Below are 91,218 nucleotides of genomic sequence, written 5' to 3' on the forward strand. Positions count from 1 at the left end.
ACCGCCTGTTAAGCTACTTCCGTATTCCTTGTTCTGATCTGTAGCTGTAATTGTTAAGGCTTTAGCGGTTATATTTGCCGTTAAACCACTTGGTTGAGTAACTGTGTAATTTCCTGCATTCGTTCCTGTTATTGTATAGCTACCAGTTGTAGCTGTTACTGAAATCCCTGTACCAACATTAGCATTCGCAAAATCCCATGCTGTTGGACTAGTATCAATTGTGACTACATCTCCAGCTTCAATCCCTACTAATGATGGACTTCCTAATGTAACTACAGCATCTGTTGTACCATCATACACTTTATTATCTGCAGTTACATCGACAGTTAAGGCCTTAGGATCAACTGTTATTGTGATAGGAACATTATTACTCACACATCCTGTAGTAGAATTTATTACTGTTAGTGTTGCATTATAAGTTGCCGCATCTGCTGAGGCAGGTACAGTAATAGTTATTGGTGATGCAGGTAATGTTGCTGTTGTTACATTAGAAAAACCTTCTCCTAATGCAGCTGCATCATATGTTATACTGTATTGATTTGGGCTACCCGTAGTTGCTGTATATGGTAAATTAACAGTGCCTCCAACTCCATAAGTAGTATTCACTCCGCTTGATGAAAGTGTTATTGTAGGTAGAGAATTAACTGTTACTGTAAAAGGAACTGCTGTACTAGATGCACCTGTACCTGAGTTTGTAACCGTAATCGTTCCGTTATATGTTGCTGGTATTGCACCTGCTGGGACTGTTAATGAAATTGGAGAAACAGGTAATGCTGTTGTTGTTACATTCGCAAACCCTTGCCCTATTGCTGCTGCATCATATGTAATACTGTATTGATCTGGACTTCCCCCTGTTGCTGTATATGGTAACGATGCACTTGTAGTTCCTGAACATACCGCAGGACTCGCTCCTAATGTAATAGAAGTATCATCATCTGTTATTGTTACAGTTGCAGTAGCATCTGCTGTTTGTGGTTCTACTGAAAGATCATCCAAAATCAACCCTAAAGTCTGTGTTAATGTTGATGTAAATAATATCCTAGAAGTAGTTCCTGTAGCTGTAAATGAAAAGGTACTTGTTGTATATGCAAAAGTTGTATTTGTTTTGGTTACTGTAATATTATTCAAGTTTGTTAAAACCCCTCCATTATTATTTTGAACAGTTATAGTAGCATTCACAGAAGCTGGTGAACCTCCTGCTGTTCTTCTAGAGGTTATGAAACTTACATCATATGTCGTTCCTGGTACAGTTGGAAAATCTTGAAAACCTTGCGATAAACAATCTACTTCTAATACTTGATTAGCGGCATTACTACCTCCATAAGAGGTTTCTGCATTTACTTCAAAAGCAAAAGTTCCAGCACAATTAGGTGTTCCTGATACTGTTGTCCATCCAGTAGTACCATCTTGAAACCCTGCATTAATAACAAGATCTCTTGTGACTTGAACTGTAAACATTTCATTAGATTCGATTGCTGTATCGCCAATGATTGGGATACTTATCGTTCCTGTAGTACTACCTGCCGGGATAATAATATTTGCATTAGCTGGCGGAGCTGTATAATCTACCCCAGCTACCGCTGTACCCGGAACTACTGTATAATATATAGTTGTACCTCCTGCTGGTGCTGGAGAACTCAACGTTACAGTAATATCTGCATTACTCGTACCACTATTCCCTTCTGTAATTGTTGGACTACTTACTGTTAATGCTGGATCATCGTTATTGATTGTTCCTGTAGCTGTGGTTGTTCCGATATCAGTTCCTGTTGCACCCGATAAGGTTACTGTAAATTCCTCTTCTGGTTCAAAAACTGTGTCTCCACTTACATTTATTGTAATTATTTTACTAGTTTCTCCGATCGCAAAGTTCACGACTCCACTAGGTAAACTTCCTCCAAAATCTGCAGCATTAGCTGGATTCCCTGCACTTCCTGTAACGGCATAATTTACAGAACTTGTTCCTGTAGTTATTCCTGTACGTGTTACTTCAAAAGTAAATGCTGTATTTCCTGAATTACCTTCAGCTTTTACAGCATCTGTAGCTGCTATTGCAACTGATGTATCATTATCTAAAATTGTAATTTCTGTATCTGTAGTTCCTAGTACTGCATTTACAGGGTTTGATAAACGAATAATTAATGTTTCACTAGATTCTACATCTGAATCATCTTTTACTGTAATATTAGGTAGTGTAATTGTTTGTGTACTGGTTCCACTTGGTGCTGTAAAACTTGCTGTTCCTGAAGTTGTTCCTGCCGAAATAGTATAATCTGCTCCTAATGTTGCGGTACCATCAAGCACCTCCCAATCTACTGAAACATTTGAAGTACAATTCCCTGTAATTTCTACTTCGAATGAAAAAGAAACTGCTGTTTCACTACCTGCATCTGCAGGTTCAGTAAGCGTAGTAGTAGAAACTCCTCCTAACATAATACTTGCTGCATCTATAGTTGCATTTGGCGGAGCACCGAAACCTGCAAAATATCCTGCTGCTCCTTTCGCTCCAGAAGCACCTAAGAAACCAACATTAATTGGGTTAGTTGCACCTATAGAATCATCTCCATTTCCTTTAATATTTATAGAAGTTACCCCTGCTGGTATTTGATATGTATGTGTAAACCATTCTGTATTTCCTGTAACATTACTTGTACTATTATCTATATCATCTCCAACATCTGGACCAATAACAAAAGCTGTTCCTCCTCCAGTAGGTGTAACTGTAGTATTTGTTCCTACTGGTACAGCAATATTTAAATAAGCTGTACCAAATTGTAATGGTTCGGCAATAGTTACTTCTGAAGTCTCAGAACATAAACTAATTGGCGGAATCAAATTCATACTGGATACATTATTTGCATTTGCTCCATTTGTTGTTTGATATACAAATGATGGTTTGTCTGTACGGATATAGGCATTATTATTACTATCAAGAGCTGATTGCCAAAGACTATTTGTACCGTTTAAAAGAATATAATCTCCAGCGTTTGTAAGTGTAGTTACTGCTGTACCACTACCATTTAAGAACACCTGTGTATTAGCTTGAGTTGCTACAACAATAGCATATTCAAAATCAGTAGTCCCTTGACCTCGAACTAAAATAAAATCACTTCCTGCTTCACTAACAGGAACTAATTGATCATATCCTATATCACGACTTGAGCTAGTTGGGTCTACTCCTCCTAATCCTCCTGAAGCAACTACAATATCTTGATCAGAAGTGACAGAAATACCATTATAACTATTTCGTTCTGCTGCTGTATCATAAGCTGTATTTGAACCATCTCCGTCAATAACTTGTGCAATTACATAGGATTCTCCTTGAGTTAATGTTTTATTAATTGTTGTAGCACTTCCATGTCCTATAAACGTTCTTCCATTGAAATCTGTGAATGTGACATTGGTAGTTCCTGGCTGGGTAGCCATTACAGAAATAAACGTAACTCCTTGATCATAGATTCCGTTCATTACTGTATTACCTGTTATAAAACTTTGTCCTAATCCAACACTTCCTTTCCCTGAAAGAGAACCTCCTTGAGAACCGGAATCATGCCGCATGTTTACATAAAAGTTATTTGAAGCTGATAAAATTAGTCCTTGATTACTAGGGTTTGCATAATCTGGAGTTACAGAAGCATTCAAATCTCCTGTTCCTGAGTTAATATCATTGGTTGTCATTACTCCAGTACCTGCTACTGCATCACTAAAACGCACTCCAATACGAAGTACTAAAGGGTTAGAGGCACTAATAGAAGCAACTCCAGTAGTAGAATTATACTGCCCTGCTGTAGGTGTTCCACTAGTAATGATCGTAGTACCAGTGCTACCTGCTAACAATTGACCAGATGGCATAATACTTCCATCACCTAAAGTAATGTTTACTTGAAAAGCACTTGTTTCTAATGTAGAAAGAATTAAAAACTGCCTATCTTGAGTATTAGAAGCCTGAACTCCTGACACGTAAGGAGGTACGTAGTGCGTACTTGAATATTGTCCGTAACTTTTGTTTACAAAAAAAACAACGCTAAAAAGAACAAACAAAATGGAAAACAAAGCTTTATCTGGTTCTCTTCCCCTGACTTCTTTTAATTTGAATAGTTTAATAAATAAGGTGTATTTTTTTTTCATATGAAATAGGTATGGTTATAAATTGATTTGTTTTTGGACAATAAAGTCCACTAGCCGTATACGGAATGATTATTCCATACGCGGTTGCTCCACTTAAAGTGGATTATAAAATCATTAAGAAAGCAGGTATATTATTTTGCGTAGAATATACTATACCACTTCTCTTCTTCTAGTTTATGCTAATTATTTGTTATGAAGTTTCACCAAGTTTTACCTGGTATTTATTATGGAGACTTTAACAATAAGATTTACTTTCGGGTTCATAGTGGGTATGGTTTATAAATTTATATGAATTTATTTTTAATTACATATTATTACTACATATCACCATTCTATCATCTTCCTATTTTATATGAGTTTTGCTAAATTTTTATTAGTCTTTTTATGAAGTTTTTCTACATAATCTATGTATGCAAATTATATTTTGTACTCCCCCTATAATTTTAGATAGAAAGTAACACTTCTTAGTTTCTTATCTAAAGAGACTATCTCAAATTTACCGCTATTTGCTAATATATAAAATTAACAAGTATTTAACAAACGATTTTAGCTATATAAGCAACAATTTTTCAGTGTTTTATCTTCATTTCTCTCTCAAAAACTTGTTATATCTATTTCTATTTGTAATTCTTGTTTTTAAATTATATATATAGACACCTCAAAAATAACTTGTGCTTAGATGAATACTTACTGATTTTCCTTAGGCGATTGTTTTTTAGTTATGAACGTATTTATTTTAAGTGTTAATGTTTGAGTTATAATTTATGAATAATAAAACTCCAATTATTTATAAAATAAAATGATAAAAAATGCATCTCAACCAAATCTTATAAGTAAAAGTAATGATGGCTAAGATGCAAATATTCATAATCCCTACCGCAATTTACCTTATATACCTATACAAATCAACCAATTATCGACGAATATCCTTTTTAAATCGGTGAAATACTATAGAGTACACATAATTGTACAGAAATGTATAGATGAAGTGTTTTTGAGTAAAAAAGCTCTATTGGAGAATCCTTCTGCACTTGAAAAGCACCTTAATTATATTATAGAATGGAATTCATAATTAAGATGCTAAATGCAAGGGTCTAATTTTCTACTTTAAATTAACTATTTAATTAGTATAGTTCGTTTTTAAAAAGTCGAAGCGTAATTTTTAATCGATCAAAGTTAAAATTGCTACGATGAATATTTCTTAGTTTCATTCCGTACTCGGTGCAGAATCTCATCATGTTATTATTTAGTTAGTCATAATGAGAACCTAAAGCAAGCTCAGGTTGACGTAATTGACTTATAATAAATTACGTACAAACAGTTAATGAAATAAAGCATCTTAATTAAATGTGTAAGTATGTAAATAAGTGTATAATTAAGATGCTTCGATATAGGTAAATTCTCTTTACAAATTTATATTGTTTTTACGACCTTCTCCGTTAAACAGAAGTTAAACCACTGTTAATAAAATCAATACACCTCAACTAATTCAAAACTTCTTCTATTTATATCTTTCGACAGAGTTCAAGAAACTCTCAAACATCTTTCAATAAATAATAAATACTTTCTAATGAGGCAATTCTTTTTATACATCTAGAAATACAATTTTGTATATCCAATTTAGTTTACTTTTTCTTTAGATAGTACAACATCGTCTATCCAAACTTTTCGAGTGCTTCCTCCTCTTTGATAATCTACCCAACCTAAGGTTATTTTTTCAAACATAGGAAATGTCCATTCGTTATTATTTTCATTTCCTAAACATCCTTTTTCTATTGTATTTGCATTTAACTCATGAACCAGTTTTTGGTTTATCCATAACTTCATATTTCCTACATCTCTATTCATATACCATTGTATACTAAACCATTTCTTTTCTGGAATTTTAAAAGATGTATGATGCCAACAGTCTGTTTTTAAATCTGGCGTATCGTAATTCGCCATGATTCTTTTATTATGCTGCCCTCCATACCGAATCTCTGCTTCGAAACCTTTAGATGTTTTTCCTGAAGTTTGAATCATCGTCCAATGTACTCCATCTGGTGAAGCTTTTTCAACATACATTTTCATACTTCCATAATAATAAATTAAATCTTTAGGCAATTGATTTTCTATTGTTATGAATGCTCTATTCGCAAATCCTTCTCCACTTTCAAAATAAATTGCTTGTTTTCCTTCAAATACATTTAATGTATCTATACGAATAATTCCTTTTCCTGATGTTTTCCATGGTTTTTCTGGAGTTTTTCCTACAATACCCGCTTCAAAGTTTTCTTTAAAAATTATATTTTCATTTTTACAGCTATAAATACTGAGAACACATATTATATACAGTAATTTTTTTCTCATTTAATTACTATATGAATTGTATACACATACGTACAATATGGTATGGTGATTTCCACATTCCCACTTTATTTGAAGATATTGGTTCTTTATTTACACCTATTTTTTCGTACCATTCTCCATTTTTTTGATCTAGAAAATTTTCACAAATAAGTTTCCATAATCTATCTACAAAATGAAGATAAGTTTCATTTGAAGTTTTCTTATACAGTTTTTGAAAAGCAATCATTCCTTCAGTTTGCGTCCACCAATACAATTCTTTTACATACTTATTTTCTGCTATGTCTTTAGAAGGGTAAATTCCTCCTAAAGCATTTAATTGTATCATAACTTCTTTACTGTAACTTTCAAGTTTTTCAACTATTTCTTCTTTATATTTTTTAGTTTGAATACTTTCACAAGCATCCAATAAAATACATGGCACTTCTAAATTATGTCCGTATGAAATTTGTTTTGTTGTTATTTTCCAATCCTGATCAAAACTCATTTCACAATAATTATCGTTTTGAAGAAACTTATCTAAAACAATTTCAATCAGATTTTCTATACGTTCTTTTAAAGTTTCATTTCTATAAATTTTATACAGCGAACTATATGCCTCAAGCAAATGTAAATGTGTTCCTAAGTTTTTTGAGGAATCATTTATAGGCTCTAATTCTTTTTTAATTGTATTTACATAACTATTATCTGTTATGTTATAAAAATGTCGTTCTACAAAATGATATAACGATATTACCCAATTTTGTACTTCTTGTTTTTTAGTAGCTTTATAATATTCTGATAACGCTAAAATTGTATAAGCTTGCGCAATACATTCTTTTCTTGTATTGATTGGCTCTCCTTTATAATTTACTTCCCAAAACACACCTCCAACATCGGAATCTCTAAAATGTTTGTATAAGTATTCATAACTTCTTTCTAAAATTTCAACGTACCCTTTTGTTTGCAAACTATTGGTTGCTTTAGCAAATGACCACAGAATTCTAGCATTTAAAATAACTCCTTTAGAATGTTTTAAAATACTATTTCCTTCGTAGTCTAAACTTCCATAAAATCCACCATAAGTATTATCCAATACATTTGTAGACCAAAAATTTAAGTTTGATTCTAAGATATTTTGAACAGTTACACTTCCTATTTCTTTAATTTCACTTATATCATTCATTTGCTCTTTTTTCTTTTAATGCTACTTCTATTTCTTTCATTTTATGTGGAGTTAATGGATACAATAGTAATGCAGCAACTCCTAGCAATACAAATAATGCTGGCACAATACTCATATTTAGTTTTATTCCCTCAAGCATTTCTAGTGTTTTTACAGCCGCTTGTCCGTCATAATTATAAAAGTTCAATACCGCTAATGTAATTGCTCCAGCTACTCCTCCTCCAAATTTCATTGCAAAGGTTCCTGCTGAAAAAATAAGTCCTGTAGCTCTTCTTCCATTTTTATATTCTGAATAATCTGCTGCATCTCCTAACATTGCAAAGAATAAAATAGGCATTAATCCTGCTCCAAATTCAGAAATAATTCCTAACCTAAAAATAGAAGTTATATCATTTGGTGATAACCAATACATTGCAGCCGATGCCGCTGCTGAAAAAAGTATACTAATGATAAACAACCTTACTTTTCCAAACATTTTTGTTAGTGTGGGTGCAAATACTGTTGAAATCATAGAGATAATTAACAATGATAATAAATACAAACCTGCTAGTCCGTTTTTACCTCCCCAAGCTGCAAGTCCACCAAATACATTATCTTCATTATTTACATAGTGTGTAAAATAATACATGATAGAACTTTGCTTGATTATATTATAGGTTACAAATACAAATCCTATGAATAATAAAATTAACCATGGTTTATTATTAATTAAATCTTTATAGTCTTTTGTTACATCTTCTGATTTCTTAACCACTTTTACTCGTTCTCTTGTTGTATAAAATGTTACTAAAGAAAAAGATGCTAAAATAAAAGCCAGTATATACATCGTATATTGATATCCTAAATTTTTATTTCCATTTCCTAAATGATCTACTAGTATGATTACTCCAAAAGTAGCAATAACCCCTCCTAAATAAGCTCCAAAAAAACGATAAGAAGATAATACGGTTCTTTCTTTTACTTTGGAAGTCATTACTCCCATTAATGCTGAGTAAGGTACATTGTTAGCTGTATAAGCCAATGTGTAAAATATAGATGTTGCATATGCCCAGAATATCTTTCCTGACAGTCCTAAGTTTGGTGTTGTAAACTGTAACACCAACGCTACTCCAAAAGGCAAAGCTGTCCACAATAACCAAGGTCTAAACTTTCCCCATTTCGTTTTTGTTCTGTCGGCAATATTTCCCATTATTAAATCTGTAATACCATCTCCTAAACGAATTACTAATAATAGCGTAGCTACAGCAGCAGTACCTAACCCAAAAACATCTGTATAAAAAATGGGTAAAAATGGTCCGATTGTTCTCCATGCTATATTGGCTGCTGTATCTCCTAAGGCATAGCCTATTTTTTCCTTAATGGTTAATTTGTTTTCCGACATATTTATTGGTTGTGTTTTGTGGTTTCTCTATGTTCTAGTTTTGTATTGATTATTGTAGTTGTATGCGCTGTATTTTCATAATTTTCTTTTTCAATTTTAGTTATTAAAACTTCTAATGCTTTACGTCCTATTTCTTCAGAATGCTGGCTTATTGTAGTTAATTTAGGATGTGTAAAGACAATAATGTTTTTTCCTGAAAATCCAATCACAGAGATTTCTTCTGGTATGTTTAGTTCTCTGTTTTTGATTGTATTTAAAGCTACTGCTCCTAACGTATTATCAATCGCAAGAACCGCATCTATGTCTTTATACGTTTCAAAAACTTCCTCTAATTGCTGATCCACATCAGCATCTACAGCAATATTAATTACAATTGGCTTTTCTCTATAATCTGTAGCTTCAGTAATTGCTGTTTTATATCCATTTACTCTTAACTCTCCTACATTTAATCCGCTTAATGCATTTAGTAATACAATTTTTTTTCTTCCTTCTTCTATAAGATGATTCGTTGCATCATACACTGCCATAAAATCATCTATAATTACTTTATCGCATACGATCTTTTTCATAGATCTATCGAACATCACCATAGGTATATCGTAACTTAACACCTCTTCTAAATGTACTATTTCTTCTGACTTTTGCGTTTCCTCTGCTACAGAAATTAAAAAACCATCTACACTTCCATCTGTTAATAACGAAATGCTCTTTTTTTCTTTTTCTAATGATTCATTTGATATGCATGTAATAATGCTATAATTATGTTTTGATGCTTCTTCTTCTATACTGTGTAATGATCTTGCAAAAAATGGGTTTAAAATATTAGGAAGAATTACTCCAATAGTTCTGGTTTTATTCTTCTTAAGACTTAGCGCAGCTTTATTTGGTTTATAGTTATGTTTTTTTGCCAGTTCTTTTACTTTGGCTATCGTATCTTCACTTATTTCATAACTATCATTCAATGCTTTTGAAACAGTAGATACGGAAACCTTTAATTCTTTCGCTAAATCTTTTAGTGTAATCATGTTTTTATTTTTATAGGAGTATTGATAAGATACATATTAGCACAAAACTTGTTACTGATAAAATAGTGGTCATTACCGTCCAACTTTTAAAAGTTTGCTTCTCTGTAAGCCCTAAATATTTTCCTACTAACCAGAACCCACTATCATTTACATGTGACATAATGGAAGCTCCAGAAGCTATTGCAATAACTACTAATGCTGTATCTATTTGAGAAATTGTAGTATTTAATAGTAATGGTGCTGTTACTCCTGCTGCAGTTATCATTGCAACTGTTGCTGAGCCTTGTAAAATTCTCACTATTGCCGCAATAAAAAAACCAAAGAACAATACTCCTATTCCAATGCTAGAAAAATAATTGGCTAGCATTTCTCCTGTTCCTGTATTAATTAGCATTTGCTTAAATACACCTCCGGCACCTGTTAGTAATATTATTAAACCAGCTGGTCCCATAGAATTGGTTGCTATTTTTAATAGCTTATCTTTTGAAAGCCCTCGTCGGATTCCAAGTACATACCAAGCAATTACATTTGCTATAATTAATGCTACAAATGGGTTTCCGATCATCCCAATCCATTCTTTTGCTTCTTTTGAAATAACACTTTCCGCTACCAATGGACTATTTACAAACGTATTACAAACAATTAATACAATAGGAATTCCTATAATTAACAAGATGAGCTTTACTGCTGGATATGATTTTGCTTCATCTGTTGTAGCTCCTAATTCAATATTTAATTTAGGAGCTTCTATTTGTATTCTCTTAGCTATATAGTTTGCAAATAACGGTCCGCTAACTACAGCAGTAGGCACTCCTACAATAAAGCCAAATAAAATAACCCAACCTAAATCTGCTTTTAAAATATCTGCGACTGCTACAGGTCCTGGCGTAGGTGGAATAAATGAATGTGTTATTGCCAATCCTGCTAATAATGGAATCGCATATAGTAATAATGATTTTTTAGTACGTCTTTGTAATGAATACACTAAAGGTATTAAAATGATGAATGCAACATCAAAAAATACAGGAATTGCCACTAAAAACCCAGTAAGCATTAATGCCCAAGAAGCTCTTTTATCTCCAAATTTGGAGAGTAAATAGTTTGCTAACGCTTCCGCTCCTCCAGATTGCTCTAAAATAGATCCAAAAATAGATCCTAAACCAACTACAAGAGCCACAAAACCTAAAGTACTTCCCATTCCTTGTTGCATGGTAGTAATAATTTCTTTAGGTGGCATTCCGGCTATAATCCCTACCGTAATACTTGCAATTAACAACGATATAAAAGCCTGTATTTTAAAACGTAAAATCAGCACTAATAATATCGCTATTCCAGACAGCACTGCTAATAACAAATTATAATCTAACATAACTCACTCCAATTATGGTGAAATGACTCTTCTTCTTTCGCTCCTATTTTCTGAAATCTATGAGCTCCAAAGAAATCTCGTTGTGCTTGAATTAAATTTGCAGATGATTGTGCTGTAGTCATTGCAATCCAATAATTATAGGCTTCGTAAAAGCAAGGAACATTTACACGGTTTGCTAAACCATTTTGTAAAATTTTTGTAATTGCTGTTTCCTGCTTATTTAAACCTGAAACTACTTGCTTAGCTTCAAATAAAGAATCTACTTGCTGTAATACTTTACTGTATGCTACTATTTTTTTCGATTTTATTATACAACCATTAGACCAAATTCTACATATTTCAGCAAGGTCTAAGCCCCAATTATAAGTGTCTGAAGCTGTTTTTATCAATTGCAGTCCTTGTTGTAAATTTATTGTTCTTGCAAAATCGTATGCTTCTTTTAATGCAACTAGATCTATTGGTTCTATACTTTTGATTTTTCGATCTATTTTTTTCGCTAACACAACACGTTCATTTTTAAACGAAGAAGTATATCTTGCATATACTGCTGTTGTTTTTACCGTTGTTGGCACACCTAATTTTAATGCTACTGTACTGGACCATGAACCTGTTCCTTTATTTCCTGCTTTATCTAAAATAAGGTTTAACAGGTTTTCATTTCCTTCTTTTTCTACTAAAATTTTAGCTGTAATTTCTAATAAATAGCTAGCTAATTCTCCTTCATTCCATTCAAAAAATAGTTTTGAAATTTCTTCATAGGTTTTTGTTAATAATAATAACGCATACAATTCTGCTAATAATTGCATGTCTCCATATTCAATCCCGTTATGTACCATTTTTACAAAGTGTCCTGCTCCAGCTGGACCGATGTAATTACAGCAAGGCTTTCCATCGTCGTCTTTAGCTGCTATTTTTTCTAATGTAGCAGCTATTTTTTGATAACTTTCTTTGCTTCCTCCTGGCATTAAAGAAGGTCCTTTTAAAGCTCCTTCTTCTCCTCCAGAAACTCCTAATCCTATAAAATTAATTTTATGTTCAGATAAATACGCTACTCGTTTGGCTGTATCTTCATAATGTGAATTTCCTCCATCTATAATAATATCATTTTCTTCTAAATAAGGCAACAAACCATTGATTACGCGATCTATTACTTTTCCAGCTTTTACCATGATAAGTATCTGCCTAGGAGTTTCAATAGAGTTTACAAATTCTCCAAGATCTGTAAAACCTTTTACACTAGTATTATTTGCTGTTTTCAAAAAATCAGCCACAACTCCAACTTCCTCTCCTGTCTCTCTATTGTACACAGAAATAGGTATGTGATTATTTAGCATATTTAATGCTAAACTTTTTCCCATAACTCCTAATCCTAGGATACCAAAAGATGATTTCTTCATACTTCTATTGTGCTTTTAATAATATAATCTAGCACTTCATCAGGTGTTTGGTTAATGTTTACTTTTATACCATAAGTTGGTTCTTCTAAACAATCAAACTGTGACTTTAATAAATCAACTCCCATGAAATGCCCTTCTCTTTGTTCAATTCTATGTTTTACTGTTTCAAAGTCTCCTTCGAGATATACCCAGTGCACATAATAAATTCCTTTGTTAAGTATTTCTCTGTAACGTTCTTTTAACGCTGAACATGCTAATACAATCCCTTTATTGGTTACTTGTTGCTTCATTTTTGCATTAAGTGCCATTAACCACGGAATTCTATCTTCGTCTTTCAACGGTATTCCATTACTCATCTTATCTACATTTTCTTTTGGATGAAAATCATCTGCATCAAAAAATGGGATTTTTGTTTTTTCTGAAAGTAATTTCGCTATTGTTGTTTTTCCACAACCGCTTACTCCCATTACTACAATAATAGGATCACTCATACTTAAAAGTTTCTTTTAAACCATTTGCCGCATTCTTTCCAATCCAAATATTAAAATCTCCTTGTTCTACTCCGTACTCCATTTTGTTATTATAATATTTTAGATCATTAACCTCCAGCTCAAAAGTCACTGTTTGTTGCTCGCCTGCTTCTAAAGAAATCTTTTTAAATTTTTTAAGTTCTTTTACAGGCCTAGTAATACTTCCTACAACATCTTGAACATATAACTGTACTATTTCATTTCCTTTTCTGTTTCCTGTATTTTTAATATCAACACTTATTTTTAGAGTATTAGCATTCGTTAATACATTACTCGATAATGTTAAATTCGTATATTCAAACGTGGTGTATCCTAATCCGTAACCAAAAGGAAAGTGTGGTGTAAAACCTGCATCTAAATAATGTGAAGTATTTCCTAAAGAGCTTTGCCAAGCTCCAATTGGAATGTCGTTTATATGTACAAATTCTTTCGAACTTGCAGGTCTTCCTGTGTTTTTATGATTGTAGAACAATGGTAATTGTCCCGCTACTTTTGGCCATGTTACTGGTAATCTACCTTGCGGTTCTTCATTACCAAAAATCATATCGTAAATAGCGGGACCTCCCATAGTTCCTGGATGCCATGTCATTAAAACTGCATCGACATCCTTAATGATATTTGTTATCGTTATAGGTCTTCCTGCCATTATTACCAGCACAATAGGTTTTCCTATTTTCGCTAACTCTTTAATGAGTTTTTCTTGCTTTCCTGGTAAATTTATATTGGCTCTACTGTGTGCTTCTCCAGATAAAATTGCCTCTTCTCCTCCAATAAATATAATAAAATCTGATTGTTTTGCCGCATTTATTGCCTTTTGAAATTGATTTTCAGCTATATCTCTACTAAATGTAAGTCCTTCAACAAATGTAAAATCAACATTATTTTGTTGAAATGTTGTTACTGGAGTTTTGGTATGTGTTTTATCTCCATCGAATGTCCAAGTGCCCAACTGCTCTCTTGGTTTGTTGGCTAATGGACCAATAATCACTATTTTTTTATTTTTATTTAGAGGCAATAAGTTACCTTCATTTTTTAGTAAAACACTACTTTTTATTGCAGCTTCTTTTGCTAATTGCAAATGATTTTCTGTATATAATTTTCCTGAATCATCTTGAGCTCTTTTCGAATTCTCGAATAAACCCATTCTAAATTTCACTCGTAAAATATCAGCCACTAAACTATTAATCTGGTTTTCCGTTATTTTACCTTCTTGTAACAACTCTTTTACATATTTCTCATAGGATTGGCTAGTCATTTCCATATTTAGCCCTGCATTTATTCCTATTTTTGCGGCATGTTTTTCATCTTTAGCAAAACCGTGAGGTATCATTTCTGTAACTGAATTCCAATCGCTTACTACAAATCCATCAAAACCAATTTGCTTTCTCAGAATATCTTGTAGTAAATATTTATCTCCTGAAGCTGGAATTCCATTCATTTCATTAAAAGCTGTCATTACTGTTTGACTACCAGCTTTGAAGGCAGCTTTAAAAGGTGGTAAATACACATTTTGCAATAATTCTTTATTTATGATTGCTGTATTATAATCTCTACCTCCAATTGCTGCTCCATATCCAATAAAATGTTTAGCACATGCTATTAAACTTGTAGGATCATTCAAACTATCACCTTGGAAACCTTCTACGTATGCTTTTCCTAAAATAGAAGCTAAGTATGGATCTTCTCCAGGCGACTCAGCAATTCGCCCCCATCTAGCATCTCTAGCAATGTCCAACATTGGAGCAAACGTCCAACGCACACCAAATGACGAAGCTTCAATAGCAGCCACTCTAGAAGAGCTTTTAGCGACATCTGCATCCCAAGAAGCTGCCATTCCCAAAGGAATTGGGAAAATTGTTTTAAACCCATGAATTACATCTCTTGCAAAAATTAATGGAATTTTATTAGGACTTTCAGTTGTAGCAATTTGTTGTAATTCATCTACATACTGTTTGTTCATTACATTTAAAAATGCACCTACTTTTCCTTCTCGTACTGCTTGTTTTAATTCTTCTGGTAAACTTCCTTTTACTCTACTAGAAGTTCCTCTTAAATTTAATTGTCCTATTTTTTCTTCAAGTGTCATTTTAGTTAGTAATTCAGACACTTTATTTTCCAATGCATTGTTAGTTTTTACTGATGTTTCTTTTTTACAAGAAATCAATAAACCAAGGATTGTTATTATGTATATGTGAATACGTTTCATAAATATTTTAATTCAGTTGAGCTGTTTGAAAAACTGGCTTTTTAAAGAAATTTCCTTGGACTCCTTTTTCTTTAAGTTTTACTTTAAAAACTGAGCCTGCTAATGGATATTTTTCCTTCTCTTCATCTGTCATATCTACGCTTGCTGTAGTTATGTATAGTTCATCTAAATTGTCTCCTCCAAATGTACATGAGGTAACATTGTGCGCAGGAACTTCTATTTTTTTTATGAGTTTCCCTGTTTTCGGATTGTATTGTGCAACAGCATTTCCATTCCACATTCCTACCCAAAGCATATCGTTATTATCGATAGTCATACCATCTGGATAACCATCTTCTGGATTGATAGCTACTGCTATTCGTTCGTTAGAAATAGAATTCGTATTTGGATTAAAATCAAAAGCTTTTATCTGTCCTGTAGGAGTATCTATATAATACATAGACTGTTTATCTTTTGTCCATACAATACCGTTTGAAATTGTAATATTTTCCAACATTTTTTCTGCCTTACCTAGTTCATTTATTTTATATAAACTAGCCTTAGGTTCTGTTTGTGCTAAATGCATAGAACCTACCCACAAATTCCCATTAGGATCGCACTTCCCATCGTTAAATCTATTTTCTGTAAGATCCGATTCCACATCAGAAAGCAAGATTAATTCTCCTGATTCTGTATCTACAATGTAAACCCCATCTTCTAAAGCAACTATCGCTTTATTTTTTTGTTCAGATGGTACTACGGTACCTATTCTACAAGGCATTTCTATTGTTTTATTTTGCTTTGTTTCTGGATTATAGATGTGCATTTTTTTTCCTTCTATGTCTATCCAAAACAACTCGTTAGATTTATGGTTCCAAAAAGCTCCTTCTCCTAATGCTGCATTAATTTCGAACTCTAATACAGCTTTTTCTTGTTCTTTTTCGTTTGTTTTACAACCTATTGCCATGTATAGCAACATTAACAGCGTTATAAGTTTTTTCATTTTTAAGGGGTAATTTTAATAAACTGTAAGTAGTCGTTATTTTTTACTGAAATAATATAATTGTCTTTACCAATTGTAATGTTTTGAAGATCTTTTACATCTCCTGATGTATACAAACCACTTTTTGTTACAGGTACAGGGTCAAAAGTCCCATTTCCGTTGCCTTTTAAAAACAATCCATAACTTCCATCATTACGCGGTGTTTCTACTTCAGAATTATATAGATTTCCTGCAATAACTGCATCTGTAAATCCATCTTTATCTATATCTTTTGTAATAATTTGCTGAATACTTGAAAACTGCGCTTCTTTTGGTAATTCATGAATTTTAAATCCGTCTTTAGTATTTTCTAAGTAAACACTTGCAAAAGATTGTACTTGGTAATGCAATGAGTTTTCTAGATTCTTTTTCCCATACACATCAATTAGTGTTGCTTTTGAAAAAGTATCGTAGTTTTTAAATTTCTTTTTAATATCTGGAATTTGCTCAGATGAACATTGTCTTCCTCTTACTGGATATTGCTTTCCTTTATTATAATACCCTAGTACTATATCTGATTTAAAGTTTTTATCGAAGTCTTTTGCATAGATATCAAATGTTTCGTCTTTACTTGCTTTATACTTGTAATTCTCTCCATTATTACCTATGATATAATCCACATCTCCGTCGTTATCAAAATCTGCTTGTGCAATACTCCACCACCAACCTGCAGTTCCTTCCGAAAGACCTAATTCTTCAGACACTTCTTCGAAAACACCTTTATTATTCTTAAACACTTTAATAGACATCCATTCACCTACCATAATAATATCATCCCAAGAATCATTATTAAAATCTGTAATTACAGCACTGGTTGCCATTCCTAAGTTTTGAAAACTAGGAACTACCTCCATAGTTTTATCTATGAAATGAATTACACCTTTTTCTGAAGTATTCTCTAATATATAAGATGATGCTGGCGCTGGGTATTTACCAGGAACTTGTCTTCCTAAAACTAAAACATCTTCCTTACCATCTTTGTTATAGTCTAGTTTATATACTTTTGATCCGCTGCTAATTGTATTTGGAATACTGTTCGATTTAGAAAAGTTCCCTTTTCCATCATTAACATACAATCTGTCTTTTAAATGTTTTGATTTTTCTGATAATTCATATCCTCCACTTACAACATATAAGTCTAAATCACCATCATTATCTGGATCAAAAAACAATGCCCCTGTATCTTCAGAAAGCTCATTTTCTTTAAACACTTCTGTTTTTTGCTTCTCAAATCCTTCTGCAGTTTGTAGATATAATGTTCCTTGTTTTCCATAAGAACCTCCAACGAAAATATCTTCTAACCCATCTTTATTAATATCGGCTACAGCAACAGCTGGACCTAATGTTGACATTTTGTGTGGCAATAGCACTTGCTTTTCAAAATCGTCGTAAGTATTTTCTACATGTTGAATTTCCTTTGATAATTTAGCATTATTCGTAAATAATGTATTCGTTACTTTTGGTTCATTTACAGTTGTTGTAGATTCAGTAAAAGCTAATTCAATTGTTTGATTGGTTTTGATATTTTTTAGCACCTGTTCTTTTTCAGGATTCCATATAACCTTTACACTATCTACTTCTGTGAATTCTCCTAAACCGAAATGAATTTCTGGAGCTACTGAAGATTGAAACCCTCTGGTTAATGTTAGTTCTTGTACTTGTTGCGTATTATTTTTATATAACTTAACTACAGTTCCTAAACCAGATGTATTTTGCTCACTCCCTTTGAGTTTAATTTTTAAGTAGTTATTTTTAGTTGATGTTGTATTCTCAAATATGGATGCTTCTTCATCAATATTATTAATAACCAATTCTAAATCGCCATCATTATCTAAATCACCATAAGCAACTCCATTAGAAAATCCTTTATCTTCAATTCCCCAATCTTTATTTACTCTTTTAAACTCTAGTCCATTGATATTCTGAAACATGAAATTATCAATTTTCTCACTCGGTATCATTTTCGTTTTCTCTACCAATGATAAATTGTCGTATGTTTCATCTCCTATTTTATTAAAAAAGTCTTTATTGTTTACTTCTCTTCTAGTTCCATTTGTTATGTACAAATCTTTCCAACCATCGTTATTAAAATCTGCAAATACAGGTGCCCAGCTCCAATCTGTAGAAGAAGTTCCTGTTAGCCTAGAAATGTTAGAAAATTTTGGAATACCATTCTGTTGAAAGCCAGAGTTTAACTGTAAGCAATTATGCATGTATTGATAATGAAATCCATATAAAACAGTTTCATAAAACAATCTTGAGTTCATACTAGACATATTTGCTTTTTGTCTGCGGTTATCATCAGAATCCATATCTGCTTGAAAAATATCTAGAAAACCATCGTTATTAATATCTGCGATATCGATTCCCATACCATAAAAAGCAGTTTGAGAAGTTGCTTCCTTAATTACCTCTCTAAAAGTTCCATCTTGATTATTTATGTACATAAAATCTGGAATACTATAATCGTTCGAAACATATAAATCCTTCCAACCATCATTATTCAAATCGGCCGCAGTAATTCCTAATGAAAAGCTATAATTCTTAACTCCAGCTTTTTCAGAAACATCAACAAACTTCCCTCCTTCATTTTTATATAATTTATCAGACTCAACATCTGTAACAGTTTGCATTCTATTCTTATAAATCATGTTAGAAGTAGAAGGATGTGCAATTGGATAATTCGCGATATAAAGATCTAGATCACCATCATTATCATAATCAAAAAATGTGGCTTGAACCGAATTTCCTTCCTCTGCAATACCATATTCAGCTGCTTTTTCTGTGAAGGTATTGTCTTTATTATTAATAAATAATTGATTTTTTTTATTTCCTTCTTTCCCCGCTACTGAACAATAAATATCCAAATATCCATCATTATTGATATCTACCATTGTTGTTCCTGTATACCAGCGATTATCTCCTCCAATATTCGCTTTTATAGTAATATCTTCAAACTTGAGATCTCCTTTATTTAGATATAATTTATTAGATACCTGGTTTCCTGTAAAAAACACATCTAATAAACCATCGTTATTAATATCTCCAAGTGAAACTCCTCCACCCATGTATATAGAAGTGTATGTAAAATAATTTAACGAATCTGATTCTTGTAAGCTATTATTAAATTTTACTTGTGTTTTCTCAGAAGAAAGCTTTGTAAAGTTTTGCGTTGTACTTTCTTCTTGGGTAGTTTTTGTACAACTGCTTATAAGTATCAGAAAAAAAAGTGAAAGTACTTTTTTCATTTATTTCAATATTAAGTAAGGGATTGTAATAAAAACTGATGAGAACAATGAGTTTCTCATATATCAAAATTAGTAAAGCAGCATGAGCATCCATACTGCTTTACCTATTTTAGATCATTAATTCAAATACAATCTACAAATATTTATATCTGGTTAAGATTATTAATAACCAGGGTTTTGGTCTGCTTCTGTTAACTCTGTATTCTTATCAATTTCTGAAGCTGGTATTGGGAATAAGTTATTTTTTGACGTATAGCCTGTACCTGCTAATTCTGTAGCAGCTCTACCCCAACGAACTAAATCCCAAAAACGCTGCCCTTCATGTGCTAATTCTAAGAATTTTTCATCTACAATGGCATCAAATAACGCGTCTCCAGTAAGTGTTGGACTTACGTCTGCCAATCCAGCTCTTTCACGAACTTTGTCTAATTCTATTCTTGCTTGCGCATCATTTCCTGTTTTGTTATATGCTTCAGCAGCTAGTAATAATACTTCTGCATATCTAAACAGTCTAAAGTTTGTACTGTAGTTTAATTCTCTTACTCCATCTGCACTTGTATCTTCAGATCTTGTTGCATATTTTGTTCTAATAGCACCTTCGTAATCCCAGATAACCCCACCAGTTGCTGCTGCAGGATCTACTGAACCACCAGCTGCTATTAATTCAGCTTCTGTCATTACAGTAGCTGCTTTTCTATTTGTATCTCCAGCCGCATCAAAAGCTGTAACTAACTTAGCTGTTGGTAAATTAAAGCCCCAACCGTTTAGTAAACCTATAGGTCCTACCCCAAAGATACCATCTCCTCTAGGTCCCATTAATTGGATATGTAAGTTACTTTCGTTTCTTCCACCCCAAGCAATATTTCCCCAATCTCTTCCTGTGGTTGAAATATATCCTAGTTCTAATAAAGACTCTACTCCAAACTCATGATCTACAGACCAAACATCCGCTACGTTAGGTTCTAAATTATGAGAAGGATTGTTAATTACTGCCTCAAAAAATGGAAGAGACTCTGCATATTTTTCTTGGAATACTAATACTTTTCCCATTAAAGCCTGTGCAGTTCCTTTTGACACTCTAAAGTTTTGTGCGATGGCTGATTTTTCTGGTAAGTTTGCAATTGCATCTTGTAAATCAGACTCTACTTGTGCATAAATATCTGCTCTAGTAGATTTTCCTAACCCAAAATCAGCAGCACTTGTTGGTACTTTTAATCGTAAAGGTACATCTCCAAACATCGTAGTTAATTCAAAGAAACACCATGCTCTAAAAAATTTAGCTTCTGCAATTGCTCTATCTTTAATTCCTAGAGTACTACCTTCTAGATTTTCAATTACTAAGTTAGACATTGCAATTGTTCTGTAGAAAAGATTCCAAACACTTTCTATAGAAGGATTTGATGTTGCTACATTCGTATAATCGTCTATATCTTGTAATTGTGGTTGGTCATTTGAATTTCCTCCTGCTGCATTTGCATCATCTCCTGGTAATAATTTCACAAAAAATGCACTATGCCAATCTCTACTGTAATTGTACTGCATTAAATCATAAATACCAATTACTGCTTGTTCTACATTAGCCTCCTCTTTAAAGAAAGACTCTAAATCTTGTACATCTTCGCGAGGGTTATTGGTAAAATCCTCACTACAAGCCATAGCACCTAAAAACAATATGAGCACTAAACTGTATACTATTTTTTTCATTTTTTAAATAAGTTTTAAGTCGTTAAAAGTTTAAAGCAAACCCAAAAAGCGCTCTACCTGCTACTGGGTAATATCCACGGTCTACACCTATATCGTTAAATCCAAAGTTTCCTATTTCAGGATCAAGTCCCTTGTAGTTTGTGAATGTAAAAATATCATCAAATGAAAGATACATTCTTAAACTACTCACATGTAATTTACTTGCAACACTTTCTGGTAATGTATATCCAAATTGAATTTGTTTTATTCTCATAAAAGAACCATCTTCCACTACTAAATCGGTATCGTAAGCAGAAGTTATATTAGCTGCTCCTGGGAATGTAGCGTTTGTATCTCCTGGTCCAGTCCATCTACCGTCAAAGAAATGTACTGGCTTATTAGTAATTGGTCTAGATGGTTGGTGATAAGTTGCAAAAATCTCATTTCCAATAGTTCCTTGAAATTGCAGGTTAAAATCAAAAGCTTTGTAACCTAATCTTATATTACCACCGTATAGTACATCAGGGTGTGGTGAACCTATAAATGTTTTATCATCATTTGTTATGTTACCATCTCCATTGGTATCAACTCTTATAATTTCTCCTGTCGCTGGATCAATACCATTTGTTTCATATCCATAGAAATACCATGCTGGTAATCCTTCAGTAAATCTTGTTACTCCATCGTTATTTTGTGGTGCATTTGCTCCAACAATAGAAGTTCCTTCTGGCACAAATAATATTTCAGTTACTTCATTATCTAATGTAGATAAATTTGCATTGATTTGGTAACTGAAACCTCCATCTGTTTCGTCAGAATATCCTAACTCAAATTCAAAACCTTTATTTACTACAGTTCCTCCATTGAAATCGTTTGAAACGAAACCTGCAGAACCTGGTGTAATTAATTCACCTGCTACAAAAGCTAAGTCTTTTGTTGTTTTCTTATAGTAATCTACAGATAAATTCAATCTGTTTTCAAACATTCTAAAATCTGCACCAATATCTAATTGCTCTGATGTTTCCCATACAAGGTTTTCGTTAGCAAAACCAGTAATTTGTGCTCCAACATTCCCTAAATAATTTAATTCCAAGCCACCTACTTGATTTACAATTGCAGTAACATCTGCATTTCCTCGTAAATTGTTTTTATTACCGTTTTGTCCCCAACTTGCTCTTAGCTTAAAATAATTCACAAATGATTCATCGTTCCAGAAGTCTTCTCTAGATGCTAGCCATCCTGCAGAAAATGCAGGGAAAGTTGCTGATCTGTTAGATGCTGGGAATTTATCAGATCGGTCGCGTCTTAATGACACTTCGAAAAGATACTTTTCCATATAATCGTATGAGAATCGTCCATACATTGAAACTAAGTTATCTCTAAACGTCAAATTTACTGGTGAATTAGGATCTAAAGTAAATCCACTATTCACGTTAAACCCAGTAAAGTCTGCTACTGGTATTGAGTACGCCTCACTTACAAATGAAGGCCTTCTAGTTTGCTCTGCAGAATATCCTGCTAACACCTTAAAGTTATGATTATTTATTGACTTTTCATAAGACGCAAAGTTTTCCCATAACCATCTTCTAAATCGTTGTTTAGACCTATTAATATTATATTGGGTATTTGCTGCTTCTGAAGCTACATAATATGCATTTGTATTCGTTTGTGAGAAAAATTGATTTTGCTCATATCCATATCTAGATGTGAAACTCAAACCTTCTAGTATTTTGAATTTAGCATATAATGTAGTTAAAAACTGATCGTTTTCGTTTATGTTTTGCTGGATTGCGTTTGCATATGCTACAGGGTTTAGTACTTCACCTGTAGAGTACGTAGGGTACCCATATACATTTCCATTTTCATCCGTTAATAAAGGAATATCAGGAAAACCATTATTCCCAGCTCTATCAATTACTTCTTGTGGAACCTGCCCGCTAGGATATGTTACTGGAGTTAATGGATCTATAATTAACATATTCTGTATAACACCTCTGGTATCACTATTTTCAACAATACCTTTTCTATCAATAAAAGAAGTATTTGAATTTACACCTACTTCTAACCAATCTGTAATATCACTTACTACATTTAATCTGAATGTATTTCTCTTAAATGAAGAATTATCTCCTCCAACGATACCTTTTTGATTCGTGTGCGATGCAGAGAAATAATATGATGTATTTTCTGTACCTCCAGATAAACTCACATCATATCGCTGCATAAATGCAGTATCAAATGTTTCATCTATCCAATTAGTATTTACTCCGTTATCTACAACTGTTGCATTTCCCGACTCATTTAAGTAGGTAACAAATTGAGAAGCATTCATTAATTCCATTTTTGTATTTACAAATTGGAAACCTAATTGAGAATTAAAATTTACTCTTAATTCACCTGCTCTACCTTTTTTAGTAGTTACGATAATTACACCATTTGCACCTTCAGTACCATATATAGCAGCAGAAGCAGCATCTTTTAAGACTTCGATATTTTCAATATCAGACGGCGCAATATTATCTATCGTAGATACTTTCATCCCATCTACAATAAATAAAGGATCCGCGCTTCCACTTGATCCTGTACCTCTAATTCTAATTTTAGCTCCAGCACCTGGAGAACCTGAAGATGAAGACACTGTTACACCCGACGTTCGTCCTTGTAACACTTGATCTACACGTTGGTTAGAAACACTTTTAATCTCTCTACTATCTATACTAGAAATAGCACCTGTTACCAAACTCTTCTTTTTAGTTCCGTAACCTACTACTACAACTTCATCAAGTGTATCTGCGTTTTCTTCTAATGTAACATTAATTACACCTTGTCCGTTTACAGGTATCTCAATCGTTTTATAACCTATAAAACTAAAAATTAAAACGTCGTTTGATTTTACGTTTTTAAGCATATAATCCCCATCTAAACCTGTTTCCGTCCCTCTAGTGGTTCCTCTTATTACTACACTAACTCCTGGTAATGGCCCAGAAGAATCAGAGACGACTCCCTTTACATCTTGCGCTCCTACAAACAAAGAAGAAAGCAGGGTAAACGCCAGTAAAAAATACTTAAAGATATTTTTTTTCATATTGATAATTAATTTGGTGTTTTTTTAATTTTAAAGCAACTATCCACATCTTAATTTATCATAAAAACAAAATTAAAATATACTGTGTAAGATTACTTCTAACTTAAAAATCATTTGTTTTACACAAAAATATATCCAATATTAACAAATCGTTAATATAATTTTATCAATCATTAATAATTTTTTAATAATATTGAATACGCAAAACACAAACCGATGAATAAAAACATACACAGAGAAATTACACAGCTATCTCCGACGGATAGTTTTTTAGTGTACTACAGAGTTAAAGATGATTTTGATTTTCCGCTTCATTTCCATCCGGAATATGAGCTTAATTTTGTCTACAAAGGCAAAGGTGTAAGGAGGGTAATTGGAGATCATATGGGAGAAATTAGTGATTTTGAATTAGTGCTTGTTGGCCCTAATTTACCGCATTGTTGGGAACTTCATAATTGTAAAAATAAGGAAATCCACGAAATAACAATACATATTCACAATGATTTATTAGATGAAAAATTACTTTCTAGAAGAGTCTTCAAATCTATTAGAGATATGCTAAACAGATCCATTCATGGAATTTCTTTTTCAGAAAAAACTATTAAAGAATTAATGCCTAGACTCTTCGAATTACCTAAAATATCTGGTATTGATTACTTTATAGAGTTCATCTCCATCTTACACGACCTATCTATTTCCAGAAACCAGAAGTTACTTTCCACCTCTTTTTCAAACTACAACGATTTCGAGAATAGCGATAAAATAAAAAAGGTATACGAATATGTTCAGAACAATTTTCAAAGAAAAATATCATTAGATGAAATTTCCGAACTAGTAAACATGACTCCAGTCTCTTTCAATCGTTTTATTAAGAAAAGAACAGGAAAAACATTTGTCTCTTATATTAATAGTACACGTGTAAGTTACGCTAGTAGATTATTACTAGAAACCGATTTAAGCGTTGGTGAAATTGCTTACAAATGCGGTTTTAACAACTTAGCTAATTTCAATAGAATGTTTAAAAAGATTAAAAACAACACACCTAGTGAATTTAGAACAGAATTTAACGGTATACAAAAAGCCTTCTGATACTATTTTATCAAAAATAAAGATTATTTAATGTTATTTAAACAAAAAAATATCAAATTTTGATTATTTGAGTACATTTTAAAACGTTTTTCTATCATAAATTTACATCACTTTTCTAAAAACAACAATACATGAAACATCACTTAAGGAAAACAACATTGATTTATGGAGCTGCGCTGCTATTTTCTGGGTGTTTAAGTGAAAAAAAAGACAATTTGATGATAGGTACTAAAAGTGAAACAATAAGCGAAAAAATAACACAACTGCTTTCAAAAATGACCATTGAAGAAAAAGTTGGTCAGATGAATCAATATAATGGTTTTTGGGACGTCACTGGTCCTGCTCCAAAAGGAGGTAATGCAAAAACTAAATATGAGCATTTAAAGAAAGGTTGGGTAGGCTCTATGCTAAATGTTAGAGGAACCGAAAACGTTAGAGAAGTACAACGTATTGCTGTACAAGAAACTCGCTTAGGAATTCCTTTAATCATTGGATTTGATGTAATACACGGTTACAAAACTTTAAGTCCAATCCCTTTAGCAGAAGCAGCCAGTTGGGATTTAAAAGCTATTGAAAACTCTGCTAGAGTCGCCGCTACTGAAGCATCTGCAGCTGGAATTAACTGGACCTTTGCTCCAATGGTAGATATTTCTAGAGACGCCAGATGGGGACGTGTTATGGAAGGAGCTGGTGAAGATCCTTATTTAGGATCAAAAGTTGCACAAGCTAGAGTTAAAGGTTTTCAAGGAGACGATCTTTCAAAACCAAACACCATCGCTGCATGCGCAAAACATTTCGCTGCCTACGGTTTTTCTGAAGCAGGAAAAGAATATAATACTGTAGATATTGGAACTTCAACCCTTCATAATATGGTATTACCGCCTTTTAAAGCTGCTGTAAATGCCGATGTAAAAACATTGATGAATTCTTTTAATGAATTAAATGGTGTTCCTGTTACTGGTAGCAGTTATTTACAAAGAGATATTTTAAAAGGAAAATGGAATTTTAATGGTTTTGTTGTATCTGACTGGGCTTCTATAAATGAATTAATTTCATGGGGACGCGCAAAAGACAAAAAAGAAGCAGCTGAAATAGCAGCTACTGCAGGTTCTGACATGGACATGGAAGGTTATGTTTATGTAGAAGAACTAGCAAAACTTGTAAAAGACGGTGTTGTTAAAGAAGAAATTTTAGATGATGCAGTAAGACGTATTTTACGCGTAAAGTTTGAACTAGGTTTATTTGATGATCCTTTTAAATACTGTGATCCAGCAAATGAAAAAGAAAATATTGGTAATCAAAAACATCATGAAGCAGTTTTAGACGTTGCTAAAAAGTCTATCGTATTACTAAAAAATGAAGATAACTTACTACCCCTGAAAAAAGAAGGGCAAAAAATAGCTTTAATTGGCCCTTTAGCAAATGACAAAAATAGTCCTTTAGGAAGCTGGAGGTTGGCATCTGATGACAATACTGCTGTTTCTGTTTACGAAGGAATGCAAAAATACGATAAGAACTCTTTAACTTTTGAAAAAGGTATCGATTTAGTTGTAGGCGATGTTGCGTTTACACAACCTGTTAAAATTAACACCTCTCTCAATGTTTCTGAGATAAATAAAGCAATTCAAACTGCTAAAAATGCTGATGTTGTAGTAATGGTATTAGGTGAACACGGTTTTCAAAGCGGTGAAGCCAGAAGTAGAACTACCTTAGATTTACCAGGATTACAGCAAGAATTATTAGAAAAAGTATATGCAGTTAATAAAAACATTGTGCTAGTTTTAAATAATGGTAGGCCACTAGCTATCGAATGGGCAGCTGAACATATTCCTACTATAGTTGAAGCTTGGCAATTAGGTTCACAATCTGGAAATGCAATTGCACAAGTATTATATGGAGATTACAATCCTAGTGGAAAACTACCTATGACTTTCCCAAGGAATGTTGGCCAGGTTCCAATTTACTATAATTACAAGAATACTGGTAGACCAAACCAAGAACCTCATGTTTTCTGGTCACATTATATAGATTCAGAAAACACACCATTATTTCCTTTCGGACATGGTTTAAGCTATACTACTTTTGAGTATAATGATTTTAAAATTAACGGCTCAAACTTTTCTAAAAATGACAGTATAAAAGTATCTGTAAAAGTTACTAATACTGGCACATACGAAGGAAAAGAAGTAGTACAATTATACATTAGAGATTTAGTAGCAAGTGTTACAAGACCAGTTAGAGAATTAAAAGGTTTTGAATTGATTAATCTTGCTCCAGGTACTTCTAAAGTAGTTGAGTTCACACTAACTAAAGATGAACTTGGTTTCTATAATAATAATGGTGATTTTATAGTTGAAACTGGGGATTTCGAAATTTTTATAGGTGGTAGCTCTGCTACAACTTTAAAAGAAACTTTCTCTATAAAATAACTAATAGAATCATATAAAAAATAAGACCGATCTAAACTAACAATTAAGATCGGTCTTATTTTTTTATTTATAATGCGTTGCTATTCTAAATAATTGTGATCCAATTTTTAAAGAATCTCTCATCGACAGTTTAGAACCATCTGCATGTACCCATCTTTTTAGTGGTTGCTCATAGATTAATTCTTTTGCTCTTTCTCCATATTGCTTCTTTAATCTTAAGAACATTTCAACATCAAATAACCATCTTGTGATGAATTTATCCTTAAATAAGCTAGGTATTACATCTTTATCTAGGACTTTTGCTCCACACTGGGTATCCTTGAATTTCATTCCTAGAATCTTTCTTATAATGTAATTAATTGTTAAACTAATAACTTGTCGTGCAGATGCTTTTGTAATATTTGCACCCATTCTAGAAATTCTCGAACCACTTACTACTTTATAGTTATAGGCATCTATGGTTTTAACTAAATCATCAAAGTCGTTTAAATCTGTAGATAAATCGGCATCTAAAAAACCTATATAGTCTAATGCTAGGTCTTTATCATTTGCCAAATGAAGCATTCCTTGCCTTACAGCTTCTGCTTTTCCTCCATTTTTCTCACAATTAAAAACATCGATGTAATCTTCTTTCCCTTCCCTTAATTCTTCTAATACTTGTAATGTATTATCTGTACTTCCATCATTTACAAAACATAAATAGTACCCTACATTATGCTTTACAAAACTTACAAACCTGTTTGTTAACAGCCTATCTTCTTCATTGTAACAAGGTATTACAACTCCAATACACCTTTCTCTTATGATGCTTTTTTCCTCTTCAAAAACCTCATCAGGTACGGCGCACATACCAACAAGTTTGTTAATTTTAATAATGATTTCACTTAAAGTTGCGGGTTTTTTAATGTATTCATCTACCCCGTAATCGAAAAGGTCTGTAATTACACCTTCTTCTTTTTCCCCTGTGATAACCATAACTTTTGTATTTAAACCAGCCTCTTTGATATACTTCAACACATCAATCCCTTCAAGATTTGACATATTGATATCTATAGTTACTAGGTCGGGCTTAAATGTTTTTAAAAGTTCGATCCCTTCTTTTCCAGTTCTAGCAGTTTGTACTTCGTATCCAATTTTGGATAATTTGCTCTTCAACGATTTTACAATCAATTTTTTTTCGTCTATGGTAATTATTTTCATATATGATTATTTGTGGTTAATAAATCAATTATCACCTTCCTTCCCCCATATATGAATATGTATACGTACCTAAATATACAATTATTATATCAACAATTTACTGATTATCAATATTTTTACTCCTTCTATCTATAATATGTAGCTATTCTAAATAGCTGAGTTCCTATTTTTAACGAATCTCTCATAGAGAGTTTAGAACCATCTGCATGCACCCATCTTTTTAACGGTTGTTCGCAAATTAATTGCTTAGCCTGCTCTCCAAATTTCTTTTTTAATCTTAAAAACATTTCTACATCAAACAACCATCTTGTTATGAATTTGTCTTTAAACAACATTGGAATCACATCTTTATCTATGATCTTGGCTCCACATTGCGTGTCTTTAAATTTCATTCCAAGAATCTTTTGAATAATGTAATTAATTGTCATACTAATTAGCTCTCTTGTAGATTGCTTCGTAATATTAGCACCCATTCTAGAAATTCTAGAACCACTAACAATCTTGTAATCTGTAGTTTGAATTGTTTTTACTAAATCATCAAAGTCTTTAAAATCTGTAGACAAGTCAGCATCTAAAAAGCCTATATAATCTAATTCTGGATTCTTTGCTAAATGTAAAACTCCTTGTCTTACCGCTTCAGCTTTACCTCCATTTTTTTCACAATTATATACACTTATATAATCTTCTCTACCTTCACTTAGTTTATTCAAAACTTCGAGAGTTCTATCTGTACTACCATCATTCACAAAGCATAAATGATACCCTAAATTTGCATAAACAAAACTGGTAAATTCATCACTCAGTAGTCTATCTTCCTCATTATAACAAGGAATTACCACACCAATACACTTTTCTCTAATCAAGCCATTCGTGTCTACGGTAGATGCTCCTTCATTTTTTTCTTTTGGCGGACCGATTAATTTTTTAACCCTCGCTACAATTTCATTTAATGTAACGGGTTTTTTCATGTAATCGTCTGCACCCAACCTATACCCCTTTATAATAGTTTCTTCTCTAGTTTCTCCTGACATTACCATTACTTTTGTTTGAGAACGAGAAGATTCTTTAATGTACTTTACGATATCTAAACCAGACATGTGTCTAAGATTTATATCAACTATTACTAAATCTGGGTGAATACTATCAAAAAGTTCAACGCCACCTCTTCCGGTTTTGGCAGTATAAACTTCATAGCCTAAATCTGAAAGTTTTTTTTCCAGAGAAAGCAAGACCAATGTCTGGTCATCTATTGTAAGTATTTTCATATCCCTTAAATTTTAAATACAATAATGTTACCTCCTCCGTGAGGTAATATACAATAATTTTACGGATAAAAGATTGATAAATAAGAGATTTTAGATGAATTACACTTTTTAATCGACGATTGTTATTTTGTCTATTTATACTTTATTGTATATTTAAAGAAAAAAGTCCCTCATTGAATAAACGAAGTAACAAGTACCTAATTCTTGCATTAGTAGTTGGTATACTATACCATACTACGTCTATATTTTTTACTCTTGAGTATACTTATGATGCTTTAATTCATTTATTCTTTGCGAATCATTATGCTAACAGTTGGTTTGACCCATGGAGTTACAGTTGGTATACAGGATTTACCGTAATGAGTTACCCTCCTTTAGTACATCAATCCATTGGCTTTTTATCTTATGTTGGTGGGCTAAAGTTTGGTCTTTTTACGGTTGGAATTATCGCCATTGTTCTTTTCATTACTGGTGCTTATCGTTTCTCTTTGTTAATGACAGGAAATAGAAAAGTTGCTGGATATGCCGCAATGATTACTGTTTTTTCCTCCTCCTTTGCAGAAACATTACATGTTTTTGGGCAGCTTCCTAGTATTGTTGGGATTTCTGTTTTAATGCATTCCCTACCTGAAATATATCTTTGGTTAAAAAAAGGAGAGTATAAATACTTTTTTAGAGCTATCACACTCATATCTATAACTGTTACTTCTCATCATGTAACTCCAATATTTGGAATGGTCTTCTTTATTTTCCCATTAATTGGAATGGCAATTATGGATAAAGCAACTGAAGAAGAAGGTTCTATAAAAAAAGTATCTGTTAGTGTATTTATTCGAGTATTTGCAAAACTCTTTAAGAGAATGATACTATTTGGTTTTTCATCATTACTTATTATCATTTTTGCAATTCTTCCTTATTGGGTTAATACTAAGAAAAACCCTATCACACAAGTTCCAATCCCACATGGATCTAGAGATAATTTCATAGAAGTTACTTCATCTGGATTGGTCTTTTTCTTAATTCCTTGGGGTGTAATGCTATTAGTATTACCTTTTATATTTTACAGATATTACAGTAAACGCTTTATATTTTTTGGTTTATCTATAACCATGCTTACGATTTTGGGAACTGGAGGAACAACACCAATTCCCATTACATTATTAGGAGAAAACGCTTTCAATATTCTAACACTAGACCGGTTTACTTTATGGGCCTCCATTATGTCTATTCCTATGTTTGGTGAGTTTACTTATCGATTTATTTCTGGCGACATCAAACAATTATTCCAACAAACATTTAGTCCTGTTAGCCATAGAATTTTAGGAGGTTTTTTAGCTATTTCTTTCATTTTTATGTCTATTTTTTCTGTGAGTTTAGGAAGTTTTCGCCCATTACAACCTCAGAAAATTAAAATGCTTCCAATCATCAATTTTTTAAACCAAGACCAGCACGATCATTGGCGTTACTTGACATTAGGATTTGGTGATCAAATAGCTTGGTTAGGAGCACAAACAAAAGCAATGAGTGTAGATGGGAATTACCATTCTGCTAGAAGGTTACCTGAACTTACAACAAGAGCTGTTGAGCGTTTAGAAAATTCAAAATTTAGGGGAATTGAAGGATTAGGTTCTTTGCAACAATTTTTAACTGTTCCTGAAAAATATAATCTAAAATACGTTTTTTCTAACGACAAATTTTACGATCCAATTCTCTATTTTACAGGCTGGCAACGCTTACGTCAATTAGAAAACGGAATAATGGTTTGGGAGCGTCTTGGAGTTCCTCCTTTGTCTACCATACTTCCCAAAGAAGATGCTCCTAGGTTCTTAAAAATTATGTGGGGTGTCGTTCCTTTTTTAACCGTATTTCTCGCTTTTTTTGTTATAAATATTCAGGAAATTATATTCCGAATTTTTAAAATTGGAAAAACTAAACTTCCCGATTATATAAAATTTCAAGTACCCTATGATAAGTTTCCTAAGAAAGTATTGTATTTCTCACTGGGCTGGGGAGCTTTTATCCTTTTAGTTGTTTGCTATGGAATGTATCATTTTTATATAGAAAATAAGACTCAAATTTCACCAACCAGTGTTGTTAAATCCTATTTTGATGCTTTAGACTTTAAACGTTTTGAACAAGCTCATTCGTTTGTTGATCCAGATAGTAAAATAAAACTCGATCAATATATGCTAGAAATAGCAGTGAACGATGGCTTATTAAGTTCTTACGCTAAATTAAACGCAATTCATACAGAAGTTATAGAGCGAACCAAAGACCATGCTAAAGTTAAAGTTGCAACAAAATGGATTACTCCTCTAGAACGAATTGACAAAGAATATTTTATAGAAGTTGTGAAAAAAGGAGGAAAATGGTTTGTACAAATACCCAAACCTAACTCAGATCTTCCTCCTGATCAATTAATGATTACCAACAAAACTTCTTATTTTAATCACGGAAGGAGAAGAGTTACTACTCAGCAAACTTTACATGAAGATGTCTTAAAACAACCTGTTTTAGAAGTATTAAAAGCAAAATTGGTAAAAAAAGATAAGAGTTACGCTGTTATAGGTACCATACAAAATGTAGATAATGTACCTGCTGACGTAGCCATAAAAGCTACATTATATAATGATGACGATAAACTTCTGGCCAAATACAATTCTAAGCATCAGATAAAACATAAATTAATGCCTAAAGAAACCTCTAATTTTAGAATTGATTTTGAAGGGATTGCTTGGTCTAAAACGAAAGACTCTATTCCTAAAATTTTTAACCCTGATGAATTTACACCTACTGAATTTGAGGAACAACCTACCTTATTTAATTTACATTGTGAAGGAAATGTTGCTAAAACAGATTTATACAAAAAGATTAGTTTGAATAATTTTAGTGTGAACGACAGTATCATATCAGGTAATTTGTTCAACACTGGAACAGAAGAAGCAACCATAACCCAACTACTGGTTTCTTATTACAATGAAAAACAACAACTAATATGGGTAGATCATATTTTCTTAAAGGAAAGTGTGCGTCAACAACGAAAACAAAATTTTTCTTTTACAGCCCCTACGTTAGATAGCATAAAAGTTATATATGACAAGTTAGAGTTTTGCTTTGTAAATGGTTTACCAAACGAAGACATCTCTCACAAATTAGTACCTGAAAGAGATTACTCTCACTTACATAAAGGGTTATTAAGAGTCAAAGGAAACGGCTTTAGTTATATAAAAATAGAAACAGATAATTATATAGGAAATCCAAACTAATGAATTTTAAAAACGTACATTTTCTTATTTATATTGGTCTGTTAGTACTTATTTCTTTGAATAAGGACACTTCTAATAAAACATCGCAACAGGTACAGTTAATAAGCGATGTGCAACAAAGCATTGCTGGGATTCCTATTGAATTAGAGTTTTCTAGTAATAATAGTAAACTAGCTCTATTTTGTACAAATTCATATACTACCACAATACTTCATCCAGAAATAAAAGCCAACACTATTCTTTTCAGAATTCCCCAGCATATGTATAATAAACGTGGGAATCTAGTTTGGAAATTAATTGAAAACTCTAAAGAAGTTAGCGCTGGAAATATTGATATCATTACTTCTTCTACCAAAACAATTATGGAATCTTATGCTGGACCTCCTAGTATTATAGCTGGAGGTGTAGATTATTTTATGCTTGTAGTTAGCCCTACAGACAGTTTAGACAATCCTGAACCAGAACACACTCCAGTTAAGATTAACTACCAATTTAAAAACCAGATAGTAAAAAATAACAAAGAAATAAATAACTTAATCGCGTGGATACGAATATTTTCTTACAAACAATCTGGAAGAATTATCTCTAACTCCGAATGTAACGGGGTCTCTTCCAAAGAGATGACCACAGAAGTGTACCCTAATAATCCTGTCGATTTTTCTATTTCCTACAGTAGAGTTCATGATTTTGCTGATGGAAATCAGATTACCACTTTTAAAACATCTATTATTAAAGATCAGTTTGGTAATGTTGTTAGCGATGGTACACATGTGAATTTTGTAATTAATAATTCTGAAAATGCTTATTTAACAACTTATGGAAATACCATAGATGGTATTGCAACTGCTAAAATGTTACATCCTTATAAAGAAGAAAATTGGAAAGTATCTGCCTACATAGATGGAATGGCCGAAACTGATACCATTGCTATTTCTTACGGAAAATTGTTTGATAAATTTCCTGTTGATTTTTCAGAAAATAATAGAGTAATCACCATTGGTCCACTTAAAAGCTTTATGAATCAATTAATTCCTGATGGTTATGTAACAAAATTACATATTTATGAAAATAGTAAACTTCTAGAAATTAAAGAAGAACCCACAAGAAAAGGAATCGCTACTTTTCTGCTATCTCCAGATTTCTATCCAGATAATAAACAATATAGCTTCGTAATTGAAGCAGCTGGAAATAAACAAAAATACCTCCGAAAAACACTTAAATAGTAACATGAACACTCCCATTAAATATAAAATAACCCTTGTAATTTCATTTATCTTTCTTTGCTCTATAAGCATTTTTGGAATTAGTTTGGTATGGTCTTTTATGAATACAGGAGCTGAAAGAGCTTCTATCCTTCATTTACCTATAGAAAGTGTGGATGTATATCTACCAAAAATCGAATGGAGTTCTTTAGAGAATCCTGGGCGTCCTATGGAAAAACAAACTTTAAAGGAAATTCAAAAAGATTATTTAAATGCTTGGCACATAAAAAATATAGCTTATCAAGAAAATAGTCCGTATGGAGTAAAAGATTATTATACAGATAGTGTTCAAAAAAACCTACATAATACAATAAACTACAATAAGAGACACAACATTAATGTTCAAACCACCACATTATTTCATAATCCTAAATTAGAGTTTTATAGTGCCGATGGACAATTGATTGCTTTTACAGATGAAAATGTATTGGAATATCAACGTACTTTTAAGGATAAAAAATTTGTTTTTGAAACCGAACTTGTTTCTACTTATAAAGTCATGATGCTATTAGAAGATGGTTTCTGGCGAATTCGTCATTTAGTAAAAGAACAAAATACAGGAACGCTTCCAGAACAAAAACACTCATCTTTTGCTCGTGTAAAAAATGATACTATACTTTTACAAGGAAAACCTTTTATTATAAATGGTATTAATTATTATCCGCAGAAAACTCCATGGGATATGTTTGGAAAAGCTTTCGATACTGATATTATTGATAAAGACTTTGAATTAATTAATAGCCTAGGTTTAAATACCATTCGGATTTTTGTACAATATGAAGATTTTGGCAAAGCTAATATTATAGAGGAAAAGCTTAAAAAGCTCAAAAACACTATTGATCTTGCTAAAAAACACAATCTAAAAGTAATTGTAACTTTATTCGATTTTTATGGCGATTATGCTGTTCAAGATTGGACTCTTACACATAGACATGCCGAAAAAATAGTTTCTACATTTAAAAACAATACTACTATTATTGCTTGGGACGTGAAAAACGAGCCGAATTTAGATTTTGAAAATAGAGGTAAAAGAAATGTTTTAAAATGGTTGGAATACATCATTAAAGAAATTAGAAAATATGATCCCAATCATTTAATTACCATCGGATGGTCTAACTTTCAAGCGGCACAAAATCTTACTGATTATGTAGACATTGTTTCTTTTCATCATTTTAATGACAATTTTGAAAATGATTTAGCTACTTTACAGAAAACAACTACAAAGCCAATACTTCTAGAAGAGTTTGGTGTGCCATCTTATAATAGTATTTGGAATTTATTTTTAGGACATTCTAAAGAATCACAAGCTACGTACCATAAAAAAATGCAAGCTTATTTTTCTAAACACAATATTTCTCATTTATCATGGACCTTATATGATTTCAAAAAAATTCCTACTTCTGTTGCTGGTAGAATGCCTTGGAAAAGGAACAAACAAAAACATTTTGGATTTATAGATAAGAACGGTAAGAAGAAGCCTTCATATCAATATATTTCTAGTGAGCGCTAATTTTTTTGAATTGCAATGTAAGTTTATTTCTCTCTTAAACACCTCTTTTCTTTTTCTTTGCAATTATACACATAAAGTATTCCTCCCTCTCTATTTAAGTTATTCATGTAATTCGTAAAATTACTATATCAATAACTTGGAATCTTTATTTATCCTGGCACTTTTATTAACTTCTTTTGCTTTATCTGATCGAAGTAGCTAAGATACATTTCTGCAATTTCAGACATTGGTAAAGAAGAGGCTGCTTTATAATTTGCTTTAGCAAGTTCTAATCTATATACATCGTCTTCTACCACTTTTTTAATTGCTTTAGCTAAAGACGCAACATCATCGGCTTCAAAAAACTCTCCTCTATAGCCTTCATCTTGAATAAGATCTGTAAGATCACCTAGATTAGGCATAATAACCGCTTTTCCATAACTTCCTGCTTGGTGTAATACTCCTGAACTTCCTGTAGTAGAAGTATAAGGAAAAATGACTACCGCACTTTCTCCAAAGATTTTTGGAACATCTTCTTCAGCTACATAACCTGTAAAATGTAATCCTGATACATGAGCATACTTTTGCTTCATTTCTTCTAAATATCCTGGCGTGTTTGGGCTATCTGTACCCGCAACCACAATTTCTAGTTCTTGTGATATACTTTTTCTTACTTCTTCAACTGCCTCTATCATTACTTCTACTTTTTTATAGGTTCCAAACTTCCCAAATGCCATTATTTTTTTTGGTCCTGGTGGCAAACTGAAATCTGGTTGTGGTGGTGTTTCAAAAGTTCCGTGTGGTATTAATACTACTTTATTGGTATTGTACTTTTCTTTTAATGTATTTACAAATTTCTGGATTGTAAGTGCTACTAAATCTGCAGAAAGTAAAAAACGAGTCAATACCGTTCCTATTGTTCCATATATTTTTTGAAGTAATTTATTCTTTGTAAATCCAGCACTGTTTAAATCTACTTGTTCTAAAATATTATGCAGCAGTACAATTGTTGGGATTTTTTTGGTCTTACAAACATAAGGCATTATTAATCCTAAGGCTGCTGGGATTTTTTTATCTCCAAATTTTAAAAATTGTAAATTAAATAGAATAGCGTCTGGTTTAGTTTCATTCACTGCTTTATTTACTGTTAGAATGTTCCTATAACTATTAAACTTCCAACAATTTTTTACAGTAATTTTACAGCCTTCTTCTTCAAAATATACATCTTCTGGAGTTACAGCTTCGTCTGTTAGCAAGATCAGTTCTTCTATTTTGTCTTTTAATCTAAATTGTTTCACTAAATGATACCCGTATTCATTTAGCGTTACTTTACTCGGGGGAAATGCAGTAACAATAGCTAATTTCATCTGTTTATGTATTTATGTTATTAAAAAATACCATTTCTACTACGCTGTAGTTTATGAGTAGAAATTGGTCGAGCTCAAACCATAACAAACAGTGCTAATGAATGCCATGATTAAATATCTTTCTTTAATTTACACAACTAGCTAAGAAATCGATAACTCGAATTAATCTTTAGTTTATGCGTAATTATATATCGTTTAATTTTTTACGTTTGATAAAAGTATTGCCATAAAAGAATAATAATTGTATTACTAAAAGTAATACCATAGCTATAATTTGTACAATTACAACTTCTTCTAAAGAAGTATGAAAATATACGATTAACAACACTTGGGTTATTCCTAAAATACCTGTTATAATTACGGGGATATATTTGTCTATAGATAAAAAATAGTATGCAAAAACATTTGAAATAGCAAAAACAGAGGTTGCTAAAGCATATTTCCATAGCAGCGGAGCTATAGCTATATAAGCTTCTCCAAATAAAACGTTTACTACAAATACTGGAAATAAATAACTTACCACTACAATACAAGCAGATAATACAGTAATGTAACCTACATATTTTAGTAGTACATTACGATGTGGTAAACCTTCTTTCTCTTTATTTACCACTGTAGGTAATAGTAACATTACAAACATCCAAGCAATAAAATACACTACTCTACCAATTAAAGCTAAAGACGCGTATAATCCTGCTTGGTAATTATCAAAATAATGTTTTACTAATAAAATATCGCTATTATTTATAATGATTTGCGTACACTCATAGAAAGCAGTTAGTATTAAAAACTTAATTACAATGTTCTTATTTTTCTTACTTAAATCATTTTGACTTTGTACCGTAATATCCTTATTAAAAGGTAACAAACTAAAAACTAAAGAAATTAGAATTCCTATAGCAATTAATACAGAAGATTCATTCTTGACAAAAACATATAACAATAATAATGTTATGAGTAACCTACTCAGCATTTCTGCCTGATATGTAATTGCCAATTTTGTAAACTGTTTACTTCCTTGAAAGATTCCTCTATTTACACTCATTAAGAAATATATAGGAACTCCAATCCCAAAAACAGTAAACATACTAGCTGTATTGGTATTAAAAACCTGTTGCAATTGCTTAGAAAACAACACTATTATCAAACCTAACACAACTCCTAGCAACAATGTTCTTTTAAGAATGTAACTCATAAAATTTTTATAAGCTTCACCATCGAATAGTACAGTATATTTGGCTGTTACTAACTGAAATGTCATTGCTATAAATGACAGTACCAACAAAAAAGTAATTAAAATAGCCGCATCTGCAAACTTACTGGGACCAAGTATTCTTCCCACAAGTAGATTGTACAAATAGTTTCCAGCATTTACAATAAGTGCACTTAGCATGAACACCCTTTCGGGAGTTAGCTTTTGGTAGTTAAAAAATTTCAAACTTTCGGGGGGTTAAGTTTTTCGTAATTTACGGAATTCTATTAGTTTAACCAATAAAACTTTTTGTTTTTCAGACTAAAAGATTGTTTTATATAGTTTATATTTAAAACAAAATCTTATTATAATTTAAAAATAATTAGTTTATGAGGTCCCTCCCCCTTTTTACCATATGCTTCTTATTTTCTATACAAAGTTTATTCGCCCAGGACATGAATAAAGGCTTTAAACTATTAGAAAATGGTGACTTTCTTGAAGCTAAAAACTTTTTTCAAACTATTTTAAAGGAGTATCCTACAAACAAAACAGCCAGACTGTGTTATGGTAGAGCTGTTGGATTAAGTGGAACACCTAAAGAAGCAAATGAAATCTTTACTTCTCTGCTAAAAGAATTTCCTGACGATTTGGAGATTCAATTGAATTATGCGGAATCTCTTTTATGGAACAGTGAATTTTCAAAAGCAAAAACGTATTACGCAAAATTAGTACATGCTCATCCTAAAAGCTTTCCTGCTTTATTAGGTTATGCTAATACACTCTCAAACTTAAAAGAATACCAAAATGCGCTTATTTATGTAAACAAAGCATTAACTGTTTCTCCTGGTAACCCTAATGCTATGCTTTCTAAAAAATACATTCGATTAGGTTATGCTTATTTACTACAACAACATGAAGATTTTGAAAAAGCAGTCCCATTATTAGAGGAAAATTTAATTGATTTTCCAAAAGATAGTAACACATTATTACAAATGGCTAATCTTTATATTATTATGAAGGATTTTGAAAAAGCCAAAATTGCTTATAAAGCTTTAAATACTTCTAAAGAAGATGAAATTCGTTCGCTTATTGGTTTGGCTTTAGTTAGTCATCTTGAAAAAAATGATACCGAAGCTTTAGCCATTGCTAAAAATGCTATGGAAAAAGTAACGATAATTAACAATGAAAGTCTTTACAAAAGTGCTGTAGAACGTTATATCCAAGCATTAATTTGGAATAAAAAGTTTTCTAAGGCCAATGTACTTATTAGTGATTTGGATAAAAAATACCCCAATGAAAATTGGGTTTTAGCACTTTCTGCTACCGCTAATATTTATATGAGTAAGTTTGATAAAAGTATTACCACGTATAAAAAAATATTGGAGAACGATTCTAAATCTTTTGACGGAAATTTAGGGTTAGCTAACGCTTTATTTGCTAATGATGACTTTTTAGGGTCGTATGCTGCTACAGAAAAAACATTAGAAGTTTTTAAGGATCAAAAAGATGCGCTTGGGCTTAAAAAAAAGCTCATCTTAAAGTTTACTCCATCTCTAGAACAAAAAGTGGCTTATAACTTTGATAGTGGAAACAATAATGCAATTACCTCTGCCACTACACTTACATTTCCATTAAGCACCCGTTTCTCTTTAATTGGTGATTATTCTTCTAAACACACCGAAAATACTATTACTAAAAATACCGCAAGTTCACATCATATAAAACTTGGCGCTAATTATTTATTATTTCCTGGTACTTATCTAAAATCTGCTATAGGAATAGATAATGTAACCTCGCAAACAACTACGTACAATCAATTTTTAATGAATGTTTCTGTAAGTGCAAAACCTTTTCCGCTACATCAAGTTGAAGTTGGTTATTTAAAAAAGCTTGAGAATTTTAATGCTGATTTATTAGAACGAAAAATTGTAAGCGATAATTTATTTATGAACTATAATTTAAACACACACTTAAATGTAGGTTTGTATACACAGTATTTTTACACTACTCAAAATGACAATAATGCAAGACATTTATTCTTTACTTCATTATATTATACTTTTAAAGAAAATCCTGTAATTAAAGGAGGTATAAACTATCAATTTATTACGTTTAAAGATCAAGTTCCAACTATTTATTTTAGCCCCAGTCAATTTAATAATATGGAATTATTTGTAGAACTCTTAAAAGATGAAAATAGCAGTAAAGAAAAACAATGGTTTTATCATGCTGGTGGTGCTTTAGGTTTACAAAAAATTGAAAATGACGACAAGCAATTAACTTATAGAATACAAACTAAAATTGGATATAAATTTTCTGATAGATTGTTAATGAATGCTTATGGACAGTATACTAATATTGCTTCTGCTACGGCAGCAGGTTTTTCATTTACAGAAATAGGTTTACGTTTAAAATGGTTACTTAGCTCTAAAACTAATGTTTTTAAAACACTATAAAAAGAAAAAACCCTTTTACATATTGGGGATGTAAAAGGATTTTAATCAACCAAATAAATCTAAAAACCTTCAATTTTTTATGAAGTGTGATTTTTCAAAAATGAAAAAACAAAACTATGTACTTTTACGTACTTATGTATTTAAAAAACTTAACTACACTTCAAAGATATTTCTTTTCTCTCTTTTTTATAAAACCTTTCGTTATTCGGTCTTTAACTGTAGACTACTTGTTTGAAATCGTCGACGAACTGAAACAATTATTCCATTCGTCGATAGTTAACCTATAAACCAAAAAGAATCCTTCTGCATTTTGAGTTCTGCAAAAGGATTCTTAATCAACCAAATAAATCTAAAAACCTTCAATTTAATGAAGTGCATTTTTAAATGAAAAAAACTAAAACTTAAAACTTAACTACACTTCAAAGATATCTTGTTTCTTCAGTGTTTTAAGGGATTTTCGTTATGCCTTCTTAGAATTGTAGATTAACGGTATTAATGGTTCGATGAGTTGATTTTATCTAGTACTTATTCAATAAAGTAAACAGCTATACATGAATGTGAAGCTTATTCTAAAATGACTGTAGTACTTTTAAATCAACCTTTAACCGTTTACAAATAGTTGATTTTATTCCATAAAAAAAACCCGATTGCTTTGAAGTATCACAAAAGGGCTTAATATTAATCAACCAAATAAATCTAAAACCTTCACTTTTGAAAATTGGGGAATTCAAAAAATGAAAAACAAAACTATTTTCTCAGAATGTTTTGTACTTTTTATGTATTTAAAACTATTTTCAATCTTAATTACACTACAAAGTTACGACGTAACTTTAGCGTACAAGAAAACATTCGCTACAGTACTACTAACTGTAGACTAAATGAATAAAACAAACGATGAATGGGTTTTGTTTTGAATTAAACTACTGATTACTAGACATAAAACTACAATAAATTTAAGCGTTTCATAAGCTCAGATCTGTTAGATCTACTTACTGGTACCACATCTTTGGCTATTAAAACGCTATTGTCTTCTATATCTATAATTCTTTTAAGGTTGATAATATAAGACCTATGGACTTTTAAAAATAAATCTTTCGGTAGCTTCTCTTCTATTTTCTTTAGTGTTGAATGTACCGTGTAGTTTTGCTTGTCGGTTTTTATTAAAATATAATCTCCTTTTGCTTCTACTAAGTAAATACTAGGGATTTCTATTTTAATTAACCTTCTATCTATATTTACATATAGTTGAGAATCTTCTTCTTTTGCTTCTTCGCTATTTGTATTGTTTAAAGCATTCTCTTCTTTTGAACCTATTGTAAACTTTTTTGCTTTATCTATAGCTTTTAAAAATCTAGGTAATGTAACTGGCTTTACCAAATAATCTACAATACACTCGTATTCAAAAGCATCTATTGCAAATTTTGCATCTGATGTAGTTAAAATTACCTTAGGTGGTTTTTTTAAAGTTTGTATTAAATCAAAACCAGTAAAATCTGGCATGTGAATATCTAAAAAAATTAGATCTACTTCATTCTGGTTTAAAAATTTGATTGCTTGTATTGCATTAGAAAATTGTTCTATTACGTTTAAAGAGCCTTCACTCTTACAAAGCTGCTCTATAATTGTTCTTGCAGCTGTCTCGTCATCAATGATTAAACAATTCATTTAACAGGAGGTTTTGTTTTATGTACTTATATAGCTAAAAAGTTCGACATTGTATTTAATATCTCTAGAAAATCATTATGCTTACTATCGCTTCCTTGAAGCAGTTCTTTTTCATATTGAACAGCAAAATCATATGACTTTTCTAAGCCTAAAATACTAATTTTATGTTTAAGTTTATGAACGATTTCTGCAGTTTGTTTTAAAACATTCATTTCCACAGTAATTTTATACTGTTTTATTTCTTCTGGCAGCTCTTCTTTTAAGATTGAAATCATTTTATCTTCAAATTCTTTGTCTCCTCCAGAGAGCTCATGGATGTAGTTAAGATTCGGGGCTTCTTGTAACATATGGTTATTATTTTTTAAATTCAATAAAAAACGTCGTTCCTTTTCCTTCTTCACTTTCTAGCCAAATTTTTCCATCATATACATCTACAATTTTTTTAACAATAGATAAGCCTATTCCTGTTGAGTCTTTATGATCTCCTAATGATTCAAAAACTTCAAATATCTTTTTATGATATTCTTTAGGTATTCCTACACCATTGTCTTGTATGCTAAATATACGTGAATGTTTCTTCTCTTTACAATCTATATTTATAATTCCTTTTTCTTTATCTATATAATTTACAGCATTCCCCATTAGATTTTGAAAAAGCTGTTGTATTCTAATTTTATCTGCTTTTATTACAGGTAATTTATTGCTGATATTAATTTTTATATGCTTAGGCACATATAGTATTTTCTTGATTTCTTTTACAACTTCTAATGTATTTACTTCCTCATTACTAGCTGTATTATTATTAATACTTGAATAATTCAGGATATCGTTAATTAAACGTTCCATTTTCTCTACAACTTCCTGAATTAGATCTACATTTCTTATACCATCTCCTCCAAGCGCTTCTCCATGATCTTCTTTTAACCAACTTGTTAATGCTGAAATACTTCGAAGTGGCGATTTTAAATCATGAGATACAATATGAGCATATTCTTCTAATTCTGTATTTCTCCGCTCTAAAGTTTTTAATAATTTTTCTTTTTGGGACTCTAGCTTTTTGATATCTGTAATATCTAAAATAATTCCTATAGATCCTATTATTTCTCCTCCAATATCAAAATTAGGTGCAGCACTTACTAAGATAACTTTTTCTTCGTTTGTATGATTTATAAATTTAAACTCATACGATCCAGATTTGCCTTGTTTTCTTTCTATATTTCTCTTTTGAATCAGATCTTTAATTTTTTCTTTTCTAAAGAGAATTCTAATGTCTTTTCCTGTTATTTCATCTTCATCATACCCTGTCATCTTCATAAAACTCTTATTAGCAGAAAGCACTTTATTATGACTATCTAACTCTACTAATCCTAGTTTTAAATTTGCTATAATATTGCTATAACGCTTTTTATGTGCTTCTAAACTCTTTCTGTAGTTTCTAGACAACGTCACATCTCTATAAGTCCAAAGATGTCCTTTATATTCTTTATTCTGAGCAATTGGAATATAATCTCTTTCTAAAATTCTTCCATCTATCAATCTTAACTCATCCCCTAAAACTACTTTTTTATCTTTTACCAGCTTATTAATTCTAGTAATTATTTTTTCAGGATTTTCAAAATAGCTTTTTGATTCATCTAATAGTTTTAAACAATTCTTTCCTATAAGTTCTTCATGCGAAATGTCTAATGAAAATATATCACAAAACTTTTTGTTTGTAATGCTAATTTCTCTTTTTTCATCTTCTAGCAATACACCACTATCTAAATTAGATACTAAAGACGATAATCTATTTTGCGATTCAATTAATTGTTCTTTTGCTAACTTATTTTCGGTGATATCTTCTACAATGGCTACTTGGAATTTCACTTTTCCATCTTTACTCCTAACTGCTTGTACTACTGTTTTAGCCCAAAGTACTTCTCCGTTTTTTCGTATATATCTTTTTTCTAAATCAAAACGCTCTAATTTTCCAGAAGACAATCGATCTCTCAATTCTTTAGATCTAAATCGATCATCTGGATGCGTAAATTGATCTACTTTCAACTTTTTTAGTTCTTCAAACGTATATCCTAGCATTTCAGTTAATGCTTTATTTACGAGTAAAAAGTCTTCATCTTTTTCTTGAGATAGTGCAATTCCAATAGGAGAATTATTAAAAATAATATCTAATTGTTTCTTCTGCTCACCCATTAACTCCTGCACCTCTATTTCTTGTGTAATATCTCTTGCAATACCTTGCGCTCCTATTACTTCTCCTTCTTTATCGTATACCAAACTACAGTTTACTTCCAGCATTTTTACAGTTTGGTCTTTAGTTATAATTCTAGATCTATATTTAGAATAGAACCCATCTTTAACTAATTTTTGAAATGCTTCTAGCGTGTATTTATAATCTGCTGGGTGTACCAGCTTCATTAAATTAAGAGGATTATTTTTATCAAACTCATAACCAAAAACTGTATTTGCAACATCATTCATTTTTATCACATTCCCATTAAGGTCTATGTGTACAAATGCATCGTTAATGTTTTCAAATACACCTTTTAACTCCGATTTTTTTTGAAGTACACGTTCTTTTAACGCTTTTTTATCTGCTTTGAGCTTTAATGTTTTTTTCTCTAGTTTCTCAAGTTTACTTTCTGCTAATTTCCGAGCTTTGCGCTCTTCTTCTAAAGCCTCTTTTAAACTTATAATTTCATTCTCGTCCATAAACTTTTAGTTTTAAGAACTATGGAAATTCTTTATTAAAAATTCTTATGCTTATGAAATGAAAGAATTAACAAGTTTAAATTCTAATGTAAGTAGTTGCTATAAGCTTGGTTATGACTAAAATTATTAAACCGTAATCAATTCATTAACGCTCCAGTAAGATAATAATTTTATCAGTTTATTTTTATAGTCTTCGTACTTTAATGGTTTTACCATATAACCAGCTATACCAATTTTATAGCATTCGAGTATGTCTTTATGGTTGTTAGAAGTTGTTAATACTATGGTTGGGATGTATTTTAAGACGTCGTCGTTTTTTAAAACTTTTAAAAATTCTATACCGTTAACTTTTGGCATATTTAAGTCTAGTAAGATAATATTGGGTAAATTTTCTTTCTTAAAAAGAAAATCTAAAGCTTCTTCTCCATTATTTGCTTCTATAACATTATGCTTCGATTCCATTTTTGTTAGAATCCTATTAAATTTCATTACCTCAATTTGGTCGTCTTCAATTAACAATATAGTTAACTTGTTTTGCATTTTTGATTTTTTAGGTGGCTAAACTGCAATTTACTTTTTATATATCGATTTCGTGAAATCTTTAGTTTAACTTATGTTATGAAACGTTAAACGGTTCAAAAGTATAGACGAATTGCTTTTTAGCATGGTTAAAAAAAGCTTTGCTACCGTTCAGCAAAGCTTTTTAAGGTTGTCTTTTGTAATTGTTATTACATAGGTTTTTCTATTACTTTCGCCATTTCTTCTAGCTTTTCTTCCTTTACATTTTTAAGCGCATGATACGACACTTTTAACAATTTCTTCTTGATTTTATTACTTCTCCTAACTTGTTGTCTATTTATCAAATAAACACCTAAAGCAACAAAATATGCTGAAAAAATTGTCATTAAATAGTAAGTTGGTTTACTAAAGTCTTGAAATGTTTTGAAAATCCAAAATAGCTTAAAAAATGCAAATGTTATAAAAACTCCATGAATAAACTTTATTCCTAAGTTTTTAGGTTCATTTTTAAAACTTTTATATAAATTCAGAATAAAGTATATAAGCAATGATATTATGGGAAACAGGTTAAAGGCAAAAATCTGAAAATTATCAAATCCAAACACTTTTTCCTGCTTTATTGCCTCTTTATATTTTTCTGTGGATTTCTTATAATCATTATTTACGCTAGTATATTTTTCATATTGAGTTGTTCCTATTGCAACTTTTTTCACATCAGTTAATGCTTCTTTATTTGCCGATTTCATTTCCAAATACTCCTTTTTAGCAAGGATATATTCTTCACTTGACTTTTCGAAAAACTCAAACGCGTAAAGGAGACTTGCAAAAAGTATTCCTAACAATATATATTTCAGTAATTTCAAATTATTCGTCATCGGCCTCTGGATCTTCTCCTGTTCCCGAATTGTTTGGCGCTGTTCCGTCACCTTTATCGATTCCGAATTGGTCAACTTGAATGATTTCTCCATTTTGTGTTACTACTTCGTTGTTGTTTCCACAAGAAGTTAAACCTACTACTAATACAATTACTACAAAAATTTTAAATAACGTTTTCATTTTTAGTGATTTTTAAGTTAAACCACTAAAATTATAATATTTAAGTTTCTTGTTTTTGTATAGGTTTCCTTGTGTTAATTACCTAAAATTAAACCTATGTTTTATGGCTAGTACTACTAGCCTAATGTTTTTTCGTACGCCAATTTTATCTCGCATTCTGGCAGTTAGCGTATGAAAAGAGCTTTTTGTGATTTCCATTTCTTCACATATTTCATCTGTATCAAAGTTTTCAGTCATTAACTGTAATGCCTGTGCTTCTCTGTCAGATAAAATATCCTCAAATGTGATCATGTTGTCCTCCTCAAGCTGCCGTAAAATGATTTCGTCCACAATGGTATCTGAGAAAAATTTTCGGCCATGGTTTACTTTTTCCAATGCCTCTCCCAATACATTTTGAACTTCAGATTTCAAAATAAACCCTTTTGCTCCTAACAAAATAGATTCTTGTATTTGTTTTACATCATAAGAGCCAGAAACAATAATAATATTTGGTACGTATTCATTGTCAAATAATTCTTTTAAAACATCTATACCGTTCATTTCAGGCATAGATAAATCTAACAGAATTATGTCACAAGTATTGTTCTCTAGCCAATCTATAAGTCCTTGTCCAGTTTTAGAAGCTCCTACCATTGTATGGCCATAAGACTTCAATAAACTTTCATAAGCACTAAAGATTAGATCGTGGTCGTCTGTAACAAAAACTTTCATTTTTAAAAGGTTCTACTAACTCAACTCTGTATTTCGGGGGTTAAGTTGATTAATTTAAATGGTTGGTCAAATATAATTTGATGAAAATAAAAATTTTGTAGATAAAACCCTGAATTTTATTTTTTTTAACATAAATATTAACTATTCCTTATTTTTCAACTACTTACAAAAGATTTTTTTTAGAGATTATTTTTAGATATTCTCTCCTAAAAATAAATTCTTAATTGAAAAGGTGTTTTTCCTTGAGCTAATAAGGATAATATTAATAATTTTATGGTATCCTCCCTCCCCCGAGATCTCGGAAGAGATCTTACTGAAGCCTTCCGCGTCTGGAAGGCTTTTTGTTTTCTAGAATGTATTAGTATAAATAGCCTCAAAATGTGTTATCTACTCTAAAAAACATTTTAACTAGTCTGCATAATATTCGTTATTTTTATCAAGGAACATAAATATTGTCTAGAAAAAACTATTTGTAGTAGTACTTTTTTGCAATCTAAAACAACCGAGTTTTGCAATAAAAGTTATCTTAATTCAGAATCCAATGCTGCTTAAATAGGTCTTGACAAAACAAACAACCAAATTAAATCTTTAAATTATAATGACTACTGAAGCTAACACTATTAAAAATCATTGGTGGGTAAACACTTTAAAAGGAATTTTATTTATTATCGCTGGAGTAATTGCTTTATATAATCCAGCTGAAGCATTGTATACAGGCGGCTTGTACATTGGTTACTTCTTATTAATCTCTGGTATTTCTTATTTGTATGCATTGTTTGCTAAAAAAAACAACGATCATTCTAAAAGTTGGTATTTAATAGAAGGTTTACTCGATGTTATTTTGGGACTTTTAATTATTACTAGCCCTACCTTTACTATGGAAATTCTACCATATTTTGTTGGATTTTGGGTAATCTTTTTAGGAATATCTCAAGTTTCTATTCCTTCTATTTTAGGAAAACACTTAGGTAAACTTAAGATATGGTTTTATATCCTAGGAATTATTTCATTAATCTTTGGATTTATGATTATTAATAGTCCCGTAATTTCAGGAATTCAACTTACCGTGCTTTTAGGAATGTTTTTTATTGCTTACGGTGTTGTACAAACCTTCGCTTCTTTTAAGTTGAAAAATGTATTGCTTTAAAACCTGTGTACTATGGCATTTATAGATTACTATAAGGTTTTAGAAATTGATAAAACCGCTAACGAAGCACAAATTAAAAAAGCCTACAGAAAGCTTGCTAGAAAATACCATCCAGATGTAAATCCTAATGATGAGGAAGCTAAGAAGAAGTTTCAACAAATCAATGAAGCAAACGAGGTATTAAGCGATCCTGAAAAACGTAAAAAATACGATACGTATGGTGAAAATTGGCAACATGCGGATGCGTATGAAGAAGCTAAAAAAAGAGGAACACATCAAAATACACAAGGGTTTGGTGGTAGTGGAGCCTATCAACAATACTCTTCTTCAGATTTTGGTGGAGAAGATTTTTCAGATTTTTTCAGTTCAATGTTTGGAGGAGCTAGTGGTCGTAGTCAATATCAATCTACAAAGTTTAGAGGACAAGATGTAAATGCTACGCTACAATTAACGGATAAGGATGTATATACTGCGCAAAAACAAATACTCACTATTAACGATAAGAAAATTCGTATTACAATTCCTGCTGGTGTAGAAAATGGGCAAACCATTAAAATTAAAGGACATGGTGGCGAAGGTGTAAATGGTGGACCAAAAGGTGATTTATACATTACCTTTAATATTACTCCAGACATGCGATTTAAGCGTGTTGGTGCTGATTTGTATACTGAACAAACTATTGATTTGTTTACAGCTGTTCTAGGAGGTAGTGTTACTGTAGACACCTTCACTGATAAGGTTAAACTTACCGTAAAAGCTGGAACTCAAAGTGGCACAAAAGTTCGTTTAAAAGGCAAAGGGTTTCCTGTGTATAAAAAAGAAGGTGAATTTGGTAACCTTTACATAACTTATACTGTTGAGATACCTAGTAACTTGACTGACGAACAGCGTGAATTATTTGTAAAATTATCTAAAACAGTCTAAGTTATGGAAACACATCAACTTATAAAATTTGAAGACGTTTGTTTACACCACAATCTAGACAACGGCTTTATTGCACAAATAAAGGAATTTGAAATTATTGATTTCATCGTAAAGGATAATATTCTATTCATTGCCATTACAGATATGCCTGTCATAGAACGTGTAATTCGTTTACATTACGATTTAAATATTAATATGGAAGGAATTGAAGTCATTCAACAAATGCGAAATCGAATAGAACATTTACAAAAAACTGTACAACAGCTACAAAATCAGTTAGCAATTCATCAATAAAATACAGTTTGAACGAAAAAACTATAGCATATAACAATATAAAACCATAGCAAAAGACATTTATAATTAGTCTCTTGCTATGGTTTTATTCTAATCATAACTACTCTACTATGTTAATACAATTAAAAACGTATTCAAGTAACATTATAGCCATAGATGTTCTTGAAAGCTTTACAGAAGTTGATGAACAGTATTTACGTAAATTATTTAAAGAAAAACTAGAAGAAAGTTACGATAAACTTAATTTATTAATTAAGTTGGATGAAGGCAAAATTCCTGAAGTTCATTTAAATGTATTCTTTGAACACTTACATTTTATTGCTAATAATGTTAAGCATGTTCATCATTTAGCTTTAGTTGCACATTCTAAAACTGTAGCACATTTGGTTCCTCTTATTCAGAAAATAACACATACTGGAGAGAAACGTTATTTTGATTTATCTGAAATTGATGAGGCCTTTTTATTTGTTGAAACAGTATAAAAGACCATGACCTCACGATTTGAAGAGAAACAAAAATTACATAATAATGAGTTTAAACTATACCAATTGCTTCTGGAATATTTTCAGTAGTCACTATATATCAACAACTCGTTTTAAATAAATTTTTTGGACACAATAAACTAAAGTTATCCGTATAAAATCTAAACAAAAAGATCTTAAAATAATTATGAAAAATCAATCATCAAACGCAGGAAAACTTACGGTACTCCCTTTATTATTTATGACCGCTGCTTTGTTTATGACCTTGCGTAATATGCCTGCAATGGCACAAACAGGTTTGCAAATGGTCTTTTTTAATTTTGTTACTGTATTTGCTTTTCTAATTCCTATTGCATTGGTTTCTGCAGAACTAGCTACAGGTTGGCCAGAAAATGGTGTATTTCATTGGGTAGAAGCCGCTTTTGGTACTAAAGCTGGCTTTTTAGCTGTTTGGCTTCAATGGATACAAAGTATTTTTGGGATTACAAGTATTTTAGCCTATGTAGGTGGAACCTTAGCATACACATTTAATCCAGAACTTGGGAATAATAAATACTTTATTACAATTAGCATCCTAGTAATTTATTGGGTTGCTACGTTTATGAATTTTAAAGGGACAAAGCGTTCTGGACAAATTTCTAGTATTGCCTTGAATGTAGGCGTATTATTCCCTACAGTTTTACTTATTATTGCTGGAATTATTTATGCAGTAAAAGGCAATCCTATTCATATAGATTTATCACTTACAGAGGCCAATTTAGTTCCTTCAATTACCAATACGGGTGCTCTTATTTTATTTTTAAACTTTGTTTTTGGTTTTGTAGGTATCGAAGTTTCGGCTACTCATGCAAAAGAAGTAGTAAATCCACAGCGTAATTTTCCTATAGCATTATTCGCTGCGGCTATCATTGGGTTCTTATTAACCTTATTTGGTGCTTTTGCTGTAGGATTTATTGTACCTCTAGAAGAAATAAATTCTGTAAATGGAGCTATTCAAGCATTTTCCTTAGTACTTACAGAATATCATTTACAATGGATAATTCCTATTATAGCTTTTTTAATTGCTATGGGAGCTGCCGGACAAGTAAGCACTTGGGTTGTAGGACCAATAAAAGGGCTTTGGGCAGCAGGCATACAAGGAAATTTACCTACTTATTTTCAAAAAGTAAATAAAGACGAAGTACCTACGCGAATGCTTATTGGACAAGCTATTTTTATTTCATTAATTGGTTTATTATTCTTAGTAACCAGTAATGTAAATAGTATGTTTTTAATTTTAACAGCAATTGCCGTTATTTTATACTGCATTATGTACATCCTTATGTTTGCTTCAGCAATTAAACTACGTTATACTCAACCAGATGTTCATAGAGCCTATAAAGTTCCTGGCGGTAAATTTGGTATTTGGTTAGTATGTGGAATTGGAGCTTTATGTGCATTAGCTTGTTTCTTTATTGGCTTTATTCCTCCTACTCCATTACCTGTAACCAATACAACTCAATATTTTATATTGCTAACAATCGTAATTTTAGTGTTTGTTGCAATTCCTTTTATTATTTATAAATTCAGAAAAAAAAGCTGGAAAGCTTCTTAATAATATCAATCTTAAAAATCGAAACAAAATGGCATTACATAATACCAACAATTTGGCTGAGGATTTAATAGATGATGCGTATGCAACATCGGAAATGCGAAAAACCTTACCGAAATTTAAGTTTCCAGAAAATCAATCGGAAGCACAACCAACTTATCAAGCGATACACGATGAATTAATTTTAGATGGAAATTCTCGTCAAAATTTAGCTACTTTTTGTACTACTTGGACAGAGCCACAAGTACAACAATTAATGGCTGAGAGCATGGACAAAAACATGATTGACAAAGACGAATATCCACAATCTGCTGAAATTGAAAACCGTTGTGTGCATATGTTAGCAGACCTTTGGAATGCTCCGGATGCTGCCAATACTATTGGAACTTCAACTACAGGTTCTAGTGAAGCTGCTATGCTAGGTGGAATGGCTTTAAAATGGAAATGGCGTGCACGTCAAAAAGCAAATGGTAAACCTACAGATAAACCTAATTTAGTAACTGGACCTGTACAAATTTGCTGGCATAAATTCTGTCGTTATTGGGATATTGAAATTCGTGAAATTCCAATGGAAAAAGATCGTTTAATAATGTCTCCAGAAGAAGTATTAAAACGTTGTGATGAAAATACCATTGGTGTAGTTCCTACTTTGGGAGTAACTTATACATGTCAATATGAACCTGTAAAAGCAGTAAGCGATGCTTTAGATAAATTCCAAGAAGAAACAGGTTTAGATATTCCTATTCATGTAGATGGAGCTAGTGGTGGTTTTATTGCTCCATTCGTAGATCCTGATTTAGTTTGGGATTTCCGTTTACCTCGTGTAAAATCGATTAATACTTCTGGACATAAATTTGGTTTATCTCCACTAGGTGTCGGTTGGATTATTTGGAGAGATAAAGAAAACTTACCAGAAGATTTAATTTTCAATGTAAACTACTTAGGAGGAAATATGCCAACTTTTGCCTTAAACTTTTCTCGCCCTGGTGGTGAAATCATTGCACAGTATTACAATTTTATCCGATTAGGAAAAGAAGGGTATCGTGCAATTCATAATGCTTGTTATAAAACAGCACAGTATTTAGCTAAAGAAATTGAAAAATTAGGACCTTTCGAAATTATTTATGGCGGTGAAGGTGGAATTCCTGCATTATCATGGAAATTAAAAGACGATGCAGATGTAAACTTTAATTTATACGATTTTGGAGATCGTTTACGTATGCGTGGTTGGTTAGTTCCTGCGTATTCAATGCCAGAAAATCGTACTGATTTAGTAATACAACGTATTTTAGTAAAACATGGATTTAGCTACGACATGGGTAATCTTTTAGTAGATGACATGAAACGTGCATTGGCACACTTTGAGCAACATCCTGTTTCGGTATCATTAACCGAAAAAGAAACAGGAAGTTATAGTCACGGTGGAAAAAACGGTTAATAAAAATTAACTCAATAAATACAAAACTGTAGTAATGTCTTACTACAGTTTTTTTATGCAATAAGTTTACATAATCTATCTTTTTAAATAAAAATTGATTCTAAAAGAAAAGAAATCCACATGAGCATGGATTTCTTTTTAGGGAAGGGAAGAAAACAAGGGGATTATATAAATAGTTAAACCAGTTTATGTAAACACAATTAAAACTACAATACTCAATTCACAAACTTTATTGTCTAATTATATATCCGTATTCCTTGTTTTCCAAAAGGGCTTTATATAAAAGCGATTAACACAAAAACAGATTAGGTTTATATTTTTTATTCAGTCATAAGTACTTTACGTCCATTTAATGGTTGCGCTGGTCTGTAATTATGATCTGGTAATGACTGATGCATTTTTTCTATTTGTTCTTTAGAAACCGTGATTGGATTTTTGAATACAATCCAGTTTACGCCTTCGCTACATGGTGGAGTTGTTAAAGATCCTACGTAGTAGTAATATCCTTTGTCTTTTGGTAAAATACTAGGTAAGTTAAAGTTTTTACCTACTTTTTTAGTTTCTCCTTTTTTAATTGGCAAGTAAGATTCTAAGAAATTAAATGGAGCACTTCCCTCTCCTTCTTTTGCCATTACTGCAAAAACTAATATTTGACCATCTTCACTTTTATGTACTAAATGAATTACCATAGGATATCTAACACCATTTATGGTATGTTCAGAAGGTTCATGAAAGTGAATTTGTTTTAAGTTATATCTTACATCATTAAAAATGTGATGATCACCAGGTTCAAAATTAAATTGTACTGAATGGCCATTATTAATCACATTATGAATCATTGTTTCTTCTTTATAACTTGGATGTGGTTCTCCCAAATCAGCTTTCTCAGCTTCTTCTGTTACAATATCTATTGGTGATTGATGATCTCCTCCACAATCTTGATGCGTTTTATGCCAATTCTGTGTACCATTTTCACCTTCATAACTCCATTCGTGCTTTTCATTATTTTCAACTGGCGTAACTGTTTCTTCTACTAATGTATCTTCTCCATCGGTAATAACCGTTTCCTCTACTTCAACTTCTTTAGATTTTTTTTCGTTTTTACAAGCTACTGTAAATGCTAAAACAAAGGCTGTTAAAATTATTTTTGTTTTCATATTTATTTTGTTCGTCTTACTTTTTAAACTTTTAGGGTTACTAATAATCTTAGGATATATGATCAACTATTTATTCTACAGTTACCCAATCCCAAGCTTCATTAACAGCATCTATATCAAAATACTTTTCTTGCCATGGTAATGTTAAGTTGTCTAACTTTACTCCTGCTTTTATAAAATTACTATGCGCTACAATGGCCACTTTATGTATAAACTTATGTTCTTTAACAGCCATTTTTAAAACTTCGTAAATAGCTTTTAAACTAATGCTAGATCCAGATCCTATTAGGATTATAAAATGAATATCATCTATTTTTTCGTGCAATGCTGCAACAGTTTCTTCTATTTTCGCAATATTTTCTTTTGTTACTTTTTCGCCTACAAGCTCAATGCTTATTACATTTCTATAGTTCTTATTTACTTCTATATTCATTTTATAGTTTTGAATTATTTTTCGTTTAAAAAATCATTTTAGTTAATAATTTCTTTCTCTTTCAACTGCTTTTCGTAGTTTCACCTCAAAGTTATTAGAATAAAAACTTATCTTTTAGTATAAAAAAACTGCCTTTGTGATTATTAAAAATTATGAGAAGTAACAAATTATTTGATTTGATAACTGCGTTATCTAAAACAGAAATCCATCAACTTAGCCAGCAATTTAAGCTAAACCACGAGCATAAGAGTAAATACGTAGAGTTGTTTGAACTTCTTATTAATCGTGATATTTCTTCCTTATCTAAAGAGGAGATTTTCACAAAACTTTATGATAATCCGTATACAGAAGAGAAAGATTATTTACTGCGTAATGTATATCGAAATTTAACTCGAAAAATAGAAGACTTCTTAATTGAAGAAAGTTTTCATGAGACTATTAATAACAATTTAAACATTCATAATTATTTCCTTTTAAAGTCTTTTGATCACTTAAAGTTATATCATCTTATAGAAAAAGATTATACAGAATCTGTAAACCACGCTTTGGCTGATGGTGATTACTTAATGGCTTCTTCTATTACAAGTTTACAGATAAACAATTATATGCATCATCTAACTCCAAAGGTTAGAAATTTTGAGAGCGCTGATAATTTATTATCGCTACAAATGGCATATTTGGGAGCTTTTTACCTAAATCACCAATACAAGAATGAAATTAAGAAAAAACAAATTTCTAATCTTATTAATACAGATTCAAAAAGTAATGAAGCTTATAATTACTTGAATGAAAATGATCAATTATATGAAGTATATCTAACTTATAAATACGAGTTATTTAGTAAGAATATAGACGATAATATTGCCCATTTAAAGAAATGTATTTCCCTTTTAAATGAACTTCCTGAAACTTTTAAAAATATAGAAGAAGAAAAACAGTTTTGTAATATTTCATTGGCTCATGAGTATGTATTAACAGATCAGTATGATAAAGCAAATACGATTTATGAAGAGCTTTTAAAAGTTGAAGATAGTATAGAAGCTTCTTTAAAAGCTACTTTAATATTTAATTATATTTCTAATTTAATTCGACAAGAAAATTACGATACCGCTTTAGAAAAGATACATTATTATGAAAGTGATATTGCTCATGTTTCAGATTCATTGCAATTAAAACTTAAGTTCTTAAAATTAATGTTATATGCTTTTTTAAAGGACGAAGCTTTGCTTTGTGAATTTATTCCTACGTGTAATAGTTTAATTGATTATGAGAAGTATATCTGTCGTTTTTTATACAGTATTGTTTCCTATTTACGTAACGATTATGAAGATGCTTATAGAGAGTGTTTAAATATGAAAAATAGTTTACGTTATAAAGGTCCTAAGTTTGATGTTCGAGATATTTTAGGTTTTTACTTACGCTTTTACAACCTTCATAAAAACAATATTGATAATTCAAATAATTTATACAAAGGACTGAAACGATTACAAAAGGATATGCATACTTACCATAATAATGCATTGCCTGAATTTAAAGAGTATTTACCTTTTTTATGGTTAGAAAAAGAAGTTAGACATGTACTAGATGTACAGCATTAAACTCTTTTATTTTTGGACTTCGTTTTACTTACTTGATTTTACGCGAATAATAATGAAATAATGTTTTAGGACTTGCTCCTAACCAATGTTTTATATGAATCATCAAGAAATTAAAATGAAGTTTCCATATACCATTTTCTATAAACCTTCTTTCTGAAGTAATTATATAATCTTTGATTATTTTAAAGTTATAAGATTTATAAACCCTATTAATGAACTCAATATCTTCATAGATAATGTAATTTTCATTAAATCCACCTAACTTATTAAAATCTTCTTTTTTAATAAATAATGATTGGTCTCCTCCTCGAAATAGTTGATAATTTAATCGTGTTGTCCATTGAGATATTTTCAACAAATAATGCTTAGGATTTTCAAACTTTAATCGGAAGCATCCAATATTATTATTTCGAATTTCATGTATTATTTTTTCGTCAAAATTACGAGGAGGAAAAGAGTCACCATGTAAAAAGTAGAGCAGCTCTCCTCTAGCCAGTTTAGCTCCATAATTTAATTGCTTTGCTCTTCCTTTTGCAGCAGTGTAATAAGTAACTTCTTTAAACTTAGACACAATATTAGGTGTTGTATCTGTACTACCTCCATCAACAACTATAATTTCTTTAATATTCTTTGTAGAAGAGTTATTTATAACTTGAAGTAATACTTTTTCAATATGTTCTTCTTCGTTATATACAGGAATTATGATCGAAATTTTTTTCACCTAAATACAAACCTCGTTTTACTATAATGATTTACATAAACATATTTTTCTTTTCCTAATACTTTGGATCAAACACTTTGCTTTCAATAAACTGTTGTAAATCTTTAGGCTTTTCTATTCCTGCTATATCTAACTCATATGCTTTCTCTGCTACAGCTATTGCTATAGATAAAGACAATGACCTAATTTCTGTTAATCTAGGATACAAAGCTCCTTCAGAAATATTTTTATCGGTTACCAATTTTGCTAGTGTTTTAGCTGCTACTAAAAACAATTCATCTGGAATAATTCTAGCTTGAATCGCTAATGCTCCTAAACCTAATCCTGGAAAAATATATGCGTTGTTTCCTTGTCCTGGATAAAATTCTTTTCCTTTGAATATTACTTTTCCAAACGGACTTCCACTGGAAAACACTGCTTTTCCTTCACTCCAAGTATAAGCTTGTTCTGCTGTACATTCTGCTTTAGAAGTTGGGTTTGACAATGCAAAAATTACTGGACGTTCATTTATACTCGTCATGTGCTCAATTACTTCCTGTGTAAAAGTTCCCGGAGAACCTGTTGCTCCTATTAACACATGTGGTTTAACTGCATCTATAGCACTTATAAAATCATGTTCTTCAAAATCATGTGCATATGGTAAGTTATGCTCTTTCAAACGTTCTCTTCCTGCCACAACTAATCCTTTAGAATCTACAAACCATAAATGTTTTCTTGCGTCTTCCTCGCTCAATCCTTCTTCCATAAATGCTGCTACCATTAAATCTGCAATTCCAGTAGCAGCAGATCCTGCTCCTAAAAACATAATCTTTAGTTCTGAAAATGGAATCTTAGTAATTCTACTAGAAGCATACACTCCAGCCAAAGCTACTGCTGCTGTTCCTTGAATATCATCATTAAAACATAAAACACGATCTCTATATTTATGTAATAATCCAAATGCATTGGGTGTTAAAAAGTCTTCGAATTGAATTAATGCTTTTGGATATTTATCTTGAATTGCCAGCACAAATTCTTCTACTAACTCCATATAAGCTTCTCCTTCTAATCTCTTTTTAGGATACCCTATATAAAATGAATCAGCTAGTAAATCTTCATTATTCGTTCCTACATCTAGCATTACAGGTAAAGCTTGATTAGGAGGAATACCTGCACAGGCAGTATATAAAGCTAATTTTCCAATTGGAATTCCCATTCCGTTTGCTCCTAAATCACCTAAACCTAAAATACGTTGTCCATCAGTAATTACAATAATTCGTACATCTTCCTCTGGCCAATTATCGAGATTCTTACGAATATTTCCTTTGTCTTCAGGAGTAATATAGAAACCTTTTGGCTGCCTAAAAATATGAGAAAACTCAGTACTTGCTTGCCCTACTGTTGGTGTATATATTAATGGCATTATTTCTTCTATATGCTGAATCGCTACTTTATAAAAAAGACGTTCGTCTCTATCTTGTAAAGCAGATAACAAAATATATTTTTCAATATCAAAAGCTTTGCGTCTGATACTTTCCATTACTCTTTCTACTTGGGTTTCTTGTTTTTCTACTGTGTATGGAAGTAAACCTTGTAAGCCTAATTCTTTACGTTCCTCTTTAGAAAAAGAAATAGATTTATTAATTGCTCTATTCTGAAGTACTTCAAAATTTCTTTTTTTATCTGCCATTGTTTTATTTTTCGGTTTTTAACTCCTGTCTATTTTTATAATTCTTCCAGTATGAAACGGTAATATTTCCACTCCAAATGTTTTATAAACGGTATGTGGAATTCCTAAATCTGCAACTAGTAATTCTACTTTATCAGGTAAATTGAATGTTATTTTTTTTGGTGCAGCCAGTGATAATATTGTATCTGCTTTAAAATATTTCACTTTGATATCTCCTAAAAAACCCGTTGGAATATCTAATGAAATTTGAAGACAGTCGCTTTCATTTGCCTTAATTATTCTCGTTTCTAATGCTTCTTTTAGAGGTAGTCTTTGAGAAAATCCTAAATAAGCGTCGATCCATACATCTGGATTTGATATGTTTTCTAAACTAACACCAAACTTCAATGCTCTTTTTAATTGTAATAAAGGTAATTCTCTTGTAATTTCTGTGAATGCATCTATGTATACTTTATAACCCCAAGAAGCTAATCTGCGTGCAGCGACTAAACCTCCTCCTCCATTATTCCCATTTCCTACACCTATTTTAATTGTCTTTGATAAATCAGTTTTACTAGTCACAACTGATGCTAAATGTAGCCCTGCATTTTCCATCATGAGTTCAATAGGTAATTCATATTGATTCACAGCATAATAATCCATGTCTCGAAAATCTGAAAGTTCTAAAGCTTTACCTTTATGGAGTTTTATTTCTGGGTATTTGATTTCTTGCATTTATAGTCTAAAATAGTTTCTCTTTTATTTTTTATGAATTACTAACTACAATCACATTTCATTAATAAATTCTTAAATAATGGTCGCTAAAACTTTAGTTTCTTACACTAAAACACATTTCTTCATATATAATTCCTGAAACAACTTGTAACTATATTTTAATAAATTATAGCTCTTAATAGATGTTAAAAAAGCATGAGTGTTCTACAAAAACTGTATTTTTATTCTATGAAAAAATTACTTTTATACATCTTCTTATTAGGATTACCAGCAAGTTTAATTGCTCAAAAATCATCTAGATACTTTTTTATTCGTCATGCTGAAAAAGTATTGAATGTTAAAAATCCAGACCTTACTCCAAAAGGTAAGGAAAGAGCACAAGAATGGGCTGATATGTTTCAGCATTATAAAATAGATAAGGTATTATCTACAGATTACAAGAGAACTATACAAACAGCACAACCTATTGCTACTAAAAATCGTGTAAGAGTAGAAAAATATAATCCACGTAAATTTGATGTTGCCAAATTTTTACAAGCTACAAAAGGGAAAAATGTAGTTATTGTAGGACATAGTAATTCTACTCCTACTTTGGTAAATTCATTTTTAAAGAAAAATAAATATCAGCAAATAGACGAAAAGATATATGGTAACTTGTATATTCTTACTATTAAAGATGGTGATATTAATGATCTTCTTTTAACTGTAAAATAATGTTTAGAATAACTATTCTCTCCATATTAAGACAGAGGGAATAGTTATTTTTTATATACTTTCTTTTATCTTTTCCATTTCTTCCTTTTCCCATACTTCCATCATTTTAGTTGCGATTCTATTTTGTCTTTCAAAATAATCTTCAAGGATTTTACTCTCTAAATTTTTCAATCCTTTTTCTTTTAAAATTTTTCTTTCTTCTATTTCAACTTCAATTTCACTATCCATTTCTGCTAATTTTAGCTCTTTTCTCTTTTCTAGTAGTTTTCTTTGTTTTTCTTCTTCTTCATAAATTGCCCAATCATATGCACCTACTGGTGTTGTAAATTTTGTTAATGTTGGCAGCAATTCTATTGTAAAAAACACTACTCTAATAAACCATATAAAGAACAAAATCCAAAAAGCTTCACTTTTCTTGTTTTCAGACGCTTCATCACCTACTATATGTAAGTTGTTAAGAGCTATCCATTGGCTAATAAAACCACTATTATCTTTTGTTAAAGTCTCATAATCTTCAACTTCTGTATTTACTTTTCCTTTATTCACAGATAATTCTTTTTGTTTTTTTAACGCTATACTATCTTTTTGTTTTTTATCTGCTTCTACTCCTCTGTAATAATCATTAAAAATTTGAAGTCTAATTTCTTCTAAACTGTCTCGCTTTATTCTAAGTTTATTACGTTGTAATGTTTCTTTACCATTTGTGTTTGTTAACACATAAATTTTCTTCCAGTTAGCATAATTATTATCTCTGTATTTTATTTGTTCTATTTTTTGTAAATCTCCAATTCTTACTCTTTGACCGTCATTATTAAATACTATTCTGTTTCTCCATTTTTTATGAAATTCCTTCCTTCTCTTTACTTGATTTTTGTAATATGTATCATACCTTTCATAAGTTATTCCTGCTCTTATAGCTTTTTCTTTTGAAGCTAAATAAGAAGGAGTTGAAGGCTCAAATGCATTTAACTTTGTCTGAAGATTCTTAATATCTTCCTCTATCTCTCTTTTTTCATCTGATAACTTTCCCAAATCATATATTCCTGCTAATGCTAGCTTTCTTTCTTCTATTTTTTTATCATCATCTTTTTTCATTTGTTCTTTTATTTCATCTTTAAAAATCCATAGTTCTAATGGTATAGAAATAAAAAAAGAGATTAATCCTGATAAAAATAGTCTGTACAAGAAAGGTTTAATTAGTTTTTGTTTTTTAAGTTTAGGATTTTTCTTTAGCGTTAGCACCATGTTCCTATCAATAGTAAAGACAAGCAAACTCCATAAACCTCCAAAGAAAAGTGCTAAACCCCATTTATATTCTGTTTTGGGTGCGAATTGTAATCCTGCTAAACACCCAGTTACAAAAGCAACCAATGTAGTTGTGAATATTGCTAAACCAACATTTGCATGTCTGTTTTGATCTGTTGGTGTTTTTTCTAGTATTTTAATATCTGATCCAGCTAATAACCAGAAAAAATATTGTATTGATTTTAATATTTTTTTCATTTTGAGAGCATTTTAAATGGTTTTAAAACTTTTTTAAAAAAGTATTTATCAGGATGCAATTTTAGTTTTGTATGACTAATATTCTTTCTATCTATCTCACTCAAAAAAAAGTAACTAACACTTTTTTTAATACCTTTTAATTTATACGCTATTCTTTGAAGAATTTTTAAATTACTTATTTCTACAGTTTCTTTACTTGGAAGTTTCTCTTTTAAATTCATATCAAAAACCTCTACAAAAGAAAGTTTAGGAGCAATTGGTAGTGTTATTAATTCTAATTTAGGAGTTGGAATTATTTTAATTTTTAGTGTGCTACTCCAAGTATCTATTGAATTAGAAGCTTCTAAACTATAGTAATTATCTTCTTTAGGGGAAATAGTTAATTTTCCTTTATTCGGTAGTTTTTCAAGTATCTTTTCATCGGAAATCAGTTTAACTGATGTAGCATTTTTAACTGACCATTTTATTGTAGTGTTTTGTCCTTCTATAAGGATTTTATCATCACAAGTAAAATCAATCTCTATAGGCTGACAAACTTCTATATGAATACTTTCTGAAATGATCGTTTCTATTTCACCAAGACTAATTATTTCTAAATATAAAATAGACGACTCATCTGGTCTTAACAGAAATTCTTTCTTCAAAGTCACATCAAAGACAGCTTCATTTGCATGTAACAGTATTTTTGAATAGTTTTCTATATTCCAATTTATTCTTACAATCTCTTTAGGAGAAATAGTATTTTTTGAAGCTCTAAAACTATCTATTTTTATTGCTGGATATACAGGTACATTTATGCTAATAGGTTCTTTTTTCCCTCCTATTAAATCTGATATGTATAAAGTACATTTTGTGTTTGTTTTTTCACTTACTGTCTTTATTGGTATTTTAAAATCATCTACCTTATATTCTACACTTGTATATGTCTTGTGAGGCGTTACCAAAGTTACTTCACTACAATGCACATAATTCCATTTTAAACTAATCTTTTCAGTATCTAGAAAATGTTCCTTTAATGGCTGCAATGGTAATTCTTCTAACACATTGTTAAAAGTTAAAATAGTTACTTCGCTTTCTAGAATATTTCCATATTCATCTTCTGCTATAAAACTTATTTTTTTATCATAAAGAACATTTTTTACTATAAAGTGTTTTGTGAATTCATCTTCATTAAAAACAATTTTTTCACTTTCATCTACAATTGTAAGTTTTTTAGTTTTTGGTCTAGTTTTAAAAGGCACTTTAACATCAGTTCCTTTTATACTTTTTATTGTCTTATTTTCTAAAATAACTCCAAAAGAAGGTAAAATAGGAATTTCAAAATCGGTTTCACCCTTTTCTAAATCTATTAGATCTATCTTTTTAACTAATTGAGTATTGTTATTTGAAATCTCAAGATTAATGAAGTCTATATCTAAAGGAATTGTTTTTTCTCCTTCTATACTTAATTCTTCATTATTCAGTTTGAATAAATTACAGTTTTTAAAATTCCAACTAAAAAAAAGTCCTTTTCTACTTTTAAAAAAATAAAGAACTCCTGTTGGGCGAGGTGTATCACAAATTTCACAAACTGATACCTCTGTCGGATTCCAATGTTCATCTGAATTACATTGCCAGCTCATTTTTTGGTTTTGTTACTGATTAGTTTTCCTTTTAACCCTCCTCCTTTATAAGCTATCTCTGTCTTTTCTTCTTTTTTAGTTTTTTTAATATTTGCTGAAATTTTCAATGCTTTTTTAGAAGAAATTACTGATTCTGGTCTACTAGTTTTATAAACTTCTTTTTTTCTTGCAGATGGTCTTTTAGCTGATGCTTGTAATTCTTTTAATTTATTAAAAACGACATTAATGTCTGGACGGTCTTCTGTAGATCGTGAAAGCATTTCTTGAATCAAACTATTAAACTTTTCATTCGAACTGCTTTCAATTATCGATAAATTATCATCTAATACAGCTTCCCAACAATATTTATATTTGGTATCAAAGTTTGGTATTTTAGCTGTATGAAATAAATGAAATATTAGTCCTAATGAAAAAATATCAGATTTAACCGTGAGTGAATCTCTTCTACAGGCAGTCCCTTCCATTACATATTCTGCTAATTCTGGAGAATAATATACCTGATCTCCAACTACTTCTTCTGAATTTTCTGGAGGTTTTTCAGAAAAATAAGCATTATCAAAATCTATTAGTTTTGTTGTAAAAATATTTTTCTTTGTTTTTTTAATTAAAATATTGTCTGGTTTTATATCTCCGTGTACAAGGTTTATACTATGTAATATGGATATACTTTTAGTTATTGTTATAAAAATTATTAGTTTTTCCTGCCAAGGGAGTTTGGATAGCTCTTCTACACTTATCGTTGAAACATTAATATTTTCATACACTTTATAATAAGTGGTACCACTTCTAAAAAAATCTAAAGGATAAATTAAGTTGCCTCCTCGGCCACATTTTTCGTTAAGTATTTCTACAATAGGAACATGATGTTCTTCAAAAGCTTTACAGCGTTTTTGTTTCCTTACCTTAGTTTCTTCACTACCACGTGATTCTGGAGTTGGGTATTTGGGTTTGAAAAATTCTTTGATAAAGAACTCTTCTCCATCTCTTATGCCCGTACTATATTTTGATTGTCCTGATGTTTCAAAATCTTTTTGAATGATATATCCATTAATGTTCTCCCCTTTCAACATAACTTTCTACTTTTTTATAATATTCTTTTTTATATTCTTTCCATACTTGCAATAACTTTTCTTTCTTTTTTTGCTTACTCTTTATAATTTCTTTTTGATAATGTTCTATTGTATTTTCAAGTTTCTTTTCTTCTACTTCTATATGATCTATATCTATTAAAAGATTCTGTAGCAAATCACATCTATCTTGGTAATATTTTTTAATTGAATCGAAATTTTTAAATTCAATAGTTTCTAATGCCATAGAAAAATCATCTCCAGAAATTTCGTGCAACTCTTTTTCTATGTTTAATTTCCATTCATCTACGCTATTAGAAGCAGATAATGTTTTAAGTAACATAAGTTCAAAATGCATTGGTGATTTATAAAACTGAAAACATCCATCAGTTGCAGAAAAAAACACATTCTTTTTTTCGATTTCAAACGTTGTATGATTCAATTTAAAATCATCTTCTAACTTTATAAAGTTTGACAATGGAGAATCGTTATATATATTTTCTAACGGATCGTTATCTATTCTGAGATCATCTTTACTTAATTGTAGTAATCCATTTTTAGTTAATGTAAAATTCCTAGAATCTCCTGCCCATATAGATGTTACTTCAACTTTTTCATCTCTTTTAAACAATAATAAAATAGCGAGTGTGGTTGGAAAGCTACTTATTAATTTACTTTTGAGTAATGTTTTTTCTTCCTTATACAAATTACTAATTTCATGTAATTGTTCCTTTATAAGCTTTTTTAGCTTATCTATATCAAATTCAAAACTTTCCTCATTAAATACATTTAAGAAATATTCTGTTACAGTCTTTGAAACAGTCGTAGCTGCTATGGCTGCTCCACTCTTCTTTGAATTATTATTTGTATAAAGTTTGGAACCTGCTCCCCCCATACCATCACAAACACCAATAACTGATATATCTTGTTTTGACAAGCAAAGAGGATGAGCATCTTCTCCTTTACTTTTTATTTTTTCTCCCCAAACCTTTAGGAAAAAGTCATTATTTAAGCTTTCCATTTTAAACACTATTAGAAATTGCATTTAAGATTTGCTCATAACTTACTTCATCTAATCCAGTTCCAGCTCTTGATGGAAAATGCATTGTGCTTTCCCAATCGTTACTTAGATCTGACCATGGATATGAATCTGGTGCATATATTAATAACCGTTTTGCCGAAGCATTCATAGGTGTTTTCTGTCCATCCCATAAATCATATAATTCATCCATATTTTCTGGAATATCACTAGGGTAATTAGATGGTTTAGAACCTGTATTCTTTTCTAGAGAATGAGCAGATGCATCTGTCCAAACAATAACAATTTCTCTTCTTCTATCTCCATCTTTTCCCCAATTACTTTTTATTGCTAATGATAATGCTTCAAGGCCATTTTCAGGTTCGTCTCCTCCTCCCATAGGTTCTAAATTATTTATGAATTCAGAAAAAACATGCTCTTGATCTGGTAAAGTCACAAAATCTAATGTTTCCATTGCCATATCTCCATCGTAATAATAATCTCGAAAAGCAAGCACTCTAATTCTTAATTGAGAAATCTCTTTCCCCTTCTCATCTAATGCATTTAATAAATCTGAATGAAATTTCAATGCATTCTCTTTTACCGTATTTAAAATTCCAGACATACTTGCTGTGCAATCTATACACATTACTAAATCTACATTATATTTTAATCCCTGCATGTTTTAAAGTTTTATGGTTAGTTAGTTAATTTATTTTCTATGATTTTTTACTATCTAGCATTGCTTCTACTGAAGCAATTGCTTTATCTGATCTACTATGACTTAGTTTCCCTTTTAATCCATAGTTAAGAATACTATAATCTGGAAGTTGAATTTTAACTGCTGTTCCCCCTTTGGTTGTTAAAACAAATTGTTCTGATTGATTTATTTGAATTACTCCATTAATTACATTGTTTCTAAGATTTGGCATATATTTTAAAGCTTTTTCATTTAATTCTCCTTCCTTAATACTAAATGCATGCGATTGAGTTTCTATAGCTACTATATCTTGGTAGTAATATTTAGAGCTACATATATTTAATGGGTTTCCTGTAAATAAATCTAAAGCACATTGGTAAATACATAGTTTATTCTCTGTAAAAAAAATTAGATTGGTTCCTATTGGAGAATATCTTAAAACATCATCTTTCCCTTTTTTCATTCCAAGTTTAGCACCTCCAATATTCCAGTATTTTGGACTTATTATAGACTCGTTATCTCTTACAAGTTCTGATTCATCTAACCTTAATTTTTCTAATGCAACTTTTCTTAATTCTCTTAAACTTTTATTTCGATAATAATCAAATTGTTTATCATCTATTTTTTGTTGCCACTTGTAAATCGTAATACCAGAAATAATAAATCCTATAATCCCTATTCCATATACTCCTATAAAAGGTATACTTATTAGTATTGTCCAGATTGTCCAAGTAGGAAATCTTTTAAAATATTCTTTAATTTTTCTTCGTTCTTCTAGTGTAATCATGTTTATTAAAATGGTTTTCTAAGCCCATGTTTATTAAAAAACTTTTCATTTAAAAACTTCGCAAATAATACATAAGTGGTTTCTTCAGGGGCTAATTCTATTGCTCTTTTCAACCAATCTATTGGCTGTAAGATTTCTTTGTATTTGATTCTATTGATTCCTTTTTGCTCAATAGTTATTCTACTTAACCAATAAAAACCTTTGTGAAAAGTTGGGTTAATTGTTACTACCTGAGTAAAATTTTCTATAGATTTTTGAAGATTATAGTTAGATTGATCCAAATGGTAGTAACATATTCCTAAGTAAAAATGAATATTTTCTTTATTGATTTTCTTGAACTTATTCAATCTTTTAATTGTATCAATTAATTCTCCTTTAGATGCTTTTTTAATTTTTGAAAAACTTTTATCAAAAAGTAAATCTATCTTTTCTTCAATTCGCTCTTTAATAATACTAGCTATAGATTTAGGGTCAGTTTTTTCCCAACATATATGGGTTAACCCTTTCAAGGAAGTTGGTAATTCAACTTCTCCATACAATACTGGTATTAAACAATCTGGTTCGTTTAGTAATCTTTTTTGTATTTCTTTAAATTCTATTAAAGTGTATTTTTTTAAGAAATATTCTTCAGAAAAGATTGCTACTACGACCACACCTTCATTTTGGTATATATTTTTTAAGTTCTCTATTAAATTCTTGCCTAAGCTCTCCTCTTCTTTGTATGGATAATAAAAAGGAACCATGTCTAGTAGCTCTAATGCTAAACTTATATTCATTGCGATTTCTTTTTGTGCTTCTGTAAAAGAAATTACTATGTCATACTTCCTTTTTAAAATCATATTATTTTGCTTTAATTCTTACGGTTTATCCATGTCAATATTCTTACATCTAACCACAAGTATTTTCTCTCATTTGAGGTAAATTATTCACCCTCTCATTTGCATGCGATTTTCTTCTATAAAAAGTATCGTTAATAATTTCCATCATCTCACTTTCATTGGTAGTCCAATTATGGATTTTTGCATATCCAGTTTTAACATTAGTAAGTAGTCTTTCAGGAATGTTATAATCATTGTAAAATGGTCTTTTATAATCTGGATGTTCAGGTAATAATATTCCTACCAATCCCGAGTATAAATTCCCAACTTTATAATTTAAAGCTCCAGAAATTTCCCAGTCGACATGTTTTCTACATTTTGTTTTAGGCCCTACTAAAACAACTAATACAGTTGTTTCTTTAAGGTACTCTTTCTGAATCAATTGTTTAGTATAATCATCACTATTATTACTATTAATATCTCCTGGTTTGACTGATTTATTTACGATAATATCTTTAAAAAGCTTCTCAAATAATTCTTTATAATAAGCATCTTCGTGGTAGTGACTGATGAATGTTTTTCTTTTTGTCATTTTATTTTAGATTCTATTGTTATTTACCATCTCCCAATAATATTTTCCTTTATTTGTAAGCATACATGGTTTTTTATTTTCTGCTGCCCTATACATATATCTTTCTCCTACAGGCACTAATAGTTCTAGCTTATAGTACTCTCTTAAGTCTTTCATTATTTTTTGATTTGCTTCATTTGAAGGATCTAAATCTTCGTCGAAAGTTGGATCTAACGGAAAGTTATACTCTTTGCTAGGAAAGTATCTTGTTAGTTTTCTTAGTTTTTCTAATTCTATTTTGGTAACACATTTACGAAGCGAAACCATTTTTGAAATATGAGATTTTAGAATAGGACGCTGTTCCCAAGTATTTAATAATTGATCTACATAATTATATATACCAGAAACATTTACATTTCCTAAAAGATCGGCAGCACCTCCTTTTAATGCATCATAAATTATGGAAGTAAAAACACCTTGGTCTTCGTCTTTTTTTTCAAAAGAAAGTTGTGTGTCTCTACTTGAAGTTAAAATAGATACCCCTTCTCTTAAAATTGCTTTACGTCCTCCAATTTCTTTAAGGTTTCCCAAATTTCCACTATGGCAGCAATCTAGGATTATAATAACCTCGCTAACTTTCGAAGAATTCGCTAATGTTATGACTTCATCTAATGAAACTCCTTCATGATATCTCCTTGCATCTTGTGTTACCAGATAACTTCCTATTTCTGTATAAGCTCCATGTCCTGAAAAATATAATACTGCTACTTCTGCTTCTTGATAAAATAAATTGAAAATTTCTTTTTTAAGTTTGGTAACTGTAATATTACTTTGATTAGAATCTTCTTCAGAAATTAATAACTTACAATCAAAATTTACACTTCCATCATTGTTTCTGCTTAATACTTCATACATATTTCTAGCATCATTAACACTAGCCTCTAAAGGAGCATTTTTATAATGATTAATTCCTACAATTAACGCACGTCTCATTGATCTTACTTTTTGTATGGTTTTATTCATTAGATATATTGAGAAAGGTCTACCTTCTCTAATGCAATTCTAAATTCTGGTTGATCTCCTAAAAATGTATCCGATTTAAAAATTTTCTCTTTTTTACCAAAGGTTTTCTTTTTAAAGCGCATAACATCTACAAATACAGTTACATCATCCGACCAATCTTTAATCAACATGTCTCCTTTCTGTTTTTCTAGACTGATATTAGCATTTGCATCTAGTTCTAGTTTCCCTGTTGATATACCTTTAATATCTCCTCCAAGAGTTATTTCTGAATTTTTAGAAATAGATTGTACTACTAGTGCTTTCTTAGCAATTGTTAATGAAGTTATAAGGAATGTATTATCCCATTGCATTTCTTTGCCATTATCAACAATTTCTTTTTCAAGACTAAGAATATTATTTATATATGCCCTGTTACATTTAAGTGCATAAAAAAAAATAGCTCCTTTTTTTGAAAACGATAATTTTATCTTTCCTTTACCGCTTGGTAACTCTTCGATTCCTGTAGCTACTTTCCCTCCTAACTCAAATTTAAAATCAACTGAATTCTCACTTGTAAATTGATAGGAATCTGAAGAATCTGCATCTTCCTTTATTTCATAAGTTGCTCCTAAACTTTCTAAATCTGTAATCTTTTGAAAGCTTCCGAAAGGAGCTGTTCGGAATATTCCTATTCCATGTGGAAATTGTACTATGTCTCCAACATTAATTTCTTCTCCTGGTAAGTAAACAGCAACCTTCCCTAGCTCTTTTGCAATTTTCTTTGAATATTGTATTTGTAGTGACATAACTTATATACATTTAAGGTTAACACTACAAATTTGCTTTAATAATCTGCCAAAAAAAACATCAAAACTATTGATTTAAAAAAACGGTTTCCTCCTCATTTTTAAGGATATAAAACAGACATCAAAAATAAAAAGTCACTGATTTCTCAATGACTTTTTATTTTATTATTTAATGTGTATAATATTACATATATCCTTTTTCAAAAGCATATTTAACAAGTCCTTTAGATCCTCCTCTTACTCCTGTTTTCTCTATTAAATTTCTTCTATGTGTTTCCACGGTGCTATGCGCTATGTATAACTTTTCTGAAATAATTGGTGTTGTATCTCCTATAGCTATTAGTTTTAGCACATCAATTTCTCTCTTAGTCAGTTTTACATTTTTAATCTCATCATTTTTCTTTTTTTGACTTTGTCTAAATGTTTTTTCTACTTCTCTACCAAAATATTCATCTCCTTCCATTATATACTTTATTGCCAAAACTAATTCTTCTTTTCCTTTATTTTTTAATATGTAACCATTAGCACCTATGTCTATTACGCTATGTACAAACTTTTCCGTGTTATACATTGATAACATTAATACTTTTACATTTTGATAATCTTTTTTGATAATCTTAGTTAACTCTATCCCAGAAAGTATAGGCATCTCTATATCTAATATTGCCAAATCTACATCTTTAGTTTCTATTAGTTCTAAAGCTTGTTTTCCGTCAGCTGCCTCTCCAACTACTTCAATATGTTTTTCTAATTCTAATAAGGACTTTAATCCATCTATAACTATTTTATGATCATCAGCTATAATTACTTTAATTTTTTTCATAAATAACTTTTTATTAATTCTCTCATTATATTGGAACTTCTATGTTAATAGTTGTTCCATTCCCTCTCCCTGTATCAATATCTATAGTGCCGTTTAATGCATTCACTCTAGACGCTACTCCTTTTAATCCCATCCCTGACTCAGTAACTTCAATAGAATTATCAAAACCAACTCCATCATCTATGACTGTTAAGTTTAAACTGTCTGAACGTTTTAATAATTGCACGCTTACTTCACTAGCCTTTGCATGTTTGATTACATTATGGATTAATTCTTGAACTATGCCGTACAATTCCATTTCTAAATTATTCTCTAATCTATCATCTAATCCATGCGTTATAAGCTCTAATTGAAACGTATTAGTTCCTTTTATTGTGTTTTTTAAATCTTCTAAGGCAGCAACTAACCCAAATTTTGTTAACACTCCTGAAACCATGTTATGAGCTATTTCTCTTACTGCATTACATGCTTCGTCTAATAATGCATTTGCCTGTGAGTATTGCTTTTTATTCTCTTCTTTTAGTTTATCTATATTATCTTCAATTGATTTATAGTTTAATTTCACCATAGAAAGCATGCTTCCTAGTCTGTCGTGTAAATCTTGTGCAATTCTTTTTCGTTCGCTCTCTTGACCATTAATCATAGCTTTAATAGATTTCAATTCCTGTTTTTTTAGTAGTTCAATATTTCTCTGAACTTCAATTTCTTTTGTTTTTTCTGCTAGCTCTTTAGCTTTTTTCGATTTATAAGCAAAAAATAAAGCAAAAAATAATAATGCTATCAGTGCAATTCCCCCTGTTAATGCATACAACTGTATGGTTTTCTTTCTATTTTCTGCGACTATTCTAAGGTTCTTTTCTTTATCTATTTCTTTTTCCTTTACCAATAACTGGTTTTTTTGTTTTTCTCTTTCATATTTAGATTCAAACGCTTCTAAAGCTCTGTATGTAGCATCTATACTATCTCTCAACACAATATGACTTTCGTTGAAAAAAGATGCTTTTTCATATTCTTTTAAATTTTCATACGTTTCTGCCAGACTCATTAATAGCTGAAGTTTAGTATACTTTTCATTGTATTTATTTGTTAACTTCAAACTTTTATTCAAAAATTGAATTGCATTTTTATAATCCTTCTTCTTTCGATACAATTCTCCCAAATTATAATAGGAATTGATTAGCTGGTAATCTTTTTTATTTCCTTCAGAAATTTCAATACTTTGTCTAAAGTAATTAATAGCCAAATCGAATAGTTCTTTTTCTTTATAGAGAAGACCAATATTATTCATAATATCTGCCTTGTCTAAGTCCTTCAATTCATTTTTAATAGCTAAACTTTTACTATAATAAAACAAAGCACTATCTAGTTCTTCTTTTTTATAATAATTTATTCCTAATCCGTTATAAACCTTAGATAGCCCTCTTTCGTTATTATTTTTTTTATATAAGCTCAAACTTTTCTTTAAGTACACAAATGCTTTATTGTATTTAAAGGTTTTATTATAGATATTACCTATATCTAAATAATCTCTTGCAAGCCCTTTAGTATCATCAACCTTTTTTCTTATCTCTAAACTTAGAAAGTAATTTGCTAAAGATTTTTCAAAATTTTCGATACTATAATATATCGTTGCTATTGTGTAGTAAACTGTTGCTAGAAGCTTTTTGTTAGATTGTTTTTCAGCAGCTATTAGTGCTTCTTTACTATATTCTAACGCTTTTTCGTATTCTTTTTCTTTTTGATAAATTCTCCCAATCTGTATTTTAGCTCTACTTATTCCGTAGAAGTTTTTTAGTTTTTCTTCAATTTTTAACGAACCCTTGTAATGTTCTATAGCTTTTAAATTATTTCCTCTAATTTTTTCTATAACTCCTAAACGAGTTAAACTTGTAGATATTCCTTCGTCATATCCTAAAGAGTCACTAATTTTTTTAGCCTCTTGCGCATAAAAAATTCCTATTGAATATTCTTTTCTATTTTTCCAAGCTAATTCATTAATTTTCGTTACTTTTTCTTTGTATGCATCTGTATTTTCTATAATCTCCTTAAATTCATCATATTGCCCATAAACAATACTTTTGAAACAAATAATTGAAATTATTAAGATTATATTTTTTTTCATCTTTGAAATCTTTTAATAACAAAAGCAGGTTTTCTCATACAATTTAAGAAAACCATGCTTAATAACAATTTCTTATAAATTAACTTCATTTAATATCATCATCATCATCTCCTTGAGATGATGTTGTGGCTCCTTGTCCTCCAGGTTTCGGATTTCCATTTCCATTATCTGTGTCATCTTCTGGCACAAATGGTTTGTCTCTCCCTCCAGTAGAGCATACAAACCCTTCATTTTTGTAAACTTCGTACATAAAATATAGTGTTTAAAAATTCTTTAACAAATTTCTATTAGTTTATAAATTCAAACAATAGTCAGAACCGAGTGTTTTTACCTCCTTATAAATGAGGACTAACTCTAAAAAAAGAGACAACAAGCGTACCTCCTTAATTCTGAGGATATAAAAAGCAATATTTCTAACGATTGACTTTCTTTCTCTTTTAATAAACCTTTGTATATGATTCAATTTTAATCTACGGGGAAAAATACTTTATATCAACTCATAAAATAAAATCATACATATTTTGAATTCAAAACAATGCAAGGATTGATATAGAATAATAGTATCTCAATTATTACTTAAATCTAATAGTATGAAAATTTTAGTTATTGGAGGTTATCATGAGGACAATGAACCATTAAAAAAAGAGTGCATTAAGTTCACTAAAATCTTAGGGAAAGAAATAATAGCTCAAGGGCATACATTATTAAATGCATGCATGACAGAGTTTGATGCCATTATAGCTGAAAGCGCCTCTCTTTTATTAAAAGAAGGAGAAATTAATAGTAAAATAGTCAGCTATATCGCTAAAGGAATTACTCCTTCACATAATATTGGAAAAATTAAAGATTCTGAACTTGAAAATTGGGAACTAGGTACTCCAAGTTTAAAAATTCCTGAACCTATCAGTAATGCCGATGCGATAATTACCGTATGTGGTTCTGAAGGTGTACAACGTGCTGCTAACTGGGCTAGAATAGCAAAAAAACCTATTCTGCCTATAAAAAAATTTAAAGGCTCTTCAGAGTTAATCTATTTTGAAGAGAAAAATAATTTTCATCAAACATGTAATAATAATATTACTCTAGAAGATTTTGAAGATTTATCTCAAAGTATAATTAACGATAAGGAATTAGCCAGTACCGTTGTCAATCTTGCTGAACGAGTGAAAATTTCTAAAAACACATTCGTTATCATGCCTTTCACCGATGATGAAGAATTAGAAAACACATTTGATTCCTTCAAAATTGTCTGTTCTAGATTTAACCCCGAATATGATTGTATTCGCATGGATGAAGTCACGGATATTAGAAGAATTATTCCAGAAATGCTCAATCATATTAAAAAATGTGCTTTTGTAATTGTTGATTTAACATTAGAAAGACCAAATGTATATTATGAGTTAGGATATGCAGATGCTCTTAATAAACCCATTATTGCAACAGCTAAAAAAGGAACTGTTATTCATTTCGATGCTAAAGATATTCCTATAATTTTCTGGGAATCTCAACGAGTGTTACGAGAAGAATTGAAGGTTAGAATTCAGCAAATAGCTGTTAAGCAAGGAAGACCTATAAATAATGTTTAAATAAAAAGATTTCGTATATAAAATTAAATATTATGGATGCTATTGATGCTTTTAGAAGATTTTCGTTATCTGTAGATATTATTAACGATAATAATAAACAACAGATAAATCAAATCCTTGAAAACATTTCAAAAAATATAATTGGAGCTACATTTTTTGAAGTACAATTTAGATCTAGAACCAATACTACTAAACAAGAGTATTTAACAACAATTTGGAGTAATAAGCAAGAAGCAATAGGGCAAATATTTGATGTAAGGATCAATAATGAGCTAAGAGGTCAAATTAGTTATGCTTTAGAGAATAACACAAAATTATGGGTTGTTTCTGAAGATGGTAATGTTCTAAACCCTAACTCTAAATGTATCGATTTATGGTCATCATCAAGTAACCTACCAAAATACTGGAAATACATAGACGATAAAGATCATAAAACGTCTGTAATATTACCTCTTAAACACAAAGGAATGCATGATCCTATAGGTGTAGTTAATTTTGAATTCGAAAATTTTCATGAAATAAATCCGAACTTTAAAAAAATTTTTGAGACTCTTTCAAAAAGTATAACTACACTTTTATATTCATATCAGGCAAGAAACCATCAATCTAATAACACTAAAAGAGCTGTTAACGAAATACTTGATCTTACTCAAAAACAAAATCATATTTTAAGAAAACCAGAAGTCTTTATAGCATATTCGTCTCGAAGCTTACCAGATGTAATTGATGTTATTAAAGAAATTGAAGCACGATATGAGCAAAAATTCAAATTCGTTTGGTGGAATGAAATAAATAAAACAGGAAATATAGACAAACAACTAATAAAAGCTATAACTACAAGTAAATTGGCTATCGCATACTTTTCTGAACCGAAAGAAGATGGAAGTTTCGTAGATAATGCAAATGTTTTATTTGAAGCGGGAATGTTTCATGCACTATCTAATAAAGATATTGCAAATGAACCTGTTTTCTGGATCCCTATAAGAGAAAAACATAATGAAAAAATTCCATTTGATTTTGCTCATGAAAGAATTATTGAAGTACAACGAAATCAAGATAATTCTTTACAGGAAAAAAAATTAAAACTATCAATCATAAACAGACTCAAAGAAATTCATAAATAATAATGGATGGGGTAATAAAATCATGTTCAACAGCTAATTGCAGCTATAAATGTTGTGATTTTAATCAAGGAAATTATATTGTTTTATTTCCTAACGAATTAGCATATGCTAAGAAGAATAAGTTTTCGATAGCACATCTTAGAATTATAGAAAAAATAGATGATCATAGTTTTAAAGTAATATGCAATGCTAAAAATAGAGTTAATTGCGATAATGGCTATAAACCTACTGATTGTAAAATATACCCCATTTTCCCTGTAGTAAATGACAAATATATTTTAAAAGGTGAAAAATGTCCTTTAACTACAAGCCACATCGAGAAACACATTGAGAATTCAAAAAAACATATTAAAAACCTTCCTTATATACAATTTAAAGAGTTGAATAAGTGGCTTCAACACATTAAATTAGTAGGATATAAATTAATCAAATTAAATGTCTAATATGAAAAAAACATGTTTTGTAATTATCGGTTACGGTATTAAAACGGACTTCGCAAATGGTAGAGATATTAATCTTGATAAAACTTTTAATAATATTATAAAACCCGTTTTTGAAGCATTGAATATCGAGTGTTTTCGTTCTTCAGATTTAAAACAAACTGGGGTTATAGATGTAAAAATGTATGAACATATTTACAAAGCTGATTTTGTTGTTGCAGATATCTCTACACTAAATGCAAATGCCATTTATGAATTAGGAATTAGGCATGCACTTAGACCCAACACTACCATAGTTATATCTGAAGATGATTTATTAAAAGAAAAAAGAATTCCATTCGATATTAATCATGTTGCAATACATGCTTATGAACATTATGGGAAAGGTATTGATTATGAAGAAGTAGTTCGTTTTAAAAAACATTTAAAAGAATTGGTAACTCATATTTTAAACAATCCAAACGAAAAAACTGATAGTCCTGTTTATACCTTTATCCCTAATCTTACTCCTCCGAGTTTTACAGAAGAAGAATATGAAGAATTAATTGAAAATATTGATGCTTCTGAGTCTGTATCAAGTCTTGTAGAAGCTGCAGAGAAAGAAAAAAACAGTAAAAATTATGAAGTCGCTATAAAACTTTTAAATGAAGCTTTAGAGAACACCTATAATAAACACGATGTTTTTATCATTCAGCGTTTAGCCTTAAACACCTATAAATCAGAAATTCCAGATAAAATATCTTCTTTATTTAAAGCTTTAGAAATTCTACAAACATTAAACCCTGAAGAAACTACAAACCCAGAAACACTTGGTCTTTTAGGAGCAATAAACAAACGTTTATTTGAAGCTTTAGATACTACAGATTATTTAAATAAATCGTTGCATTATTATGAAAGAGGGTATTATGTAAAACAAGATTATTACAATGGAATTAATACCGCTTATTTATACATTACTAAAGCTGTATTGGATAAAAAGAACGAGTCTGATGATTTAACCATATATGCAAGTTATGGCCAAGCAATTAAAATTTGGAAAGAACTCATTCATAAATGGGAAAAAATTGTCTCTACAGAAGAGTTCAAAAAAAGAGGAGACCAAGTATGGATATACCTAACCTTAGCCGAAGCTTATTTGGGCATTTCTAATACCGAAAAAGAACAGAAATATATTGATTTGGCTTTACACTTACCTGAATCTGATTTTGCCATACATAGTTATAATGAACAAAAAGAAAAGCTACAAATATTTATCAATGAAATGACCTAGATATTATACAGATCTAATTCTTAAAAAACATAAAACCATTAAAAACAAACATTTAGATTATTTTTAATTTTCTAAATGATGTATTTCATTTTTACAAACTAACCAAACTTAAAACCTATGAAACTTAAAACTTTTTTATTTTGCTTATTGCTATGTCCTCAATTTATCATGGCACAAAAATCAGCTCCTGTTGCAGGAGATGCAGCTACCCTTATTGATCTACTAAGAAAAGATTATGGTACTATTAGTACAGAATTACGTGCAGAGACCATTGCCAATGACATGGCAAAAACTGTTGCTATTTTTAATTCTTATCTAACAGATAATGAAAGAAAGGAACTACAAAAAAAACTAAACTACAATACTTTCACGAATCAAGAAACAATAATTTTAAAGAAAAAACTTGAAAATAAAACTTTAACTAATCAGGAAACAACAATACTAAAGAAAAAACTTGGGACTGTAAAATTTACTAATGATCAAAAAGAAATATTAACCAAAAAGTTAAAAGGTAAACTGGATCCTGATGACGACCTCATAATTCTACACAAATTATGTATTACTTCAATTTTCACTAACGAATTAGTTAAAAAGTATACTAATATTAGAAAAGATATTTTAGTAGAAAAAATATATGATATTAAAGATAATTTAAAACGTTATAATAGTGTTTTAAAAACTAATGAACTAATGCCATCTGATTATGGAGATGCATCAAGCCTTATAAATAAAAAAGTAGAATATTACGAGTCTAAATTTTATTTAGATTTTATTAGATTAATTGCCTTGAATGACACATATGATTCTGATAACATTTATTTAAACTTTTTGCTAAGTCAATTCATAGATAAATATTATACTGTATTCTTTTTAGAACCTGATACTTTAGCACAAATAAACTATAGTTCTTCTGTTCAAAAAGCACTTCCTTTTTTAGGTGGAGATTTGGCTTTTGAAACATTAATTGATGGACTTGCTAGATTTCTAGCTAAAAGAATAAAAGAAGAACTTACTATTAATGTTATTGATAAAGTAAAAGAATATCTAACCAATCCATCTGAAGAAAGTTATATTAATGAACTTTTAGTTTTATTACCTACTACCACAGATTATCTTAAAAATTTTAATGCAAATCAAGTTCTAAATTTTATAGATGATTTGAAACAGTATATAGAACAAGATTTAAATAATCTTATTACCAATTTAGATGATTTACGAACTACTCCTAGATTTCGAAAACTTATTCATAAAAATCCTGATTTAGATTTTGCTTTTGAAGCTTTTGATTTGATCTCTCAAATTTCAAAAACTGAGAACCCTATTGAATACTTTGATATTTTAGAAAACAGTAGAAATATTCAGCGTTGGGGAAAAGATACCGATCCTACTAAATTCAATATTTCTAATACGATTAAATTAACCTCATTATTGGCAAACAGCATGTTAGTTATAGATGATGGTAAGCAAAAGTTAGTTTCTTTAGATTTTATGAGTGATTACGGTTCTATGAGAGATTTTTATTACTTATACATTGGTTTTTTACATCAGCAAAATAGTAAGTATTTCAATATAAAATTCAGAAAAGATACTGATGTAATAGACTTAAATTTAAAGAAATTGATGGAGAGTGCAAATCCTAATAATATTACTGCAAATGAAAAAAATATTAATGACGTTATTTCTTTTCTAAAAGAAAATCTCACTAATATTTCATCATATTCTGAAGAACTTCAAAAAAATATAGAACAAGTAAAGAAAGCTAATAAAAGTAATGATAAAGTATCCTATACTGATGTATATGAATTGATAAATACATTGATTGGTTTCTCTGAAGAAATTACTAAAACTGCCGAAAATATTACTAGAAAAGGAGTAAAATTAAATTTTTTCGAGAGCGGATTAGATACTACATCTATTGTACACAAAACAAAGCCTTATTTTAAAACCGCTACAACTGTCAATCAAATATTTTTAGATCTTCATCAAAAGAAATTTACTACTGCTATTATCAATGCATTAGAAATACCTTCTAATTTTAGTAATAATGAAATTTCTTTAAACAAAATTCTTAATTTAAAAAACAGTTTTATAAATGCTAATAATTTAATTCTTTTAAAAGAATTCCTTTCCTACAAAAACATTCCTAATGCCAAGGATAAAAAAGAAGCTTTTAAAAAACTAGCTGAGCAGCTTAATTATATTATAAATAGTTCAAACAATTCTTCATTAACTAATATAAAACAGCTATATACTACTTTATACAACAGTATAATAAAAGATAAAAAACAAGAATTTAAAAAGAATCTTACTCAATTTATAAGTGCCATTGAAAACGAGACTATAATTATAACTATTCTCAAAGAATATGCAAAAATAGATTTTAACGAGACTTTTAAAACCCCCATTGAAGCTTTTTTATCTAAAAAAATAGCTCAACTTCCTCCAGGAATTAAAGACCAAATCATTAAAACTATAGAAGAATACGCCTCATTAACTTTTAAAAGTGTAGTTTTTGATGAAAACAAAGAGAAAGAATTAAAAACTACTACTAATAATCTTTTAAGATTAATACCTGTGTATTTACCTGAATTAACAACTAATGTATTCCGTGTAAAGGATAATAATGTAATACGTTTAGTTCACTTTATAAGTAATATAGCTACCTCTAGTACTTCTGAAGATGTAGAAAATGCACTTGAATCTTTTGCTTTACCAACGGGAAGTTCTTCTATAAAAGAAGAAACATCTACTTATGTTTCTATTAATTCATTTCCTGGTATATTATTCGGAAAAGAAATTAGTGGTAATACAATCGACAATGCAAATTTTGCAGGAATAACTGCTCCAATTGGACTGTATGCACAATTTTGGAATCTTAAAAAAGGTTCTCTAGGTGTATTTGTTCCTATCATAGATATTGGTGCTCCAGTTAGATTTCGATTAGATAATAACAACGATACAGGAACCTTACCAGATTTCAATTTTAAAGATATATTTTCTCCAGGTTTATATATTAGTTATGGGTTTAACAAATCTCCTTTTGCTATAAATGCTGGAATTCAATACGGTCCAAGATTAAGAGACATCGATAATGGAAATGGAGAGTTCTTAGATATTGAATCTTATAGAGTAGGAATTGGAGTTGTTATTGATATTCCTCTTTTTACTTTATACAATAAAGGAATAAAATGAGACTAAATAAATTAATAATTTTAATTATCAGCTTACATTCACCTCTTTTAAACGGCCAAGTTAAAAAGAAAAGTTTTGTAAGTAGGGCTCCTGCAGCAATAATTGAATCCATAAATGAGAATGAAAATTATACTTTTATTAATATATGCGGAAATCGAGTAGAAAGATTGAAAGGAGTTAGTAAATACGATAGTCGGTTAGAAATAATAGCATTAGATTCTCTTGTAAAGTGGCAGTCTTCTATAATAAAAACATCAAAATCTGTAGCTATTATTATAGAAAAAGAACGATTGCATGCTATTTCTAACTCTGAATATCAATTAGACTTTTATAATACATTACAAAAAACATATAATCTATGCGCTAATGAAGCATTTACTAATCAACCTGTTGTAGGCTCTGGAACTGCTTTTGTTATTAGCGAACAAACAATGATCACTGCCAAACATGTATTTGAAAGACCGATAAAAGATTATGTCATTGTATTTGGTTTTCAATTCTTAGACAAGAAGAAAAAGGTTTCATCAATTATACTCGCCTCTAATATTTTTTATCCTACTAGTATTGAAAAAGAGTTTGATGAATTAGACGTAGTACAATTTAAAGTAGATAGAGTCTTTCCTAAATCTATTCCTGTTTTAGAATGGGAAAACTCTAAAGCATTACAAAAAAGAGATGAAATTTATATGATCGGTCATCCAACCGGATTGCCTAAAAAAGCTGCTTTAAATGCAGACATTATAAACAATTCTAAACTACAATACTTTTATACTTCTTTAGATAGTTTTCAAGGTAACTCAGGTTCACCAGTTTTTAACTTATGTTCTAACAAAGTAATAGGAATTTTAGTTTCTGGCCAGCTAGATTATGAGTTTAATGGAAGTTGTTACAAAACTACTTTATGTAAATATCCACAATGTTTAGGAGAAAAAGTAATTCGTATTGAAAATGTAATGAGAAACTAAAAATATTCTATAAAAAATAACTAAAGCCTTACTAAAAATAGTAAGGCTTTAGTATTACGATAGTGTTTTAAATTTATTTTGAAGAATATTTTAATCCTAATAAAAATGTTCTAGGTAATAAAGGTCCGTATATATACGTTGGATCTCTATCTATTCCTCGATCAAAATCTTGTTGGTAGCTATTAAATAAGTTTTTAAAACCTGTGGTTATTTTTAGTTCTTGTTCTTCATTTATTTCAAAAGTATATCCAGCATTCAGTCCTACATCTACCATATTTGGTGTTTTTACTAGTTCATTCTGACTTATAAAACCTGCTAAATGTGTTGTATACATAGGTCCTGTATATACTGCAGAAAGGTTGAAATCCCATTTTTTAGGAGTATAATTTATGAATGCATTTGCATATGCTTGTGGAGATCGTAAAATTTTATTGGTGGTTATTCCATCTTCTGGTTGATAAGTATTTTGGTAATATCCATTTTGAAGCGTTCCTCCTAATTGGAAAATTAAATCATAGTTTGGGCTATATTTTATTTCTAAATTAACTCCATTAACTGTAGCGTTACTTCCATTAATTTTTTCTTTAACCAATAATCCGTTACTACCTACTCCTCTATTTTCATACACAAAAGGATTGTTTATTCTTGTAAAGAAACCTTCAAGATTAATTAAAAACTGATTCCCTTCATCTTGATGACTATATTCTAAAGAAGCGATAAAACTATTAGAAGTTTCTTCTTTTAAATCGCTAGCTAATTGTACGTTTCTGATTTCTCCAGTAATAATTTCTGAATGCACATCTTCTGAAAAGAATTGTGGTGCTCTAAACCCTTTAGAATATCCTGCTCTAAAATTCCAACTGTCATTAAAATTATACAATACATTTAATCTTGGGTTTACGATAAATAATGTTTTATAGTATCGGTTAGATTTGAAATATTCACCTCTAACACCAGTAAGCACTTTTAAATCTTTTGTGATTTTCCAATCTATTTGAGAGAATATTCCTGCTGTATGTACTTTTTGCTGGAAATAACTGATTAATGCATTCTTACGATCTTCTGTAATTATATTATAGTTAGTTTCTATCCCCGAAGTTAAAGTTATTGATTTTTCATCATTATGTTCAAATTTTGCTGTATGTTGTATTCCTGCTAATGCTGTAAAATCTTTCGTAATACCATAACCATCTGGATCTTGGTTTGTTCCATAATAGTTATTTGCTTTCGTATTTATAACATTTCCATATAACGAAATTTTATTTTTATAATCTTTCGTAAAATAATCATATGTTACTCCTCCACTTACAATATTATTTTTAATTTCTTCAGCAATTAATGCTTGATGAGATGGCAATTCAAATTGATCTCCTCCTCTTCTAAGTTCGTAAATCGTGATAAATTCTGCGAATAATTTTTCATAGTCGTTAAACTCATAAAAAGATTTAAAACCAAAATTCAGATTATTCAATTTTGTAATCTCAGAGAAGCCATCGTTATTCGCATCAAACTCTTTTCTATTTCTGTACATTCCGAAAAAAGTAATTCCTTTTCTAACATCTTCTGAAACATTAGAAGAATTGAATGTAAGTATGCTTTCAGGAGTATTTAAGTCTATTAAATTAAACTTTGAATTTATTTCGAAACTATCTTCAACAGGATCATTGGTAATAATATTAATCGTTCCAGCAATAGCATTAGCTCCAAAGATAGCAGATCCTCCACCTCTTGTAACTTCAACCTGTTTAATCATATTGGCAGGAATTTGATCTAATCCATATACTCCATTTAAAGAACTAAATATTGGTCTGTTATTGATTAATATTTGTGAATATGCTCCATCTAAACCGTTTATTCTTATTTGTGAGAATCCACAGTTTTGACAATTATTTTCTGTTCTTAAACCAGGTTGAAAGTTTAACCCATCTAATAATGAAGAAGATTGCGTTCCCTGTAAAATTTTACTATCAGTTACCGTTACTAATACTGGCGCTTCTTTCCTATTCAAGTTTGTTTTCGTCGCTGTTACAACTACTTGATCTAAACCTAATGCGTCTTCTTCCAAACTAAAATTTACAACCGTATCTTTATCTAAGTGTACTTTCTTTTTACCTTTTTTGAACCCTAAACTTTGTGCGATAATAGTATAATCGCCATGTCTTACTTTTAAAGTATACTCTCCTTTTTCATTGGTTGTTGTTCCTTTAATTGTACCTTCAATATAAACATTGCAAAAAGGTAAAGGTTCTCCTTGATTTGAAACAGTTCCTTTAATTGCGATTATTTTATTCGTATCATGCTGCGATTGTCCTTTTAAAGAAAAAAGTAACATAATAAGTATGCATATTGAGTAATTTTTAACCCCCTTCATTTTAATTAGATTTATTACAAATAAGTCCGCGAAGGAATATCTTTTCAGGTTTAATCTCTAAAAAATTCAACTAATCAACTAAAAACCTCTGTGAGTTGGGCAAAAAATTAAGTCTATAGTTTTTTCGTAGGTAACATAAATGATTCATTTTTAATAAAACAAACTATAGTTGTCTTTTGTAGAATTTTCAGAATAAAAGTTTTTTTATTGAAAATGAATTCTTTTTACAGTAATTTTCTGCTGACAAACTATTCGTGGTTTACTAACTAAGATATATTCATGGAATTTACTTATAAAGGCAAGAATCAAGAAGTTTTTGATTTAATAGATGTTTCAAGCTTAACTTATAGCGCACCTAAGATGAGAGGTGATTGTTATAAAATAATTTGGGCAAAAGAAGATGAAGTTAAGATTAATGTAGATGGTTATAGTGTGCTACTTCAAAAGCATCAGATGTTATTTGCTACTCCTTTAAATCTTTTAGATTTTGAAATTAGTCATAAACAAGTTATTATTTATTCTTTTAATAGAGAGTTTTATTGTGTTAGAGATCATGATACAGAAGTTTCTTGTAATGGCTTACTATTTTTAGGTTCCTCCTCTCCTATTGTGGTACGATTAAATGAAAAAGAGCAAAAGAGTTTTAGCTTACTTTATGAGTTTTTTGTTGAAGAGTTTGGAACTGTAGATCATATTCAAGGAGAAATGCTTTTAGTTCTTTTAAAGCGACTTTTAATTAAATCGGTTAGAATTGCCAGAAAAATTCTTCCTGAGCCTGATATGCCTCAACCAAAATTAGATACTATTAGAAGATTTAATATACTGGTAGAAATGCATTTTAGAGAAAAGCATAAAGTTAGTGAGTATGCAGATTTAATGAACTTAACCTCTAAATCATTATCTAATTTATTTACTCGATACTACTCCAAATCTCCTTTAAAGATTATTAACGAACGTATTGTCATTGAAAGTAAAAAACTATTGCGTTTTTCTAATAAGAATATCAATGAAATTTCATTTGAGCTCGGTTTTAGTGAGGCTTCTCATTTTTCTAAATTCTTCAAAACTCATGTTGGAATGTCTCCTAAACAGTATAAAGAAAAAAACATTAGTGCTATCAGTTAATTACTCATAAAAATTACGACTCTTTTCTTATTGAGGAAAATGTATACAAACTCAGGAATTATCTGTACGGAAAAACATAGTGTTTGATTGTAATTTTGCAGTGTAAAAAAAGAAAGGATAACTTATGAGTAACAAAATTTTAACTTGGAAAGATGTAATTCACTTTGCTGTAAATGGCAATCTATCTCCAGATAAAAGAGTAGAGAAACCTGAACAAGAGTGGGAAAAAATTCTAACTTCTGAGCAATTTAGAATTACTCGTTTAAAAGGAACTGAAAGAGCACATTCTGGTTCTTTATGTAGTATACACGATGCTGGAAAGTATAATTGTGTTTGTTGTAATACTCCATTATTTGATTCTACCATAAAATTCAATTCTGGTACAGGTTGGCCTAGTTTTACACAACCAATTAAAGAAAATGCCATTAAGTATGAGAAAGATGTTTCTTATGGTATGGTTAGAGTTGAAGTTATGTGTAATACTTGTGATGCACATTTAGGACATGTTTTTCCTGATGGTCCAGAACCAAGTGGATTACGTTATTGTATTAATTCAGAATCTATGACTTTACAAAAAGAATAAAATGCTAGAATTTATAACATCTATACCTGAAGGATATTCAGAAGGAAAATACCAAGATAGAAAGTATGGCATTACCAAAACTACTTTTAATAATGGTAATTCTTTTAAAGTATACGCTAAAGAACTTCAAGGTAATGATTTTATAAGTCTCAATTTTTATATAACGAAAAATAACAGGTATTTAAAACCTTGTGAAATGCCTGAGCAAAAAGTAATCGACTTTTTAAAAGAAGTCTCAATATTAATTTAGAAAATTAACCTAATTAAAACTCTTAATTTTTAATAATAATGACAACATACAAAAAAGCTTATATCGCAGGTGGTTGCTTCTGGGGAATGGAAGATTTATTCAGAAAACGCCCTGGAATTGTAGATACTGAAGTTGGTTATTTAGGTGGTGAAAATGATTTTCCAACTTATAGAAATCACCCAGGACATGCAGAAGGTATAGAACTTACCTATAATCCAGAAGAAACAAACTTTAAAGAAATCTTAGATTATTTCTATAGAGTTCACGATCCAACAACAATCGATCGCCAAGGAAATGATCGCGGTTCTAGTTATCGATCTGCTATTTTTTACCAGAATGATGAGGAAAAGCAAATTGCTGAAGACTTTATAAAAGTAGTTGACGCGTCTAACAGATGGCCTAGTAAAGTAGTTACAACTTTAGAACCTTTTACTAAGTTTTGGGTTGCTGAAGAATATCATCAAGACTATTTAGTAAAAAATCCAAATGGATATACTTGCCATTTTGAAAGATTCGACAACTCATTTATTCCATCTTAGTAATACATAACCTGAGTTAATAAAAACCATCATGGATTTACATACAAATCAAATTGAAATTAACAAACCATTACCAGAGTGGGAATTGACTTCTATTTTTAATAATAAAGTTCCCGCTCTTGAAAATTATAAAGGCAAACCTTTGCTAATTCTTTTTTTCAACTTAGGCTGTCCAGGTTGTAAAGGAAGAGCATTACCTTATGCAAATAGAGTTGTTGTTGAAAACGGTGAACATATTAATGTAATTGGTATTCATTCTCGTTTTGAAGGACCAGAATATCATATAGAAGATTACATAAAAGCTAAGGAAGAATTTTATATTCGTTTTCCTTTTTTTGAAGATGAAAATGACACGAATACTTTTAGAAAATATGAAGCTGGAGGAACGCCACATTGGATTTTAGTGGATCAAGAAGGAAACTTAGCATACTCTATTTTTGGATCAGATCCTAATAATGCTTTGTATCGATTAGATTTAAAAATTAATGAGCTTTTAAATACATAAAACACATTATAGTTTATCATTGAAAAATAATAGTAAAATAGGTTTTGGAGGCGGTTGCCACTGGTGTACAGAAGCTGTGTTTCAGCATTTAAAAGGTGTATTGAAAGTTGAACAAGGTTGGATTGCCTCCACTGGTGAAGAGCATACTTTTTCTGAAGCTGTTATTGTTTATTTTGATCCAGAATTAATCGATTTAAAAACACTTATCGAAATTCACTTATACACTCATAAAAGTACCAGCAATCATTCTTTTAGAAAAAAATACAGATCAGCAGTTTATACATTTTCAAATGAGCAAGCGCTTATTGCTAAACAACATATACTTTCTTTTCAACCGGATTTTAATTACGAGGTTATTACCAACGTTTTACCTTTTGTTGAATTTAAAATCTCTCCAGAAGAATTCAGAAACTATTATAAGAACAATCCTGCTAAACCATTTTGCAAGACTTACATTAATCCAAAGTTAAAACTCTTATTGAATAAATTTTCTAAGCATATTTGCAAAGAGAATCTGGATCATCTACAATAATAAACTTTACGTATTACTTGATACTATATCATTATTATGAAATTACTAAAAAAGCATGAGGTAGACATAGAATCTACTTCATGCTTAATTTACACAGTCGATAAAAAGAAATTACTTCTTAGAATCCATCTCCTGGGGGTTCGGGAGAAGCAGCTTGCGCCTTTTTGGGGGATAAAATCAGGAAAGTACCCAGTGCTGTTAATGCTGTATACTTACCTATTTTCTTTATGGCCTGTTTGCGGGTTATATCTTCTGTGCATTTATTTTTTTTCATAATTATGATGTTTTTAAAGAACTAGTCTATTATTATTTTTTTACTAATCTTAGTTAATTTTGATTGTAGCTTTACAATATATATTCCAGTAGGAAGCTCAGGTAATACAATTTTATTTACAGCTTGAGATTTTATTTCTTTACTGATTATCTCGGCTCCTAGTAAAGAGTACATATATACCTTAGCATCTGTAGTTATTCCTGAAATAGTTACCTCATTTGCTGAAGACTTATAGATACTTACGTTTTCTGAGTTCGAAGTTGTATCTTCAGAACTTAGTCTTTTAGAAGTAGTATGTAAATAAAACTGACCTATTCCATTTGAAGGTGACGTAAGTGTTATTTTATAGTTTTCTTCTGATAGATTGATAAATCTACCATTTACTCTATCTTCTAAATATGTGTGAACGTTCTCTGGTAAATTGCTTTCATTCACAGTAAAGGTGATTTCTTTTCCTGCTGCTGCAATAACCCCGATAGGAACCACAATAGTTTCCATATCTATATCTGGTAATGCTTGTATTGCTAACTTATTTCCATCATTATCCGTTACTAACTCTGTGTACACCGCAAAATCATATGTAACTCCACCAAACATTTTACTATCGCAACCATTATCAAAACCAGTTGTTTTATTGGTTACATAATAGATTTTAGTAGAACTTTTAGCTTCATCATTTTCAATTAATAATTCAACTTTTGTCAATGAAGATCGTAAAAATGTATCTGCATTATGACCTTGATTTGCATTATTAAAACTAATATTCCCAGCTGTACTCGCTTCTACAAAAAATCCTTGAGTTGGAGCAATTTCTATTGGATCTAAATTGTTTTTTGTAATGTATTGCGTACCGTCCCATAACCAAATTGTTTCTTCAGAAAGTAATGCCGTATTATTGGCTGTAAAAGTTGACGATGTTACATAACTCGCAAATGGATTTCCTATTAAGTTGAAATTATTTCTTGTTCCCATTACAATTCCATAATTTGTAGTGGTACTATTAATTGTTCCTGAAAACTGTGCTGTTCCTGCACTTGATAATTTCATTGAATATCCTTTTCCTGACATCATAGTACCAGTAGATCCTGCATTGTAATATGTCCATGGATTTGCTCCACTGTTTTCATATGGCGCTAATCCTAAATTACCAGCTGTACCACTATCTAAATTATTGTTTGTAATAACATCTTCAATAGTTTCGCCAAGTACTGGAGAAGCTATTAAGTGCCAATTAGAAGTTAAACTTCTTTCATATGTTACAGTTCCACTACTTGTTCCTGTTAGAATTAATGAGCCTCCGTTTCTAATAGTTAACGATGAGCCTGCTTCAATAGTTATGTCATTAAGTGTTACTCCTGCTCCATCTATTATTGGAGTTGCTCCTCCAGAAATAATAACATCATCTGTACTAGAAGGTACAGTGCCTCCTGCCCAATTTGTCGATTCAGTCCATGAATTATTTGTTGTTCCAGTCCACGTAACAGAAGCTACTATAGCATCAACAATAGCTTGAATCTCTGATAATGTGTCTACATCTGTTCCTGTTAAAATATCTACGGCAGCGTTTACTAGAGCAAGGTTCCCCAAAGTAACACCTGTAACTCCAGCGTTGGTATAATCTACTACCGTAGGTGTTGGATTTGTATTATCATCTGCGTATGCCTCAATCACGTTTCCTGCGACTACGCCATCTATAATTGCTTGAATTTCTGCTACAGTATCAACATCTGAAGCTGTTAAAGAATCTACGGCAGCATTCACCTCTGCAAGAATCCCTAAATTGACGCCTGTCAATCCTGCATTAGCGTAGTCCGCCACCGTAGGTGTTGGGTTTGTATTGTCATCTGCGTATGCTTCAATCACATTTCCGGCAACTACGCTATCTACAATAGTTTGAATTTCTGATAAACTATCAACATCTGTTCCTGTTAAACCATCAACTACTGCATTTACTTCTGCTAAGTTTCCAGCCGTTACGCCTGTTACTCCTGCATCTGTATAATCAGTTACGGTTGGTGCTGGATTCGTATTGTCATCTGCATAATTCTCAATAACATTTCCGGCAACCACTCCATCTACAATAGCTTGAATTTCTGCTAAACTATCAACATCTGTTCCTGTTAAACCATCAACTACTGCATTGATTTCTGATAAGTTCCCAGCCGTTACGCCTGTTACTGCTGCATCTGTATAATCAGTTACGGTTGGTGCTGGATTCGTATTGTCATCTGCATAATTCTCGATAACATTTCCGGCAACCACTCCATCTACAATAGCTTGAATTTCTGCTAAACTATCAACATCTGACCCTGTTAAACCATCAACTACTGCGTTGATTTCTGCTAGGTTCCCAGCTGTTACGCCTGTGACTCCTGCATCTGTATAATCAGTTACGGTTGGTGCTGGGTTTGTATTGTCATCTGCATAATTCTCGATAACATTTCCGGCAACTACACCATCTACAATCGCTTGAATTTCTGCT

At 30.6% G+C, this 91,218-nt stretch carries 72 protein-coding genes; 27 read left to right on the forward strand and 45 right to left on the reverse strand.

Features of this window, described 5'->3' with window-relative positions; genetic code table 11:
* From ACKTTC_RS05890 to ACKTTC_RS05950, 13 genes are all read right to left on the reverse strand, one after another.
* A partial coding sequence (locus ACKTTC_RS05890) for a beta strand repeat-containing protein (RefSeq protein WP_408038871.1) occupies positions 1-4,128 on the reverse strand: 4,128 nt, incomplete at its 3' end.
* A 1,620-nt stretch (positions 4,129-5,748) separates the two neighbouring features.
* Entirely contained in the window at positions 5,749-6,477 is a 729-nt protein-coding gene (locus tag ACKTTC_RS05895) for a hypothetical protein (RefSeq protein WP_408038872.1), read from the reverse strand.
* Between the two features lie 7 nt (positions 6,478-6,484).
* On the reverse strand, positions 6,485-7,639 hold the full coding sequence (locus ACKTTC_RS05900) for an AGE family epimerase/isomerase (protein WP_408038873.1): 1,155 nt from the start codon (positions 7,637-7,639) through the stop codon (positions 6,485-6,487).
* Complete coding sequence (locus ACKTTC_RS05905) at positions 7,632-9,020, reverse strand: MFS transporter (protein ID WP_408038874.1); 1,389 nt, start codon at positions 9,018-9,020, stop codon at positions 7,632-7,634. Before ACKTTC_RS05905 ends, ACKTTC_RS05900 begins: the two co-directional genes overlap by 8 nt.
* A 2-nt stretch (positions 9,021-9,022) precedes the next feature.
* Positions 9,023-10,045, reverse strand: a complete 1,023-nt coding sequence (locus ACKTTC_RS05910) for a LacI family DNA-binding transcriptional regulator (protein ID WP_408038875.1) — start codon at positions 10,043-10,045, stop codon at positions 9,023-9,025.
* A 10-nt stretch (positions 10,046-10,055) separates the two neighbouring features.
* Positions 10,056-11,414, reverse strand: coding sequence for a GntP family permease (locus ACKTTC_RS05915; RefSeq protein WP_408038876.1), 1,359 nt, complete (start codon positions 11,412-11,414; stop codon positions 10,056-10,058).
* Complete coding sequence (gene gndA / locus ACKTTC_RS05920; protein WP_408038877.1) at positions 11,408-12,811, reverse strand: NADP-dependent phosphogluconate dehydrogenase; 1,404 nt, start codon at positions 12,809-12,811, stop codon at positions 11,408-11,410. Before gndA ends, ACKTTC_RS05915 begins: the two co-directional genes overlap by 7 nt.
* Positions 12,808-13,302 (reverse strand): gluconokinase, encoded by a 495-nt coding sequence (locus ACKTTC_RS05925; RefSeq protein WP_408038878.1) that lies wholly within the window; start codon positions 13,300-13,302, stop codon positions 12,808-12,810. Before ACKTTC_RS05925 ends, gndA begins: the two co-directional genes overlap by 4 nt.
* Complete coding sequence (locus ACKTTC_RS05930) at positions 13,295-15,547, reverse strand: glycoside hydrolase family 3 N-terminal domain-containing protein (RefSeq protein WP_408038879.1); 2,253 nt, start codon at positions 15,545-15,547, stop codon at positions 13,295-13,297. Before ACKTTC_RS05930 ends, ACKTTC_RS05925 begins: the two co-directional genes overlap by 8 nt.
* Before the next feature lie 7 nt (positions 15,548-15,554).
* Positions 15,555-16,529, reverse strand: coding sequence for an SMP-30/gluconolactonase/LRE family protein (locus ACKTTC_RS05935; protein WP_408038880.1), 975 nt, complete (start codon positions 16,527-16,529; stop codon positions 15,555-15,557).
* Between the two features lie 2 nt (positions 16,530-16,531).
* Positions 16,532-19,816, reverse strand: coding sequence for a VCBS repeat-containing protein (locus ACKTTC_RS05940; protein WP_408038881.1), 3,285 nt, complete (start codon positions 19,814-19,816; stop codon positions 16,532-16,534).
* Between the two features lie 162 nt (positions 19,817-19,978).
* The gene (locus ACKTTC_RS05945) at positions 19,979-21,520 is read right to left on the reverse strand and encodes a RagB/SusD family nutrient uptake outer membrane protein (RefSeq protein ID WP_408038882.1); all 1,542 of its coding nucleotides are present in this window, start codon (positions 21,518-21,520) and stop codon (positions 19,979-19,981) included.
* A gap of 22 nt (positions 21,521-21,542) precedes the next feature.
* Positions 21,543-24,584, reverse strand: coding sequence for a SusC/RagA family TonB-linked outer membrane protein (locus ACKTTC_RS05950; RefSeq protein ID WP_408038883.1), 3,042 nt, complete (start codon positions 24,582-24,584; stop codon positions 21,543-21,545).
* Between the two features lie 216 nt (positions 24,585-24,800).
* On the opposite strand from ACKTTC_RS05950, the gene ACKTTC_RS05955 reads away from it, so the two are divergent.
* A complete protein-coding gene (locus ACKTTC_RS05955; RefSeq protein WP_408038884.1) occupies positions 24,801-25,673 on the forward strand; it encodes a helix-turn-helix domain-containing protein in 873 nt (290 codons plus the stop codon).
* 131 nt (positions 25,674-25,804) lie between these two features.
* Positions 25,805-28,102 (forward strand): beta-glucosidase BglX, encoded by a 2,298-nt coding sequence (bglX, locus tag ACKTTC_RS05960; RefSeq protein WP_408038885.1) that lies wholly within the window; start codon positions 25,805-25,807, stop codon positions 28,100-28,102.
* A gap of 63 nt (positions 28,103-28,165) precedes the next feature.
* Here the strand turns inward: bglX and ACKTTC_RS05965 are convergent, their stop codons facing one another.
* Together ACKTTC_RS05965 and ACKTTC_RS05970 are read right to left on the reverse strand one after the other, a co-directional pair.
* Positions 28,166-29,302 carry a response regulator gene (locus ACKTTC_RS05965; protein WP_408038886.1) on the reverse strand — a complete coding sequence of 379 codons (1,137 nt, stop codon included), beginning with the start codon at positions 29,300-29,302 and terminating at the stop codon, positions 28,166-28,168.
* A gap of 125 nt (positions 29,303-29,427) precedes the next feature.
* Positions 29,428-30,567, reverse strand: a complete 1,140-nt coding sequence (locus ACKTTC_RS05970; protein WP_408038887.1) for a response regulator — start codon at positions 30,565-30,567, stop codon at positions 29,428-29,430.
* 173 nt (positions 30,568-30,740) lie between these two features.
* Here ACKTTC_RS05970 and ACKTTC_RS05975 point away from each other — a divergent pair, with 173 nt between their 5' ends.
* The 3 genes from ACKTTC_RS05975 to ACKTTC_RS05985 are packed head-to-tail and all read left to right on the forward strand — an operon-like array spanning position 30,741 to position 36,605.
* A complete protein-coding gene (locus ACKTTC_RS05975; RefSeq protein WP_408038888.1) occupies positions 30,741-33,833 on the forward strand; it encodes a hypothetical protein in 3,093 nt (1,030 codons plus the stop codon).
* Positions 33,833-35,056, forward strand: coding sequence for a hypothetical protein (locus ACKTTC_RS05980; protein ID WP_408038889.1), 1,224 nt, complete (start codon positions 33,833-33,835; stop codon positions 35,054-35,056). Before ACKTTC_RS05975 ends, ACKTTC_RS05980 begins: the two co-directional genes overlap by 1 nt.
* Positions 35,057-35,060: 4 nt before the next feature.
* The gene (locus ACKTTC_RS05985; protein ID WP_408038890.1) at positions 35,061-36,605 is read left to right on the forward strand and encodes a cellulase family glycosylhydrolase; all 1,545 of its coding nucleotides are present in this window, start codon (positions 35,061-35,063) and stop codon (positions 36,603-36,605) included.
* A 149-nt stretch (positions 36,606-36,754) separates the two neighbouring features.
* On the opposite strand, the gene ACKTTC_RS05990 is transcribed toward ACKTTC_RS05985, so the two are convergent.
* Together ACKTTC_RS05990 and ACKTTC_RS05995 are read right to left on the reverse strand one after the other, a co-directional pair.
* On the reverse strand, positions 36,755-37,951 hold the full coding sequence (locus ACKTTC_RS05990) for a glycosyltransferase (protein ID WP_408038891.1): 1,197 nt from the start codon (positions 37,949-37,951) through the stop codon (positions 36,755-36,757).
* A 184-nt stretch (positions 37,952-38,135) separates the two neighbouring features.
* Positions 38,136-39,344, reverse strand: a complete 1,209-nt coding sequence (locus ACKTTC_RS05995; RefSeq protein ID WP_408038892.1) for an MATE family efflux transporter — start codon at positions 39,342-39,344, stop codon at positions 38,136-38,138.
* A 254-nt stretch (positions 39,345-39,598) separates the two neighbouring features.
* Here ACKTTC_RS05995 and ACKTTC_RS06000 point away from each other — a divergent pair, with 254 nt between their 5' ends.
* Both ACKTTC_RS06000 and ACKTTC_RS06005 read left to right on the forward strand, forming a co-directional pair.
* Complete coding sequence (locus tag ACKTTC_RS06000) at positions 39,599-41,599, forward strand: tetratricopeptide repeat protein (protein ID WP_408038893.1); 2,001 nt, start codon at positions 39,599-39,601, stop codon at positions 41,597-41,599.
* A 734-nt stretch (positions 41,600-42,333) separates the two neighbouring features.
* A complete protein-coding gene (locus tag ACKTTC_RS06005; RefSeq protein ID WP_408038894.1) occupies positions 42,334-42,477 on the forward strand; it encodes a hypothetical protein in 144 nt (47 codons plus the stop codon).
* Positions 42,478-42,541: 64 nt separating this feature from the next.
* Here the strand turns inward: ACKTTC_RS06005 and ACKTTC_RS06010 are convergent, their stop codons facing one another.
* From ACKTTC_RS06010 to ACKTTC_RS06040, 7 genes are all read right to left on the reverse strand, one after another.
* Positions 42,542-43,264, reverse strand: a complete 723-nt coding sequence (locus tag ACKTTC_RS06010) for a LytR/AlgR family response regulator transcription factor (protein ID WP_408038895.1) — start codon at positions 43,262-43,264, stop codon at positions 42,542-42,544.
* A 26-nt stretch (positions 43,265-43,290) separates the two neighbouring features.
* Positions 43,291-43,611 (reverse strand): Hpt domain-containing protein, encoded by a 321-nt coding sequence (locus ACKTTC_RS06015; protein WP_408038896.1) that lies wholly within the window; start codon positions 43,609-43,611, stop codon positions 43,291-43,293.
* A 7-nt stretch (positions 43,612-43,618) separates the two neighbouring features.
* Positions 43,619-45,973 carry a PAS domain S-box protein gene (locus tag ACKTTC_RS06020; protein ID WP_408038897.1) on the reverse strand — a complete coding sequence of 785 codons (2,355 nt, stop codon included), beginning with the start codon at positions 45,971-45,973 and terminating at the stop codon, positions 43,619-43,621.
* Positions 45,974-46,099: 126 nt separating this feature from the next.
* Positions 46,100-46,513, reverse strand: coding sequence for a response regulator (locus ACKTTC_RS06025; protein WP_408038898.1), 414 nt, complete (start codon positions 46,511-46,513; stop codon positions 46,100-46,102).
* Positions 46,514-46,701: 188 nt separating this feature from the next.
* Positions 46,702-47,418, reverse strand: a complete 717-nt coding sequence (locus ACKTTC_RS06030; RefSeq protein WP_408038899.1) for a hypothetical protein — start codon at positions 47,416-47,418, stop codon at positions 46,702-46,704.
* Positions 47,357-47,548 carry a hypothetical protein gene (locus ACKTTC_RS06035; RefSeq protein WP_408038900.1) on the reverse strand — a complete coding sequence of 64 codons (192 nt, stop codon included), beginning with the start codon at positions 47,546-47,548 and terminating at the stop codon, positions 47,357-47,359. The genes ACKTTC_RS06030 and ACKTTC_RS06035 overlap by 62 nt, the downstream gene beginning before the upstream one ends.
* A 78-nt stretch (positions 47,549-47,626) precedes the next feature.
* Complete coding sequence (locus ACKTTC_RS06040; protein WP_408038901.1) at positions 47,627-48,259, reverse strand: response regulator; 633 nt, start codon at positions 48,257-48,259, stop codon at positions 47,627-47,629.
* 598 nt (positions 48,260-48,857) lie between these two features.
* Here ACKTTC_RS06040 and ACKTTC_RS06045 point away from each other — a divergent pair.
* The 6 genes from ACKTTC_RS06045 to ACKTTC_RS06070 all read left to right on the forward strand — a co-directional run bounded on the left by ACKTTC_RS06045 (position 48,858) and on the right by ACKTTC_RS06070 (position 54,135).
* The gene (locus ACKTTC_RS06045) at positions 48,858-49,406 is read left to right on the forward strand and encodes an HdeD family acid-resistance protein (protein WP_408038902.1); all 549 of its coding nucleotides are present in this window, start codon (positions 48,858-48,860) and stop codon (positions 49,404-49,406) included.
* 12 nt (positions 49,407-49,418) lie between these two features.
* Positions 49,419-50,330 carry a DnaJ C-terminal domain-containing protein gene (locus ACKTTC_RS06050; protein ID WP_408038903.1) on the forward strand — a complete coding sequence of 304 codons (912 nt, stop codon included), beginning with the start codon at positions 49,419-49,421 and terminating at the stop codon, positions 50,328-50,330.
* A gap of 3 nt (positions 50,331-50,333) precedes the next feature.
* A complete protein-coding gene (locus ACKTTC_RS06055; protein ID WP_408038904.1) occupies positions 50,334-50,624 on the forward strand; it encodes a chaperone modulator CbpM in 291 nt (96 codons plus the stop codon).
* Between the two features lie 110 nt (positions 50,625-50,734).
* Positions 50,735-51,106 (forward strand): SpoIIAA family protein, encoded by a 372-nt coding sequence (locus tag ACKTTC_RS06060; protein ID WP_408038905.1) that lies wholly within the window; start codon positions 50,735-50,737, stop codon positions 51,104-51,106.
* Between the two features lie 187 nt (positions 51,107-51,293).
* On the forward strand, positions 51,294-52,700 hold the full coding sequence (locus ACKTTC_RS06065; protein WP_408038906.1) for an APC family permease: 1,407 nt from the start codon (positions 51,294-51,296) through the stop codon (positions 52,698-52,700).
* A gap of 28 nt (positions 52,701-52,728) precedes the next feature.
* Positions 52,729-54,135 carry a glutamate decarboxylase gene (locus ACKTTC_RS06070; RefSeq protein ID WP_408038907.1) on the forward strand — a complete coding sequence of 469 codons (1,407 nt, stop codon included), beginning with the start codon at positions 52,729-52,731 and terminating at the stop codon, positions 54,133-54,135.
* A 320-nt stretch (positions 54,136-54,455) separates the two neighbouring features.
* Here ACKTTC_RS06070 and ACKTTC_RS06075 read toward each other — a convergent pair whose 3' ends face one another.
* Positions 54,456-55,292, reverse strand: a complete 837-nt coding sequence (locus ACKTTC_RS06075; RefSeq protein WP_408038908.1) for a carbonic anhydrase — start codon at positions 55,290-55,292, stop codon at positions 54,456-54,458.
* Positions 55,293-55,362: 70 nt separating this feature from the next.
* Positions 55,363-55,725, reverse strand: coding sequence for a SpoIIAA family protein (locus ACKTTC_RS06080; protein ID WP_408038909.1), 363 nt, complete (start codon positions 55,723-55,725; stop codon positions 55,363-55,365).
* 152 nt (positions 55,726-55,877) lie between these two features.
* Between ACKTTC_RS06080 and ACKTTC_RS06085 the strand changes: the two genes are divergently transcribed.
* A complete protein-coding gene (locus ACKTTC_RS06085) occupies positions 55,878-57,323 on the forward strand; it encodes a hypothetical protein (protein WP_408038910.1) in 1,446 nt (481 codons plus the stop codon).
* A gap of 28 nt (positions 57,324-57,351) precedes the next feature.
* Here ACKTTC_RS06085 and ACKTTC_RS06090 read toward each other — a convergent pair whose 3' ends face one another.
* From ACKTTC_RS06090 to ACKTTC_RS06100, 3 genes are read right to left on the reverse strand one after another with little or no spacing between them, the layout of a single operon-like run.
* Positions 57,352-58,044: a TIGR04283 family arsenosugar biosynthesis glycosyltransferase gene (locus tag ACKTTC_RS06090; protein WP_408038911.1), complete on the reverse strand. Its 693-nt coding sequence runs from the start codon at positions 58,042-58,044 to the stop codon at positions 57,352-57,354.
* A 55-nt stretch (positions 58,045-58,099) separates the two neighbouring features.
* Entirely contained in the window at positions 58,100-59,713 is a 1,614-nt protein-coding gene (locus ACKTTC_RS06095) for an NAD-dependent malic enzyme (protein WP_408038912.1), read from the reverse strand.
* Between the two features lie 18 nt (positions 59,714-59,731).
* Entirely contained in the window at positions 59,732-60,427 is a 696-nt protein-coding gene (locus ACKTTC_RS06100) for an NAD(P)H-hydrate epimerase (RefSeq protein ID WP_408038913.1), read from the reverse strand.
* 228 nt (positions 60,428-60,655) lie between these two features.
* On the opposite strand from ACKTTC_RS06100, the gene ACKTTC_RS06105 reads away from it, so the two are divergent.
* The gene (locus ACKTTC_RS06105; protein WP_408038914.1) at positions 60,656-61,141 is read left to right on the forward strand and encodes a phosphoglycerate mutase family protein; all 486 of its coding nucleotides are present in this window, start codon (positions 60,656-60,658) and stop codon (positions 61,139-61,141) included.
* Positions 61,142-61,192: 51 nt separating this feature from the next.
* On the opposite strand, the gene ACKTTC_RS06110 is transcribed toward ACKTTC_RS06105, so the two are convergent.
* The 13 genes from ACKTTC_RS06110 to ACKTTC_RS06170 all read right to left on the reverse strand — a co-directional run bounded on the left by ACKTTC_RS06110 (position 61,193) and on the right by ACKTTC_RS06170 (position 74,230).
* The gene (locus ACKTTC_RS06110) at positions 61,193-62,644 is read right to left on the reverse strand and encodes a DUF4407 domain-containing protein (protein ID WP_408038915.1); all 1,452 of its coding nucleotides are present in this window, start codon (positions 62,642-62,644) and stop codon (positions 61,193-61,195) included.
* Positions 62,641-64,266 carry a hypothetical protein gene (locus tag ACKTTC_RS06115; RefSeq protein ID WP_408038916.1) on the reverse strand — a complete coding sequence of 542 codons (1,626 nt, stop codon included), beginning with the start codon at positions 64,264-64,266 and terminating at the stop codon, positions 62,641-62,643. Before ACKTTC_RS06115 ends, ACKTTC_RS06110 begins: the two co-directional genes overlap by 4 nt.
* Complete coding sequence (locus tag ACKTTC_RS06120) at positions 64,263-65,336, reverse strand: protein kinase domain-containing protein (RefSeq protein WP_408038917.1); 1,074 nt, start codon at positions 65,334-65,336, stop codon at positions 64,263-64,265. Before ACKTTC_RS06120 ends, ACKTTC_RS06115 begins: the two co-directional genes overlap by 4 nt.
* Complete coding sequence (locus tag ACKTTC_RS06125; RefSeq protein ID WP_408038918.1) at positions 65,314-66,354, reverse strand: PP2C family serine/threonine-protein phosphatase; 1,041 nt, start codon at positions 66,352-66,354, stop codon at positions 65,314-65,316. The genes ACKTTC_RS06120 and ACKTTC_RS06125 overlap by 23 nt, the downstream gene beginning before the upstream one ends.
* Position 66,355: 1 nt before the next feature.
* The gene (locus ACKTTC_RS06130; protein ID WP_408038919.1) at positions 66,356-67,033 is read right to left on the reverse strand and encodes a vWA domain-containing protein; all 678 of its coding nucleotides are present in this window, start codon (positions 67,031-67,033) and stop codon (positions 66,356-66,358) included.
* Positions 67,034-67,070: 37 nt separating this feature from the next.
* Positions 67,071-67,838 (reverse strand): hypothetical protein, encoded by a 768-nt coding sequence (locus ACKTTC_RS06135; protein ID WP_408038920.1) that lies wholly within the window; start codon positions 67,836-67,838, stop codon positions 67,071-67,073.
* A gap of 5 nt (positions 67,839-67,843) precedes the next feature.
* Positions 67,844-68,677: a hypothetical protein gene (locus tag ACKTTC_RS06140; protein ID WP_408038921.1), complete on the reverse strand. Its 834-nt coding sequence runs from the start codon at positions 68,675-68,677 to the stop codon at positions 67,844-67,846.
* A gap of 49 nt (positions 68,678-68,726) precedes the next feature.
* Complete coding sequence (locus tag ACKTTC_RS06145) at positions 68,727-69,248, reverse strand: TIR domain-containing protein (protein ID WP_408038922.1); 522 nt, start codon at positions 69,246-69,248, stop codon at positions 68,727-68,729.
* A 6-nt stretch (positions 69,249-69,254) separates the two neighbouring features.
* Positions 69,255-70,220: a caspase family protein gene (locus ACKTTC_RS06150; protein ID WP_408038923.1), complete on the reverse strand. Its 966-nt coding sequence runs from the start codon at positions 70,218-70,220 to the stop codon at positions 69,255-69,257.
* Positions 70,221-70,249: 29 nt separating this feature from the next.
* Entirely contained in the window at positions 70,250-71,035 is a 786-nt protein-coding gene (locus tag ACKTTC_RS06155; RefSeq protein ID WP_408038924.1) for a hypothetical protein, read from the reverse strand.
* A gap of 184 nt (positions 71,036-71,219) precedes the next feature.
* Positions 71,220-71,858: a response regulator transcription factor gene (locus ACKTTC_RS06160; protein WP_408038925.1), complete on the reverse strand. Its 639-nt coding sequence runs from the start codon at positions 71,856-71,858 to the stop codon at positions 71,220-71,222.
* Between the two features lie 25 nt (positions 71,859-71,883).
* The gene (locus ACKTTC_RS06165) at positions 71,884-73,980 is read right to left on the reverse strand and encodes a tetratricopeptide repeat-containing sensor histidine kinase (RefSeq protein ID WP_408038926.1); all 2,097 of its coding nucleotides are present in this window, start codon (positions 73,978-73,980) and stop codon (positions 71,884-71,886) included.
* 85 nt (positions 73,981-74,065) lie between these two features.
* On the reverse strand, positions 74,066-74,230 hold the full coding sequence (locus ACKTTC_RS06170; RefSeq protein WP_408038927.1) for a hypothetical protein: 165 nt from the start codon (positions 74,228-74,230) through the stop codon (positions 74,066-74,068).
* Between the two features lie 340 nt (positions 74,231-74,570).
* On the opposite strand from ACKTTC_RS06170, the gene ACKTTC_RS06175 reads away from it, so the two are divergent.
* The 6 genes from ACKTTC_RS06175 to ACKTTC_RS06200 all read left to right on the forward strand — a co-directional run bounded on the left by ACKTTC_RS06175 (position 74,571) and on the right by ACKTTC_RS06200 (position 82,557).
* Positions 74,571-75,566: a hypothetical protein gene (locus ACKTTC_RS06175; protein ID WP_408038928.1), complete on the forward strand. Its 996-nt coding sequence runs from the start codon at positions 74,571-74,573 to the stop codon at positions 75,564-75,566.
* A 32-nt stretch (positions 75,567-75,598) separates the two neighbouring features.
* Complete coding sequence (locus ACKTTC_RS06180; protein WP_408038929.1) at positions 75,599-76,690, forward strand: hypothetical protein; 1,092 nt, start codon at positions 75,599-75,601, stop codon at positions 76,688-76,690.
* A 2-nt stretch (positions 76,691-76,692) separates the two neighbouring features.
* Positions 76,693-77,133 (forward strand): hypothetical protein, encoded by a 441-nt coding sequence (locus ACKTTC_RS06185; RefSeq protein WP_408038930.1) that lies wholly within the window; start codon positions 76,693-76,695, stop codon positions 77,131-77,133.
* Position 77,134: 1 nt separating this feature from the next.
* Positions 77,135-78,400, forward strand: coding sequence for a TRAFs-binding domain-containing protein (locus ACKTTC_RS06190; protein WP_408038931.1), 1,266 nt, complete (start codon positions 77,135-77,137; stop codon positions 78,398-78,400).
* Between the two features lie 117 nt (positions 78,401-78,517).
* Positions 78,518-81,592, forward strand: a complete 3,075-nt coding sequence (locus ACKTTC_RS06195) for a hypothetical protein (protein ID WP_408038932.1) — start codon at positions 78,518-78,520, stop codon at positions 81,590-81,592.
* A complete protein-coding gene (locus ACKTTC_RS06200; RefSeq protein WP_408038933.1) occupies positions 81,589-82,557 on the forward strand; it encodes a S1 family peptidase in 969 nt (322 codons plus the stop codon). Before ACKTTC_RS06195 ends, ACKTTC_RS06200 begins: the two co-directional genes overlap by 4 nt.
* 73 nt (positions 82,558-82,630) lie before the next feature.
* On the opposite strand, the gene ACKTTC_RS06205 is transcribed toward ACKTTC_RS06200, so the two are convergent.
* Complete coding sequence (locus tag ACKTTC_RS06205; RefSeq protein WP_408038934.1) at positions 82,631-84,889, reverse strand: TonB-dependent receptor; 2,259 nt, start codon at positions 84,887-84,889, stop codon at positions 82,631-82,633.
* Positions 84,890-85,207: 318 nt separating this feature from the next.
* Between ACKTTC_RS06205 and ACKTTC_RS06210 the strand changes: the two genes are divergently transcribed.
* The 6 genes from ACKTTC_RS06210 to ACKTTC_RS06235 all read left to right on the forward strand — a co-directional run bounded on the left by ACKTTC_RS06210 (position 85,208) and on the right by ACKTTC_RS06235 (position 88,462).
* Positions 85,208-86,053, forward strand: coding sequence for a helix-turn-helix domain-containing protein (locus ACKTTC_RS06210; RefSeq protein ID WP_408038935.1), 846 nt, complete (start codon positions 85,208-85,210; stop codon positions 86,051-86,053).
* Positions 86,054-86,189: 136 nt separating this feature from the next.
* Positions 86,190-86,636 (forward strand): peptide-methionine (R)-S-oxide reductase MsrB, encoded by a 447-nt coding sequence (gene msrB, locus ACKTTC_RS06215; RefSeq protein ID WP_408038942.1) that lies wholly within the window; start codon positions 86,190-86,192, stop codon positions 86,634-86,636.
* 1 nt (position 86,637) lies between these two features.
* The gene (locus ACKTTC_RS06220) at positions 86,638-86,886 is read left to right on the forward strand and encodes a peptide methionine sulfoxide reductase (RefSeq protein ID WP_408038936.1); all 249 of its coding nucleotides are present in this window, start codon (positions 86,638-86,640) and stop codon (positions 86,884-86,886) included.
* Between the two features lie 38 nt (positions 86,887-86,924).
* Complete coding sequence (gene msrA, locus ACKTTC_RS06225; RefSeq protein WP_408038937.1) at positions 86,925-87,425, forward strand: peptide-methionine (S)-S-oxide reductase MsrA; 501 nt, start codon at positions 86,925-86,927, stop codon at positions 87,423-87,425.
* A 31-nt stretch (positions 87,426-87,456) separates the two neighbouring features.
* Positions 87,457-87,930, forward strand: a complete 474-nt coding sequence (locus ACKTTC_RS06230; RefSeq protein ID WP_408038938.1) for a TlpA family protein disulfide reductase — start codon at positions 87,457-87,459, stop codon at positions 87,928-87,930.
* A 19-nt stretch (positions 87,931-87,949) separates the two neighbouring features.
* Positions 87,950-88,462 carry a peptide-methionine (S)-S-oxide reductase gene (locus tag ACKTTC_RS06235; RefSeq protein WP_408038939.1) on the forward strand — a complete coding sequence of 171 codons (513 nt, stop codon included), beginning with the start codon at positions 87,950-87,952 and terminating at the stop codon, positions 88,460-88,462.
* Positions 88,463-88,580: 118 nt separating this feature from the next.
* Here the strand turns inward: ACKTTC_RS06235 and ACKTTC_RS06240 are convergent, their stop codons facing one another.
* On the reverse strand, positions 88,581-88,736 hold the full coding sequence (locus tag ACKTTC_RS06240) for a hypothetical protein (protein ID WP_408038940.1): 156 nt from the start codon (positions 88,734-88,736) through the stop codon (positions 88,581-88,583).
* A gap of 21 nt (positions 88,737-88,757) precedes the next feature.
* On the reverse strand, positions 88,758-91,218 hold a 2,461-nt coding region (locus tag ACKTTC_RS06245), incomplete at its 5' end, for a T9SS type A sorting domain-containing protein (protein WP_408038941.1).

The organism is Tenacibaculum amylolyticum, assembly GCF_964511145.1.
Lineage (GTDB): Bacteria > Bacteroidota > Bacteroidia > Flavobacteriales > Flavobacteriaceae > Polaribacter > Polaribacter amylolyticum.

Bases quoted from the DNA above. Each gene is read 5' to 3' on its own strand.
- ACKTTC_RS05895 (WP_408038872.1), bottom strand. From the start codon at position 6,477: ATGAGAAAAAAATTACTGTATATAATATGTGTTCTCAGTATTTATAGC.
- ACKTTC_RS05900 (WP_408038873.1), bottom strand. From the start codon at position 7,639: ATGAATGATATAAGTGAAATTAAAGAAATAGGAAGTGTAACTGTTCAA.
- ACKTTC_RS05905 (WP_408038874.1), bottom strand. From the start codon at position 9,020: ATGTCGGAAAACAAATTAACCATTAAGGAAAAAATAGGCTATGCCTTA.
- ACKTTC_RS05910 (WP_408038875.1), bottom strand. From the start codon at position 10,045: ATGATTACACTAAAAGATTTAGCGAAAGAATTAAAGGTTTCCGTATCT.
- ACKTTC_RS05915 (WP_408038876.1), bottom strand. From the start codon at position 11,414: ATGTTAGATTATAATTTGTTATTAGCAGTGCTGTCTGGAATAGCGATA.
- gndA (WP_408038877.1), bottom strand. From the start codon at position 12,811: ATGAAGAAATCATCTTTTGGTATCCTAGGATTAGGAGTTATGGGAAAA.
- ACKTTC_RS05925 (WP_408038878.1), bottom strand. From the start codon at position 13,302: ATGAGTGATCCTATTATTGTAGTAATGGGAGTAAGCGGTTGTGGAAAA.
- ACKTTC_RS05930 (WP_408038879.1), bottom strand. From the start codon at position 15,547: ATGAAACGTATTCACATATACATAATAACAATCCTTGGTTTATTGATT.
- ACKTTC_RS05935 (WP_408038880.1), bottom strand. From the start codon at position 16,529: ATGAAAAAACTTATAACGCTGTTAATGTTGCTATACATGGCAATAGGT.
- ACKTTC_RS05940 (WP_408038881.1), bottom strand. From the start codon at position 19,816: ATGAAAAAAGTACTTTCACTTTTTTTTCTGATACTTATAAGCAGTTGT.
- ACKTTC_RS05945 (WP_408038882.1), bottom strand. From the start codon at position 21,520: ATGAAAAAAATAGTATACAGTTTAGTGCTCATATTGTTTTTAGGTGCT.
- ACKTTC_RS05950 (WP_408038883.1), bottom strand. From the start codon at position 24,584: ATGAAAAAAAATATCTTTAAGTATTTTTTACTGGCGTTTACCCTGCTT.
- ACKTTC_RS05955 (WP_408038884.1), top strand. From the start codon at position 24,801: ATGAATAAAAACATACACAGAGAAATTACACAGCTATCTCCGACGGAT.
- bglX (WP_408038885.1), top strand. From the start codon at position 25,805: ATGAAACATCACTTAAGGAAAACAACATTGATTTATGGAGCTGCGCTG.
- ACKTTC_RS05965 (WP_408038886.1), bottom strand. From the start codon at position 29,302: ATGAAAATAATTACCATAGACGAAAAAAAATTGATTGTAAAATCGTTG.
- ACKTTC_RS05970 (WP_408038887.1), bottom strand. From the start codon at position 30,567: ATGAAAATACTTACAATAGATGACCAGACATTGGTCTTGCTTTCTCTG.
- ACKTTC_RS05980 (WP_408038889.1), top strand. From the start codon at position 33,833: ATGAATTTTAAAAACGTACATTTTCTTATTTATATTGGTCTGTTAGTA.
- ACKTTC_RS05985 (WP_408038890.1), top strand. From the start codon at position 35,061: ATGAACACTCCCATTAAATATAAAATAACCCTTGTAATTTCATTTATC.
- ACKTTC_RS05990 (WP_408038891.1), bottom strand. From the start codon at position 37,951: ATGAAATTAGCTATTGTTACTGCATTTCCCCCGAGTAAAGTAACGCTA.
- ACKTTC_RS05995 (WP_408038892.1), bottom strand. From the start codon at position 39,344: ATGCTAAGTGCACTTATTGTAAATGCTGGAAACTATTTGTACAATCTA.
- ACKTTC_RS06000 (WP_408038893.1), top strand. From the start codon at position 39,599: ATGAATAAAGGCTTTAAACTATTAGAAAATGGTGACTTTCTTGAAGCT.
- ACKTTC_RS06005 (WP_408038894.1), top strand. From the start codon at position 42,334: ATGAAAAACAAAACTATTTTCTCAGAATGTTTTGTACTTTTTATGTAT.
- ACKTTC_RS06010 (WP_408038895.1), bottom strand. From the start codon at position 43,264: ATGAATTGTTTAATCATTGATGACGAGACAGCTGCAAGAACAATTATA.
- ACKTTC_RS06015 (WP_408038896.1), bottom strand. From the start codon at position 43,611: ATGTTACAAGAAGCCCCGAATCTTAACTACATCCATGAGCTCTCTGGA.
- ACKTTC_RS06020 (WP_408038897.1), bottom strand. From the start codon at position 45,973: ATGGACGAGAATGAAATTATAAGTTTAAAAGAGGCTTTAGAAGAAGAG.
- ACKTTC_RS06025 (WP_408038898.1), bottom strand. From the start codon at position 46,513: ATGCAAAACAAGTTAACTATATTGTTAATTGAAGACGACCAAATTGAG.
- ACKTTC_RS06035 (WP_408038900.1), bottom strand. From the start codon at position 47,548: ATGAAAACGTTATTTAAAATTTTTGTAGTAATTGTATTAGTAGTAGGT.
- ACKTTC_RS06040 (WP_408038901.1), bottom strand. From the start codon at position 48,259: ATGAAAGTTTTTGTTACAGACGACCACGATCTAATCTTTAGTGCTTAT.
- ACKTTC_RS06045 (WP_408038902.1), top strand. From the start codon at position 48,858: ATGACTACTGAAGCTAACACTATTAAAAATCATTGGTGGGTAAACACT.
- ACKTTC_RS06050 (WP_408038903.1), top strand. From the start codon at position 49,419: ATGGCATTTATAGATTACTATAAGGTTTTAGAAATTGATAAAACCGCT.
- ACKTTC_RS06055 (WP_408038904.1), top strand. From the start codon at position 50,334: ATGGAAACACATCAACTTATAAAATTTGAAGACGTTTGTTTACACCAC.
- ACKTTC_RS06060 (WP_408038905.1), top strand. From the start codon at position 50,735: ATGTTAATACAATTAAAAACGTATTCAAGTAACATTATAGCCATAGAT.
- ACKTTC_RS06065 (WP_408038906.1), top strand. From the start codon at position 51,294: ATGAAAAATCAATCATCAAACGCAGGAAAACTTACGGTACTCCCTTTA.
- ACKTTC_RS06070 (WP_408038907.1), top strand. From the start codon at position 52,729: ATGGCATTACATAATACCAACAATTTGGCTGAGGATTTAATAGATGAT.
- ACKTTC_RS06075 (WP_408038908.1), bottom strand. From the start codon at position 55,292: ATGAAAACAAAAATAATTTTAACAGCCTTTGTTTTAGCATTTACAGTA.
- ACKTTC_RS06080 (WP_408038909.1), bottom strand. From the start codon at position 55,725: ATGAATATAGAAGTAAATAAGAACTATAGAAATGTAATAAGCATTGAG.
- ACKTTC_RS06085 (WP_408038910.1), top strand. From the start codon at position 55,878: ATGAGAAGTAACAAATTATTTGATTTGATAACTGCGTTATCTAAAACA.
- ACKTTC_RS06095 (WP_408038912.1), bottom strand. From the start codon at position 59,713: ATGGCAGATAAAAAAAGAAATTTTGAAGTACTTCAGAATAGAGCAATT.
- ACKTTC_RS06100 (WP_408038913.1), bottom strand. From the start codon at position 60,427: ATGCAAGAAATCAAATACCCAGAAATAAAACTCCATAAAGGTAAAGCT.
- ACKTTC_RS06105 (WP_408038914.1), top strand. From the start codon at position 60,656: ATGAAAAAATTACTTTTATACATCTTCTTATTAGGATTACCAGCAAGT.
- ACKTTC_RS06110 (WP_408038915.1), bottom strand. From the start codon at position 62,644: ATGAAAAAAATATTAAAATCAATACAATATTTTTTCTGGTTATTAGCT.
- ACKTTC_RS06115 (WP_408038916.1), bottom strand. From the start codon at position 64,266: ATGAGCTGGCAATGTAATTCAGATGAACATTGGAATCCGACAGAGGTA.
- ACKTTC_RS06120 (WP_408038917.1), bottom strand. From the start codon at position 65,336: ATGTTGAAAGGGGAGAACATTAATGGATATATCATTCAAAAAGATTTT.
- ACKTTC_RS06125 (WP_408038918.1), bottom strand. From the start codon at position 66,354: ATGGAAAGCTTAAATAATGACTTTTTCCTAAAGGTTTGGGGAGAAAAA.
- ACKTTC_RS06130 (WP_408038919.1), bottom strand. From the start codon at position 67,033: ATGCAGGGATTAAAATATAATGTAGATTTAGTAATGTGTATAGATTGC.
- ACKTTC_RS06135 (WP_408038920.1), bottom strand. From the start codon at position 67,838: ATGATTACACTAGAAGAACGAAGAAAAATTAAAGAATATTTTAAAAGA.
- ACKTTC_RS06140 (WP_408038921.1), bottom strand. From the start codon at position 68,677: ATGATTTTAAAAAGGAAGTATGACATAGTAATTTCTTTTACAGAAGCA.
- ACKTTC_RS06145 (WP_408038922.1), bottom strand. From the start codon at position 69,248: ATGACAAAAAGAAAAACATTCATCAGTCACTACCACGAAGATGCTTAT.
- ACKTTC_RS06150 (WP_408038923.1), bottom strand. From the start codon at position 70,220: ATGAGACGTGCGTTAATTGTAGGAATTAATCATTATAAAAATGCTCCT.
- ACKTTC_RS06155 (WP_408038924.1), bottom strand. From the start codon at position 71,035: ATGTCACTACAAATACAATATTCAAAGAAAATTGCAAAAGAGCTAGGG.
- ACKTTC_RS06160 (WP_408038925.1), bottom strand. From the start codon at position 71,858: ATGAAAAAAATTAAAGTAATTATAGCTGATGATCATAAAATAGTTATA.
- ACKTTC_RS06165 (WP_408038926.1), bottom strand. From the start codon at position 73,980: ATGAAAAAAAATATAATCTTAATAATTTCAATTATTTGTTTCAAAAGT.
- ACKTTC_RS06170 (WP_408038927.1), bottom strand. From the start codon at position 74,230: ATGTACGAAGTTTACAAAAATGAAGGGTTTGTATGCTCTACTGGAGGG.
- ACKTTC_RS06175 (WP_408038928.1), top strand. From the start codon at position 74,571: ATGAAAATTTTAGTTATTGGAGGTTATCATGAGGACAATGAACCATTA.
- ACKTTC_RS06180 (WP_408038929.1), top strand. From the start codon at position 75,599: ATGGATGCTATTGATGCTTTTAGAAGATTTTCGTTATCTGTAGATATT.
- ACKTTC_RS06185 (WP_408038930.1), top strand. From the start codon at position 76,693: ATGGATGGGGTAATAAAATCATGTTCAACAGCTAATTGCAGCTATAAA.
- ACKTTC_RS06190 (WP_408038931.1), top strand. From the start codon at position 77,135: ATGAAAAAAACATGTTTTGTAATTATCGGTTACGGTATTAAAACGGAC.
- ACKTTC_RS06195 (WP_408038932.1), top strand. From the start codon at position 78,518: ATGAAACTTAAAACTTTTTTATTTTGCTTATTGCTATGTCCTCAATTT.
- ACKTTC_RS06200 (WP_408038933.1), top strand. From the start codon at position 81,589: ATGAGACTAAATAAATTAATAATTTTAATTATCAGCTTACATTCACCT.
- ACKTTC_RS06205 (WP_408038934.1), bottom strand. From the start codon at position 84,889: ATGTTACTTTTTTCTTTAAAAGGACAATCGCAGCATGATACGAATAAA.
- ACKTTC_RS06210 (WP_408038935.1), top strand. From the start codon at position 85,208: ATGGAATTTACTTATAAAGGCAAGAATCAAGAAGTTTTTGATTTAATA.
- ACKTTC_RS06220 (WP_408038936.1), top strand. From the start codon at position 86,638: ATGCTAGAATTTATAACATCTATACCTGAAGGATATTCAGAAGGAAAA.
- msrA (WP_408038937.1), top strand. From the start codon at position 86,925: ATGACAACATACAAAAAAGCTTATATCGCAGGTGGTTGCTTCTGGGGA.
- ACKTTC_RS06230 (WP_408038938.1), top strand. From the start codon at position 87,457: ATGGATTTACATACAAATCAAATTGAAATTAACAAACCATTACCAGAG.
- ACKTTC_RS06240 (WP_408038940.1), bottom strand. From the start codon at position 88,736: ATGAAAAAAAATAAATGCACAGAAGATATAACCCGCAAACAGGCCATA.